The 115343-nt window shown below is 40.3% G+C and carries 91 protein-coding genes, 1 tRNA gene and 2 pseudogenes (2 of these 94 cut by a window edge); 67 read left to right on the top strand and 27 right to left on the bottom strand.

Annotated elements, in window-relative coordinates:
* Positions 1-511: the 5' portion of a glycosyl hydrolase 115 family protein gene (locus tag BQ5338_RS15610; protein ID WP_078063519.1), read on the bottom strand. It extends 2312 nt beyond the left edge of the window; only the first 511 of its 2823 coding nucleotides appear in the window; it begins with the start codon at positions 509-511; its stop codon lies beyond the left edge, outside the window.
* A 270-nt stretch (positions 512-781) separates the two neighbouring features.
* On the opposite strand from BQ5338_RS15610, the gene BQ5338_RS15605 reads away from it, so the two are divergent.
* A complete protein-coding gene (locus tag BQ5338_RS15605) occupies positions 782-3283 on the top strand; it encodes a beta-galactosidase (protein WP_235816436.1) in 2502 nt (833 codons plus the stop codon).
* 35 nt (positions 3284-3318) lie between these two features.
* A complete protein-coding gene (locus BQ5338_RS15600) occupies positions 3319-6588 on the top strand; it encodes an exo-rhamnogalacturonan lyase family protein (RefSeq protein WP_071147684.1) in 3270 nt (1089 codons plus the stop codon).
* A 395-nt stretch (positions 6589-6983) separates the two neighbouring features.
* Here the strand turns inward: BQ5338_RS15600 and BQ5338_RS16910 are convergent, their stop codons facing one another.
* Complete coding sequence (locus BQ5338_RS16910) at positions 6984-7136, bottom strand: hypothetical protein (RefSeq protein ID WP_159431333.1); 153 nt, start codon at positions 7134-7136, stop codon at positions 6984-6986.
* 305 nt (positions 7137-7441) lie between these two features.
* On the opposite strand from BQ5338_RS16910, the gene BQ5338_RS15590 reads away from it, so the two are divergent.
* Complete coding sequence (locus BQ5338_RS15590; RefSeq protein ID WP_071147945.1) at positions 7442-8740, top strand: rhamnogalacturonidase; 1299 nt, start codon at positions 7442-7444, stop codon at positions 8738-8740.
* Positions 8741-8781: 41 nt separating this feature from the next.
* On the opposite strand, the gene BQ5338_RS15585 is transcribed toward BQ5338_RS15590, so the two are convergent.
* The 6 genes from BQ5338_RS15585 to BQ5338_RS15560 form a co-directional block, all read right to left on the bottom strand.
* Positions 8782-9825: a ribonucleotide-diphosphate reductase subunit beta gene (locus tag BQ5338_RS15585; RefSeq protein ID WP_071147682.1), complete on the bottom strand. Its 1044-nt coding sequence runs from the start codon at positions 9823-9825 to the stop codon at positions 8782-8784.
* A gap of 33 nt (positions 9826-9858) precedes the next feature.
* Positions 9859-12366: a ribonucleoside-diphosphate reductase subunit alpha gene (locus BQ5338_RS15580; RefSeq protein ID WP_071147681.1), complete on the bottom strand. Its 2508-nt coding sequence runs from the start codon at positions 12364-12366 to the stop codon at positions 9859-9861.
* Between the two features lie 230 nt (positions 12367-12596).
* Positions 12597-13934 (bottom strand): GDSL-type esterase/lipase family protein, encoded by a 1338-nt coding sequence (locus BQ5338_RS17075; protein WP_078063517.1) that lies wholly within the window; start codon positions 13932-13934, stop codon positions 12597-12599.
* A 135-nt stretch (positions 13935-14069) separates the two neighbouring features.
* On the bottom strand, positions 14070-16136 hold the full coding sequence (locus BQ5338_RS15570) for a RagB/SusD family nutrient uptake outer membrane protein (protein ID WP_071147680.1): 2067 nt from the start codon (positions 16134-16136) through the stop codon (positions 14070-14072).
* A 21-nt stretch (positions 16137-16157) separates the two neighbouring features.
* The gene (locus BQ5338_RS15565) at positions 16158-19256 is read right to left on the bottom strand and encodes a SusC/RagA family TonB-linked outer membrane protein (protein WP_235816456.1); all 3099 of its coding nucleotides are present in this window, start codon (positions 19254-19256) and stop codon (positions 16158-16160) included.
* A gap of 322 nt (positions 19257-19578) precedes the next feature.
* Positions 19579-20322 (bottom strand): rhamnogalacturonan acetylesterase, encoded by a 744-nt coding sequence (locus BQ5338_RS15560; RefSeq protein ID WP_071147678.1) that lies wholly within the window; start codon positions 20320-20322, stop codon positions 19579-19581.
* Between the two features lie 185 nt (positions 20323-20507).
* Here BQ5338_RS15560 and BQ5338_RS15555 point away from each other — a divergent pair, with 185 nt between their 5' ends.
* Positions 20508-21641: a glycoside hydrolase family 88/105 protein gene (locus tag BQ5338_RS15555; protein ID WP_071147677.1), complete on the top strand. Its 1134-nt coding sequence runs from the start codon at positions 20508-20510 to the stop codon at positions 21639-21641.
* A gap of 312 nt (positions 21642-21953) precedes the next feature.
* Here the strand turns inward: BQ5338_RS15555 and BQ5338_RS15550 are convergent, their stop codons facing one another.
* A complete protein-coding gene (locus BQ5338_RS15550; protein ID WP_139265295.1) occupies positions 21954-24005 on the bottom strand; it encodes a beta-galactosidase in 2052 nt (683 codons plus the stop codon).
* A gap of 73 nt (positions 24006-24078) precedes the next feature.
* Positions 24079-25008 (bottom strand): annotated as a pseudogene (locus BQ5338_RS15545) (glycoside hydrolase family 43 protein); the annotation flags it as partial.
* 241 nt (positions 25009-25249) lie between these two features.
* Between BQ5338_RS15545 and BQ5338_RS15540 the strand changes: the two are divergent.
* From BQ5338_RS15540 to BQ5338_RS15500, 9 genes are all read left to right on the top strand, one after another.
* On the top strand, positions 25250-28138 hold the full coding sequence (locus BQ5338_RS15540) for an exo-beta-1,4-galactosidase (protein ID WP_071147675.1): 2889 nt from the start codon (positions 25250-25252) through the stop codon (positions 28136-28138).
* 25 nt (positions 28139-28163) lie between these two features.
* Positions 28164-29441, top strand: a complete 1278-nt coding sequence (locus BQ5338_RS15535) for a rhamnogalacturonan acetylesterase (RefSeq protein ID WP_071147674.1) — start codon at positions 28164-28166, stop codon at positions 29439-29441.
* Between the two features lie 28 nt (positions 29442-29469).
* Positions 29470-30954: a glycoside hydrolase family 28 protein gene (locus BQ5338_RS15530; RefSeq protein WP_071147942.1), complete on the top strand. Its 1485-nt coding sequence runs from the start codon at positions 29470-29472 to the stop codon at positions 30952-30954.
* Positions 30947-31717, top strand: a complete 771-nt coding sequence (locus BQ5338_RS15525) for a DUF4450 domain-containing protein (RefSeq protein WP_139265274.1) — start codon at positions 30947-30949, stop codon at positions 31715-31717. The genes BQ5338_RS15530 and BQ5338_RS15525 overlap by 8 nt, the downstream gene beginning before the upstream one ends.
* Before the next feature lie 13 nt (positions 31718-31730).
* Positions 31731-32564, top strand: coding sequence for a hypothetical protein (locus BQ5338_RS15520; protein ID WP_071147673.1), 834 nt, complete (start codon positions 31731-31733; stop codon positions 32562-32564).
* Between the two features lie 8 nt (positions 32565-32572).
* On the top strand, positions 32573-33961 hold the full coding sequence (locus tag BQ5338_RS15515; RefSeq protein WP_071147672.1) for a rhamnogalacturonidase: 1389 nt from the start codon (positions 32573-32575) through the stop codon (positions 33959-33961).
* Between the two features lie 93 nt (positions 33962-34054).
* Complete coding sequence (gene metG / locus BQ5338_RS15510) at positions 34055-36094, top strand: methionine--tRNA ligase (protein WP_071147671.1); 2040 nt, start codon at positions 34055-34057, stop codon at positions 36092-36094.
* Between the two features lie 27 nt (positions 36095-36121).
* The gene (locus BQ5338_RS15505; RefSeq protein WP_071147670.1) at positions 36122-37561 is read left to right on the top strand and encodes a lipopolysaccharide biosynthesis protein; all 1440 of its coding nucleotides are present in this window, start codon (positions 36122-36124) and stop codon (positions 37559-37561) included.
* A 6-nt stretch (positions 37562-37567) separates the two neighbouring features.
* Positions 37568-38563 carry a glycosyltransferase gene (locus tag BQ5338_RS15500; protein WP_235816435.1) on the top strand — a complete coding sequence of 332 codons (996 nt, stop codon included), beginning with the start codon at positions 37568-37570 and terminating at the stop codon, positions 38561-38563.
* Between the two features lie 525 nt (positions 38564-39088).
* Here BQ5338_RS15500 and BQ5338_RS15495 read toward each other — a convergent pair.
* From BQ5338_RS15495 to BQ5338_RS15455, 9 genes are read right to left on the bottom strand one after another with little or no spacing between them, the layout of a single operon-like run.
* A complete protein-coding gene (locus BQ5338_RS15495; RefSeq protein ID WP_071147669.1) occupies positions 39089-39817 on the bottom strand; it encodes an acylneuraminate cytidylyltransferase family protein in 729 nt (242 codons plus the stop codon).
* Between the two features lie 30 nt (positions 39818-39847).
* Positions 39848-40888: a nucleotidyltransferase family protein gene (locus BQ5338_RS15490; RefSeq protein WP_078063515.1), complete on the bottom strand. Its 1041-nt coding sequence runs from the start codon at positions 40886-40888 to the stop codon at positions 39848-39850.
* On the bottom strand, positions 40885-42033 hold the full coding sequence (gene neuC, locus BQ5338_RS15485) for a UDP-N-acetylglucosamine 2-epimerase (protein ID WP_071147668.1): 1149 nt from the start codon (positions 42031-42033) through the stop codon (positions 40885-40887). Before neuC ends, BQ5338_RS15490 begins: the two co-directional genes overlap by 4 nt.
* A 10-nt stretch (positions 42034-42043) precedes the next feature.
* Positions 42044-43048, bottom strand: a complete 1005-nt coding sequence (gene neuB / locus BQ5338_RS15480) for an N-acetylneuraminate synthase (RefSeq protein WP_071147667.1) — start codon at positions 43046-43048, stop codon at positions 42044-42046.
* A complete protein-coding gene (locus BQ5338_RS15475) occupies positions 43045-43359 on the bottom strand; it encodes an HAD family hydrolase (RefSeq protein ID WP_071147666.1) in 315 nt (104 codons plus the stop codon). Before BQ5338_RS15475 ends, neuB begins: the two co-directional genes overlap by 4 nt.
* Positions 43343-44299 carry an ATP-grasp domain-containing protein gene (locus BQ5338_RS15470; RefSeq protein WP_071147665.1) on the bottom strand — a complete coding sequence of 319 codons (957 nt, stop codon included), beginning with the start codon at positions 44297-44299 and terminating at the stop codon, positions 43343-43345. The genes BQ5338_RS15475 and BQ5338_RS15470 overlap by 17 nt, the downstream gene beginning before the upstream one ends.
* Positions 44296-45435: a LegC family aminotransferase gene (locus BQ5338_RS15465; RefSeq protein WP_071147664.1), complete on the bottom strand. Its 1140-nt coding sequence runs from the start codon at positions 45433-45435 to the stop codon at positions 44296-44298. The genes BQ5338_RS15470 and BQ5338_RS15465 overlap by 4 nt, the downstream gene beginning before the upstream one ends.
* A complete protein-coding gene (locus tag BQ5338_RS15460; protein ID WP_317042355.1) occupies positions 45428-46414 on the bottom strand; it encodes an NAD-dependent 4,6-dehydratase LegB in 987 nt (328 codons plus the stop codon). Before BQ5338_RS15460 ends, BQ5338_RS15465 begins: the two co-directional genes overlap by 8 nt.
* 5 nt (positions 46415-46419) lie before the next feature.
* The gene (locus tag BQ5338_RS15455) at positions 46420-47250 is read right to left on the bottom strand and encodes a hypothetical protein (protein ID WP_071147663.1); all 831 of its coding nucleotides are present in this window, start codon (positions 47248-47250) and stop codon (positions 46420-46422) included.
* 113 nt (positions 47251-47363) lie between these two features.
* On the opposite strand from BQ5338_RS15455, the gene BQ5338_RS15450 reads away from it, so the two are divergent.
* Both BQ5338_RS15450 and BQ5338_RS15445 read left to right on the top strand, forming a co-directional pair.
* Positions 47364-48629, top strand: coding sequence for a glycosyltransferase family 4 protein (locus BQ5338_RS15450; protein WP_071147662.1), 1266 nt, complete (start codon positions 47364-47366; stop codon positions 48627-48629).
* Positions 48622-49377 (top strand): glycosyltransferase family 2 protein, encoded by a 756-nt coding sequence (locus tag BQ5338_RS15445; protein WP_071147661.1) that lies wholly within the window; start codon positions 48622-48624, stop codon positions 49375-49377. Before BQ5338_RS15450 ends, BQ5338_RS15445 begins: the two co-directional genes overlap by 8 nt.
* Here BQ5338_RS15445 and BQ5338_RS15440 read toward each other — a convergent pair.
* Complete coding sequence (locus BQ5338_RS15440; protein WP_071147937.1) at positions 49354-50052, bottom strand: SIR2 family NAD-dependent protein deacylase; 699 nt, start codon at positions 50050-50052, stop codon at positions 49354-49356. The two genes, BQ5338_RS15445 and BQ5338_RS15440, sit on opposite strands and share 24 nt — an antisense overlap.
* A 266-nt stretch (positions 50053-50318) precedes the next feature.
* Here BQ5338_RS15440 and BQ5338_RS15435 point away from each other — a divergent pair, with 266 nt between their 5' ends.
* The 17 genes from BQ5338_RS15435 to BQ5338_RS15350 all read left to right on the top strand — a co-directional run bounded on the left by BQ5338_RS15435 (position 50319) and on the right by BQ5338_RS15350 (position 68793).
* Positions 50319-50903 carry a BamJ family beta-barrel-assembly machinery protein gene (locus BQ5338_RS15435; RefSeq protein ID WP_071147660.1) on the top strand — a complete coding sequence of 195 codons (585 nt, stop codon included), beginning with the start codon at positions 50319-50321 and terminating at the stop codon, positions 50901-50903.
* Between the two features lie 18 nt (positions 50904-50921).
* Positions 50922-51788, top strand: coding sequence for a BamJ family beta-barrel-assembly machinery protein (locus tag BQ5338_RS15430; RefSeq protein ID WP_071147659.1), 867 nt, complete (start codon positions 50922-50924; stop codon positions 51786-51788).
* Between the two features lie 197 nt (positions 51789-51985).
* Positions 51986-52450: an Lrp/AsnC family transcriptional regulator gene (locus BQ5338_RS15425; RefSeq protein ID WP_071147658.1), complete on the top strand. Its 465-nt coding sequence runs from the start codon at positions 51986-51988 to the stop codon at positions 52448-52450.
* Positions 52451-52584: 134 nt separating this feature from the next.
* A tRNA-Ile gene (locus tag BQ5338_RS15420) sits at positions 52585-52658 on the top strand.
* Between the two features lie 128 nt (positions 52659-52786).
* On the top strand, positions 52787-53542 hold the full coding sequence (locus tag BQ5338_RS15415) for a M15 family metallopeptidase (RefSeq protein WP_071147657.1): 756 nt from the start codon (positions 52787-52789) through the stop codon (positions 53540-53542).
* Positions 53543-53547: 5 nt separating this feature from the next.
* The gene (locus BQ5338_RS15410) at positions 53548-54726 is read left to right on the top strand and encodes a THUMP-like domain-containing protein (RefSeq protein ID WP_071147656.1); all 1179 of its coding nucleotides are present in this window, start codon (positions 53548-53550) and stop codon (positions 54724-54726) included.
* A 110-nt stretch (positions 54727-54836) separates the two neighbouring features.
* Positions 54837-57620, top strand: a complete 2784-nt coding sequence (locus BQ5338_RS15405) for a TonB-dependent receptor (RefSeq protein ID WP_071147655.1) — start codon at positions 54837-54839, stop codon at positions 57618-57620.
* A gap of 13 nt (positions 57621-57633) precedes the next feature.
* Entirely contained in the window at positions 57634-58566 is a 933-nt protein-coding gene (locus tag BQ5338_RS15400) for a metallophosphoesterase (RefSeq protein ID WP_071147654.1), read from the top strand.
* A gap of 596 nt (positions 58567-59162) precedes the next feature.
* Entirely contained in the window at positions 59163-59918 is a 756-nt protein-coding gene (locus BQ5338_RS15395; protein ID WP_071147653.1) for a hypothetical protein, read from the top strand.
* Between the two features lie 114 nt (positions 59919-60032).
* Positions 60033-60524 (top strand): hypothetical protein, encoded by a 492-nt coding sequence (locus BQ5338_RS15390; RefSeq protein WP_071147652.1) that lies wholly within the window; start codon positions 60033-60035, stop codon positions 60522-60524.
* Between the two features lie 84 nt (positions 60525-60608).
* On the top strand, positions 60609-61313 hold the full coding sequence (locus BQ5338_RS15385) for a T6SS effector amidase Tae4 family protein (RefSeq protein WP_139265272.1): 705 nt from the start codon (positions 60609-60611) through the stop codon (positions 61311-61313).
* A gap of 12 nt (positions 61314-61325) precedes the next feature.
* Positions 61326-62081: a hypothetical protein gene (locus tag BQ5338_RS15380; RefSeq protein ID WP_071147650.1), complete on the top strand. Its 756-nt coding sequence runs from the start codon at positions 61326-61328 to the stop codon at positions 62079-62081.
* 530 nt (positions 62082-62611) lie between these two features.
* Positions 62612-63571, top strand: coding sequence for a calcium/sodium antiporter (locus tag BQ5338_RS15370; protein ID WP_071147648.1), 960 nt, complete (start codon positions 62612-62614; stop codon positions 63569-63571).
* Between the two features lie 42 nt (positions 63572-63613).
* Complete coding sequence (locus tag BQ5338_RS15365; protein ID WP_071147647.1) at positions 63614-64750, top strand: N-acetyltransferase; 1137 nt, start codon at positions 63614-63616, stop codon at positions 64748-64750.
* Between the two features lie 42 nt (positions 64751-64792).
* Positions 64793-66655 (top strand): DNA topoisomerase IV subunit B, encoded by a 1863-nt coding sequence (locus BQ5338_RS15360; protein WP_071147646.1) that lies wholly within the window; start codon positions 64793-64795, stop codon positions 66653-66655.
* Position 66656: 1 nt separating this feature from the next.
* Positions 66657-67109 carry a pantetheine-phosphate adenylyltransferase gene (coaD, locus tag BQ5338_RS15355; RefSeq protein WP_071147645.1) on the top strand — a complete coding sequence of 151 codons (453 nt, stop codon included), beginning with the start codon at positions 66657-66659 and terminating at the stop codon, positions 67107-67109.
* 10 nt (positions 67110-67119) lie between these two features.
* Positions 67120-68793, top strand: a complete 1674-nt coding sequence (locus tag BQ5338_RS15350) for a S41 family peptidase (RefSeq protein ID WP_139265271.1) — start codon at positions 67120-67122, stop codon at positions 68791-68793.
* Here the strand turns inward: BQ5338_RS15350 and BQ5338_RS15345 are convergent.
* A complete protein-coding gene (locus tag BQ5338_RS15345; RefSeq protein ID WP_071147644.1) occupies positions 68790-69416 on the bottom strand; it encodes a phosphatase PAP2 family protein in 627 nt (208 codons plus the stop codon). The genes BQ5338_RS15350 and BQ5338_RS15345 overlap by 4 nt on opposite strands.
* A 104-nt stretch (positions 69417-69520) precedes the next feature.
* Between BQ5338_RS15345 and BQ5338_RS15340 the strand changes: the two genes are divergently transcribed.
* The 4 genes from BQ5338_RS15340 (at position 69521) to BQ5338_RS15325 (ending at position 74042) form a co-directional block, all read left to right on the top strand.
* Positions 69521-70402: a helix-turn-helix transcriptional regulator gene (locus BQ5338_RS15340; protein ID WP_071147643.1), complete on the top strand. Its 882-nt coding sequence runs from the start codon at positions 69521-69523 to the stop codon at positions 70400-70402.
* Positions 70403-70617: 215 nt separating this feature from the next.
* Entirely contained in the window at positions 70618-71298 is a 681-nt protein-coding gene (locus BQ5338_RS15335; protein ID WP_071147642.1) for a succinate dehydrogenase/fumarate reductase cytochrome b subunit, read from the top strand.
* Positions 71299-71336: 38 nt separating this feature from the next.
* Positions 71337-73280, top strand: a complete 1944-nt coding sequence (locus BQ5338_RS15330; protein WP_071147641.1) for a fumarate reductase/succinate dehydrogenase flavoprotein subunit — start codon at positions 71337-71339, stop codon at positions 73278-73280.
* Between the two features lie 6 nt (positions 73281-73286).
* The gene (locus BQ5338_RS15325) at positions 73287-74042 is read left to right on the top strand and encodes a succinate dehydrogenase/fumarate reductase iron-sulfur subunit (RefSeq protein WP_071147640.1); all 756 of its coding nucleotides are present in this window, start codon (positions 73287-73289) and stop codon (positions 74040-74042) included.
* 325 nt (positions 74043-74367) lie between these two features.
* Here the strand turns inward: BQ5338_RS15325 and dprA are convergent, their stop codons facing one another.
* The 3 genes from dprA to BQ5338_RS15310 are packed head-to-tail and all read right to left on the bottom strand — an operon-like array spanning position 74368 to position 77162.
* Entirely contained in the window at positions 74368-75486 is a 1119-nt protein-coding gene (gene dprA, locus BQ5338_RS15320) for a DNA-processing protein DprA (protein WP_071147935.1), read from the bottom strand.
* Positions 75483-75890 carry an acyl-CoA thioesterase gene (locus BQ5338_RS15315; RefSeq protein ID WP_071147639.1) on the bottom strand — a complete coding sequence of 136 codons (408 nt, stop codon included), beginning with the start codon at positions 75888-75890 and terminating at the stop codon, positions 75483-75485. Before BQ5338_RS15315 ends, dprA begins: the two co-directional genes overlap by 4 nt.
* Before the next feature lie 15 nt (positions 75891-75905).
* A complete protein-coding gene (locus BQ5338_RS15310; protein WP_071147934.1) occupies positions 75906-77162 on the bottom strand; it encodes a peptidase U32 family protein in 1257 nt (418 codons plus the stop codon).
* A 179-nt stretch (positions 77163-77341) separates the two neighbouring features.
* Between BQ5338_RS15310 and dusB the strand changes: the two genes are divergently transcribed.
* The 25 genes from dusB (at position 77342) to BQ5338_RS15185 (ending at position 103811) form a co-directional block, all read left to right on the top strand.
* Positions 77342-78325: a tRNA dihydrouridine synthase DusB gene (dusB, locus tag BQ5338_RS15305; protein WP_071147638.1), complete on the top strand. Its 984-nt coding sequence runs from the start codon at positions 77342-77344 to the stop codon at positions 78323-78325.
* 275 nt (positions 78326-78600) lie between these two features.
* Complete coding sequence (locus tag BQ5338_RS15300; protein ID WP_071147637.1) at positions 78601-79596, top strand: SDR family NAD(P)-dependent oxidoreductase; 996 nt, start codon at positions 78601-78603, stop codon at positions 79594-79596.
* A 4-nt stretch (positions 79597-79600) separates the two neighbouring features.
* Positions 79601-80443, top strand: coding sequence for a helix-turn-helix domain-containing protein (locus tag BQ5338_RS15295; RefSeq protein WP_205409950.1), 843 nt, complete (start codon positions 79601-79603; stop codon positions 80441-80443).
* A 230-nt stretch (positions 80444-80673) separates the two neighbouring features.
* Positions 80674-82191 carry a flexirubin biosynthesis tyrosine ammonia-lyase FlxA gene (locus BQ5338_RS15290; protein WP_071147636.1) on the top strand — a complete coding sequence of 506 codons (1518 nt, stop codon included), beginning with the start codon at positions 80674-80676 and terminating at the stop codon, positions 82189-82191.
* Positions 82191-82919, top strand: a complete 729-nt coding sequence (fabG, locus tag BQ5338_RS15285; protein ID WP_071147635.1) for a flexirubin biosynthesis SDR family reductase FlxB — start codon at positions 82191-82193, stop codon at positions 82917-82919. Before BQ5338_RS15290 ends, fabG begins: the two co-directional genes overlap by 1 nt.
* 23 nt (positions 82920-82942) lie before the next feature.
* Positions 82943-84166: a beta-ketoacyl-[acyl-carrier-protein] synthase family protein gene (locus tag BQ5338_RS15280; RefSeq protein ID WP_071147634.1), complete on the top strand. Its 1224-nt coding sequence runs from the start codon at positions 82943-82945 to the stop codon at positions 84164-84166.
* 34 nt (positions 84167-84200) lie between these two features.
* Positions 84201-84458, top strand: a complete 258-nt coding sequence (locus BQ5338_RS15275; protein WP_071147633.1) for an acyl carrier protein — start codon at positions 84201-84203, stop codon at positions 84456-84458.
* Positions 84458-85381 (top strand): LpxL/LpxP family acyltransferase, encoded by a 924-nt coding sequence (locus BQ5338_RS15270; RefSeq protein WP_071147632.1) that lies wholly within the window; start codon positions 84458-84460, stop codon positions 85379-85381. Before BQ5338_RS15275 ends, BQ5338_RS15270 begins: the two co-directional genes overlap by 1 nt.
* Before the next feature lie 14 nt (positions 85382-85395).
* Positions 85396-86481, top strand: coding sequence for a FlxJ family methyltransferase (locus BQ5338_RS15265; protein ID WP_071147631.1), 1086 nt, complete (start codon positions 85396-85398; stop codon positions 86479-86481).
* A complete protein-coding gene (locus BQ5338_RS15260) occupies positions 86478-86912 on the top strand; it encodes a hotdog family protein (RefSeq protein WP_071147931.1) in 435 nt (144 codons plus the stop codon). Before BQ5338_RS15265 ends, BQ5338_RS15260 begins: the two co-directional genes overlap by 4 nt.
* 4 nt (positions 86913-86916) lie before the next feature.
* Entirely contained in the window at positions 86917-87360 is a 444-nt protein-coding gene (locus tag BQ5338_RS15255) for an acyl-CoA thioesterase (RefSeq protein ID WP_071147630.1), read from the top strand.
* Entirely contained in the window at positions 87345-89072 is a 1728-nt protein-coding gene (locus tag BQ5338_RS15250) for a beta-ketoacyl synthase N-terminal-like domain-containing protein (RefSeq protein ID WP_071147932.1), read from the top strand. The genes BQ5338_RS15255 and BQ5338_RS15250 overlap by 16 nt, the downstream gene beginning before the upstream one ends.
* 7 nt (positions 89073-89079) lie before the next feature.
* Positions 89080-89340 carry a phosphopantetheine-binding protein gene (locus tag BQ5338_RS15245; RefSeq protein ID WP_071147629.1) on the top strand — a complete coding sequence of 87 codons (261 nt, stop codon included), beginning with the start codon at positions 89080-89082 and terminating at the stop codon, positions 89338-89340.
* The gene (locus BQ5338_RS15240; RefSeq protein ID WP_071147628.1) at positions 89337-90527 is read left to right on the top strand and encodes a beta-ketoacyl-[acyl-carrier-protein] synthase family protein; all 1191 of its coding nucleotides are present in this window, start codon (positions 89337-89339) and stop codon (positions 90525-90527) included. The genes BQ5338_RS15245 and BQ5338_RS15240 overlap by 4 nt, the downstream gene beginning before the upstream one ends.
* Positions 90527-91480 (top strand): beta-ketoacyl synthase chain length factor, encoded by a 954-nt coding sequence (locus BQ5338_RS15235; RefSeq protein WP_071147930.1) that lies wholly within the window; start codon positions 90527-90529, stop codon positions 91478-91480. Before BQ5338_RS15240 ends, BQ5338_RS15235 begins: the two co-directional genes overlap by 1 nt.
* Positions 91477-92145, top strand: coding sequence for a polysaccharide deacetylase family protein (locus BQ5338_RS15230; RefSeq protein WP_071147627.1), 669 nt, complete (start codon positions 91477-91479; stop codon positions 92143-92145). The genes BQ5338_RS15235 and BQ5338_RS15230 overlap by 4 nt, the downstream gene beginning before the upstream one ends.
* Positions 92146-92156: 11 nt before the next feature.
* Entirely contained in the window at positions 92157-92792 is a 636-nt protein-coding gene (locus BQ5338_RS15225) for a flexirubin biosynthesis/transport protein LolA2 (RefSeq protein ID WP_071147626.1), read from the top strand.
* Positions 92767-93309 carry a flexirubin biosynthesis protein LolB2 gene (locus tag BQ5338_RS15220; protein ID WP_071147625.1) on the top strand — a complete coding sequence of 181 codons (543 nt, stop codon included), beginning with the start codon at positions 92767-92769 and terminating at the stop codon, positions 93307-93309. Before BQ5338_RS15225 ends, BQ5338_RS15220 begins: the two co-directional genes overlap by 26 nt.
* Before the next feature lie 2 nt (positions 93310-93311).
* Positions 93312-93683: an ApeI family dehydratase gene (locus BQ5338_RS15215; protein ID WP_071147624.1), complete on the top strand. Its 372-nt coding sequence runs from the start codon at positions 93312-93314 to the stop codon at positions 93681-93683.
* A gap of 1 nt (position 93684) precedes the next feature.
* Positions 93685-94875, top strand: a complete 1191-nt coding sequence (locus BQ5338_RS15210; protein ID WP_071147623.1) for a DUF2062 domain-containing protein — start codon at positions 93685-93687, stop codon at positions 94873-94875.
* Positions 94872-98729 (top strand): trifunctional MMPL family transporter/lysophospholipid acyltransferase/class I SAM-dependent methyltransferase, encoded by a 3858-nt coding sequence (locus tag BQ5338_RS15205; protein ID WP_071147622.1) that lies wholly within the window; start codon positions 94872-94874, stop codon positions 98727-98729. Before BQ5338_RS15210 ends, BQ5338_RS15205 begins: the two co-directional genes overlap by 4 nt.
* A gap of 3 nt (positions 98730-98732) precedes the next feature.
* Positions 98733-100220 carry a phytoene desaturase family protein gene (locus tag BQ5338_RS15200; protein WP_071147621.1) on the top strand — a complete coding sequence of 496 codons (1488 nt, stop codon included), beginning with the start codon at positions 98733-98735 and terminating at the stop codon, positions 100218-100220.
* Positions 100213-101880: a C45 family autoproteolytic acyltransferase/hydrolase gene (locus BQ5338_RS15195; protein ID WP_071147620.1), complete on the top strand. Its 1668-nt coding sequence runs from the start codon at positions 100213-100215 to the stop codon at positions 101878-101880. Before BQ5338_RS15200 ends, BQ5338_RS15195 begins: the two co-directional genes overlap by 8 nt.
* Positions 101881-101885: 5 nt before the next feature.
* Positions 101886-103181, top strand: coding sequence for a flexirubin biosynthesis putative acyl-CoA ligase FlxY (locus BQ5338_RS15190; protein WP_071147619.1), 1296 nt, complete (start codon positions 101886-101888; stop codon positions 103179-103181).
* Positions 103182-103238: 57 nt separating this feature from the next.
* Positions 103239-103811, top strand: a complete 573-nt coding sequence (locus BQ5338_RS15185) for a hypothetical protein (protein WP_071147618.1) — start codon at positions 103239-103241, stop codon at positions 103809-103811.
* 159 nt (positions 103812-103970) lie between these two features.
* Here BQ5338_RS15185 and BQ5338_RS15180 read toward each other — a convergent pair whose 3' ends face one another.
* Positions 103971-104936 (bottom strand): phosphatase PAP2 family protein, encoded by a 966-nt coding sequence (locus BQ5338_RS15180; protein WP_071147617.1) that lies wholly within the window; start codon positions 104934-104936, stop codon positions 103971-103973.
* Complete coding sequence (locus tag BQ5338_RS15175) at positions 104927-105937, bottom strand: NAD-dependent epimerase/dehydratase family protein (RefSeq protein ID WP_071147616.1); 1011 nt, start codon at positions 105935-105937, stop codon at positions 104927-104929. The genes BQ5338_RS15180 and BQ5338_RS15175 overlap by 10 nt, the downstream gene beginning before the upstream one ends.
* A 169-nt stretch (positions 105938-106106) precedes the next feature.
* On the opposite strand from BQ5338_RS15175, the gene rnr reads away from it, so the two are divergent.
* Together rnr and BQ5338_RS15165 are read left to right on the top strand one after the other, a co-directional pair.
* Entirely contained in the window at positions 106107-108251 is a 2145-nt protein-coding gene (rnr, locus tag BQ5338_RS15170; protein WP_071147615.1) for a ribonuclease R, read from the top strand.
* A 9-nt stretch (positions 108252-108260) separates the two neighbouring features.
* Positions 108261-108734 (top strand): pyridoxamine 5'-phosphate oxidase family protein, encoded by a 474-nt coding sequence (locus BQ5338_RS15165; RefSeq protein WP_071147614.1) that lies wholly within the window; start codon positions 108261-108263, stop codon positions 108732-108734.
* An 86-nt stretch (positions 108735-108820) separates the two neighbouring features.
* Here the strand turns inward: BQ5338_RS15165 and cysK are convergent, their stop codons facing one another.
* Positions 108821-109768: a cysteine synthase A gene (gene cysK, locus BQ5338_RS15160; RefSeq protein WP_071147613.1), complete on the bottom strand. Its 948-nt coding sequence runs from the start codon at positions 109766-109768 to the stop codon at positions 108821-108823.
* Positions 109769-109972: 204 nt separating this feature from the next.
* Between cysK and BQ5338_RS15155 the strand changes: the two genes are divergently transcribed.
* From BQ5338_RS15155 to purD, 4 genes and pseudogenes are all read left to right on the top strand, one after another.
* Positions 109973-110872, top strand: coding sequence for a serine O-acetyltransferase (locus BQ5338_RS15155; RefSeq protein ID WP_071147612.1), 900 nt, complete (start codon positions 109973-109975; stop codon positions 110870-110872).
* A gap of 71 nt (positions 110873-110943) precedes the next feature.
* Positions 110944-112089, top strand: a pseudogene (locus BQ5338_RS15150) (THUMP domain-containing class I SAM-dependent RNA methyltransferase); the annotation flags it as partial.
* Positions 112090-112150: 61 nt separating this feature from the next.
* The gene (locus tag BQ5338_RS15145) at positions 112151-114334 is read left to right on the top strand and encodes a S9 family peptidase (protein ID WP_071147611.1); all 2184 of its coding nucleotides are present in this window, start codon (positions 112151-112153) and stop codon (positions 114332-114334) included.
* A gap of 26 nt (positions 114335-114360) precedes the next feature.
* A protein-coding gene (purD, locus tag BQ5338_RS15140) for a phosphoribosylamine--glycine ligase (RefSeq protein ID WP_071147610.1) crosses the window boundary here: on the top strand, positions 114361-115343 show its 5' portion. 292 nt of this gene lie beyond the right edge of the window; 983 of the gene's 1275 nt are visible here — the first part of the coding sequence; its start codon is at positions 114361-114363; its stop codon lies beyond the right edge, outside the window.

Below are 115343 nucleotides of genomic sequence, written 5' to 3'. Positions count from 1 at the left end.
GCTCATTGACATAAGTGGATGGAAGAAAGATCTGTTCCTTTTTGTTTGGCGTAACATCTGCCCACCAACTCCAAGGATAAACCCCTATCATCCGAGACAGTTCGAGTATACCATAAGCAGTACCTCTTTCATCACTCCCCAATACGACCAACAGATTTCGATCTCCTCGCTTAACAACCTGTATACGAAAAGCTTCCCATTCACCTTTCAGCCCTTCGGTAACGATGCTCAGTGATTTAATCCATTGTTCACACCCGGCATGTCCTAAAGTGCCGATTAACACATCAGCACTTTCTGTCGTACCCGTAAGTAAAGGAGTCGCTCCAAAGACAGATGAATAATCGTCGCGAAACATTTCCAGAGCAGACTGGGGAGCCTTCTTTTCGTCATCGCTCATATACACAGAAAGCCTCTTTCCTGAAGGAACAAAGGCAAAACTCTCTGCCGCTGTTATAGAGAAGCTATAACAACAAATGAGTGCCATCAAACAAAAACAATATAAATGCTTCATAAATCTACTTTACTAAAAACGTTTTTCCTCTGATGATCAAAAATGAAAAGAAGATTTGTTTTATTACGAAGGAAAAAAGGGTTTTCATACTATCAATCAGATTTGTTTGGTGAACAAAATTAGCTCTTTTAAGGACATTGTAGCCTATAAGTACGTACAATTGCATGTAAAAGAGTCCAGAAGAGGCAGTATCAACTTGCTATCAACTAACTTTTATCTATTTTTGATTCAACAAATGATAAGCCCAAACTCTACACAAAAAGACTCATTATGAAAAGCCACATGAAACAAATAGCCTTTTGCATCTTACTACTAGGATTAATAATTGTTAGACCAGCGAAAGCAACCGGAATTATCTATACCATTGATTTGTCTAAAAGAATGGCTTCACCCGTTTACGGTTATCTTAAGTTAGGAAGCAATGCCACTCCCACCGGAGACTCTCTAAACATAAATAACCTTTTCTTTATTAAAAACGGTAAGCCATGGTTCCCTGTGATGGGGGAAATACATTATGTACGCTTGCCCGAACGTGAGTGGGAAGAGGCTATTCTAAAGATGAAAGCTTCCGGCATTGACATCATTGCTACCTATGTATTCTGGAATTATCATGAAGAGCAACAAGGTATCTTTGACTGGACAGGCGACAGAAATCTGAGAGCCTTCGCTCAACTTTGCCGTAAACACAATATGTATCTCTTTCTGCGCATAGGACCCTGGTGCCACGGTGAAGTAAGATACGGAGGTTTTCCAGACTGGGTTCAACAACTGCAAGGAGGCACCCGCAAAGACAATCTTATTTATCTAAAATATGTAGAAAGCTTCTTCAAAGAAATAGGCAAGCAAGTGCAAGGTTTACTTTTCAAAGACAATGGACCTATTATCGGCACGCAAATAGAGAATGAATATCGCTTCAACAATGAGAAAGGTTATGCCCATATCATGAATCTAAAGAAGTTAGCCGTGGAAGCCGGTATAGATACACCCTATTATACTGCTACCGGATGGCCGGGATCGAATACCCAACAAAGCGAATTAATACCTGTATGGGGTGGATATCCCGAGGCGCCTTGGAGTAAAAGTACCGTACAATTAGCTTTATCAGAGAATTATTTATTTGGTCCGCTACGAAATGATCCGCTTATTGGCAACGATCTGCTGGGAAAACAAGAAAAAGCTAGTATGGAAGGGTATCGTTACCCGTATGCCACAGCCGAGATGGGTGGAGGCAATCAAATCACCTATCACAGGCGACCCATCATTACATCGGATGATGTGGTGGCCCAAGCATATACCAAAACCGGTTCGGGAGCCAATCTGCTAGGATATTATATGTACCACGGGGGCTCTAATAAAATAGGGAAGCACTCTACCTTACAAGAATCGAGGGCGACTAAATATCCGAATGATTATCCAATACTCAGTTACGATTTCTATTCTCCGTTGGGAGAGTGGGGTCAGGTACGTGAATCCCTGAGGGACTTTAAAGTGCTACATTATTTCTTAAACGACTTCGGCGCCCGACTTGCCACCATGCACTCTCACTTCAGCGAACAGAATTGTTCCACACCGAGCTGCAAGGATAGTTTACGTATGGCTGTACGTTCTTCAGGAGAGAGCGGTTTTGTTTTCGTAAGCAATTACCAACGTCAGTTGGAGATGAAAGATCTTAAAAACGTCCGTTTCCAATTGAAAACAGACGAAGGCGATACACTATGTTTCCCTAGTAAAGGTCTGACGGTTACCAAAAACGCCCAGATGATTCTTCCTTTTTACATGGATCTAAATGGGGCATTATTAAAATATGCAACGATGCAACCACTGTGTGTGCTCAACAATCCAGTACCTACTTACGTGTTCTTCTCTCATGCACCCAATGAAAGCGAACTAGCTTTAAAGGCTGAGCATATCAAACGTCTTACTATTGGTGAAGAGATACGATCACCCAAAGAAGGAGAATTCATTCTCCGATTCTCTCCCTCTGAAAGTAAGATGATACATATCCTCATGGATAACGGGAAGGAAACAAACATCTTACTCATCACACACCAAGAGGCTCGCAATAGTTGGAAGATACACAACGGACAGCAGGATTATCTCTGCATTTCACCCGATGAAGTGATACCCGATAGTGACAAACTAACTATCCACAAAACAGGTAATTCAGTATTCAATTTTTCCATCTATCCGGCTGATGGCTTGCAACTCCACAATACAGAGAAACAAGCCGTGTTGAAAAATCAACAAACTGCGTGGAGCAGTGACTACCAAGCTTCCCTTCCTCCTGTTGACCTTCGGTTGATAGTCAAGAGGGTGAAAGATCCGAATAAAGACCAATCTGATCACAAACTATTGCCAGAGGATAATCGTCTTGACTCTGTGCCATCCACATGTCCCGGCCCACAATACTTCGTCAACTTTAAACCGGTTGAAGGTTCTTCGTATTGGCAAGTTAGCCTTCCTAAGCAAACGAATAAATCTTATGTTTCAAATACCTTCTTGCAACTAGATTATACAGGTGATACCGGTTCTCTCTACCAAGAAGGAAAACTTATCGCTGATGATTACTTTGCCGGACTTCCCATGACTTACTCGTTGAACCGTCTGAATCAAAAGAGAGGGGACTTACTGTTCCAGATTATACCCTTCCACAAGGATCTAAAGATTTACTTCGAGAAAGGAATTCGAGAGAAATTGCACGACAACGAGGCTATCCTACAGCATGCTCAAGTAATACCTCAATATGAGATTACTTTCCTTTTCAATCACTAAAGACATAGCATTAAAAACTCAAGAACAATCATAAAATGAAACTCTTTACTAACATAGCAACATTTCTTTTCCTGATACTACCCTGCACATTGCAAGCGCAAGAAAAAACAGAATCGGGATTAAACAGCAAACAGTTCGCAAAGTACTGGCAAGTAGAATCGGAATCACCTGATTATAAGATTTCCTTTCGGAATGATACACTGGAGATGGTAGCTCCCAAAGGTTTGACTTTATGGAGAAAGGAAAAGATGAGTGGCGATGTTACGATTGAATACGACGCTTGCATTGTAGATGAAGGGATGCCTGGCGACCGCCTCAGCGATCTAAATTGTTTCTGGATGGCAAGTGATCCGCTCTATCCCAACGATATATGGAAACGGGCAAAATGGAGAAAGGGAGTGTTTAAACATTGCTATTCCTTGCAGATGTATTACATGGGGTATGGAGGCAATCATAACTCAACTTCCCGTTTCCGCCGTTACAACGGCAATTATGAGCAAGTAGAGAAGGAAAACAATCTGCCTGCCGTCCTACAAGAATACACCGACCAAGAACATCTGTTGAAACCTAACAAATGGTATCACATCAAGATAACCTGCATAGACAACAAGATTTGTTACTACATTGATAATGAACGGTTGGTTGACTATCGGGATCCCAACCCGCACCGCTCAGGATGGTTTGGTTTTCGCACTACATTGTCACGAGCAAGAATTAGCAACTTTAGCTATGTCACTCATCCGTCAGAGAACCAAACAATTCCTCTTCAATGGATTGGTGCTGTTCCTTCGGTCAATACGGCCGTTAGCTTTGGTGTGCCATTTGCTAAAGGAAAGGTTTCTTCCAAACAAAACTTTACGCTTAGCACTGCTGATGGAAAAGAGATCCCTACAGATAACTGGCAACTGGCTTACTGGCCCGACGGATCTATCAAATGGGGAGGTTTTGCCGCAGTTGTTCCCGCAACATCGGAGAGCTTAACTCTACATATTAATAATGGCAAGCATTCACAAACGACTCACAGTAAGCTAAGAATAAAAGAGTCCGCCGATCACATCATGATAGAGAACGGTACACTATCTGCTTTCTTCTCTAAAAAAGGAACATCTCTTTTTGATAGCTTGATTTATAATAAAACCCGTATTGCCGGTTCGGCTCAATTGGTGTGCCGAACGGAAAGCAAAGGAGTGAAGCAAGGCGATACCGAGTCGGTGACTTACACCAACTATCGAAGTGAAATTAAGAGTATGACTATTGAACGCCAAGGCAATGTACGTGTAGTGTTAAAGATAAAAGGCGTGCACAGAAACACGGAACGAGAATGGTTGCCTTTCATCGTACGTCTCTATTTTTATGCAGGCTGTGAAGAAATTAAACTGGTACATAGCATTGTGTATGACGGTGATCAGCAGAAAGATTTTATCAAAGGAGTGGGGTTAACGTTCAACGTACCCTTGCGGGAAGCTTTGTATAACCGGCATATTGCCTTCTCAGGAAGTGGAGAGGGATTATGGAGCGAGCCCGTGCAGCCTCTTACGGGAAGGCGAGCAATATCATTGAAAGAAAACAGGAACATCTATTCACAGCAAATGGAGGGAAAACGAATTCCTGAATATAAGGAGTTTGATTCCCTCAATCAAGATCTTATCGACCATTGGGCTTCGTGGGATGAGTACAGACTTTCGCAACTTAGTTCCGATGCTTTCAGCATCCGCAAACGAGCCAACGATACTAATTCGTGGATAGGGACTTTCTCCGGAGATCGCTCACGTGGTTTCGGTTTTGTGGGAGACGTAAGCGGTGGACTAGCTGTTTGCTTACAGAATTTTTGGGAATCTTATCCTTCTTCTATAGAAATCAAGGGAGCGAGAACAAACAATGCTGCACTCACCGTGTGGTTATGGAGTCCTGAGGGAGAGGCGATGGACTTGCGGCACTACGACAATGTGGCGCATGGACTGAATGAGAGCTACGAAGATGTGCAAGAGGGATTGAGTACTCCTTACGGCATTGCCCGTACCAGCGTGTTGATGCTTTCTCCACAAGCTACCTATCATGGAAAGGCTCAATTATCGGCTTTGGCCTCGGTTCTTTCTTCTCCTAAACAACTGATTTGTACTCCCGAATACCTACAGAGACAACATGCTTTCGGCATTTGGAGTTTGCCTGACAGAAGTACGCCCATGCGAAAAGAAGTAGAAAATCAATTAGATGCGACTATCAATTATTATCAACGAACTATCGAACAGCACAAATGGTATGGCTTCTGGAACTATGGAGACGTGATGCATACATACGACCCCGAACGCCACGAGTGGCTTTATGACGTTGGAGGTTTTGCTTGGGATAATACAGAATTGGGATCAAATATGTGGCTCTGGTACTCTTTCCTACGCACAGGGCGTGCCGACATTTGGCGAATGGCCGAGGCCATGACTCGCCATACCACGGAAGTTGATGTTTATCATTTGGGAGAGAATGCAGGATTGGGAAGTCGGCACAATGTGAGCCATTGGGGTTGCGGAGCCAAAGAGGCCCGTATCAGTCAGGCTGCATGGAATCGCTTTTACTATTACCTCACTACGGATGAACGCAGTGGCGACCTGATGACGGAAGTGAAAGATGCCGATCAAAAGCTCTACACAATGGATCCGATGAGACTGGCACAACCACGTGAGCAATTTCCTTGTACCGCCCCCGCACGACTACGCATCGGACCCGACTGGTTGGCTTATGCCGGAAACTGGATGACGGAATGGGAACGCACCGGGAACACAGTCTATCGGGACAAAATAATAGCCGGGATGAAGAGCATCGCTCAACTGCCCAACGGACTATTCACCGGCCCCAAAGCATTAGGTTTCGATCCGGCAACAGGGTTCATCAGCTATGAAGGTGATCCGAAGATGGAGAACACGAATCACCTTATGACTATCATGGGCGGTTTCGAGGTAATGAACGAACTCATGGAAATGGTAGACCTTCCTGAATGGAACAAAGTCTGGTTAGACCATGCTGCGCACTACACAAAGAAAGCATGGGACATCAGTCACTCTCGCTTCCTTATCCCCAAGCTTACAGCCTACGCTGCTTATCAAACCTCAAGTCCCGAACTAAAAAAGCAGGCTTGGGAAGAACTTATGCCTAAAAGTGGAAAGTACCCTTGGCAGCCCCTCCGAATGAAGAAGATTCTTCCGCCCGAAGTCCTTTCTCCAATAGATGAGGATACATCCGTCAGTACGAATAGTGTGGCTACTTGGGCAATCGATGCCATCTATATGCTTGAAGTAGCACCAATAGACTGAAAAAACGTGACCAATCAAACTAAGTTTATGCTCATATTTTTTGCGATTTCCTTTATATCGTTTAATTTTGTTATCGCTAAATATGATAAACTACATCTTGAATTTTACGTATCAAAATAAAGCTTTGAATGATGGAAAGAAAACGAAAAATTACACAAATAGATGGAGGAGTTATCTTAATAACAATCTTTGTGATCTATCATACTTATAAATTTGGATTCCTTTGGTATCTAATACCTTTCTATATCCTTGGGCCACTCTATTTTTCACTCATCTTGTATTTGAAAATTAAGGTTATGAAGAGAGGCAAAAACCCAAAAGAAATCTCCCCGAAAGCTTGACTTTGGTGATGTAATGTTGTATCTTTGTAAACGTAATCATAAAGTAGTTTCAAATTATAATACGGTAAAAGGAGGAAGTTGCGACTTTCTCCTTTTTTTGTGCACCAACCGTCTAATTACCCAAATGACGGTTACTTTTGAGCAAAAGAACGGTTCAGTTGGGCCATCTGCACGGTTCTCTTTGGTCGAAAGACGGTTTCTCTTCATCAATATGCCTATTTTTTAGGAGAATAACTCCTAAAGAAAAAAGTTTTTCTTCTATTTATATCCTAAAAACTTCAAGAGCTTTTCGAAAAGTGCAAATGGCGTTAATAATCAATAAACATGCTATTGACAAGAACGAGCTTAAAAGCGTATGACTGTATGGTATTATTGAGCGTGAAAGACAAAAGACTTAGTCAATAAATCACTAGATACAGGAATAGCCCGACTAATATTTCATTGAATCTACTTACATTTGCAATATGAAGCATTGAAAACACTATTCACTCTATTAATTGATGATTAAAGCCATGAAATTCACCACATTCTTATTCACCGTACTTATTAGTATTCAGCTCTTCGGACAAGAGAAGTTTCCCGACGGAACAGCTATTCCTGATTGGTTTAGAAAGAACGAAATTGCGAACATTGAGACTTTGGGCGCAAAATACAACGTTATCAACTACCAGGTAGTTAATGACAGCACCTTGCTGCAGACAGAGAAAATTCAATCAACCATCGATTTGGCTGCAAAGAATGGTGGCGGTGTAGTGATTATCCCTAAGGGGACTTATCTAAGCGGTGCTCTGTTCTTCAAGCCCAAAACTCACCTGTATCTCGAAGAAGGAGCGGTTTTGAAAGGTAGCGACGATATCAGTAACTTCCCCATTGCGCTTACACGCATGGAAGGGCAAACACTTAAATACTTCTCGGCTTTGATAAATGCTGATGGTGTGAATGGATTCACCATTTCGGGCAAAGGTACGATTAATGGCAATGGCTCTCGTTATTGGAAATCGTTTTGGTTGCGTCGTGCGGTAAATCCCAAATGCACTAACATGGACGAACTTCGTCCCCGGTTACTGTATATATCGAACTGTAACGATGTGCAAATATCCGGAGTAAGCCTCATCAATTCTCCCTTCTGGACTACTCACTTGTACAAAAGTAACAACGTAAAATTGCTCAATCTGCACATCTTCTCACCGGTTGCACCTGTAAAAGCTCCCAGCACAGACGGAGTCGATATTGACGCATGCAGCAACGTACTGATTAAAAACTGCTATATATCGGTGAACGACGATGCTGTTGCCCTGAAAGGTGGAAAAGGGCCGTGGGCGGATAAAGACACAACAAACGGTAGTAATCAAAATATCATTATAGAGGATTGCAACTATGGATTCTGCCACAGTGCCTTGACCTTCGGCAGTGAATCCATTCACGACCGCAACATTATTCTTCGTCGATGCATAGTGAAGAACGCAAACCGATTGCTCTGGTTAAAAATGCGTCCCGACACACCACAAAAATATGAATATATATTGATTGAAGACATTACCGGAGATGCTCAAAGTTTCCTTTATATCAAACCTTGGAAACAATTTTTCGACTTGCAAGGCAGGAAGGATACTCCAATGTCTTACTCGGATAACCTGACGATGCGCAACATTAACTTTGAATGTAATGTGTTCTTCAATGTCGATAAGTCAGACCAATATATACTCACCAATTTTACCTTTGAAAACCTAACAATCAAAGCCAAAAAAGGTGAGTACAATAAAAGTCTTATCAACCCATTTATTCTGAAGAATGTAAAAGTTACTCAATAAGTAACCATTATCTCAACAGATCTACTTCCATGGAGAGCAACTTACAAGTCGTCTTCAATGGAAGTAGATTTCGCATAAGCACTGGGCTTTGCCTCAAAGAAATCAGTCTTAATAAGATTAGCATTGCTGTACTGGGAAACCCATGACATGCTCGGAGGTTCATTCTCATATCCCTCAAACAGAACACCAAAACCAAGATTCTCTGAACGTAAGTTAGCCAAATACTTGATGTAGTCGGAAACCATCTCTTTCGTTAATCCCTCTATATCATCACCAATAACATAATCTCCCCAGGCGATCTCCTGAAGAGCTCCTTCCTTAATCATCTCACGGAAACTCTCCACTGCCTCAGGAGTAAAGAGTTGAGGCTCCTCTTTCTTCAACTCCAGAATAACCGAGCGAAAGAGCCACAAATGGGTGTTCTCATCACGGTTGATGTAACGTATCTCTTGCACCGAACCGGGCATCTTCCCATTACGACCCAGATTATAGAAGAACATAAAGCCGGCATAGAAGTAAATCCCCTCAAGAACATAGTTGGCAACCAATGTTTTCAGCAACTGGCCGGACTCTTTGTTCAATTGGAATTCATTGTATATATCCCCAATAAACTTATTACGTTTCAGCAGATATTCATCATCTTTCCATTGGTAAAGAATGGCAGCACGCTCTTCAGGGGAGCAGATCGTGTCGAGCATGTAGCTATACGATTGTGAATGCACCGCTTCCTGAAAAGCCTGAATAGTCAGGCACAGATTTACTTCGTTAGCCGTAATATACTCGGCTATATTAGGTAAGTTGGCCGTTTGAATACTATCCAGAAAGATCAGGAAAGAGAGAATCTTGTTGTAAGCCACCCGTTCAGAAGGACTTAGATTGCGGTAGTCCTTCATGTCCTGACTCATGTTTATCTCTTCAGGAATCCAGAAATTATTCATCGCCTGTCGATACCAGTTAGATACCCAAACATATTTCATGTTATTGAAATCGTTCAGGTTTGTAGTGTTCCCGTTTATTAATCGGCGAAGTGCTACATCCGTGTCGCCATGTTCATTAAACAAGGCCTTTTTATTTAAAGTCGTCATGATTATTTCTATTTATAAAGTGTATTGATGATATTAAGCAGAGCAAGTTTCGCACTCTTCCACCTCCAGAGATTTACTACGAACATAATAGAGCGTCTTTACTCCTTTCTCCCATGCCCGTAGATACAACTCCAATAGTTTTTTGAAAGTATATTCCTGCGTGATATAGAGGTTTACCGATTGTGCCTGATCAAGATGTCGTTGACGAATACCTGCGGCATCTATCACCCAACGTTGATCCATCTGATGTGCCGTTTTATAAAGCCAAAACGTTTTATCATCCAGTTGAGGAGCTACCCGAGGCACAATACTGCCCTTCTTTTCTTCAAGGAAATACCTGTTCATCACTGGGTCTGTACCTGCCGTGGTACCTGCAATGATGGATGTGGAGCTTGTGGGTGCAATAGCCATTAAGTATCCGTTGCGCATTCCATTGTTATGCACTTTAGATGCCAGACCTTTCCATGCCTCTGAAGTGTAATTGCGTGAACTAAAGTAATCGCCGGTGTGCCAATCACTCTTTTCAAAGAACGAATAAGCACCCTTCTCTGCAGCCAAATCCGAAGAAGCCTCAATAGCAAAATAATTAATACGCTCGTAAAGCTTATCCATTAACTCAAGGTGCTTGTCGCTCTCCCAATGGATTCCTTTCTGAGCCAAAAGATGATGATAGCCGCTAGTACCTAAACCAATAGGACGCATTTTCTTGTTGGTAATCTCTGCGTAAGGAATGGGATAATAGTTTAGATCAATCACATTATCCAGTGCACGAATAACGGTATGAATTGTATCACGCAACTCATCATCACTATCGGTATCAATATTTCCCAAGACAAGAGAAGCGAGGTTGCATACCACAAAGTCCCCGGCTTTTGTCTCTTCCACCACAATCTCGTTACCATCTTCCAGGCGAACAATTGTTTGTACCTCTTCAATCGCTTTCTGATTCTGCGCAATCTCCGTACACAGGTTTGAACAATAGATCATTCCCCTATGCTTATTCGGGTTCATACGATTAACGGTATCTCGGTTAAAGATGAACGGAGTACCCGTCTCCACAGCCGATTTAATGATAAGCCTCAACATATCTTTAATCTTTATCGTACGTTTGGAGATACGATGCTCTGCGACACATTCTTTATATTTCCGAGTCCATTCATCACCATAACAATCTTCTAAGGCATAACCTTTGAAAGTCAATATCTCATGAGGACACATCATGTGCCAGTCACCTTCAATATTGTCACGTACCATCTCCCAGAAGAAATCAGGTACACAGACGCCGGGAAAAATATCATGAGCCTTCATCCGATCATCACCGTTATTTGTTCTTAACTGCAAAAATTCAGGCATATCCCGGTGCCAGATATCCAGATATACAGCGACCGAACCCTGACGAACACCTAACTGATCGACAGCAATAGCTGTATCATTACAAAGCTTTATCCACTTAATTATTCCGCCTGCTACTCCTTTAAAGCCACGAATATCAGAACCGACCGCACGAACTTTACCAATATAGATCCCCATTCCTCCACCATATTTAGAGATCTGAGCGAAGTTATTGATTGTGCGATATATACCCACCAAGCTATCAGGCATCACATCCTCAAAGCAACTGGAAAGCTGACTAAGGGGTTTCCGGGCATTACTCATCACCGGAGTAGCCATCGTCACTTTCAAGAGACTCAATGCATCATAGATCTTTTTGGCCCAATACACTTTCTTTTCTCCCTCAGGCATAGCCAAATGCATAGCAATACCCATAAACATCTCTTGCGGTCTTTCCAAACGATTATGAGAATGATCAGAGATAAGGTATCGCTTAGTTAACAGATGCAGACTACTGTAAGTTAATAAAGAGTTTCTGGCAGGTTCCATATACGATGCAAGTTCTAAAACTTCTGCCTTAGAGTAATGTTCCAAAATATAAGTCCCATAAAGCTTTTCCGAAGTAAGGTACTTCAATTTATCGTAATAAGAATTCAAGCCCAACCTGCTCTCCTCTAAGCTAATGCTGTTTTCCAACTGTACGTTTAGGAACTTCGAAGCAATGAATTCCCAATTGGGCCCCTCGGGAGTGACCAACTCTACAGCAGCTTTAATCAAGATTTCCAGAGGATCAGTATTCTCTTTGTAGAAAGAGCGATATTTGGAGTAAAGCAGATTTAGTTCATAAGCCTTAGTCGAATAAATAGCCTGTACCTCTTTTAGTAAGGCAATCAAGTTATCGTCGTAGATAGTCGTTTTGAATTGATTTATTACGGCCCTATACTCCGAACGTTTTTCCCGATATAATATATAAGCTTTGGCCACTTGATAATGCCCATGTTTCATCAAAGCCATTTCCACCAAATCTTGTATCGTTTCAACATCCACACTTTCGCCCAACTCAATGCGTGTATCAATGTCATCGCAAATGGCTTGAAGCTCGTCTTCAGCCAAGGTTAACTGCAAGCCCATAAAAGCCCGACGGATGGCAGATTTTACTTTATCGAACGTAAAATCTTCGACCTGGCGGCTACGTTTTATTATTTTCATTCCAACTATGTTATTAATGCATTATAGAAATCTCATGAGAGATAAGAACAAAAAAGGTGTATACTATTGTTCTGATTATGTAAAAACAAAATCCCTATTGTTTGTTAAATACAAACAATAGGGATTCAGGTATTCAATGAAAGATATTTAGCTAAGATGAAATGAAATCACTGGATTAAAGGAATGATTAAGAAGGGTTCTCCTTTGAAGTATTTCAACTTAAAGAGAAACTAAAAGTCGACGGCTTTCTCAATCCATAGCTCAGACATTTTGCTATGTCCGGCAGCTGTAGGATGAATGCCATCCCATATCCAATATGCATTCGGTAATGCGGGATATTTATAGAATAAGCCATCAAACAGTTGCTGATAATTTAGAAAAGTAGCATGATAATCTTGCGCTATCTTCTCCACAACAGCTGCGGCCCGCCTCACCAGGCTATCACGCAGTTCAAAAGCGGTCATCTTACTCATGTTTATTGTGTTGGCAATAAAAGGAGAGCAGAGAACCAACTTTACATTAGGATTCTTACTCAATGAGCGATCGAGCAAAGCACGGTATCTTTTCTCCCAACCGACAAAGTCAAAAGAAGATCTTTTTTTATTATTCAGCATCCCATTAATATCATTCGTTCCTATCAAAATGGAAAGTACATCAGGATTCATATCCAAGACATCACTTTGCCAACGCTCCTCTAAGTTAGACAGCGTATTGCCACTAATCCCCCGATTGAAGAACTGGTAGTTCCGATCCGGATAAGTTCCTAAATAGTGAGCGGCACAGAGATACATATATCCACTGCCGAAGATGTGGTTTTGATCCCAGAGATTTCGCTCAGCAGACGTTTTTTTACCTTTGCCGCCACCTCCCCAGTTACCATCAGTGATGGAATCACCAATGAAGAGAACGCGTGCACCCACCTTATGACCGGTAATGCCCTGATAAACTTCCTTAGCCAAGACAGCAGCTCCCTGAGGATTCGGGTGAATATCATCAGGAAAAAGAGCCTTCAAGCCTTTTGTGGGAGTATGAAGATCAATCACCTCTAGCCCCATCTTCTTTGCTACCTTGTCAATCATAGGAATCACATCGGCTACTATAATGCTATCGTTGATACCCCATTGAATAGCAAATGCTGTGGCCGGATAACAAAGATAAATTTTAGGTTTGGAAGACAAAGACTGAAAAGCTTTCACCATCGTCTCCATATCTTTGGGATATTCTTCTTTATACTTCCAGTTCTGAGGTTTAGTATCATTAGTGCCCAACTTGATGACTACTACATTGGGCAAGTAATTCAGAGCATCCTGATACATCGTCTCCTTCATATAAGGGTAATCGCCCTTATTCAGGAGAGTGCGGGCACTAAAGCCAAAGTTAGCTACTTCATACCCATCGCCAAGCATGCGTCCCAACACAGATGGATAACTATGATTTGCACGATCTTTGATGCCTGCACCAAAGGTTATACTATTGCCAATACAAGCAACCTTGATTTTTGCTTCTTGTGCCGACAACTGTACAAGGCAAAAGAGCGCTACAAAAAGAAGAAGAGATAATCTTTTCATGGTATTATGATTTATCCTGCAAAGATATAATTTGTACGTTTACTTACCAATTCAATGACGATTTTATCGTAAACGTTTGCAAAAGAGGCATTCCTAAGTTAGGAATGCCTCTTTAAAATTATATACTAAATCTGATTAATAACCAGGATTTTGCATTGCAGCTTTTTCTTCAGCTGTCAGAGATTGTCCACTTTCATTAGTTATAGCATCCAAGAATGTTTGTGGGATTGGGCGATAGTAATGAGTAGAAGCACTGAAAGCTGTATTACCTCTAACATAACCATCATTGAAAGCTTTCCAGCGAGCTTCCAAAGTTTTAGTGCGTGCTAAATCTTCCCAACGAAGAGTTTCACCACAAAGCTCGCGAGTACGTTCATTCAAAATGAAGCACATCATTTTATCTGCATTGCTAGTACAACCTAACTTTGAATAGATAGGAGAATCTACAGTGGAATTATAGATGTCATTTACAGAGTTTATGTGCAAGCCTGACTTGGTAGAAGCTGTTGTTATTCCCAAATCATTATTTGACTCGTAATACGTATTCTTATCCCAATACACAGCACCATCTGGAGAGTAACCTCCACCATTGCCTTTGCAATAAGAGTTATTCTTATATGCTTGACCACCATCTACGTTTACTGAACGGTCTTCACCATCTTTAAATGCAGCACGATCACGTAATTTATTAATCCATGTAATAGTATTTGTGTATTCTGATTCACCTTGACGAGCATAAGCCTCAGCTACCATCAAAACATCCTCTGCAGAACGAGCCAGAATAGCATCACGGGTACCAAACTGAGAAGCAATAGCAATACGATAACCATCACGATATTTAGATAAAGCTACTGAACGTTTTTGTATACCATAGTAACCTTCATTTCCGTGCTCACCAACCCATTCTTGAGGTTCATCTTTAAAGTAACGTACAAAAGTATGAGTATTTTGCATAACACCATTTTTCAACACTCCGGTAGCATCATTTGTTACAGCATCATAACGGGAATCGCCGGCATTATTTACAACATATTTAATAGCCAGTTCACCACCCACGAAACGTTTAGAGCCAGAAACAGTACCTGTTGGCCCTAACTTAGCATTTGCATCTGACCAAGTAGGAGCGCCAGAAGTCGTATTACATCCATAGCAAGTTATAAACGATTTCCAGAAACGCGAATCATTAACGCGGTCAAAAACATCCATCGCATAATTAGTAGCACGAGCATATGAAAATTCGCGTCCACCAGAGATATCTCGTTTAGTTCCAGCTATATCTTGATAAACAGAAGGATAATAAAGGTGCATTTGATTTCCATAACGCCCCCAAGTCGTTTGATCATCAGAGAACTGGGCTGCTAAAACAACTTCAGAAACAGTTTCATTAGCACTATTAGCCTTCTGAAAGTCCCACAAATTAACATAGTCATTGCACAATGGGTGAGCATCAACAACTTCTGAAGCATATTTAATAACAGCAGTTAAGTCAGCTGCAGTCGTTGACGAATTCCAAGAAGAATATAGTTCGCTAGCACGAGTCAGATGAGCTTTAGCTAAGTAGTGAGCTGCTGCCCATTTCGTGATACGCCCTGTCTCTGCCGGAGTAGTAGGTAACAGATTATAAGCTTGCTCCAGATCTGCAATAATCTGAGCGAAACAGTCCTCTTCCGAAGCACGCGTAAAGTAAGTTTCAACACTTGTTGAAGGGGTCAATTTCAAAGGTACTCCACCATATTGAGCAACCAATTGCAAATAGAAATAACCTCTCATAAAGTAACCTTCACCCAAGCGAGTATTGTATTTAGAGTTAGTTTGGGCATAATAAAGTGGAACATTCTGAATCAACGTATTGGCAGATTCAATAGCGCCATACATATTGTCCCAGAAAGGAGAATTAGCACCTGTTTCTGCTGAATTTAAGTCAGTGCTATAGCAGTTGTAACTAGGTATAGAATTATTAGCATCCGTAAATTCATCAACACCTAAGTTAAAGAGTTCAATGCCCCATATATAATTAAATTTGAACTTTAACTTCTGATAAGCACCAGTAGATAATTCATCAAGACCTTCAGTTGTCTTGAAACGATCAGTACTATATTGTGTAGTCAGCTTCTCATCTAAAAAATCACTGCTACAAGACGTAATGCAAATACCTGTTGTACTTGCTATCAACGCTGCAAATAATATTTTATTTATTTTCATCTTAATTTTCTGTTTATAAAGTTAGAATCCTATATTGACACCAAAGACAAAACCTTTTGTAGTAATAGGAGAACCTGTTGTTACAGTATTGTTATCGTAATTTGAGAGGTCAGTATCCAAGTAATCACATTTCTTATAAATCATGAATGGATTCATACACTGAGCATAGACCTTTAATGAGCCAATACCTGATTTTTTCAGTTGTTTAGGAGTAAAATTATATCCAAAATTGATATTACGCATCTTAATAAAAGATCCATCTTGATAATTCATAGAAGAACTGTAAGTATCTGCACTTTCACCATTGGAACCTGGAGAATAATATTTAGCATTCTCATTTGTACCAGCAACCCAATAATCAATCTTACGTTGCATATAACGACCATCAAGTGTCAATGCACCACTCTTGAATGTTGATCCCCAACGAGTATAGATAAAGAAAGATAGTTCAAAATTCTTATAATTGAATGTATTAGTAATACCTCCTGACCAATCAGGACGAGATGTTCCCACAATTTTTTTATCATTATTAGCATCAATCGCTTTATCGTCATTCAAATCTTTCACTTTGATTTGACCAGGTTTACGGCCGTATTTTGCAGCCAGATCAGCTTCAGATGTCTTCCATATTCCGTCATATACATAGTCATAGTAAACACCTATTTCTTTACCTACAAACCATAAATTACCGACATCCTCTGTATTACCATTAGCCAATTCTGTAACCTTATTTTTATCTTTCGACCAAGTCAGATTAGTTGACCATGAAAAATCTGTAGTTTTGATATTTTGTGTATTAATCTGGAAATCAATGCCCCAACCTTCTGTTTTACCCACATTAGCATAAGTAGATGTATAACCTGTTAATGATGGAATAGACATTAGCATTAATAAGTCTTTAGTTTTAGTCTTATATACATCCAAGCTACCATTAATACGACCATTGAGAAAACCATAATCTACGCCAACGTTATACTGCGTTGTGCTCTCCCAAGTAAGATTATTATTAGTCATCTTTGCTGGATCCTTTTGAGAAGGGTCAGATGCAACATAACCTAAAGTTGAAGATGTAGTTCCCCAGTTATAGTACAAAGAAGTAAGAGCACCCTTAGTTGCATAAGCAGGGACTGCTGAATTACCTGTAGTACCCATACCAAAACGAAGTTTCAATGAGTTAACCCATTGAATATTCTTCATGAATTTCTCTTGGTCAATACGCCAGCCCAAAGCCAAAGAAGGGAAACAAGCCCATCTATTAGCATCAGACAGTTGAGATGCACCATCCCAACGAACAGAAGCTGTTAACAGGTATCTATCTTTGTAATTATAATTACCACGCATCATATATGACTCCATCTGTTTATCAGTCAATCCTGTGCCAAACGAACCTAGTTCACCTGCTGAATACAAGTTATACCACAATTCCGAGCTAGAAGCAACATCCGTAGCTTTCATCTCTCCATATTCATAATGATAGTCAGAAGCAGACTGCATTAAAGTTAGACCAATTTTATGATCATTAGCAATAGTGCGATCATAATAAATTAAGTTATCCAATGTCCAAGCACGCGTTTGATAGTTGTTATAAGCAGCAGTATTATTACCATCACCATTAATACCTTCAGCATCATAGAAAGTTCCTGTACGGTAATATTTAAACTCAGGACCAAACTGAGAACGAAATCTAAGGCCTTTTAATGGCTTCCACATCTCACCTAAATCGAATTGTGCATAGAAACTACCCGAAGCACGAAACGTTTGACGGTTATTAGTGGTGTATTTAAGTTCATTTATCGGATTAATGATATTAACATCACCAGCTGCAGGATTACGTATGTATGCACCATCCTCATCATAAGGAACAGTCCAAGGCAACATTCCTTTTAATGCTGAGTACAAATCACCTGCACCTGTTGCTGATTTAGTGAAACTATATCCATAGTCCTGATCACCAAAAGAGATGTTCATTGAAGTACCCATTTTAAAACTCTTTATAGGAGAAGCGTCAAAACTTGTTTTTGCAGTATAACGCTGGAACAATTGGCCCGGTTGAGTACCTTCTTGGCGTAAATAGCCAAATGAACCATAAGCCTGATATCTATCTGAACCACCAGAAGCGCTGACTGTATGCTCAGTTGACAAGCCTGTTTGCTTACCATACTTGCTCCAATCATAACTGCCAACTTTACTGCTGTCCCACTCAGTATTATTATTGGACCACCCTTTAGCTATATTAGCAAATGAAGCAGAGACCGAACCCCAAGTAGCAAGATCTGCAGCATAAGAGGGAGTGGCTGATTTATAAGTACCCATATTGTATTTTGCCAAACGAGCATAATCCAGCCATTCGCCAGCGTTCATATATTCAGTAACATCATACATTTTCTCTATCGTTATCGAGCCAGAGTAGTTTAAAGTAACTTTGCCTTCTTTACCGTGCTTAGTTGTTACCAGAATAACACCATTAGCTCCACGCGAACCATAAATAGCAGTTGCTGAAGCATCCTTCAAAATATCGATAGCTTCAATATCGCTCGGATTTATGTTTTCTATACCACCGCTTTGAAGCACCATTCCATCTACTACATACAATGGATTCTGATCAGCAGTCAGTGAGCGGACACCACGAATCTTAATGCTACCCGTTTCACCTGGGCGTTGGTTAGTAGTAATGTCAACACCAGCGGTCTTCCCTTGCATTGCTTGCAAAGCATCCTTAACTGGCATTGCTTTCAGCTCTTTCTCACCAACACGTGCCATTGCACCAGTCACGTCGCTCTTCTTTTGAACGCCATAACCTACAACCACAACTTCATCTAAAGCTTGTGAATCCTCTTTTAATAAAATTTTAAATGTAGTTTTCCCTGATACTGGAACAATTTGATTAATATAACCAATGTAACTTACTTTTAGTTTAGCTATATTAGCCACATTGTTTAATGCAAAATTACCATCTAAATCAGTAATAGTGCCATTTGTTGTACCTTCAACCAAAACATTAGCCCCAATAATAGGTTCATTACTTTGATCAAGAACAACACCCTTAATTGATTTGCTTTGTGCAAATCCAAATGTTGCAATCATTGAGAAAAATGCAACAAATAAAAACTTCGGGACCATCCCAAACAGGCTCAAATGCCTTTGTTGTTTTTTACTGTTTTCCATAAGATAAGTTTAACTATGATATTAAAATTCAAAAGTCTTTCAAAAGAAAAATCAAAAACGCAAATAATTTGCTTTATGAGCAGGAAGAATGCTCAACTGTTCAAGAGAAATATAGATTAACCTAGTATTCATAACTTCATGTTTTTCATTATTATTAATTTAAGTTTCGTGAAATAGTGTTGCAAAAATCATCATTTCCTAAATAAGAGCAAATGGATAAACGTACACATCCATAGATTTTTTCTTCTTCAGGGGTTATTGTACTGTTCTTTTTGATTTAAGACTGCACAATATGGCGGTATAATCCCTTAATATGCAAATCTTTAATGCCTTCCACAACAAAACGAGCAATCTGTTTTGCACCTGTTTCTCTTGTATGAGTATCATCTTTAGATCCATCAGGCTTCGACGAATCTTCTCCCGGATTAAGCCACATATATAACTCTTTCGATTTCTCCGAACCCAGATTCAGTATTAAATCGCGTGTCTTCACATTAATATCAATCATTGGCACGTTGTATTCATGAGCTACCGCACGAATGATGCTAGGATAATTCTTCAAACGATCGTCAACTAGATTACCTTGTTCATTAAAGGTACGCATCACAATGGGAGTTAACAACAGAGGGTTTGCCTTCTTGGCTCGCGTTTCTTCAATAAACTTAATAAGATTACGACGAAAATCTGCCGGTGAGGCATGACGCTCCGGCTTACTCGAAGTATCATTATGAGCAAACTGAATAAACACCCAGTCTCCTTTTCTCAGATTAACTGTAATGCTATCCCAACGTCCTTCATCTATAAAGGATTTAGTACTGCGACCTGCTTTAGCACGATTAACAACCTCAACATTACTATCAAAAAAAGATTGAAGCATTTGCCCCCAACCTCTTTGCAAAGTTTTGCTTGTATCGTAGGTTTGTGCAGTAGAGTCACCGGCGATAAAAACTCGAACCGGATTACTTGCCTGAGAAAGGCAGGTGAAAGTAAGAAGAGCAAAAGATAAAAACCACTTTTTCATAATATTTAATTTATGTAACGCAAAAATAAAGAGATGTAACAGAAACAACAATAGAGAATCGTACGCATGAACCAGATTAGATAATTGCGTATAATTTTCCATTTCAACAAGCCGACATAGCGGTTATCTTTGCCTAAGGATAACGAACCGAATCTTAAATTGTAATACATAAACACATATATAATATGAAAAAAATCCTTCTCATCTTTTTTAGCTTAATAATAGTCGCTTGTTTATCGACCGTTAGTGCACAAGAACTTCCCGACAAAAACGAAACGCTAAAAGTGCTAACGACGGTGAATGATTATTTTATGAAAAAGTACGAGGACTATACTCAACCCTTAAAGACAGACAAAGTACGCCCTAGCAATATATGGACTCGTGGCGTATATTATGAGGGATTAATGGAGCTCTACAAAATCTATCCACAAGAGAGCTATTATGACTATGCGTATGGATGGGCTGATTTTCATAAATGGGGAATGCGCAACGGAACCACAACACGCAATGCTGATGACCAATGCTGCGGACAAACATATATTGATCTATATAATATCTGTCCCGCCTCTCCCAAGATGGTAAAGGAAATAAAGGCTTGCATGAATATGCTAGTGAATACGCCACAAATAAATGACTGGACATGGATTGATGCCATACAAATGGGAATGCCTGTCTTAGCCAAACTCGGAAAGTTGACCGGTGAACAGAAATACTTCGATAAAATGTGGGATATGTACACCTATTCTAGAAACACCCATGGCAATAAAGGTTTGTTCAACTCTAAAGATGGTTTGTGGTGGAGAGATAAAGATTTTGAACCGCCTTACAAAGAACCTAATGGTGAAGATTGTTATTGGTCCAGAGGAAATGGATGGGTATATGCTGCGCTAGTTCGCGTGTTGAATGAGATCCCTCTAAATGAGAAACACAGAGCAGACTATATAAAAGATTTCATCATCATGAGTAAGGCACTTAAAGAATGCCAGCGCAAAGATGGCTTCTGGAATGTAAGCCTACACGATTCTGCTAATTTTGGCGGAAAAGAGTCTTCAGGAACTTCTCTTTTTGTTTATGGAATGGCTTGGGGAATACGTAACGGAGCACTGAACGGAGAAGAATATCTGCCTGTAGCATTAAAAGCATGGAACGCTTTGGTTAAAGAAGCTGTACATCCAGATGGATTCCTTGGATACGTACAAGGCACGGGCAAAGAGCCTAAAGACGGACAACCCGTAACATATACAAGCATTCCTGACTTCGAAGACTATGGAGTAGGTTGTTTCTTGTTAGCCGGTTCTGAAATTTATAAACTTAAATAGCACATCGTTAACTGGTAGTTAAGAATAAACACACAGGTAGTAAGATTGGAAGATGGTCTCATAGGTTAATAGATTAATAGATAGATAAATACTTTTCCATCAACTGAATCTTACCCTGCGTGTTTTCCTTTCACGATTCTTAAAACAAATCATAATGTAGCATAACATCCCCATGTTCTTACTAGAAACATCCCCATCTTGTAAAAGACAACATCTCCATGTTTTAGATTAAAACATGGAGATGTTCTGGTTATATAAAATACGTAAAATAAAGGCAGATAGCGTGTAGCAAGCAGAAAGAAGTTACGTCCTCTAAATCTTGTAAACGAGTACTCCGGCTGTAGGTATAACAGCACTCCCAATTAAGACTTTTGCTCCGGTAGGTAATGTAAACTCATAAGGTTCATCCGAATAGTTGAGTACGATAGCGAATCCATTGCGATATTCCATAGTCACACCATAAGGAAGATCCATCACGGGAATATTCAGTGTAGTATATAACTTCTTTAGTATATCGGCTTCTAAAGAGCCATCAGTTGAGTCAACTCCAATATAGGTGATTGTACCTTTCCCTAATTTGCGGAACGTAACAGCCGGCTTTCCGTCATAGAACTCTTGCGCATAGGTTGCCCACACTTGAGAATCCTTACCGGGAATGAGTATCTCACCCCACGTATTCCACGTATATTTTTTGCCTGCCATCTCTACCACACCCGGATCTTTGGGTAACAACAAATCATAGAAATCCATTGAATTACCCGTCAGATTGTTTATCAACGAACCAAAGGGAGCTGCGAACAAGCGACCAAATCGATCTTTTTGCGCTGTACGGCAAGTCAGCACCAAATTACCACCGTTCTGAACATAATTAGTCCATCTTTCTACTAAGTCTTTATCAGCTAGCTGATAGGCAGGAGCTATCAGTACGGGATATTGACTGAAATCTTTTTCTTCGGTAATGAAGTCAACCGGTGCACCAAATGATTTAAGCGTACGATAATACTTCTCTATATGCCCCATTGTGCTCCATGTTGCATTTTGTTTTTGACGATCTATACTCCATGCATTTTCATGATTAAAGAGAATGGCCGTCGTTCTGTCAACATAATCTTTCGGTTTCTTATCACGAGGAGAAAATTCTTTTCTAAGCATCTTAACTTCACTGATGAACTCTTGATACTCACGCCCGCCGGGAGTAACCGTTACGCCATCAGTGCCTACAATACCATAGTGATATTGTTCCGTCCCATATAAGGGCTGACGATAGCGATAGGTACAAACAAAATCACTTCCCCCGGCAAAAACACTCCAAAGCCATAAGCGAACAGCTCCGGGAAGCGGTTGTGGGTTTATGCTGCCCCAATTCACCTGACCGGGTTGTAGCTCCATCACGCCATAGGTACCTTGAATCGGACGAAAGAAATCATTAGCAAAGGCAATACGAAGCGGATTGCCTACCCGATAACCCCGACGACCTATACCTTCATTATCGCCATAAACCATGTAACGGGTATATGAAACGAAATCCAGCTCTTTACTCCCACCAATATGCCCTTCATCGTAGTTGGGTATATAGTTAGTAGTAACCCACTGATTTTTAGCATATTTCTTTATCAACAAACTTTGCTCATTGAGAAAATCATTAGTCACTCCGGCTGCAAAACGGCGATAATCTAAAATCTGATGATGATTCATAAACATCTGTCGGGTTTTAGGAAGAGTAATCTCATCAAAGGTGGTATAGACTTCACTCCAAAAGGAAGTGCCCCAAGCATCATTCAAAGCTTTGATGCTATTATCGTATTTATTACGAAGGAAATCACGGAAAGCCATTTCGGCCTTTGGATTATAGTCAAACTGCACCGCCGGTTCATTATCAAGTTGCCAACCAATAACCCGAGCATCATTTCCATAATGTTCAGCCAATCTCTCTATCATTTTATAGGAAAGCTCTCTATAAAGTGGAGACGCAAAAGACGCATGTTGGCGAGCACCATGATCGAGCACCGTACCATCTTCCTGGCGAAGCAATATTTCAGGATACTTGCGACTCAGCCATACGGGAGGGGTTGCAGTAGAAGTACACAAGACCACCTTTAAATCATGCTTGGCAGCAAGAGCTACAGCACGATCCAGCCATGCAAAATCATATTTGCCTTCAGAAGGCTCCAGTTGCGCCCAAGCAAATTCAGCAAAGTGCGTAAACTCAAATCCCAGTTCATGCATTTTCTTAAAGTCCCTATTCCACTGGCTCTCATCCCAATGTTCAGGATAGTAATATACGCCCGTCAACGTGAGATCTTTATCCTTAAACCATTGTTTAGAGGAAGGTTGTTGCGCCTGCAAACCAATTGGCAACACCATACAAGTCAACAAAATAGATAATAAGATTCGTTTCATAGTAACATTTATTATTAGGAGGTTATTCTTTCATTCTCAGCAAAGAATCAAGCACTTTACTATCTACAGTAAAAGCAGTACCGTGCCGGGTTCCTTTCGGGAAAACAATTTTATCCGACACATCTTCCCAATGAACACAGTCTTTGGAACGAACCGCACCGTACTTATGATCGCGATATTTATCAAAATACACATAGAGGTAATCACCCACAATCAATGGTGCGGGGCCTTCTGCCCAATAATCACCTGTTATAGGAGCAGAAACTGCCACAGGAAAGCCATCTTTAATATTTTTAGTTTTGGTCACACGTAGATTTTTCTCTGGAGGATTAGAATTCTCATTCTTCACGACCATTATCAATTCATTATTTACGTCCTTTACAATAGCAGCATCAATCACACTAAAATCGGGATCAAAGAATATCTTTGTCTTCGAGAACTTTTTAAATTTCTTTGTGGTCACATAGTAGATACGGTGATTTAGCCCTTTCTCGCTTTCACTCGTAGCGACCTGTTTATGTCTCCCGGGAATAGTTGTAGCCCAAAAAATGTAATAAGTCTTCGATGGCCCGTCATAGAACAATTCAGGTGCCCAGCAATTGTGTGCCGTAGGTTCATGCATCATCACAGGAATGGCTTTTTGTTCAGACCAATGCAACAGATCGCTCGATGAAGCGTATCCAATGATACGATCCGTCCAGCTGGAAGTCCACACCATGTGGAAAGTCCCATCAGGAGCCTGACAGATACTAGGATCTCTCATCAACTTATCTTTTCCTACAGAAGGTATTAAAAAGGAGTTTCCCTCGTTCAATGGTTCCCACTTCAAACCATCTCGACTATAGGCTAAATGAAGCCCATCTTTGCTATCATTAATGAAATAAGAAAACAGGTATGCCTTCTCCTGCCCCCGGACAATGGCCAAAAACAAAAAGGTGAAGCATGCGAAAAGAAGAATTTTCTTCATCATATTAGTATTAAAATTAATAGAGTTATCAAACATACAAATATAATCGAATCAAGCTGAAAGAAAAATAGTCTTAGACTAAAAACTCTAGTTATATTATTGCAAAATACTGTAATATCGTACAAAGCAATATAATTACAGGTGATTTCACACGAATTTCTATCTATCTGTACATCTTTCTAGGATGAGTAATAGCAAAAATCTGTACCTTAGCTTTCGGATTATTATTAAAGTAAATATTATGCAAAAACATTTTCTTACACTATCTCTTCTTATAACAATAGCAACAACTCTATCCGCACAGAATATGCTCGACATTGCAGGCAAATGGAGCTTTCAAATCGACAGAAATGATGCGGGAGTCAAAGAACAATGGTATAAAAAGATATTAACTGATGAAATAAATCTCCCTGGATCGATGCCAGAAAAACTTAAAGGGGACAATGTTACTGTACAAACCAAATGGACTGGCAGTTTATATGATAGCTCTTATTACTTCAATCCATATATGGAGAAGTATCGGATAGAAGGAAACATAAAGCTTCCCTTCTTCCTGACACCGGATAAACATTATGTCGGTGTAGCGTGGTATCAAAAGCAGGTTGTCATTCCTGCTAATTGGAAAGGCGAGCGAATCTTACTCTATCTGGAGCGTCCACACATAGAAACAACTGTATGGATTAACGAAAAAAAAGCAGGTATGCAAAACAGCCTTTGTGTGCCACACATATATGATATAACTGATCTTATTGCCAAAGGAAAATGCAGAATTTCTATTCGCGTAGATAATCGTATTAAAGAGATCAACGTAGGACCGGATTCTCACAGCATTACCGACCAGACGCAAGGTAATTGGAACGGAATAGTCGGAAAAATCAATTTAATGACCACTCCAAAAGTCTATTTCGAAGATATTCAGGTATATCCGGATCTTGCAAACAAGAAGGCAATAGTGAAAATGGTGCTAAAATCCACTTCACCCTCAGCCACATCTGCGGCAATAACTCTCTCTGCAAAGAGCTTTAATTCGGAACAAAGTCAGACTGTGCCCGCGATAACAAAAAGCTTCGTGGTAAAAGATGGAGTACTCAATTGTGAAATGGAACTACCCATGGGAGACCGAATGCTAACATGGGATGAATTCGACCCTGCATTGTACCTGTTGCACGCAGAAATAGCAAGTAATAAAGGTAAAGAGAAGAAGGAAGTACAATTTGGAATGCGAGAATTTTCCATCAAAGGGAAATGGTTCTATGTGAATGGGATTAAGACAATGCTTAGAGGAACAGTAGAAAACTGTGATTTTCCTTTGACTGGTTATGCACCTATGGATGTGAAAGATTGGGAAAGAGTCTTTCGCATTTGCCGCAACTACGGATTGAACCACATGCGTTTTCATTCTTTCTGCCCACCGGAAGCTGCGTTCATTGCGGCTGATTTAGTGGGATTCTATTTGCAACCGGAAGGACCAAGTTGGCCAAATCATGGACCTAAATTAGGAATGGGACAACCTATTGATACTTATTTAATGGATGAAACCATTCGACTAACGAAAGCTTATGGTAACTATGCATCCTATTGTATGTTAGCTTGTGGCAACGAGCCTTCGGGACGCTGGGTCGCCTGGGTTACCAAATTTGTAGAATACTGGAAAAAAACTGACTCGCGCAGAGTATATACCGGAGCATCAGTGGGTAATAGTTGGCAATGGCAGCCCAACAATCAATATCATGTTAAAGCTGGTGCCAGAGGACTCAATTGGACCAATGCAATGCCGGAGTCGAAATCGGATTATCATGAAAAAATAGATACTGTAAAGCAACCCTATGTATCGCATGAAACAGGTCAATGGTGCGCTTTTCCTAATTTTAATGAAATAAGAAAATATACGGGCGTAAACAAGGCACGCAATTTCGAGATTTTCCAAGATCTACTTACTGATGGTAAGATGGGAAACAAAGGGCATGACTTCATGATGGCTTCAGGAAAGCTACAAGCTCTTTGCTATAAAAATGAGATAGAGAGAACTCTTCGTACCCCGGACTATGCGGGTTTTCAGTTGCTGGCTCTGAATGACTACTCTGGGCAGGGTACAGCCTTAGTTGGACTGTTAGATGTCTTTTTTGAAGAAAAAGGATATATCACAGCCAGTGAAGTTCGACGATTCTGCAATGCTACTGTACCCTTAGCCCGCATCCCTAAATTTGTATATAAGAACGACGAAACGTTCACTGCTACTATTGAAGTCGCTAATTTTTATAAAGCAACGCTCAAAAACGCTAAAGTTGTTTATACAATCAAAGATGCATATGGCAAAATTTATGCAGAAGGAGTACTTTGTACAAAAGATATTCCGATAGGCAACTGTTTCCAGCTAGGACAAGTAAACTACTCGCTAAACAACGTTACCTCTCCACAAAAACTTAATTTGGAAGTAAAAATAGAAGGAACAGAAGCCTTGAACGACTGGGATTTCTGGGTATATCCTGCACAGGTAGAAGTGAAAAAAGGTAGCGTATACGTTACAGATACTTTCGACACCAAAGCACATGAAGTCTTAGAGCAAGGTGGCAATGTATTAATTACCGCCGCTGGAAAGATCTCCTACGGAAAAGAGGTCGTACAATACTTCACACCTGTGTTTTGGAATACATCTTGGTTCAAGATGCGCCCTCCGCACACCACAGGCATTTGGGTAAACGACAAGAGCCCACTCTTTAAAAACTTTCCGACAGAATATCATAGCAACCTGCAATGGTGGGAGCTGCTCAACAAAACTCAAGTGATGCAATTTACGGAGTTTCCCGATACCTTTCAGCCACTAGTACAAAGCATCGACACATGGTTCATCAGCCGCAAAATCGGAACTTTATTTGAAGCGAATGTATTGAATGGAAAGTTGATGATGACTAGTATGGATATAACCAGTGATCCCGATAAGCGCATTGTTGCACGACAAATGTATAGCGCTATTTTAGATTACATGAATTCTGATTATTTCCGCCCACAGGAAAAAATAAATGTGGAACAAATACAAAACCTATTTACCAAGAATGCACCAAAAGTAAACTCTTACACCAAGGATTCTCCCGACGAGTTAAAACCTACAAAAGGAGACAAAGGAAGATGAGAACAAGTAAACAATATATAAATAAATGAAGAAGTATTATATAGTAGCCTTAGCACTAGCCATTAGTGCAATGGGTAAAGCACAACAAATCAGCTACTCTTTCCGCTTTGATAGCAATAAAAAAAGTGAAGGAGTAGTCAATATCACTCCACAAAACATCTTTAGTGAGGCTGCAGGATATGGCTACGACCTGCAAGCAGCACCCGATGGTAAAAGTAACCATCCGTTTTACTTCTCTGTAAACGTGCCCGATGGCAACTACAAAGTTACTGTTACGCTTGGCTCGAAAAAGAAAGCGGGTGAAACCACTGTACGCGGAGAATCTCGTCGACTATTTATAGAGAACCTGCCTACGAAAAAAGGAGAATTGGTAGAATGTTCATTTGTTATCAACAAGAGAAACACCCTGATTGCCGAAGGAGAATACGTGAAGATTAAGCCCCGGGAGAAGAAAAAGCTGAACTGGGACGATAAGTTAACATTGGAATTTAATGGAGATACGCCACTGTTGTCGGCACTCCACATTGAAAAAATAGAAAATGTTCCTACCGTATTCTTATGCGGCAATTCTACAGTTGTGGATCAAGATAATGAGCCATGGGCAAGTTGGGGACAAATGATTCCACGATTCTTTAATGACCAAGTGTGTATTGCCAATTACGCAGAATCTGGAGAATCAGCCAATACTTTCATTGCCGCCGGAAGATTGAAAAAAGCACTCACCCAAATGAAGGCAGGAGATTATCTTTTCATGGAATTTGGACACAATGACCAGAAACAGAAAGGGCCGGGCAAAGGAGCTTACTACTCATTCATGACCAGCTTAAAAATATTTGTCGACGAGGTTCGTGCGCGAGGAGCATACCCTGTATTAGTGACACCCACTCAGAGAAGAAGTTTTAACGCAGAAGGAAAAATAGTAGACACACACGAAAATTATCCTGAAGCAATGAAGTGGCTGGCACATAAAGAGAATGTTCCATTAATAGATTTGAATTCCATCACCCGCACCTTATACGAAGCAATGGGTGTTGAGAATTCAAAGAAAGCTTTTGTTCACTATCCGGCAAATACATTCCCCGGACAAACTAAAGCTTTAGAAGATAATACGCATTTCAATCCTTATGGTGCCTATCAAGTTGCTAAGTGCGTTATTGAAGGCATGAAAAGCATCCAATTAGATCTTACTAAATATCTAAAAAGTGATTACCACACCTTCGATCCGGCACATCCTGACAATCGGGCTTCTTTCCGATGGAAACCCAGTCCATTTACCGAAATTGAAAAGCCTGATGGAAACTAACAATATGCCCTATCCAATAGCCAATTATATGAAGAAGATTATCATTAGCTCATTCGCCATTTTCTTGTTAAGTAGCTGTATCTCGCCTAGTAAAAGTGGTAATGGCATTCCTTCATTCGCATGGATAAATGCGGGTGAAAAAATTGACTTATCATGGGCTAAAGATGTGGGTGCCAAGCCATTTCCAAAGAAAGCAGATGCAACCTTTAACGTCAAAGCATTTGGGGCTGTAAATGATAGCAATGTTCTCAGTACGCAAGCCATCCAAAAAACCATTGATGCATGTAGCAGTGCAGGGGGTGGAACAGTGACTTTTGATCCGGGATATTACCAAACCGGAGCATTGTTCATTAAGAAAGGTGTCAATCTGCATATCGAAAAAGGAGTAACACTCCTGGCCAGCAGAGATATCAACAATTATCCTGAATTTCGTTCGCGTATAGCAGGCATTGAGATGACATGGCCTGCGGCCGTGCTCAATGTGATAGACGTAGAACAAGCATCTATTTCGGGTAAAGGAACGATCGATTGTAGAGGAAAAGTTTTCTGGGATAAATACTGGGAGATGCGAAAAGAGTATGAAAAGAAAGAGTTGCGATGGATTGTAGATTATGATTGTAAGCGAGTACGCGGCATTCTTGTGTCAAACAGTTCAGACGTAATATTGAAGGACTTCACATTAATGCGAACCGGCTTCTGGGGTATTCAAGTTCTTTATTCAAATCATTGCACACTCAATGGGCTAACTATTAATAATAATATTGGCGGGCATGGCCCTAGCACCGACGGAATTGACATTGACTCTTCCACGCGCATCCTCATTGAAGGTTGTGATATTGACTGCAACGATGACAACATCTGCCTAAAGGCCGGTAGAGATGCAGATGGATTGAAGATTGATCGTCCTACAGAATATATTGTAGTCCGCAATTGCACTGCCCGTAAAGGTGCCGGATTGATTACTTGTGGAAGTGAAACGTCAGGAGATATACGTTATGTTTTAGGATATAATTTGAAAGCTTATGGCACTTCATCGACCCTAAAATTAAAATCGGCAATGAATCGGGGAGGAACTGTGGAGCATATTTATATGACGAATGTTGTGGCAGATAGTGTACAAAACGTATTAGCTGCCGATCTGAATTGGAATCCGAGCTACAGCTACTCCGAACTACCCGCAGAGTATAAGAACAAAGAGATTCCTGAGCATTGGAAAGTGATGCTCACCCCTGTGATCCCGATCGAAAAAGGATACCCTCACTTCAGAGATGTATATCTGGCAAACGTAAAGGCAACTAATGCCGAGCAATTTATATCGGCTTCAGGCTGGAATGATTCGCTAAAACTTGATAACTTTGCTGTCTATAATTTAGATGTTACAGCGCAAAAAGCCGGCATTGTAGCTTTCACGCACAACTTTAAGATAAAGGGCGTTAAGCTAAAAATAGCAGACAAGAGCAAGATTACATTCAAGAACAACAGTGAATTAACACAAGAGATTCGGTATGAATAAAACCAAAAGTCTAATCACTTTATTTCTCTCTTTGGCTTTTGCTCTATCCGCAACTGCCGGGAACAACAAGGCTTTTCACCGAATTGTAAAAGGGACGCAGAAAGAGCCTCGCGTCTTGGCGTGCAATTATCCGGAGTTTTCTTTTCATTTTCCCCAGATGGCTGGTAACTTTCGCATAGGAGTACAAAACGAAGGCAAGAGCCGATGGGCAAATGAGTTGAAGGTCGTCGAGCTAAAAGAAAAGAATGGCACACTTACGTATATTCTAAAAGATGTTTTACTTGGAAGTGGAAATCTAGTTGTCCGCATTACCGGACTGACTGATAGCGACGGATTTATCATGGAAGTAGAAGCAAAAGAGATTCCCTCTACAATGCAACTGATGTGGTCGTTCGGAGGCTGTTACGGACAAGTGCTGGATGACAAAACCGATAGTCGGATGAAGCCTGTTTATTGCAAAGATAACGTCTTCAGCGTAGAGGGTAGTGCTTTCACTTGCTACTATGGTGAGAGTATGCAATTAAAAGTTATTCAAGGGATTACGCCTTTTTCTTCCGAGATTAGATTGTCGGATGCTCATCAACAAAAAACTCCTCTCTCCTTTTTTCAATCGGGCAAGAAGACAGATGCACCTGCACTGGCTGCTTCAACTCCCATAAAAAGTGGCGAGAAGCTTTATTTCTGTTTTTATACTCAGAACACAAAAGCAGACTACAATTATTTCATGCTTCCAGCACTCTTCGCACAGGAGTTTAATAAATAACACCAACAGGAGAATGAAAGCTTACTCAAGAATTACAAAAACTTTGTTTGCGCTTTGCTTCTACTTGCTAACCGCAACAAACAGCTTTGCACAAGAATACAAAATCTGGCAGTTTCCGAAAGAGCAACTACCAACCATCGACGGAAACGACGATGACTGGCAAATGATTCCCGAATCGTATGCCATCTCTATCGACCGGATGAAAGAGGACGAAGGCAAATATGCCAAACCAAATAAATCAACCTTAGACATTAGTGTGAAAGTGGGTTGGTGCGCTGGACTGAATCGTTTGTACTTTTTATACGAAGCATACGATAATTATTGGAGATTCAGCGAAAACAGCCTAAGTACCGATATCTTTGAGGTGGTCGTTGACGGAGATTGTTCCGGTGGCCCTTTTATCGATCGGTTTCATCCCGACAAGAAAGCAGATGTATGGGAATCTTGGTTCAATTTTCACGGTTGCCAAGCACAAAATTACCATATCTTTACCCCTGCTCACAAGGAAGATTGGTGCATGTTATGGGGACCGCAAGTGTGGCTCAAACAAAAACCTTATGCGGACTATGCCTATCGCTATTCATTTAAAGAAGGAGAAGCGGGCAAACTTGTTCTTGAGTTTTACATTACCCCTTTTGATCATGCCGATGCTGCCGGGCCGGAGAAATCTGTGCCCACTATCTTACAGGAAAACAAAGACATCGGATTGTGTTGGGCTGTCATTGACTTCGATGCTAATCCTGATAGCAAGGACGGATTTTGGAATCTGTCCAGTGAACATACCATGTATGGCAATGCAGACTACCTACCCAAAATGAAGCTGATGCCATTAGAGAAACAAAAATAAAACTCCTTATGAAACAGATCCTCTTGACTCTTTGCTGCCTAACTTGTTGGCTAACCAACATGAATGCCACTACGTACAATGTAAAAGAGTACGGCGCCAAAGCCGATGGCAAAACCATTGATTCCCCGACTATCAATAACGTAATTGAGGAGGCTTCTAGAAATGGAGGAGGCACCATCTATTTCCCTGCGGGACAATATGCCTGCTACTCCATTCGTCTGCAAAGTCACATCACTTTGTATCTGGAGGCAGGCGCAGAGATCATTGCCGCTTTTCCTGCCGAAAAGGAAGGTTATGATGAAGCTGAAACCAATGAACATACTATGTATCAGGACTTCGGGCACAGTCATTGGAAAAATTCGCTTATTTGGGGCATTGGATTGGAGGAGATTACCATCTGCGGCCCGGGCCTCATCAACGGTAAAGGATTGACGCGAGAAGAAAGTCGCCTGACGGGTGTGGGCAACAAAGCCATCAGTTTGAAGCTATGCAAGAATGTTACGTTGAAAGATCTTTCGATGTTACATTGTGGACATTTTGCATTGTTGGCAACAGGAGTAGATAATCTTACGATTCAGAACTTAAAAGTAGACACGAATCGTGATGGGTTCGACATTGATTGTTGTCGCAACGTACGCATCTCCGATTGTAGTGTTAATTCTCCATGGGACGATGCCATTGTGCTGAAAGCCTCTTATGCATTGGGCTTTTTCCGTGATACGGAGAACGTGACCATCTCTAATTGTTACGTATCCGGATTCGACAAAGGAAGCATGCTTAATGCTACTTATGAACGGCACGAACCACAAGCTCCCGATCACGGTTATGTGACGGGGCGCATTAAGCTGGGAACAGAGTCGAGCGGAGGATTCAAAAACATAGCGATCACCAATTGCATCTTTGAACATTGTCGCGGACTGGCTCTTGAGAGTGTTGACGGAGGACATTTGGAAGATGTAGTAATCAGTAATATTACGATGCGTGATATCGTTAATGCACCGATATTCTTACGCCTCGGAGCCCGCATGCGAAGTCCGCAAGGTACGCCTATCGGTACAATGAAGCGCATTTTAATCAGCAATGTGAATGTTTTCAATGCCGATTCTCAATATTCTTGCATTATCAGTGGCATCCCCAACGCCTGTATTGAAGACGTTACACTCAGCAATATTCATCTCTATTTTAAAGGCGGGTACACAGCTGAGGATGGCAAACGCACACCACCCGAGCAAGAGAAAATTTATCCCGAGCCATGGATGTTCGGTACCATTCCCGCATCCGGATTCTATGTTCGCCATGCCCGCAACATTACTTTCAACAATGTAAACTTCCATTTTGCTACTCCCGACGGTCGCCCGCTATACGTAACGGACGATGCAGAAATCATCAAGAAATAAGTCTATAGAGCGTTTTATTATCATTATGCAATAAAAGAACGGCATAAAACCATTATCTTTGCGCGTTGCAAAACGATAATAAAACCTCAATATATGGATAAAAAGTTCAAAAGGACAACCGTCACTTCGGCATTACCTTATGCCAACGGCCCTGTTCATATTGGCCATTTGGCCGGCGTTTATGTGCCTGCCGACATTTATGTGCGCTACTTACGTTTAAAAAAAGAAGATGTGTTATTCATCGGAGGATCCGATGAACACGGAGTACCTATTACTATTCGGGCTAAAAAAGAAGGAGTTACTCCCCAGGATATAGTTGATCGTTATCACACTCTGATAAAGAAATCATTCGAGGAATTCGGTATCTCTTTCGACATCTATTCTCGCACGACTTCACAAACGCACCATAAACTGGCCTCGGACTTTTTCCGTACATTATATGACAAAGGTGACTTTCTGGAAAAGACTTCAGAACAATATTATGATGAGGAGGCTCACCAGTTTCTGGCCGACCGCTACATCACGGGCGAATGCCCACATTGCCACTCAGAAGGTGCCTATGGCGACCAATGTGAGAAATGTGGCACCTCTCTCTCTCCTACAGACTTAATCAACCCCAAAAGCGCCATCAGCGGTAGCAAACCGGTGATGAAAGAGACAAAGCACTGGTATCTACCTCTCGACAAGCATGAAGCATGGTTGCGTAAATGGATATTGGAAGATCACAAAGAGTGGAGACCGAATGTCTACGGGCAGTGTAAAAGTTGGTTGGATATGGGATTGCAACCTCGTGCCGTGAGCCGTGATCTTGATTGGGGAATTCCCGTTCCTGTAGAAGGTGCTGAAGGTAAAGTGCTTTATGTATGGTTTGATGCTCCGATAGGTTACATCTCCAACACGAAAGAACTCCTGCCGGATAGTTGGGAGACTTGGTGGAAAGACCCCGAAACACGCCTCGTTCACTTCATCGGTAAAGACAATATTGTATTTCACTGCATTGTTTTCCCTGCCATGCTGAAAGCTGAAGGAAGTTACATTCTACCGGACAACGTACCAAGCAACGAATTCTTAAATCTGGAAGGAGATAAGATCTCTACTTCACGTAACTGGGCTGTCTGGTTGCACGAATATCTGGAAGATTTCCCCGGAAAACAAGACGTGCTTCGCTATGTACTCACAGCGAACGCTCCCGAAACGAAGGATAATGACTTTACATGGAAGGACTTCCAGGCCCGTAACAATAATGAGCTGGTTGCTGTCTATGGTAACTTCGTCAATCGTGCGATGGTGCTTACTCAGAAGTATTTCGATGGTAAGGTACCTGCTATGGGAGAACTGACTGACTATGATCAGGAAACCTTGAAAGAGTTTGTAAACGTGAAAGCCGAAGTAGAGAAGCTGCTCAATGCTTTCAAGTTCCGTGATGCACAAAAAGAGGCAATGAATCTTGCCCGTATTGGAAACAAATATCTGGCAGATACTGAACCCTGGAAGTTAGCCAAGACAGACATGGGACGTGTTGCTACGGTCTTAAATATCAGCTTACAGTTGGTGGCGAACTTAGCGATTGCGTTCGATCCGTTCTTACCTTTCAGTTCGGCAAAACTTCGTAAAATGATCAACATGAAGAGCTTCGAGTGGACGGAATTGGGACAGATTGATTTGCTACCGGCCGCACACGTATTGAACGAACCTGAATTACTTTTCGAGAAGATAGAAGATAGCACAATAGAAGCCCAAGTACAGAAATTGCTGGACACAAAGAAAGCAAACGAGGAAGCTAACTATAAAGCTAAACCAATTCGTGCCAATATTGAGTTCGATGATTTCACAAAGCTCGATATCCGTGTAGGTACTGTTCTAGAATGTACAAAGGTGCCTAAGGCCGACAAACTACTTCAATTCAAAATAGAAGATGGACTGGAACAACGAACGATCGTTTCAGGCATTGCCCAACACTACAAACCCGAAGAATTGGTAGGCAAACAGGTATGCTTCATCGCAAACCTCGCACCTCGCAAGCTCAAAGGAATTGTCAGTGAGGGAATGATTCTTTCTGCTGAGAATAATGATGGTAGTCTGGCTGTTGTGATGCCGGGAAAAGAAGTAAAGCCGGGTAGCGAAGTGAAATAAGACTGCCCGATCACGCATAAAACAAAGATGAAAGAGCAATCGCTAAAACAAAAAACAGTCGGAGCTTTGCTCTGGAACTTGCTGGACCGTATGGGGCAGCAAGTTTTGCTGTTTATTGTCGGCATCATAGTGGCGAATATTCTTTCGGTAGAGGATTATGCACTTGTAGGAATGTTGGCCATCTTCACCGCAGTAGCTAACATCGTATTAGATAGTGGGTTTAGTGCCGCATTGATACAAAAGAAAGAGAGCAGCGAACGCGATTTCAGTTCTGTCTTCTGGTTTAACTTAGTCATCAGTATCCTACTCTACTTATTACTGATCTCTGTTTCTCCATTCATTTCCCGCTTCTTCTCACAGCCCAAACTCACGGAATTGGCTGCTGTCATCTTCCTGGCATTGCCCATCAACTCTTTAGCAATCATTCAAACGACCATCCTCACAAAGGAAGTCCGCTTCAAGGCCTTAGCTAAAGCTAATTTGCTCTCTATGATGATCTCGGGAATTGCCTCTTTAGGCATGGCTTATTCCGGATGGGGAGTCTGGACTTTAGCTTTTCAACCGGTGATACTCTCCATAACGCGTACTTTGCTTTTATGGATACAAAGCACGTGGTACCCCAAACGAATTTTTAGCGTTCAGGCCATCAAAGAATTGTTTAGCTTCGCATCCAGCTTACTCATAGCGAGCCTCATCAACACTTGTTTCTTAAACATCTATTCAGTCATCATAGGAAGGCTTTATCCAGTAAAACAACTAGGATATTACACTCAGGGGAATAAGATGTGCGACATGGGGGTAAGCATGCTCTATGGAAGTATACAGAATGCTACCTACCCAATATTCAGTAGCATACAAGATGAGAAAGAACGCCTAATAAGGGCATATCGAAAGACCATCCGGTTTACGGCATTTATAACTTTCCCCGTCATGGCGGGACTTATTGTCATTGCCCGTCCGGTGATAGAAATGTTGTTGAAAGAGGAATGGTGGCCTGCGATTCCATTCTTTCAATTACTTTGTGCCGGAGGATGTTTCACGATTCTCACAGCCATCAACAATAACTTTATCAAAGTAAGCGGACGTTCTGATGGTATATTAAAATTGGAATATTTCAAGATCATAATTACGATCCTTGTTCTGGCTTTAACGTATAACAGGCCAGTACTTATCATGGTTGTCGGACTAGTTGTCGCCCGGGCTATTGTCTACTTTATCAACATGATTTATACCGCACGCTATACCGGTTATAAAGTAGGGATGCAATTTCGAGACTTACTACCCTACCTGTTCCTTGCAGGTGCTATGACTGCTGCTATCCTGCCGGTGAGTCACTACATTACTCAAAACTGGATACTAATGAGCGTACAGATAGTAGCCGGAATCCTCCTCTATATCGCACTCGCATACATCACCGGTTCCAAAATACTTAAAGAATCGATTGAGCTGCTATTGAAAAAGAGATAAAAAAGAATGATGGAAAAAGAGATAAAAGTCAGCGTACTGATGCTCACTTACAATCAGGAGCAATATATCAATGAAGCGATTCGTAGTGTCATGTTGCAGCAGACGGATTTCTCCTTCGAACTGGTTATAGGGAATGATGCGAGTACCGACGAGACAGGCGCCATCTGCCGTACCTGGCAAGATAACTATCCCAAACAGATTGTACTCCTGAATAGGGAACAAAACCTGGGACTTCAGCAAAACTTCATTCAGTCGTATGCTCATTGCCGCGGAGAGTATGTTGCCATCTGCGAAGGAGACGACTTCTGGACGAACAAACACAAACTACAAAAGCAGGCAAGCTTTTTGGATGCACATCCCGACTACTCTACCTGCTTTCATCGCGTGATCAATTACTACGAAGACAATGGCACCAAAAGTCTTAGCAATGGTGGACAAAAAGAGGAGACCAACATTATTGATCTAGCACGAAGTAACTACATATCAAACGTGGCAGCCATGTTTCGACGAGGATTATTTGGAGAACTTCCCGAATGGTTTGCAAGAGTCAGCACTTACGACTATGCCATTCATCTACTCAATGCACAATACGGAAAGATACACTATATAAAAACTCCGATGGCTGTTTATCGTCAGCATAGAAGAGCCATCTGGAGTGAAGCCGGAATGGATAAGAAGTTGAACATCTCTCTACAGATAAGAGAGCTATTAATGGCTTACTTCACTGAGAACAAAGAGGTGTACGATGCATTAAGAAATGCTTCAGCTGCTATTGCATTCAGTCTAATTCGTTATTATCGCTCTGCCAACAATGAGAAGATGGTTAGCGAAACAGAAAAGCGCATTCTACACTACTTCCCCGAATGGAATGTGGAGGATCTAAGAACAAGAATTACTCTTCCCCCTTTGAGCACTAAACAAAAGATGAAAAAATACGGTATGGTGTTCCTAAAACAAGGTAGGGCATTGGTATCAAGATTTATTCCTCTCCCAAGAATCTAAAGAGATTCTCCTTCTCTTCAAAAAATACGCCAAGGTAATATCGCATGATTAATAGTATACAAACGGACATTTTTGAGGTTGTTTTTGTCAAGTGCAAGTTTATAAAGGTTTAACAGAAAGAGAGAGAAGAACTTCCCACCTAGATGTTTTTTTTAAAGGCGGTTTACTTTTTCAAAAGTGCAACCGTCCTTTTGCCAAAGAGAAACCGTCTCTTTACCCAACTGAACGGTTCTCTTGCTTCAATTATCGGCAGGAGTTTGCCTAAAATAGCCATCTTTGAGGCCCCCGAAGCGTATATTCATAAAAAAAGAGGGAAGCTTCCACTCCTCTCTTTCTATCGCATTCTAAATTGAATATACTTTATGATTACATTGACAAAGATAATACTTGAAACAGACAAAGTCAAGTAAAAGGGAGCCAAACTTAGAACTTATTAGCAAAATTAATCTTGCCAGTCCATTGATACAAGCGCATCATTTGTGCTACTTCTTTTGAAGAAGCAGTGAGATTCATCTCTTTCTTAATTTACTCTGAAGCATTCGAAAAAGAAGCGCTAATGCCCCCTCTCTTTTTGGATGAAAGAAGTAAATATTCGGCGTATTGCCAATCTTCAGGAGTATCCAGATCAATGCTTGCCGATTGCGGCATTACATACTTCCTGTTCTTAGTAAATGCAGAAAGATGTTTCTCCTTCAAAGCTGTCACATTCATCACATAGACAGCGCCATTATACTCATATACAACCGGACAATCTTGTCGACGTGTGAAGTTCCCTTCCAACACATGCTTCAAAAAGCCTTCTTCATTCTCCTGAAACATTACATAATATGGATTCGTCTTTGCTTCAGCGACAGAAACAACCATGTCACAATCGGGAGTGTATAGCTTCATCGCCTCACACACATGTTCAGACGTGCGGAAAGGAGAAGTCGGTTGGAGAAGTACCACAACATCGTAAAAGCGTCCCCTCTGCTCAAAGAAATCCAATGCATGCAAAATAACTTCATAAGAGCCGGAACCATCTTGTGCTAATGCATCCGGCCGACGAAAAGGTACTGCCAAGCCATACTCTTCTGCAACCTTAATAATTTCATCATCATCCGTACTCACACAAATATCCTCGTCTGAAGATGCCACAGAACGTGCTGCATCTATTGCGTAGCACACCAACGGTTTGCCATCCAGCAACTTGATGTTTTTATGAGGGATCCCTTTAGAACCACCACGGGCCGGAATCAAAAACAGAACTTTCACTCTTTCACATTTAATTATTAAACAACCTCTTTATTGCTTCACATACTTAATAAACTCTTGTGCCTTCTTATAGTCTTCCGGCTTACCAATGTCTATCCAGTAGCCCACTATCGGAAAGTAGGTGACGCGCTTTCCGCCGGCGATCAACTTCTGCATTAAGTCAGTAGCATCACAATGTTCGTTTTCCTCCAACTCTTCAAGTATTCTCCGTTTTATCAGATAGATACCTCCGTTAGAATAATAAGTAAAGGTCGGTTTTTCCTCAAATGAACGAATCAGTTCGCCCGACGTCTGCATCACAGCATAGGGTACAGTAATATTATAAGGAATAGATGCCACCGCCATATCAGCGTTGCTTTCACAAAAATGAATATAGAACTCTTCCAAATCAATATTAGTAAAAAGGTCCGAGTTCATGACCAACACTGCATCGTTGGTAAAGTGATGAATGGTACTCACTGCACCCAGTGTACCCAGCGGACGAGATTCATCCACATAACGGATATCGACTCCTCTATCAGATCCATCTCCGAAGTATTCTTTTATCTGCTCTCCCAAATAACGTACTGAAATGGTAATGTTCTCAATGCCATAACTCTGCATACGGTCAATGTTATACTCCACAATCGGTTTCCCCCCTAACGGAAGCAGAGGCTTAGGCATCGCATCAGTCAACGGACGAAGGCGTTCGCCTCTACCTCCCGCCATAACAACAGCGTCAACGGGCAACAGTCCATGATTTTTTTGCAAATCAATCAGTTTGATAATCTTCCCTTCAGCAGAAAGATAAGGAACCATGCGAATGCCCAATTCCTTTAATGTGCGTATATACTTTGGCGCATTATTGCTATCATCAATATAACGAAAAGATTTAAGGCAGACAGAATACACATTATCATTCATTGAACTACCGGTTATTAAGCCACGACGAATATCTCCATCAGTCAATGCGCCTATAACCTTACTACTTTCATCCACAACAAAAAGAGTGAATGATTGCGTCAGATTCAACTTCTTCAACGCATCCATCAGGGTAGCGTTCTGCCGTATCAGGTAATTTTCTATATTCATGGCAAATCGTAGAAATGTTTTTTAATAACTCCTTCCAATGGATATGTACGAATGATCTCGAATATTCGGTGTACTGTATCTGGTTGTTCATAAGGATTCTCTGTCTGGGCAGCTTGTTTGCGGAAGGTTGGTGAATCAGCAGTTTGCAAGGCCATGCGAATATCCTCGGGAGCACAATCAATTACGCTATTAGCCCTTAATCTACCTTTCTGGCGATCACCGATGTTAACCGTAGGAATACCAAAAGAAGGTGCCTCTACAATACCACTGGAGGAGTTACCAACAACAACATCCACATATTGCAAAGCGGATAAATAGCGCAAATAGCCTAAAGAAGTAAAAGCCACCGCTTTTTCCGGATGAGCCGAAACGTATTCATCGATCATGGAGATGATGATACGCCCATCAGAATCAGAATTTGGTTTCGTGAAAATCAAATGAGCAGCAGTCTCATCCACCGCCTGAAGCAACGCTTCAAATTGCACCTTTGCCGTTTGATTCTCCAGTGTTACCGGATGATAAGTAATCAAGAAGTTCTTCTCTCCAAGCTGGAAATGAATGCTCTCTTCAAAGGCCTTTCTATCAAGCAATGTTAGATGATGAATGTTATCTAATCCGATGCTGCCAACATTAAACACCGTAGAAGGGTCTTCACCCAGTTGAATCACTCGTTTCCGATACGTCTCCGTACTGGTGAAATGCAGATGGCTCATTTTGGTTATGGAGTGGCGAATAGCATCATCATAAGCTCCTTCCGTCACATCTCCACCAGAGATGTGCGCTACCGGTATCTGAAAGAACAGTGCAGAAGCTACAGCACCCAACATTTCATAGCGGTCTCCCAGAACCACAATCAAATCAGGTTTTAAGTCGTCGTAAGCATCAGCAAAACCAATTACTCCTAGTCCCAATGACTTCACCACAGAAGTTGACGTATCCGCAGAAAGTAACATCTCAACTTTCTTGTTGATGACAAAGCCGTCGCTCTCTATCTCGCGAAAGGTAAGGCCAAACTCGGGAGAGAGATGCATATTCGTTGCAACAATCTGCAACTCAAGAGTGGGATCTTCTTGAATGTTTTTCATCAATCTACTCAACAAGCCATATTCGGCCCGGGTCCCTGTAACGACACAAATCTTACGCATAATATGAAAGCTAAAGTTCTATTAATTCATCTTCTTTAAAATCATGAGGGGCTACTTTTCCAACAATATCATCCCAGCACATTGGAGATATTCCATTTCCGGGGCGCTTCACAGTCATATTTTCTTCTGTAAAGAGCTCCCCTTTCTTTATATCGCAGGCAGTGATCAAGCTCTTACGGGCTACGATCATGTTCTTTCCTTCTGAAGCAGAGACTCTTTTTATGCTACTTCCCAAAGCTTCTTCTATATGACGAATGGAAGAAACCATCTGCTTCAGCTCATCCGGCTCAAGAGACGCTTTATGGTCAGGGCCCGGTAGATTTTTATCCAAAGTGAAATGCTTTTCTATCACCGTAGCACCCAGAGCAACTGCTGCCAAGGAGACTTCAATGCCACGTGTATGGTCGGAATACCCTACCTTTACGCCAAAGCATTCAGCAAGGGTTTTCATGGCCAATAGATTCACATCCCCATAAGGAGTAGGATATTCTGTATTGCAGTGCAACAACGTTATTTGTTCCCGTGCAAGTCCTTCTTTCTCCAGCACAAGCAGCGCATTCTCAATATCAGCCAGTCCGCACATACCCGTCGACAAAATGACAGGGCATCCCAAACGAGCTATCTTTCTTAAATACGGAAGGTTTGTTATCTCTCCGGAAGGAATTTTATAGTAATCCATCTCCAATTCCTCGAGCACATCTATCGAAAGGAGATCGAAAGGAGTAGATAAGAACTTGATACCAACTTCATCGCAGTAAGCCTTCAATGGCTTATAATCGGTCAACGGAAGATGAATAGCACGACACATGTCAAGCTGTGATTCCTCTTTCTTCGTTGTCCCTAATTGATATTCGGCCTTAGGCGCATAACGTGAGATCACCATTTCCGGACATGCTGTCTGAAACTTCACATAATCGGCACCAGCCTCTTTAGCTGCTACCACCAACTGTCTGGCCAATTCATAATTACCATTATGGTTGACCCCAGCCTCAGCAATAATAATTACTTTACTCATTTCTTTGCATTCAACTTATCCATGATTTCTGTCCAGTTATCTTCAAAGTGCATTGCCCGATCGTCAATCCAAACATCACCAATAGGCTTACCCATCATCAGTTGATGATATTTCACCCCATGATCTTTCAACCAGGCTGTTGTCATCTCAAACTCCATCCAAGTACGAGCAGAATAGATAATGATGGTATGCCCGCCATCGTAAAGACGATTGATGGATTCAACAGCATTCTCTTTCGGCTGGGCCAGACAACGGCTATAAGTTCTCTCTTCGGTACAAATCGTACCATCCATATCAATGATTATCTGCATAAAATATAACTTCTTTAAAATATCTGGTCATCAATGTATTCTCTTTCCAATCAGTTACCGATTGCAAACATTCACCTTCACTTTCAGCTAAGATAAAAGCAGGAATATCAGCTCCGGCTGCAATGCTGGCAATTACTCCTCCGCCCAGACGAGGGTTGATCTCCATTACATACGTAGCGCCGTTCTTTTTATCACGAATGAACTGAATAGTAATGGGGCCCTGAAACGCATCGGCGGCTATAATTTTCTCAGACAGTTTGATTATTGTTTCATCTTTGAGCGTGCGTGAACTCATCACTTCACCTCCGGCCACTTCCAAGCGTATACGGGGAACTACGGAAATGATCTCTCCTCTTTGAGAGATGTAACAATCCACGGTATATTCTTCACTGTCAGCAATGTATTCTTGTATCAGATAAGTTTCCGGAGCAGCAATTTCACGGAAGTCCTCTTCGCTATACACCACCTTTATACCTTTAGACGCTGAACCAACACGAGGTTTCATAATCACGGGAAAAAGAATCTCCCCGTCAGCTTCATAGCTCTTTGGCACTGGAACATCCTGACGAATAAACCACTCATTAGATACCTGTTTGTCAAACATGATCCGACACAACTCCGCCGAAGAGCATGGAATAAAAACTTCCGGATGCAAACTCTTCAATTGACTCGCTACCTCAATAGCCGGATCAACAAAAGGAAGTATAATATGTATGTCTCTTTGGCGAATAACAGCCGATAAGTCTTCGTACAATGAAGCATCTTTCCATTTCCGACCAACGATTACCTCACCAACAGAAGCAATAGGGACTTCACTATTTAGCTCGTACGAAAAGATATGTACCTGAATCCCTCGTTGCTGACCTGCTTTTATCAGATGTTCAGCAAGCGAAACGCGCTTAGCACCTCCTAGAAACAGTATGTTCACCTCTTTTTTCATAGACGTACACTACTCGGTATATTAACAATACGATCGGCAAGATACGTACAATTACTCAAATCGCCACATTCTGCCTGCTCAAACATCGGAAGTCTATTCATCAGTTGCCAGATAGGTCGTGTCATCACCCCATGTGCATTCGTATATTCGAGAAAGCTATCTCGTTCTTCCTTATCTTTTAAGATAATGGCATTCAGCCAGTAATTGGAGCGACATCCTTCAGGTTCTGACATGAATTCCACACCAACAGAATCAAAATAGTTCTTATAAATAGCGGCCAGTTCTCGCTTTTTCTCAAGAAAAGCAGGCAACGTTTCTAGCTGTGCACATCCCAACGCAGCATTTATATTTGGCATACGATAGTTGTATCCAATATGGTCGTGCACAAATTCCCAAGGATGTGGCACTTTAGCCTGAGTAGTGATATGCTTGCATAATTTAGCTAACTCTTCGTCTTGGAAAAGCAACATACCACCACCACCTGTCGTAATTGTTTTGTTGCCATTGAAGCTCAGCACACCGACTTCTCCAAAGGTACCTGTATGTTGCCCATGATAGAAAGAGCCGATGCTTTCGGCTGCATCTTCTACCAGTTTCAAATGATAACGGTTACAAACCTCCACTAATTTATTCAGATGAACCGGATGTCCAAAAGTATGCATTGGAACACATGCTTTGATGCGACGCCCTGTACGCTTATTATATAAGGTTTCATCACGTAGCTCAGCATATTCCTGAATCCATTCTTCCAACTTGACAGGAGAAAGTCCCAACGTATCTCTATCAACATCTATAAAGACAGGGTGTGCTCCACAATAGCTCAGGGCATTGCACGTAGCAATAAAGGTTAGCGGTTGCGTAAGCACTTCATCGCCACGTTCTACACCGACCATCATCAAAGCCATCTGTATGGCATTCGTCCCATTCACACAAACCACAGCCTTCTTTGCTCCCGTATATGCTGCCATATCATTTTCAAAACGATCGACAAATTTGCCGACACTGGAGACAAAAGTAGAGTCAATACACTCATTCAGGTATTTCTTCTCATTCCCTACAAAACAAGGAGCATGTAGCGGAACAAAATCTTGCTTCGGGAAGAGTCCTTTGATGGTGTTTACTATTTCACTATACATTATATATATTTGCTTTATAGTTCTTCAGATTCTCTTTATCTGTAAACCAATGAATGGTTTCTGTTAGGCCACGACGAATATCATATTCGGACTGAAAACCTGTCAATGACTTAATCTTAGAATTATCCCCCCAAAGGCGAAATACTTCAGAACCTTTCGGACGAATGCGCTGCTCATCCTCCACGAAATCAACTTTGACCTGCATAATGTCTGCGATCATCTCTAAGGTGTCTCGCATACTAATTTCATCGTTACTACAAACATTCACTTCCTGACCGATAGCGGCATCACAAGTTGACAGCTGAATAAATCCACGGCAAGTATCTTTCACGAAATTAAAATCACGTGTAGGAGTCAGATCGCCCAACTTTATTTGAGTTGCCCCATTAGCTATCTGTGTAATGATGGTAGGGATGATGGCACGAGCACTCTGTCTGGGTCCATACGTATTAAATGGACGAACAATGACTAAAGGCAGATTAAAAGTATTATAGAAACTCATCGCAATAGCATCCGCACTAATTTTCGTCGCTGAATAAGGCGACTGCGGTTGCTTAGGGTGCTTCTCGTCAATAGGAACATAGCATGCCGTACCATATACCTCAGAGGTCGATGTTACAAGTACACGCTTTACTCCATGCTCCTTTGCAGCCTGACAAATATTTAATGTACCTTTTACATTCGTATCTACATAACTGTCGGGTGCCACATACGAGTAAGGAATGGCTATTAATGCAGCCAGATGAAAGACGATCTCAATACCTTCAGTAATACACTTGCAGAAGTGAGCATCGCGAACATCACCACTGACCACTTCCAGCTCAGGATGTTGTATTCCTTCTAGCCATCCCCAATTATTAAAAGAGTTATATTGTGAAAGCGCTCGTACATGATAGCCTTCAGCTAATAGCATTTCCGTCAAATGCGAACCGATGAAGCCATCGGCACCGGTCACCAATACATTTTTCATTTCAGCCATATCTATTAAATTTTCTTTCGGTCGAAGGCATCAATAAAGGAACCTTCAGTCACGTTATATATTTTTTTACCCATACTCTGGGCGTATGCTTCTATTATATGATAGGATTTAAACGCCACATGCATGCTCAACAATAGATCGTGCAAGTGCTTATCAGACACATATCGTTCCGAACCTTTCTTGTCATAAAAATGATTCAGGTCTTCAATCACTATATTATCTTCATTCACCCATAACTCTTTTAGCCAGGAATGGTCGGCTCCGGCAACGTAGATAGTAGGAAATGACATTCTTAACGCTATCATCAAAGAAGGGATTAAAACATTACGCGGCCGTGCTGTCCCCCATCCTTTTCTAAAAGCCAAATGAGAGAAGCATCTAAAGCCCTCAATGGGAGTCATATTGAAGTAATGTATATGAATATGTGGATTCGCAGCCAACTTGGACTGCCAGATCGTACTTTTTCGGGCACGGACTGATAAATAAAGTTCGAGATCCCAAGACGTTTTCTCGGCCATCGCATCAAACAGTTTATTAGAATGTTTCGGATTGAAAAAGAACTCAGGGTCGGCTACTACATAATAGCGAGGTTTCAGCTCCAGATAATAATCAGAAAGTACAGCATAATTGACAGCTAACAAGGCTTTATCTTTCAGGAATTCACCTTTTTGTTCAATTAAAGGTCTAAGAGATGGCCCATTTCCCAACACGACAATTTCCTTTTCTCCACTCTTGTTCAGAGGTTTCTCAACCCATTTCGATTGAAGCAGAATTTTCACTAAGCTAAGGAAGCTTTGCCATGTCCGCTCCATGATCTTCATCATTTTATCTTCCATATATTCTATTATCTTTCGCAAAGATAGAGACTTTACGGTTTTTACACTAAAAATTAAACGAATTTATAGACAGAAAGCCGCAAAAGCTGTACTTTTGTCAAAACATTCAGTTTATGAAAGTACTATTAATAAACACTTCGGAACGAATCGGTGGCGCTGCCGTTGCAGCCAGCCGTTTGATGGAATCATTGAACAACAATGGAATCAAAGCAAAATTGTTGGTACGCGACAAGCAAACTGATCAAATCAGTGTTGTCGGGCTCGAGCGTAGTTGGCTTCATGTATGGAAGTTTGTATGGGAGCGTGTCATTATTTGGAAGTCTAACCAGTTCAAAAAGAACAATCTCTTTGCCGTCGATATAGCCAATACAGGTACGGATATAACTTCCTTGCCCGAATTTGAAGAAGCAGACATCATCCATCTACATTGGATCAATCAAGGAATGCTCTCACTACGCAACATACAAAAGATACTAAATTCGGGCAAACCGGTGGTGTGGACTATGCACGACATGTGGCCTTGTACGGGCATTTGTCACCATGCACGCGAATGTACCAACTACCAACAAGAATGTCATGATTGCCCGTTCATCTACGGAGGAGGAAGCAAAAAAGATTTGTCGTATCGCATCTTTCGCAAGAAGCAGAAACTCTACAAGAATAAACCCATTTCATTTGTTACCTGCAGTCAGTGGCTGGAAGAGCAGGCCAAAAAGAGTGCCTTGTTAAACGGACAACGTGTGATCAGCATTCCCAACCCCATTAACACTAATCTGTTTAAACCCCATGACAAGAAAGAAGCTCGCAACAAATATATGCTACCACAGGATGGCAAACTCATTCTATTTGGTTCAGTTAAGACCACCGATAAACGTAAAGGGATAGACTATCTAATAGAATCGTGTAACATCTTAGCAACAAAGTATCCGGAATTGAAAGAAACATTAGGCGTGGTTGTCTTTGGCAATCAATCGACACAATTAGAACAACTGCTGCCTTTCCATGTCTACCCGCTCAACTTCGTCAGCAATGAGCATGAGCTAGTCGATATCTATAATGCAGTCGACCTTTTTGTGACTCCCTCTCTCGAAGAGAACCTACCAAATACAATCATGGAGGCCATGGCTTGCGGCGTTCCTTGCGTAGGGTTCAATGTAGGAGGCATACCGGAGATGATCGATCATCTGCACAATGGCTATGTGGCTCAATATAAATCAGCAGCCGACTTTGCTAACGGCATTCATTGGGCACTGACAGAATCGGAATACGGAACACTCTCCGAAGAAGCCTGTCGCAAGGCTGTCGCTAATTATTCAGAGAGTATCATTGCTAAAAGATATATTGACTTATATAACAAGATAACAGGAAAATATGCATAACCATCTCACTCCCAAGTTTTCCGTTATTACCGTTACCTACAATGCCGGAAAAGTATTGGAAGATACGATACTTAGTGTCATTTCACAAACTTACCATCATGTGGAATACATCCTTATTGATGGTGGTTCAAAAGACAATACGCTTTCGTTGGTGGACAAGTACCGTACGAATATCCATGTGCTTGTGAGTGAACCGGACAAAGGATTGTACGACGCAATGAATAAAGGGATGGCACTCGCTACGGGAGATTACATCTGTTTTTTAAATGCCGGAGATAGTTTCCACGAAGATGACACCCTGCAACAGGTTGTACACAGCATGGCCAACAGTACCCAGCAGCCAGATGTCATATACGGTGAAACAGCATTAGTGGACAGTAATCGACATTTCGTTCGCATGCGTCGCCTTGCTGCACCCGAAAGTCTTACTTGGAAAAGCTTTAAGCAAGGTATGCTTGTTTGTCATCAAGCATTCATCGCCAAACGCACTCTTTCAGAGGCATACAATCTACAGTACCGCTTTTCCGCCGATTTTGACTGGTGCATTCGGGTGATGAAGAAGGCCCATGCGCTACACAACACTCACCTTGTCCTCATCGATTATCTGGACGAGGGAATGACTACCCAAAACAGGAAAGCCTCGTTGAGAGAGAGATTTCGCATCATGACAAAACACTATGGATTGATCAGTACCGCTACCCACCATGCATGGTTTATACTTCGTCTATTTACAAAGCCGGGACAATAACTCAGTCATTCCTTCGGAAGCTCCTTTTTGAATGACATGAATGCTACGGGAGCTATTCACCAGCACCTCTTTGGGATCAATGAGGTAAACCTCCGAACTACGAGGAACATAATTCAGCAATCCGGCAGCCGGATACACATTCATCGAAGTACCAATAATGACAAAAATATCGGCACTTTCCACATAACGCATTGCTGTTTCTATCTCCGGAACCGCTTCACCAAACCAGACAATGAATGGACGAAGTTGTGAACCATCACCGGCAAGATCACCAATCTTCACTTCATACTCTTCTGCTTTAAGTTCTTTAACATAATCACCATTATTTGGATCATAGCTGGAACAAACCTTTGTTAGCTCTCCATGCAGATGAACAACATGACTACTCCCTGCTCTTTCATGCAAGTTATCCACATTTTGTGTAATGACAATAACATTAAAATATTTTTCCAATTCAGCCAAAACCTCATGTCCCAGATTTGGCTTTACTTCTAATAACTGCTTGCGTCGTTCATTATAAAAACGAATCACCAATTCCGGATTACGCTGATATCCCTCGGGCGTAGCAACCTGCTCTACGGGATATTTGTCCCACAAGCCACCAGCATCCCTAAATGTACTAATACCACTCTCTGCACTCATGCCCGCACCAGATAGTATAACTAAGTTTTTCATAACAATCTCCTGATTAATTACAATATGATCATTGACAGAACAAATGTAGGAAGAATTTGCCAACAACGTTCACATAAAAGAGGCTATATTACATTCAAATGAAAAAGGCATAAAAGGAGGCATTTAGAAACTATGTGTAATAAGAAAAATTAAATACTCAAAAGAAGAATCATTCAAATAAAACACTTACTTTTGCCTTTCATTAATTTGCAAATGGTTGAGAGTAAACGTCAAACTGAAGCTTTCAGCCTTCAACAAAAAGATTTATGGATAAATTTAGCTATGCAATTGGCTTGGGAATAGGCCAAAATTTGTTAGGAATGGGTGCTAATAGCATCTCAGTAGAAGACTTCGCCCAAGCAATAAAGGATGTTCTGGAAGGAAACCAGACAGCAATCAGCCACAACGAAGCTCGCGAAATAGTCAATGAATATTTCGCCAAACTAGAAGAAGAAATGAGTGCTTCCAGCGTGGAACAAGGTCAAGCTTTTCTTGAAGAAAATAAGAAAAGAGCCAACGTAACGACCCTTCCAAGCGGTCTACAATATGAAGTAATCACAGAAGGAACAGGGAAACTTGCTCAGGCAACTGATCAGGTTAAGTGCCATTATGAAGGAACATTAATTGATGGCACACTGTTCGACAGTTCAGTGAAACGTGGTCAACCTGCGGTGTTTGGTGTTAATCAAGTAATCCCAGGTTGGGTTGAAGCGCTCCAACTAATGCCCGAAGGCTCTAAATGGAAACTATACATTCCTTCAGACCTAGGCTATGGTGCACAAGGAGCAGGTGAAATGATCCCTCCTCACAGCACACTCGTTTTTGAAGTTGAATTAATTCAAGTACTATAACAAAAAACTAAAAGTAAAATGAAGAAAGTAAGTATTTTTATGGCAATTGCAGCAGCAGCTAGCCTTGCTTCTTGTACAGCTCAAAGCCCAAAAGCAAATCTTAAGACGGATATAGACTCTTTGTCTTATTCACTTGGTATGTCTCAAACACAAGGATTGAAAGATTATTTAGTAGGCAGAATGGATGTTGACACTGCTTACATGGACGAGTTTATCAAAGGTTTGAACGAAGGTGTAGGCAAGACAAGCAAAAAAGATATCGCTTACCTTGCAGGTCTACAAATTGGCCAGCAGATTAGCAACCAAATGGTGAAAGGCATCAACCACGAACTATTTGGCGCAGACTCAACTAAAACAATCAGCAAAGATAACTTCCTTGCAGGATTTGTTGCCGGAACACTTCAAAAGAAAGGCTTGATGACTATGGAGGAAGCTCAACAGTTCACTCAAACAAGAATGGAAGCGATTAAAGCTAAAGCAATGGAATCTAAATATGCTGATAACAAAGCTGCCGGCGATAAATTCCTTGCTGCGAACAAAACAAAAGCAGGCGTAGTTACAACTCCAAGCGGCTTACAATACAAAGTTATCACTAAAGGAACAGGTGCTGTTCCTGCTGACACTTGCAAAGTGAAAGTAAACTATAAAGGTACTTTGATTGACGGAACAGAATTCGATAGCTCTTACAAACGCAACGAACCTACAACTTTCCGTGCTAACCAAGTTATCAAAGGATGGACAGAAGCATTAACGATGATGCCTGTAGGTTCTAAATGGGAAATTTATATTCCTCAAGAATTGGCTTATGGCTCAAGAGAATCAGGACAAATCAAACCTTTCTCTGCATTGATCTTTGAAGTTGAACTATTGAGTATTGAGAAATAACGAGATAGACTTACATCTCACTTATAAAATAGATGCAAAAACAACCTTTTTGCATCTATTTTTTTTGTTAATTAGAATTCAAAATAAATAAATGTATAGTAGAAGACCGTTTTTTCTATCTTTTACATATAAGAATAAAAATAAATATCTATATTTGCTTACTATTTGATAAGAACAGATATTAAAATTCATTTATTATGGAGAAAATAGACAACCTTGACAGGCAGATTCTGGAAATAATTTCTCAGAACGCCCGTATTCCTTTTAAAGATGTAGCTGCTGAATGTGGCGTTTCGAGGGCTGCCATTCACCAACGCGTACAAAGACTCATCGATTTAGGCGTAATTGTTGGCTCGGGTTACCATGTCAACCCCAAATCGCTTGGATACAGAACTTGCACTTACATAGGAATCAAACTAGAAAAGGGCTCTATGTATAAGACGGTAGTAGCCGAACTGCAAAAAATCCCCGAAATAGTTGAATGTCATTTTACTACTGGCCCCTATACCATGCTGACCAAAGTTTATGCCTGTGACAATGAACACCTGATGGAATTACTGAATAATAGAATGCAGGAAATCCCAGGCGTTACAGCTACCGAAACTTTAATCTCTTTGGAACAGAGCATCAAAAAAGAAATCCCTATCCGCATAGATAAGTAATCATAGGAATTTGCAAACCCGAGAAGACCTATAATTTTTTGAGCCATAAATAGGAACTTACTTCTCACTTCTCTTGCATATTTCAGCAGAATATATTAATTTTGCACCACAATTCAAGAGAATTGGAAAGATGCGGGCTTTTAGCTCAGTTGGTTAGAGCAACAGACTCATAATCTGGAGGTCCTAGGTTCAAGCCCTAGATGGCCCACCGCAGTTTCAAAGAGCCGTTATGATTTATTTCGTAACGGCTCTTTTTATAGTTGAAAGCTAAAAGCTAATTAAGACTTTGAATGAAAGTTATATAAACGTGAGGTAAACTGGTACAACATTCTTTCTATGAAAAATAACAGTTTCTTATACATACTGATTGCTCTATTCACGGTAGCATGTCAAAAAAGTACTCCCCGGGGAACAGGAGCTTCTAATACCGCTACAAAGAAAGAAGCAAAAAAAATAATCCACAAAAAAGAGCTAAAAAAGACAAAAAGCCGAACAGCTCTTTATTTTGATTCCATAGGATTGGTCAACATCGCCGAAGTAGATAGTTCCATTGCCGTGCATCTGATGTATGCATCAGCCGACAACTTCACCGGAAAAGTGCTTTATGCTGATCTGAAAGAAGCTTACTTGCATCGGGATGCAGCAAAAGCCCTCCTCTCTGCTCAGCGAATTTTAAAAAAGATTCACCCAAAATATAGCCTCATCATCTATGATGCTGTAAGACCAATGTCTGTCCAGCAAAAGATGTGGGATGCGGTTAAAGGTACTTCGCGCAATATCTATGTCTCTAATCCTGCCAACGGAGGAGGATTACACAATTATGGAGTGGCGGTAGACATCAGCATTATCGACTCTCTCGGCAATCCACTGCCAATGGGTACAGAAGTAGATCATCTTGGCGTTGAAGCACACATTGCCAATGAAGCTCAATTAGTAGCTACCGGAAAGATGACTCGAAAGGAACAAGAAAACCGTCGGCTACTGAGACTAGTCATGAAGAAAGCGGGCTTTCGCACTCTTCCCACAGAATGGTGGCATTTCAACTTATGTAACCGCAGTGTAGCAAAGCAAAAGTACAAATTGATACAATAATTAGGATGGAATTGAATAACGAGACGAGACAATTCATACAAGAGCATCAGCATGAAGATGTACGTTCATTGGCCTTACAAGCAGCAAGATTCCCTCTCGTAAATATGCCTTTGGCACTTACTCAAATATGGGGATTACAGATTGCTGCAGAAAAAATCCCGACTTGGTATGCCACAGAGGGTATACTCTATCCGAAACATCTTTCGATGGAGCAGTGTTCGTCGGAGATGACTGCAAGATACAAAGCTTCTCTCATACAAGGAAATACGTTGGCTGACTTGACTGGAGGTTTCGGCATTGACTGTGCCTTCTTATCATCCAGATTCGAACAGGTTACTTATGTGGAACAACAGGAAGAGCTTTGCCGGTTGGCTGCACACAACTTCCAGACCTTAAAGCTTCATCACATAAAAGTAGAAAACTGTGACGGAGTAGAGTATTTACACCAAATGGTTCCGGTGGATTGTCTCTTTATTGATCCCGCAAGACGAGATAGACAGGGAGGAAAAACGATTGCCATTGCTGATTGTACACCCGACGTAACCGAGCTACAAAAAGTACTTCTGAGCAAAAGCCAAACGGTCATGGTGAAACTCTCTCCCATGCTCGACCTTTCTTTGGCTTTGCGTGATATGCCTAGTACGAAAGAGGTACATATTGTTTCGGCAAACAATGAATGCAAAGAATTGCTCTTAATCCTCAGTGAAAAGCCGAACCAACAAACGCCCATTTACTGTATAAACCTCACGAACGAAACAAAACAATCCTTTTGTTTTACTCGTGAACAAGAACAAGAAGCCGCTTGCACGTATACGGACACACTCGAAAACTATCTATATGAACCTAACGCCTCCATACTCAAAGCCGGTGCTTTCAAAAGTATCTCCTATATATATAAGATAAAGAAACTCCATCCAAACAGTCATCTCTATACTTCCGACAAACTCATTGCAGACTTCCCCGGACGTATTTTCCGCATTACAGATACCTGTTCTTTCAATAAGAATGAAATAAAGAAATCCTTGGAAGGGATAAAGAAAGCGAATATCAGCGTACGTAACTTTCCCGCATCAGTGGCTGAGTTGCGAAAACGCACCAAACTAGTCGATGGAGGAGAGCTATATCTGTTTGCCACCACATTAAACAATGAAAAGAAAATCCTAATAAAATGCTTGAAAGGATAAGGCTGTAACATATTCGTATCATATTTGTCATGCAACGTTAGTTTATTTGTAAAGCCGTCGCAACTCCAAGCGACTACTTTTGCCATAAATTATTAACGCAAGATAAAAATATGAAACGAATAGTCAGACTAGTATCACTCATTCTTTTATTTTCGAGCATGACAAACATTGCTTTTGCAGATGAAAAGGTCAATGTCAACACCAACAAGCAGGGAACCGTTCGAGGTCGCATCGTAGATAGTTCAAAGCAATTTTTGCCGGGAGCCTCTATCTATATCGACAAACTACACACGGGAGTAACCAGCGACATTAACGGATTTTACACTTTTTCAAACCTCAATCCGGGCACATATACTGTAAAGGTTAGCTATGTTGGTTACGATCCCGTAATAATGAGTATTACTATCCCTGAAGGAAAAACACTAGAAAAAGACGTGGTACTCAATGAGGGCATACAGCTGCAAGAAGTGGTAGTTGGTGGTTCACTACAAGGACAAAACCGTGCTATCAACGTGCAAAAAAGTAATCTTGGTATCACTAATATCGTTTCGGCCGATCAGGTCGGTAAATTTCCCGACTCAAATATAGGTGATGCGCTCAAACGTATCTCAGGCATCAATGTACAGTATGACCAAGGTGAAGCACGCTTCGGGCAAGTACGCGGCACATCAGCTGATCTAAGTTCTGTTACTATCAATGGGAATCGCATTCCTTCAGCAGAAGGCGACACACGTAATGTTCAGTTAGATCTTATTCCAGCTGACATGATACAAACAATTGAAGTAAATAAAGTGATTACTCCAGATATGGAAGCCGATGCCATTGGCGGTTCCATCAATCTTGTAACCAAAAACTCACCTTATAAACGCATCCTTACAGCAACTGCAGGTTCGGGTTGGAACTGGGTAAGTGATAAAGCACAGTTGAATTTGGGACTGACTTACGGCAACAAATTCTTTAACGACAAACTGGGCATTATCCTTTCAACATCCTACCAAAACGCTCCATCCGGATCGGACAATACCGAGTTTGCATGGGAAAAAACCGACGCAGGAGAGTTGTATCTTAATGACTACCAAGTTCGTCAATATTACGTAACTCGCGAACGCCAAAGTTACTCTGCAGCATTGAATTGGGATGTAAACCCCAATCACAAGTTTTACTTCAAAGGTATATTCAACAACCGCAACGACTGGGAAAATCGCTATCGAATGACACTAAAAGATTTGAATAAAGACGAAATCACCAATCAGGCAGACGTACGCATCCAGACTAAAGCAGGCACACCTAATAACAAAAACGCACGTTTAGAACGTCAACGCACTGTGGACTTGACACTGGGCGGTGAACATCTGTTCGGCAAATTAAGCATGGACTGGAATGCATCTTATGCTAAAGCAAGTGAAGAAAGGCCAAATGAACGATATATAGACTATGTACTGAAAAAACAGAAATTCACACCAGACCTAAGCGATGAGCGCAAGCCCTTCTATACACCTCAAAGTGGATATACCACGACACTAAGTGACAAGTTTAGCCTGAAAGAACTAACCGAAGAACAAGAGGATATTCAAGAAAAAGATCTGAAACTATCTTTGAACTTTGAATTACCTATGACCAAAGGAAAATATAGCAATAAACTCAAATTCGGTGCAAAGGTAGTCGACAAGAATAAAGATAAAGTAAAAGATTTCTATGAATATACTCCGCTAGACAAAGATGGATTTAACAGCAACAGCCTGAATAATACGGTCGTTCAAAATCGTAGCGGATTCATGGCAGGAGATAAATATAAAGCAGGAAGCTTCATTAGCAAAGAGTATGTAGGCGGACTCGACCTGAATAACAGTTCTCTTTTCAAAAAAAAACAAAATCAGGAAGAAATAGCCGCAAGCTATGAAGCACAAGAAACGGTGGAAGCAGGTTATTTCCGCTTCGACCAAAACATCGGAAAGAAATGGGCACTCATGGCAGGAGTTAGATTAGAAAATACCCGGTTAAAATATACCGGACGTGATTATAATGCTAATGAAGACGTTACAACCAAAACACCTGAATCAAAAGATAGTTATTTAAATGTATTGCCTTCATTATTGATGAAATATAGTGCGGGCGAAGATCTAAAGATTCGTGCTTCATTTACCAACACCATTTCACGCCCTAAATACTCTGCATTAGTTCCTAATGTAAATGTGAATAAGGATAACGAAATAGAAATGGGTAACCCTAATTTGAAACCAACCATCTCTTACAATCTTGATTTAAGCGCCGATTACTACTTTAAGAGTATTGGTTTGGCCACTGCAGGTGTATTCTACAAAAGAATAAACGACTTCATCGTAGACCAAACCCTGAAAGATTATGCGTATAACGGAACGACATACACCAAGTTTTCTCAACCGAAGAATGCAGGAAATGCCAACTTACTTGGAGTGGAACTAGGTTTTCAACGCGACTTTGGCTTCATTGCCCCTGCTTTAAAGAGTTTCGGGTTCTATGGTAACTACACCTATACCTATACCCGCGTAAAGGACTTCAACTTCGAGGGACGCGAGAATGAAAAAGGATTAAGACTACCGGGATCTCCCGAGCATACCGCCAATGTATCACTTTACTATGAGCGCAAAGGTCTGAACGTTCGCTTATCATACAATCATGCCTCTTCGTTCATCGACGAGATGGGAACAGAGAAATTCTACGACCGCTACTATGATGCAGTCAACTACATGGACGTAAATGCAAGCTATACTTTTGCTAAACATTACACCTTCTACGCTGAGGCAAACAATTTGCTCAATCAACCGTTACGCTACTATCAAGGAACAAAAGATCGCACTGCACAGGTGGAATATTACGGCGTAAAAGTAAATGCCGGATTTAAAATTAACTTCTAAATAAAACTAAAATATGAAGCAAAGAAGCCTCATTCTACTTCTTCTGGTTCTGGTATTTACCACAGCCAAGGCTCAAATAACCGATTACTCAATATTCGATCATAAATTTAATTTCTACATTGCCAACGATTTAGGCCGCAACGGATATTACGATCAAAAGCCCATAGCCGAACTAATGGGAACCATGGGCGAAGAGGTAGGACCGGAGTTCGTGTTAGCAACAGGAGATATTCATCACTTTGAAGGAGTACGTAGCGTAAACGATCCATTATGGATGACCAACTACGAACTCATCTACAGCCATCCCGAATTGATGATAGATTGGTATCCTGTTCTGGGCAATCATGAATATCGCGGAAACACGCAAGCTGTACTCGATTACAGTAACGTTAGTCGTCGCTGGAACATGCCTGCCCGATACTACACCAAAACCTTCAGCGAAAAAGGAACTACCATGCGTATTGTATGGATAGATACTGCCCCGTTGATAGACAAATACCGCAACGAAAGCGAAACCTATCCTGACGCTTGCAAACAAGACATGAAGAAACAATTGGCATGGATTGATTCTGTGTTGACAGTGGCCAAAGAAAACTGGGTAATTGTTGCAGGACATCATCCTATCTATGCCCAGACAGCCAAAGATGATTCCGAAAGAGCAGACATGCAAGCACGTCTCGATCCCATCTTGCGCAAGCATAAAGTAGACATGTATGTTTGCGGTCATATCCACAATTTCCAACACATCCGGATGAAAGGCAGTTCCATAGACTATGTCGTAAACTCTGCCGGTTCACTGGCTCGCAAAGTATCTCCAATAGAGGGAACACTCTTTTGCAGTCCCGAACCCGGCTTTTCTATCTGCTCAGCAAGTAAAACAGAGCTTGATTTGCGCATGATCGATAAAAAGGGCAATATACTTTATACCGTTACAAGAAAAAAATAAATTCTACTCTTAAAAATAACTCACGACACATATAGGGCACACTTTCGCGATGAAAGTAGTGCCCTTTTTCCATCTGTAATAATAGCAGGCGATGGCTTCATTCTAGTGAAGTTGGGTAATGCATATAGTAAGAGATCAATTGTTATAGGCTATAAACCACATATAGAACATCCCCATGTTGTTCATAAAAACACCCTCATGTTATAATACTCAACATGGGGATGTTTTTACGTATTACATGGGGATGTTATGATATCTCAATAGCTGCTTTCCATAGATAGAGGAACTGTTCTCTAAAGAATGAAGAAGGATATAATAATCTATGAGAGCAAACTCTATCGGAAGCATGTGCCATTGGCAACGGCTCTTTACGAGAGAAAGAACCGTATTAATATCTTACGAAGACGTTTTTTTCATTACGTTATTTGTTATATAAAATATTTTATATATATTGCCGCCGTTAACCTGTAATACACCTTAATAATGAGACCATTAGGTCTGTAGATACTATATCTAGATATGATAATCGTTTCACAAAAGTCGAAAATTCAATATATAAAACAACAACATATTGGTGGCATTAAAATCAGAATAAAATGAAAATGAAAATTGTATTATTTTTTATGCTTTCATTATCTGCATGTGACAGGACAAGAAGTTCCAACTCTGCGACTTTTATTGCGAATGCACAAGCAGATACTATTGTGGCATCAAAAACGATTCCAAATGTAACATCTTCTTTGGAATACAGGGAAAAGGAGTATTTCCTTGTTGCAGGAAAAGACACCTCCGGTTTATCATGTATTTTTTCAGAAAATAAAAATAGCGGGAAGATCTCTCTGACTCTTGAATATGATGATTTTTATAAAAGTTCTTTGACTCCTATTGCCTGTTCATCCGATACAAGTGCCATAGGCGAAAAACAGATAGAACATAAAGCACCTTATTATAAAATAACCTATCGGCAACAGATGGAAGCTTTACGTTTAATCTTGAAAGAATCGTCAAAAGAGTTTGATTTAAGTAAGATGCGGAATATTTCTTTAATGCTTCTCAATAGTGGTGATTTAGCAATTGAAGTTACGGAACAATATACGAAAAAAATCGGAACGAAAGGTGCTATCTCGGAATATAGAGAGTTAGCAAAAATACTTGCTGGATCGCGATTAAAATCGGATTTGGATAAGCTGCTTGAGCCCTATTCCGTTTTCATAGATAGTATACGTGTTGAGAAAACATATTATGTAAATAAGAAAAGTTTTCTTGCGGAAAATAAAATAGATACTACTATCAAAGTTCCTAAAAACATCTTGGATTGTTCTATTGATTTAGATATAAATCTAAAAAAATAGCGAGATCCAGCCTCCCATATTAGATACCCTAAAGGCAGGATTATTATATGAGAATATATTATGAGGATAACGATCTTAACAGATTTGGGACATGAAGACATGTATCACTCTATTATGGAACAAACACTTATGGGAAGGACTATGGCAAGTTCGCATGTATATATAGAGATTATATTGATGGAAATATCATCAAAAATAAACATTATGAAAAAAGTGTATTTACTGTTGATTCTAAGTCTAGGCCTAACTTTATCATGTACTACATCCAGAGATAGCGTTGAACCTGATAAGAATCGGGAGATGCTTAAAGAGCTATTTATTTATAAATGCATTTCTCGGGGATATCCGGAAATCGAATTTGAGAAATTCGATAATTCTGCTGCCTTATACGTTGAATTGAGCCGTTATGATCTAAAAGTATATTTAAAGATTGATAGTTTGGCTAAAGATTTCGTAAGTAAAATCACATACAAAGACACATATTATGAAGATGAAAAGACTAAAAGCATTTTTTTCCAAAGCATGGAATACACAAAGAATAATGAATTTGACAGTTTTATAAAAAGCCTTGATAAATATATACTTGATGAATATAATCATAAGTAATATAGGACCAAGTCAACATTTACCGGAGGTTTTTGGGGAGCTGTAGGCAGTTTTCTGTCATTTGCATCCGGTGGAGGCCCATTTTTGGAACGATTGTTTAAGCATTCTTTTTCTCAGGCATGGCTAGAGGGCATACGTGGTGGCAACATGATGCATGGCTTTCTAGGCGGAGCGGTATCTGTTGTAGGAGGTGAGACTGTTGGTCAAAATTGGAGCAAAGCCGGAAAGATAGCTGCAAATTCAGTCATCTCCGGGACTGTGGCGGAACTGGGCGGTGGAAAATTTGCCAATGGAGCTATTACGGGAGCATTCTCAATGATGTTCAATGATATGATGCATAACCATTTTACCAAAAAGCAGCTAAAAAAGATTTTTGACGTTTATGAGAAGAGTCAAACAAATTACGAATCTTCTGCATCTTTTTATGAATATATTGGCGGCCCTTTAGGAGAATGGGCTAAAAATAACCCAGAACAATTTCAAAACACTTGTGCTGCGAGATTGAGCAGGGCTCTTAATTATGGTGGTTTTGAAATACCGAAAGGTGTTGCTAGCGCTTATAAAGGAGGGGATGGTAAATATTATTTTATTAATGCAAAACAAATGGAAAGTTATCTTTCTAAAATTTGGGGTGCTCCTACTTTGTTAGCAAATAGCAACAATATTAAGAATGGAGTAATTTATCAGACAAATGGTTTCAGACATGGAATTACGGGGCACTTGGATGTTATTTATCGCCGTGAACCTGCTCATGAAATATATCCAACAACAACATATGTGTGGCATTAAAATCAGAATAAAATGAAAACTGAAATTATATTATTTTCTATACTTTCATTATCTGCATGTGACAGGACAAGAAGTTCCAACTCTGCGACTTTTATTGGGAATGCACAAGCAGATACTATTGTAGTATCAAAAACTATTCCATATGAAACATTTTCTTTGGAATACAGGAAAAAGGAGTATTTCCTTGTTGCAGGAAAAGATACCTCCGGTTTATCATGTATTCTTATAGAAAATAAAAATAGCGGGAGGGTTTCTCTGAAACTTGAATATGATGATTTTTATAAAAGTTCTTTGACTCCTATTGCCTGTTCATCCGATACAAGTGCCATAGGCGAAAAACTGATAGAACATAAAGCATCATATTATAAAATGACCTATCGCCAACAGATGGAAGCTTTGCGTTTAATCTTGAAAGAATCGTCGAAAGAGTTTGATTTAAGTAAGATGCGGTATATGTCTTTAATGCTGCTCAGTAGTGGCGATTTAGCAATTGAAGTTACGGAGCAATATACGAAAAGATTCGGAATGAAAGGTACTATCACGCAATATAGAGAGTTAGAAAAAATACTTGCTGAATCGCGATTAAACTCGGATTTGGATAAGCTGCTTAAGCCCTATTCCGTTTTCATAGATTGTATAAGTGTTGAGGAAGTGTATGCTGCAAATAAGAAAACTTTTCTTGCGGAAAGTAAAATAGATGCTACTATCAAAGTTCCTAAATACATCTTGAATTGTATTATTCATTTAGATATAAATCTAAAAAAATAGCGAGATCCAGCCTCCCATATTAGATACTCTAAAGGCAGGATTATAACATTAGAATAGACTAATTCATTTAGTAATGAGGGATACTATATGGTATCCCTCATTATTGAGAATATATTATGAGGATAACTATCCGCAGATTTGGGACATGCATCATCCTATCACGGAACAAACATTTATGGGAAGAGCTATGGTGCAAGTTCATACGTATACAGATTATGTTTATGTAGATTTAATTAAAAAGAAACATTATGAAAAAAGTGTATTTACTGTTGACTCTAAGTCTAGGCCTAACTTTATCATTTATTACATCCAGAGATAGAGTGGGATAGCCAACTTTAGCCAATCATTGAGTTTAGCACATAAAAAACTGACCACCTCTTAAATTTCGGTGACACTTCCTCCCCAAGTTTTATCAGATAAAAGATAACCCATTAGTCGCAAATAAACATCCGAATACCCATTTGGCGAACAAAATTGAAGAAATTTCGATTTGTAAGCATTATATTTGCACACTAATTATAAAAGAATCTATGAACATACTACTTCTCATTGGAGGCTTGCTCCTAATACTCTTGGGAGCTAACGGCTTGACAGACGGCGCAGCTTCCATTGCCAAACGTTTTAAGATACCTTCTATCGTCATCGGATTGACTATTGTGGCTTTTGGGACTTCAGCTCCGGAACTTGCAGTGAGTGTCTCTTCTTCTCTGAAAGGCAGTGCGAATATTGCCATAGGGAATGTTATTGGTAGCAATATATTCAATACGCTAATGATAGTAGGGTGCACAGCTCTATTTGCACCAATCGTAATTACCCGTAACACGCTTCGTAAAGAAATACCACTATGCATTCTTTCTTCTATCATCTTATTGATATGTGCCAACGATGTCTTCCTCAATAAAAGTGAAGATAACGTCTTGAGCATAACAGACGGTTTGATTATGCTTTGCTTTTTTATCATCTTCTTGGGATATACGTTTGCCATCGCTTCAAACAATCACACGGAGACTAGCAACGAAGAAGAGGTTAAGCAAATATCTATATTGAAATCGACACTCTATATCATTGGTGGGTTCTGCGCACTTATTTTTGGCGGGCAATGGTTTGTCGAAGGAGCCAGCGGTATTGCACGTGGACTAGGTGTAAGCGAATCGGTTATAGGATTAACATTAGTTGCGGGAGGAACTTCCCTACCCGAGTTAGCCACATCAATTGTTGCGGCTCTGAAGAAGAACCCCGAGATTGCGATTGGAAATGTCATTGGCAGTAACCTCTTCAATATATTTTTTGTATTGGGATGCAGTGCCACCATCACACCGCTCCACTTAAGCGGTATTAATAATTTAGACTTATTGACTCTTGTCGCATCAGGCATCTTGTTATGGTTATTTGGCCTATTTTTCGCAAAACGAACCATCACGAGAATAGAAGGAAGCATTCTTATTTTATGCTATGTAGCCTACACTGCTGCACTTATCTATATGGCTTAATAAAAAGAGTTATAATTTTATCCCACAAATAGAAATACAATCATGGCTATAATCATAAAAAAAGTATCAGATAAAAACGAACTAAAGAAGTTTATTCGCCTCAATTACGAACTTTACAAGAAAAATCCTTTTTCTGTTCCCGATCTGTATGACGATATGTTGAACACGTTCAACAAGAAAAAAAACGCAGCATTCAAGTTTTGTGAGGCAGATTATTTTTTAGCCTATAAAGACGGACAGTTAGCAGGACGCGTAGCCGCTATCATAAATAAGAAGGCAAATAGCGTTTGGAATAAGAAAGAAGTCCGCTTTGGTTGGATAGATTTTATTGATGACATAGAGGTGTCATCGGCATTGCTAAAAGCTGTAGAAGAATGGGGGAAGGAAAGAGGGATGGAAGCGATACAAGGTCCACTTGGTTTTACCGATTTTGATGCAGAAGGAATGCTTATTGAAGGATTCGATCAGTTGAGCACCATGGCAACGACCTATAATTATCCTTATTACCCCCAACACATGGAGAAGCTTGGATACGTAAAAGATGCCGACTGGATGGAATATAAAATATACATACCGGAGTCAGTGCCGGAAAAACATCAGCGCATATCCGATTTAGTTCAACGAAAATACAATCTGAAGATTAAAAAATACACTTCTGCAAAGAAATTATCCGAGGAATATGGGCAGGCTATCTTTGAGCTTATGAATGAAGCTTATAGTCCACTATACGGATACTCCCCCCTTTCACAAGGACAAATCAATCAATACGTAAAAATGTATCTTCCAATCGTCGACCTGCGTATGGTAACCCTGATTACCGATCAAGAAGACAAACTTATTTGCGTAGGAATATCGATGCCATCTCTTTCAGTTGCCTTACAGAAAGCGAAAGGTAGAATGCTTCCTTTTGGATGGTACTATTTATTTAAAGCACTGTTTATGAAGCATAGAGCCAAAATGTTAGATTTGCTGTTGGTTGCTGTAAAACCTGAATATCAGAATAAAGGCGTTAATGCTCTGTTATTTTCCGACTTAATTCCTGTTTATAAAAAATTAGGTTTTATCTTTGCGGAAAGCAACCCTGAACTTGAGCTAAATGGAAAGGTACAAGCTCAATGGGAATACTTTAAAACAGAGCAGCACAAGCGCCGTCGTGCATTCATGAAGAAGATCAATTAAAAGGCCCAAGAAAACTAAAGCCAAAGAGTACAGTATTTATTTATGGAAGAAATTTATAAAGAAAAGCAACAAGAAGTTTCTTATACTGAAGACAATATCAGGACACTCGATTGGAAAGAGCACATCCGCCGTCGCCCTGGTATGTATATCGGAAAATTAGGGGATGGCTCACATTCGGATGACGGTATCTACGTCCTTCTCAAAGAGGCGATGGACAATTCCATTGACGAATATATGATGGGCTACGGCAAAACGATTGAAGTCACTGTAACTGAAGGGAAAGTGACTGTTCGCGATCATGGCCGCGGTATTCCGCTGGGTAAAGTAGTCGATGTTTCTTCTAAGATGAATACCGGAGGAAAATATGACTCTAAAGCATTCAAAAAGTCAGTCGGCTTGAACGGAGTGGGTATCAAAGCCGTGAATGCATTGTCTAGCTATTTCAAAGTATGCAGCTTCCGAGAAGGAGAAATGAAAGCCGTACAGTATGATCAGGGAAATATTATCGAAGAATCTCCTATCGAAACTACCGAGGAGGATAATGGAACTTTAACCGAGTTTATCCCTGACAATAGTATATTTAAAGACTATCAATATCAAAGAGAATACATTGAGCCACTACTAAAGAATTACGTATTTCTCAATTCAGGATTAAGCATCATTTTTAACGGAAAGCGCTTTCACTCACGCAACGGGTTAGTTGACTTGCTGAATGAGAATATGACGACCGATCCACTCTATCCCATCATCCACTTAAAAGGCGATGATATAGAATTGGTATTGACTCACAGCAACCAATACGGAGAGGAATATTATTCATTTGTAAATGGACAACACACCACACAAGGTGGAACGCACCTAACTGCTTTCCGTGAAGCGTTGAGTAAAACCATCAAAGAGTACTTCTCTAAAAACTTTGATTATGCCGATATTCGTAGCGGCATCGTGGCAGCCATAAGCATCAAAGTGGAAGAACCAGTGTTTGAATCGCAAACAAAAACAAAACTTGGTTCAAAAGATATTTCTCCTGATGGCCTGTCCGTTAGCAAGTTTATCGGAGATTTCGTGAAGAAAGAATTGGATAATTACCTCCACATCAACCACGAGACGTCCGATATCATGCTGCAAAAGATTCAGGATTCGGAAAAAGAACGAAAGGCCATAGCCGGAGTAACGAAACTAGCCCGGGAACGAGCAAAAAAAGCAAACTTGCACAACCGCAAGTTGCGCGACTGCCGAATTCACCTGAATGACAGTAAAGGCAAAGACCTTGAAGAATCGAGCATCTTTATCACTGAGGGTGATTCTGCCAGCGGTTCAATCACAAAAAGCCGGGATGTGAATACACAAGCTGTATTCAGTTTACGAGGTAAGCCCCTTAACTCTTACGGGCTAACAAAGAAAATCGTTTATGAGAATGAAGAATTTAATCTGCTTCAGGCAGCTCTGAACATAGAAGACGGAATTGAAGCACTTCGCTACAACAAAGTGATTGTTGCTACCGATGCCGACGTAGACGGAATGCACATCCGGCTATTACTAATCACCTTTTTTCTTCAGTTCTTTCCAGACTTGATAAAAAAAGGGCATGTGTACATCCTACAAACACCTCTATTCCGTGTCAGAAATAAGAAGAAAACAATCTATTGTTATACAGATGATGAGCGAATAAAAGCCATTGATGAACTAGGACCAAATCCAGAAATCACTCGATTCAAAGGATTAGGAGAAATCTCTCCCGATGAGTTCAGGCATTTTATTGGCAAAGACATCCGCTTAGAACAGGTTTCGCTTCGTAAAAATGACTTAGTAAAAGAACTGCTTGAGTTCTACATGGGTAAGAATACCATGGAGAGGCAAAACTTTATTATTGATAATCTGGTTATAGAAGAAGATATTGCGTAACATGAAAAGAGCTATATTCCCGGGAACATTCGACCCTTTCACCATCGGACATCACTCCGTTGTGCTCCGTTCACTCACTTTCATGGATGAAATTGTCATCGGAATAGGTATTAATGAAAATAAAAACACTTATTTCCCCATAGAAAAGCGCGTGGACATGGTTCGAAAGTACTACAAGAACGAGCCACGCATTAAAGTGCTCTCTTATGACTGCTTGACAATTGACTTTGCACAACAAGTAGATGCGAAGTTCATCGTTCGTGGTATTCGTACGGTAAAAGATTTCGAATACGAAGAAACTATTGCCGACGTTAATCGCAAACTGGCAGACATTGAAACCATTCTCCTCTTTACTGAGCCCGAACTAACCTGCATTAGCTCTACCATTGTACGCGAGCTTCTTAGTTTCAACAAAGATATCAGCCAATTCATCCCTGAAGGAATGGAATTATAAAACAATAAATATGAAAGAAAAGAAAAGCGGGTTATTAAGCCCAACATTAATAAAAACTATCCTCTTTGCATTCATTACGTTTAGCAGTCTAACGACTTCTACTGCCGTAGGACAAAACTACGGAACCGAAGCTTCGCGCAAACTTCAAATGGCTCAATTTGCCATCACAAATCTATATGTAGATAAGGTCGATGAGAACAAATTGGTAGAAGAAGCTATTATCAAAATGCTGGCTCAGCTCGATCCTCATTCTACTTATGCGGATGCTGAAGAAGTTAAAAAAATGAATGAACCTTTAGTCGGTAATTTTGAAGGTATTGGAGTACAATTCAACATGAGTGAAGACACTCTATTTGTTATCCAGCCCGTAAGCAACGGACCGTCGGAAAAAATCGGTATTTTGGCAGGAGATAGAATTGTTGCGGTTAACGACACTGCTATTGCGGGCGTAAAGATGAGCACAGAAGAGATCATGAGCCGCTTAAGAGGACCAAAAGATTCAAAGGTAAATCTAACGATCGTAAGAAGAGGAATTAAAGAGCCTCTAATGTTTACTGTAAAAAGAGATAAAATCCCAATTTATAGCTTAGATGCCACGTACATGATCCAGCCCAAGATTGGTTACATACGCATCAACCGATTCGGTGCTACCACAGCCGAAGAATTTAACAAATCATTGAAAGAGCTGCAGAAAAAAGGGATGAAAGACCTTATACTCGACCTACAAGGAAACGGTGGAGGATACTTGAATGCAGCTATCGACTTAGCCAACGAGTTTCTCGAACAAAAAGAACTTATCGTATATACGGAAGGAAGGAATTCACAAAGAAGCGAATTTTTCGCCAAAGGCACAGGTGATTTCCGTAATGGACGCCTAATTGTACTTGTAGATGAGTTTTCAGCTTCAGCCAGTGAAATTGTTACCGGTGCAGTGCAAGATTGGGATAGAGGTCTTGTTGTGGGCCGTCGTTCATTCGGCAAAGGATTGGTGCAAAGGCCTATCGATCTGCCCGATGGGTCAATGATTCGTCTTACTATAGCTCGGTATTATACTCCAGCAGGACGTTGCATCCAGAAGCCCTATAACATGAATACCAATAAATCAGAAACAGAAAAGAATGGTGGAGAGTTCGAGGCCTATAATGAAGATTTGATTAACCGCTATAACAATGGCGAGATGACGAGCGCAGATAGCATCCATTTTCCTGATTCATTACAATGCAAGACAAAGAAACTCCAGCGTACAATATACGGAGGAGGAGGTATTATGCCCGATTATTTTGTGCCGATTGACACAACCCTATATACAAGTTACCACCAAAATTTGGCAGCTAAGGGCGTTATTCTGAAAACAACCATGAAGTTTATTGAAAATAATCGAAAGCAGTTATTAGCAAAATATAATAAATTTGAAGCTTTCAATAAAAGTTTTGAAGTAAGTGATGATATATTGAAAGAGATGACAGATTTGGCCGATAAAGAGAAAATCAAATTTGATGAAATTCAATATAAGAAATCATTGCCTCTCATAAAAGTGCAGCTCAAAGCACTGATTGCCCGCGATTTATGGAATATGAGCGAATATTTTCAAGTAATTAATAGCACAAATAAGAGTGTGGTTAGAGCTACTGAAATTCTCAATTCGAATGAATATGAAGATCTTCTGAAAGCTCAGCACAACTAGTAATTCAAAGTTGTCTGTTTTCGTTTTTGAGGAAGCAGGCAACTTTTGAGCCATCTGTTTATATACACATTTGCCACAGCGCATCCGGTTCCGATAAGCGCTCCGGCAAAAACGTCTGAGGGATAGTGAACGCCTTCATTCATTCTCGCAAAACCGACAGAACACGCCCAAGCAGCTGATGGTGCAATTACATACCATTTGGGGTATTTAATACTTAGAGCCGTAGCAAGAGAAAAAGCAGAAGCAGTATGAGCAGAAGGAAAAGAAGAGCCACTTGGCCTTTCTTGCGCATCCACTCTATCCGGATAATGCTCAAAGGGGCGTTCTCTACCGACTACAGACTTCATACCATAAGTGACTGCAAAAGCGCCAATAACACTACTCCCAATATAAAATGCATCTTCAAACAGTTTCTCATTTTTGTTTATCCCGGCATAAATAGCCAATCCAGTAGGGATTCCCACAACAATGTAAGGAGTCGTATTAGAAAGTATTTTACTAGAATTCCTCACAAATCGTCCATCGATACTATTTATTCTATGTAACGTATTAATATCCCAGTTCTGCCCATAGATGCCAACAATTGATGTCATTATGAACAGTATTACAAAAAAAGCTTTCATTATCTCTGGTATTAGGTTGTTTTTGCAAAGATATGCTAAATAAGTAAATCCATATCATCAAAAAATATATCTTTGTCTTCATTTAGAAAAACCTGTTGTAGTTCATGACAAAAGAAAACCTTTGTAAAAGGCTCGATAGTTGCTCCAAGTGTCCCAAAGCCTCCGACGAAAGCTTAGCCCGTCAGAGTTTTAGCAAAGGACACCATCTCCCACAGGACAAGTGTACTCAAAACTGCATGCTATTTATACTAAAAGGTCAACTACTGATCAATAGCGAAGAATATCCGGGTACCACGCTTCGAGAAGGCGAATTTATTCTGCAGGCCATCAACTCTAAATTAGAGCTTCTAGCCCTTACTGACGTAGAATACCTACTTTATTGGTTTAATCAACTTCCTATTATTTGCGAAGAACGTTATCAAGAAATAATTGGAGAATCTGAAGCCCCTATAACTTATACTCCACTCAGAACAATTCCCCGCCTAACATTTTTGTTACGAGACATGTTCGATTACTTAGAAGATCAACCCTGTGGGAAGTTCATTGAACTCAAATGCCAAGAGCTCATTTATATCATAACATGCTACTATCCCCTCCCTCAGCTAAGTGCATTCTTCTACCCTATAAGCCGATATACCGAAAATTTTCACTACTTCGTCATGCAAAACTATAACAAGGTAAAGAACGTAGAAGAATTTGCCCATTTAGGAGGCTACAGCATTACTACTTTTCGCCGTCTTTTTAAGAACATGTATGGAGAGCCAGTGTACGAGTGGATGCTAAGTAAAAAACGAAAAGCTATTTTAGACGATCTGCAAAATACAAAGCAAAAGATTGGTGCAATTAGTACTCATTATGGATTTGACACCCTATCTCATTTTGCACATTTCTGCAAATCATCTTTTGGTTACTCTCCACGTGAAGTTCGCTCACGAGCTGCCAAAGGAGAAACAATAGAGATAAAACCACAAAAAGAAGAACGATAAAAGCAGCCTATGACAATATTTGCCATAAGCGCATATAACTTCATTTGATAGAGTTAAACACGCCTTTTCTAGCCACTTCTCATCCCACCCTTATTAAGGAATTATTTCTTTAATTACTTGCTTAATCAATGTATTTCCCTTACTTTTGCGTAATAAAAAAACAGGCGCAATAAAATTATAGTTCTAACAATTAAATAATTTAAAATCGATCATTTATGTGGTTAAGTAATTCATCTGTAGGAAGGAAAGTGGTGATGAGCATTACAGGACTTGCCCTTATCCTATTTCTGACGTTTCACATGGCGATGAATCTTGTTGCAATCATCAGTGGAGATGCTTACAACGTGGTTTGTGAGTTCCTTGGAGCAAACTGGTATGCTTTAGTTGCTACAACAGGATTGGCGGCCCTATTCGTAGTCCATATTGTTTATGCCTTTTGGCTAACAATACAAAACCGAAAAGCACGTGGTAGCGAACGCTATGCTGTAGTAGACAAGCCTAAATCGGTAGAATGGGCTTCACAAAACATGCTTGTTCTGGGTATTATCATTATTGCCGGACTGGGACTACACTTTGCTAACTTCTGGTACAAAATGCAATTTAATGAGCTTACCAATGTACTTCCTAATGTTGACCCTCAGGATGGTGCAGCTCTAATCAGAGAGACATTCAGCAGCCCGGTATTTGTAGCTCTTTACCTCGTTTGGTTAGGTGCACTTTGGTTTCATCTAACTCATGGGTTCTGGAGTTCATTGCAAACCATAGGCTTGAACAATAAAATCTGGTTCGAACGTTGGAAGCTTGTTTCCAATATCTATTCAACAGTTATTGTTGGCGGTTTCGCTCTGGTAGTTATCGTATTCTTCGTTAAGTCGTTGATGTGCGGAGCTTTGTAGTAATAGAAAATTGTAACTCATTAAATTGTTAAAGCATTATGACTAAGATAGATTCAAAGATTCCTGAAGGCCAATTGGCTGAGAAATGGAGTAACTATAAAGCTCATCAGAAACTTGTTAACCCAGCCAACAAACGCCGACTTGACATTATCGTTGTAGGTACCGGTTTAGCGGGCGCCTCTGCTGCCGCCTCATTAGGTGAAATGGGCTTCAAAGTATTTAACTTCTGCATTCAAGACTCTCCTCGCCGTGCTCACTCTATTGCAGCACAAGGTGGCATCAACGCTGCTAAAAATTATCAGAATGATGGTGACTCTGTATACCGCTTGTTCTATGACACTATAAAAGGTGGTGACTACCGCGCACGTGAAGCTAATGTATACCGCTTGGCTGAAGTATCCAATGCTATCATCGATCAATGTGTGGCACAAGGTGTTCCTTTTGCCCGCGACTACGGTGGCACACTTGATAACCGCTCTTTCGGTGGCGCTCAAGTATCTCGTACATTCTACGCAAAAGGACAGACAGGCCAGCAATTACTGCTAGGTGCCTACTCTGCACTCAGCCGCCAAGTACACAAAGGAAACGTAAAACTATATACCCGCTACGAAATGCTTGACCTTGTAGTTATTGATGGTCGTGCTCGTGGTATTATTACCCGCAATCTGGTTACCGGAGAGATTGAACGCTTTGCTGCCCATGCAGTAGTTATTGGTACAGGCGGTTATGGAAATGCATTCTTCCTTTCAACAAACGCTATGGGTTCTAACGCATCCGTAACTATTCAATGCTACAAAAAAGGGGCTTATTTCGCTAACCCTTGCTACGCACAGATTCACCCTACATGTATTCCTGTTCACGGTGATAAACAGTCTAAGTTAACACTGATGTCTGAATCACTTCGTAATGATGGTCGTATTTGGGTTCCTAAAAAATTGGAAGATGCCAAAGCTATTCAAGCAGGAACGAAGAAAGCAACAGACGTGCCGGATGAAGATCGTGATTTCTACCTGGAACGCCGCTACCCTGCTTTTGGTAACCTTGTACCTCGTGACGTTGCATCTCGTGCAGCCAAAGAACGCTGTGATGCAGGCTTCGGTGTAAACAACACTGGTTTAGCTGTATTCCTAGACTTTAAATACGCCATTGATCGCTTGGGCGAAGATGTTGTTCGTGCTCGTTACGGCAACTTATTCGATATGTACGAGGAGATCTCTGACGAAAATCCTTATAAATCACCAATGATGATCTTCCCCGCTATTCACTACACAATGGGTGGCATCTGGGTTGACTATGAATTGATGACTTCCGTTCCCGGTCTATTTGCTATTGGCGAATGTAATTTCTCCGATCATGGCGCTAACCGCCTAGGTGCTTCTGCTTTGATGCAGGGTTTAGCCGACGGATATTTCGTATTGCCTTTTACTATTCAAAACTATCTTGCTGACCAAATTCAGGTTCCTCGTTTTTCTACTGATCTACCTGAATTCGTAGAAACAGAGAAAGCTGTTACCGAGAAAATCAACAAGATCAAAGCTGTTAATGGTAAACATTCAGTAGATTCTATTCACAAAAAATTAGGTCACATCATGTGGGACTTTGTAGGCATGGCCCGCACAAAAGAGTCTTTGCAGAAAGCGATTGATGGAATTAAAGAAGTGAAGAAAGACTTCTGGGCGAATGTACGCATTCCGGGAGATGTAAACGAACTGAACGTAGAACTGGAAAAAGCACTTCGCTTGGCAGACTTTATTGAAGTAGGTATGTTGATGGCTGTTGACGGGCTGAATCGTGAGGAATCTTGCGGTGGTCACTTCCGCGAAGAATATCAAACTCCGGAAGGCGAAGCTCTCCGTGATGATGCAAACTTCTCTTATGTAGCTTGCTGGAAATATAAAGGCGAAGATTCTGAACCGGAATTGATTAAGGAAGATTTGAATTATCAGTTTGTGAAGGTACAAACCCGTAACTATAAAGCATAATAGACAATGGAAAAAAATATATCATTCACGCTTAAAGTATGGCGCCAAAAAGGCCCTAAAGCAAAAGGTGCTTTTGAAACATACCCAATGAAAGACATTTCCGGAGATACTTCATTTCTTGAAATGCTCGACATCCTTAACGAAGATCTGATCAACGGAGGGAAAGAACCAATTGTATTCGATCATGATTGCCGCGAGGGTATCTGCGGTATGTGCTCTCTTTACATCAATGGGCATCCCCACGGGCCAGCAACAGGTGCTACTACTTGCCAGATGTATATGCGTCGCTTCAATGATGGTGACACGATCACTGTAGAGCCATGGCGTTCTGCCGGTTTCCCGGTTATTCGCGACTTAATGGTAGACCGCACTGCTTTTGATAAGATCATACAGGCAGGTGGATATGTAAATATCAATACCGGTGCTCCTCAAGACGCCAATGCTATCCTGATTTCAAAAGAGATCGCTGACGAAGCAATGGATTCAGCTTCATGCATTGGCTGTGGCGCTTGTGTCGCTGCATGCAAAAACGGATCTGCCATGCTGTTTGTCTCTGCCAAAGTAAGCCAACTGTCTCTTCTTCCACAAGGAAAGATAGAAGCTGCACGTCGTGCTAAAGCAATGGTTTCAAAAATGGATGAACTGGGCTTTGGTAACTGTACCAACACACGTGCTTGTGAGGCTGAGTGTCCAAAGAATATTTCAATCAGTAACATAGCCCGTTTGAATCGTGACTTTATCGTTGCTAAGTTAAAAGACTAAAAGCTGATTTAAACACATTCATAGAAAAATCCTCTACCGGAAACGGCAGAGGATTTTTTATTTATTCCCTCATCTAAAACGCAAACAAAATCAGAAGCATTCAACTGCGACTATATGAAAGCATTGTTAACGATAATGAGTCAAAAAGATATTCCGTGCACGGAAACACTAAATATTCGTGAAATAAGATTAAAAGAGTGGAGAACAAGATGCGATTATTTGGAGGGATGGTCAAGAGCCCTTATATTTGCAGTGTGTTTTTCATAGTATTAGATTTAAGGTTAACAAAGGTTGGAGTCAGGCGTGACTCCTTTTTTTTTGCCCATTACCCAAGTAGCTGATACATACCTCCTGCAAGTACACGCACAACGCCTTTCATTTCAAGTTCAAACAAAATCGCATTTATCTTGTGCACCGGAATATTAGTAACCACTACCAAGTTATTTATTTGCTGATCTCCCTTCTCCAAGATAGAAACAATCGCTTGCTCTTCATCACTCAGATCAGGAAAAAGAACTCGTTGGACACCTTCGATCTTCTTTGATTGCGACTCTGCGTCCCAACACATCGCACGCACAAAGTCTTCAGCCGACTGAATAAGTGTTGCTTTATTATCTCGAATCAATTGATTGCACCCTTTCGAATACTCATCACTCACCCGGCCGGGAAAAGCAAAACAATCTCGATGATAACTTTCTGCGATATCCGCAGTAATAAGTGATCCACCTTTTGCAGCAGACTCTACAACAATGGTAGCATCGGAAATACCCGCCACAATACGATTACGACTCACAAAATTATGCTTATCAGGATTCGTTTCCGTGAGAAACTCCGTAAGTAATCCACCATTGGCTAACATATCAACAGCTGTTTTCCTGTGCACGGAAGGATAGATGCGATCGAGTCCATGAGCTAAGACGCCTACAGTAGGCAGATTATTGGCCAAGGCCGCCCGATGTGCATGAATGTCGATGCCATAAGCTAAACCGCTCACAACAAGTACATCCGGCACCAGCTCTCTCAATTCATTGAGGAAACGAAGGCAAATCTGCTTCCCGTAATCAGTAGCATTCCGGGTACCTACCATGTTTATCGTCCGCAAAGCATTGAGTTCTGCACTTCCCCTATAAAAAAGGACAATGGGAGCATCATCACACTCGCGCATACGAACGGGATATGTTTCCTCATTAATCGTTAGACACTGAATATGATTCTTAACTACGAATTCATATTCTTTCTCCGCACGTTGCAAAGCCTCCGGACAATCCAAGGCTTCAACAACACGCATGGTAGCTCCTTTCATTAATTGTGGTAGTTCAGTCCGTCGTTTAAAAACGCTAACGGCGTCTCCTACAGCATTGATAAGGTTTCTGCCCCATATCGGGCCAATGCCCGGTACTTGCGTCAGTGCTATGCTATAAATACATTCGTCATCGCTCATTATTCTGACAGATATGGAGTAAAGACACGATCGAAAAGTTCGCTCTGAGTAAGGCGCCCATTGACAAGGCATACCGTTTCTACCGATGCCTTAACCACCACCTTACTATCGCTCTTTCGGAAAATATCTTGGTAGAACACATACTTAATACCCTCCTTTTTGAGGTAGAGTTTAGAAATAAACTCGTCTCCACTCTTTAGTGGAGTTTTAAATGAGATATTGATGCGTGCCACCACCGGGTCAACACCTTGCTCATGTAAACCGGCAAAGCTTACACCTATAGAAACTAGAAATTCATGACGTGTATGCTCCAAATAATGCTGATAATTAGCATTATTGACTATCCCCTGCAAGTCGCATTCATAATCACGTACTTTCAAGGTTAATTCATAAATGTATTTATTCATGATAATATATGAGATCTATAACAATGCATCCTTTTTCTTCTTGGCAGCTTTCAGTTCCTCTGTAGAAACTAGCTTGAAGAGTTTATCGCTCGGACGAATTTTATCGGTGAGTTTGAATGAAAAGTGTTCACCCTGCTTTATCACATCTACAGGTTTCAAATCAACACGGGCTTCCTCCAGCGTAGTAAACACGGCACCGGTAGTAGGACCAGTTATTAATAACTTATCACCAACTTTCACATCGGTAGCTTCCACGAGAAATTCCGCCACACCAATATTACTGAAATAACGGATTCCCTTACCTACATATACTTTCTTCTCAGTAGCTTCTGAGCCGTAATTCTTACTCCACTCGCCCAAGCGTTGTCCCATGTAATATCCATCCCAAAAGCCACGGTTAAAGACAGTCTTCAGCCGCTCATCCCATGCTGCAATTTTCTCGTCAGTGAAAGTATCTTCCAAGCAAGCCGCAACAGCCTCCTTATAGCATTTCACCACCGTACGCACATATTCCGGTCCGCGAGCACGTCCTTCTATCTTAAACACCCGCACTCCTGCATCCATCATCTTGTTCATGAAATGAATGGTTTTTAAGTCTTTGGGCGACATAATGTACTGGTTGTCTACATCTAACTCCACACCGGTATCCTTATCACGCACGGTGTATGCACGTCGGCATGCCTGTGTGCAGGCACCTCGATTCGCTGAACTGTTCATCTCGTGCAGAGATAGATAACATTTGCCCGATACCGCCATACAAAGCGCCCCGTGACAAAACATCTCAATGCGAATCAGTTCGCCATTAGGGCCACAGATATTCTCTTCTTTTATCTGTTGATAGATTTCCGCCACCTGATCAAGACTAAGCTCACGAGCAAGTACTACCACGTCAGCGAAGAGTGCATAGAACTTCAAAGCCTCCACATTCGAGATATTCAACTGAGTAGAGAGATGCACCTCCTGTCCTATCGTACGGGCATAGTTCATCACAGCCACATCTGCAGCAATCACAGCCGAAATACCGGCTTCTTTAGCCGCATCAACAATGGTACGCATCAACGTCAAGTCGTTATCATAGATAATTGTGTTGACAGTGAGGTAACTCTTCATTGCGTGTTCATCGCATGTTTTGGCTATCTCACGCAAGTCTTCTACGGTAAACGTATTCGATGAGCGCGAACGCATATTCAGATTTTCAATACCAAAGTAGATTGAGTCTGCTCCTGCCTGAATAGCAGCGGCAAGAGACTCCCGCGAACCGACAGGAGCCATTATTTCGAAGTCTTTTATCATTTTGAATAATTAATTAAATACCGGTTCTGAAGTTTTTAACACCTACCGCTACCTCCCTAGATAAAGGGCAAAGCAGCATCTGCTGCTCAAAACTTAGAACTTAACTGCGCAAAGGTAGGCTTTTTTCCGTATTTTTGTAACCTAAACAACTGTAGATTATGAAAATAGGGAACATAGAATTAGGCAATCAACCTGTATTTCTCGCACCAATGGAGGACGTGACCGACCCGGCCTTCCGCTTAATGTGCAAGAAATTCGGTGCCGACATGGTATATACCGAGTTTATCTCGAGCGATGCGCTGATACGTTACGTGAACAAAACAACCGAAAAACTCACCATTTGTGACGAAGAACGCCCCGTTGCCATTCAGATATATGGAAGGGAAACCGATGCAATGGTAGATGCTGCCCGCATCGTGGAAGAAGCCAATCCAAATATTCTCGATATCAATTTTGGCTGTCCGGTAAAGAAGGTAGCGGGTAAAGGAGCCGGTTCGGGTATGTTGCAGAACGTGCCAAAGATGCTGGAAATAACGCGTGCCGTTGTAGAAGCTGTAAAGATCCCTGTTACCGTTAAAACACGCCTTGGCTGGGATGCAGATAACAAGATCATTGTGGAGTTGGCAGAACAACTACAAGACTGTGGCATTGCTGCGCTAACCATTCACGGGCGCACTCGTGCCCAGATGTACACGGGCGAAGCGGACTGGAATTTGATAGGTGAGGTGAAAAACAATCCCCGCATGCACATTCCCATCATCGGCAATGGCGATGTAACATCCCCTCAACGCGTAAAGGAGTGTTTCGAGCGTTACGGAGTAGATGCCGTAATGATCGGTCGTGGAAGCATCGGCCGCCCATGGATATTTAAAGAGGTGAAACACTACTTGGAAACAGGAGAAGAGCTTCCACCTCTCTCTTTTGAGTGGAAGATGCAAGTACTCCGCGAAGAAGTACTGAGCAGTGTTGCTCGACTGGATGAACGGCGAGGAATCGTTCACATCCGTCGCCATTTGGCCGCTACTCCTTTATTTAAAGGTATCCCCAACTTCCGTGAAACACGTATTGCGATGCTTCGCACCGAAACAGTAAAGGAATTATTTGAGATATTCGAAACCATTACGCCTCCAGAGAGAGAATGAATATACTAATATTCCAAATAAAAAGCATTATGGAATAGTAATAATAGACGCAAAAAAGTGGTAGTTTCTAATTGGGATTACCACTTTTTTTATATTCAGAATTCATCATACATCAAATAAATTAGAAGTACAGCTATAATCATAGTAGCACTTCAGAATAAAAATATAAGCAAAGATTAATCGACCTTCTGAACAAAGCAACTTCGGACGATTGAACAAAGCTACCAAGAAACATTCTAGTTACTTTTGTTCCAACAATATTAAAATTAATAAAAATGGAACAGAATAATTATCAAGGAGCGTTGCAGAGACCGATAGGCTCTGGATTTAACGCCTCATCAACAGCCAGTGATGTAATCAAGGGCATTGATCTTACCGGAAAAATAGCAATCGTAACAGGTGGTAACACGGGCATCGGATTGGAAACAACCAAAACACTCGCGGCAGCAGGAGCAACAATAATCGTTCCCGCAAGGGATATAGAAAAGGCAAAGAAAAACCTGCAAGATACCATCAATGTAGAATTGGAAACAATGGACTTAATGAATCTTGATTCTATTGATGCGTTCGCAAGAAAATTCTTAGCATCGGGCAGACCACTTCATTTGTTGGTCAACAATGCGGGTATTATGTGGGTTCCGCTACGTAGAGACAGCCGTGGCATTGAATCACAATTATCGACAAATTACTTAGCACAGTTTCAGCTTACGGCTAGACTATGGCCCGCCCTTAAAAAGGCCAATGGTGCAAGAGTTATTAATGTATCCTCGCAAGGGCATCAGTTCGCATCATTCGATTTTGACGACCCCAACTTTAGGAATAGGGAATATGCAACTTTACAAGGTTACGGGCAATCAAAAACTGCGGTTAATTTGTTTTCACTTGAATTAGACAATCGAGGCAAAACATTCAATGTAAGAACGTATGCTGTACATCCGGGTTCTATAGGGGGAACGGAATTGGGAAGAGAGGCTCCGCTGGAGTTATTTCAGCAAATGGGATTTTGCGATGCAGAAGGCAATATGTTGCCAGAAATAGCAATGTCATTGAAAACAATCCCACAAGGTGCAGCCACCACAGTTTGGTGTGCCACCAGTCCTATGCTTAATACTATCGGAGGCGTATATTGTGAAGATGGAGATATTGCAGAATTAGTTACGGGATCGTCCATATCCAATGGCGTAAAAATGTATTCTTTAGACGAAATCAATGCCAAACGACTGTGGAAATTGAGTGAAAAATTAACTGGTATATTGTTTGATATTTATTAATTGTATGAAACGTATAAAAATCGGCATGGAATATAAAGCAAAGTATATAACAGACGACATTAAACTTTCCTGCTTTGAGGACAAGTTTTTCAAGTCGGACATCATGTTCGATCACCACATGCTGGTTTGGTTTATTTCTGGAGAAACCAAAATCGTACAAGCTGATACCACTTACCTCTTTAAGAAAGGTGATATTTTTTTGATCCCAAGAAATCAATTGGCTACAATTATTAATTATCCAAAAGATGGTCAGCCACACAAAACAGTGGTGATGCACTTGTCCACACCGAGGCTAAGAGATTTTTACGCAAATCTGGATGTAAAGCCTAAAGCTTTGTCATCACAAAAAATCCTTTGCTACAACAACCACCCTTTATTGGAAAGTTGTATTTCTTCACTGATTCCATACTTTGGAATGAAGAATCTTCCGGAAAATATTGCTTCGCTGAAGATAACAGAAGCCATAAGTATTCTTAGAGCTATTGATAAAGGGATAGATGATGTTTTATCAAACTTTGAAGAACCAGGTAAAATTGATTTAGTCAACTATATGGAGAAAAACTTTATGTTCAACTTACCTTTGGAAAAATTCAGCTATTTGACGGGCCGTAGCCTTACAACTTTCAAACGAGATTTTGGTAAAGCGTTCGACACCACGCCACAAAGGTGGCTCACAAAAAAGCGGTTGGAGTTGGCTCACTACCAGTTTATTGAAAAGAAAAAGAAACCAATCGATGTTTGTTACGAAGTGGGATTTGAAAATCTATCACATTTTTCATATGCATTTAAAAAGCAGTTTGGCTATACTCCAACAGAATTAGCGGGACGGCAGAATGCCAACCGCTAACATGTAACACAGAACATTTATAAAGCAACAATTATGAGCAAATACACACATACATAATAATACATCGGCGCTGCATTCTAAATTACGTTCAATACTCGATCTACAAAGGAAATCAGCATTACAACAATATGAACAAAAAGAAGTTTCATCTAGACGAACGGACAACATATAAATAAATTATCTATCTTTGTAGAATAATTAAGGACACAAACGTCTCTAAGAAACTGTAAATGAGAACCAGCGAAACCATCAATTTAGAATCACTTTATAAACTTCTGTTTAAAGAAGAAAAACTAGTACTTTCAGACGAAAGCATACAAAAAGTTGAAAGGAGTTTCAACTTCTTACAATCTTTTGTAAGCGATAAAATTATCTATGGCATCAACACGGGATTTGGTCCAATGGCCCAATATCGAATAGAAGATAAACATCTGACAGAATTGCAATACAATATTATAAGAAGCCATTCTACCGGAGCAGGAAAACCATTGCCTGAACTTTACGTAAAAGCAGCCATGATTGCCAGACTTTATACTTTTCTTCAGGGAAAATCAGGAGTACACAAAGAACTAGTATTACTTCTCTCTGAATTTATCAACCACAATATCTGTCCACTCGTTCCCGAACATGGAAGTGTAGGAGCTAGTGGTGATTTGGTCCAACTAGCGCACATCGCACTAACGCTTATCGGTGAAGGAGAAGTGATCTATCAGGGAGAAAGACGTGAAACTGCCGCTGTACTAAAAGAGAACAATTTAAAGCCATTCTCTATGCATATCCGTGAAGGTTTGTCTGTAACGAACGGCACCTCAGTGATGACCGGCATTGGAATCGTGAATCTTATTTACGCACAAAAACTACTTCATTGGTCCATTGCTGCTTCCGTAATGATGAATGAGATTGCCTCTTCGTATGACGATTTTATGTCTCAACCTTTGAATGACGCCAAGCATCACAAAGGGCAACAAGAAATAGCCAAAGCTATGAGAGAATGGGCCACTGGCAGTAGTTGCATGCGCCAAAGAGAAGATGAGTTATATAACAAAGAGCCTCATCAAGAGAAAATATTTAAACATAAAGTGCAGCCTTACTATTCACTTCGCTGTACTCCACAGATACTTGGTCCGATATACGATGAACTTAGTTCTGCCGAGAGTGTGCTAATGAACGAAATAAATTCAGCTTGCGATAATCCTATCGTCGATCCGGAAACGCAAAACATCTACCACGGAGGAAACTTCCATGGAGATTACGTCTCCTTTGAAATGGATAAACTAAAAATAGCAATCACTAAACTAACGATGCTCAGCGAACGGCAGATTAACTACCTATATCATGATCGCATCAACGGCATACTTCCTCCTTTTCTCAACATGGGAGTGTTAGGGTTAAACTACGGATTGCAAGCGGCACAATTCACTGCTACTTCAACGACTGCCGAATGCCAGACACTTTCAAACCCAATGTATGTGCATAGCATCCCGAACAACAATGACAATCAAGACATTGTAAGTATGGGCACCAATTCAGCCTTACTAACTAAAACAGTGATAGAAAACTCTTATCAGGTAATGGCTATTCTGTTTATGAGCATCGTTCAAGCGGTAGATTGTCTGGAAATGAAACAGAACTTAAGTGAACGTTCCAGAAAAGTATACGAGGAGATCCGTACATTCTTCCCCGCATTTAAGGAAGATGCCGTGCTCTATCCTCAAATAGAGAAAACAATCAATTACTTAAAGAAATAATGAAATACGCACTAGTCACCGGAGGTAGCCGTGGCATCGGGCGAGCTATCTGTTGCAAGCTATCGAGCATGGGATACTATATCCTCATTAACTACCAATCCAATGAGAACGAAGCAATGATAACCTTAGAAAAGGTCCGTCAGCTGGGTTCAGATGGGGAGCTTTTAAAATTTAACGTTGCAGATTCAGTAGAAACCAATCAAGTACTGGATCAGTGGAATGCCGAGCATTCGGGAGAATACATAGAAGTTCTTGTCAACAATGCAGGCGTCAGAAAAGATAATCTCATGATATGGATGCCCGAAGATGATTGGCATAATGTGGTAAATACCGGATTAGACGGATTCTTCTTCGTTACACAATCCTTACTAAAAAATATGCTTATCCGAAAATATGGCCGAATCATTAATATAGTCTCCCTTTCGGGCATTAAAGGAATGCCGGGACAAGTGAATTATTCTGCCGCCAAAGGGGGAATAATTGCCGGCACTAAGGCCTTATCACAAGAAGTTGCAAGAAAAAACGTCACCGTAAATGCTGTTGCACCAGGCTTCATCAGCACAGACATGACGCATGATCTCGATGAATCTGATTTAAAGAAGGTGGTTCCTATGGGACGTTTTGGAAAGGCAGAAGAAGTAGCCGACTTAGTTGGCTTCCTTGCTTCAAAGCAAGCAGCTTACATCACAGGAGAGGTAATTTCAATTAATGGAGGCTTATATACCTAACACGATATAATTCAAAAGAAAGAATGAGAAGAGTAGTTATAACAGGAATGGGGATCTATTCGTGCATCGGAAAGAATCTGGACGAGGTAAAAGAGGCTCTATATAACGGCAAATCAGGCATTGGAATCGACCCGATACGTAAGGATATGGGATATTTTTCTTCTCTCACAGGCATACTGGAGCGCCCTGATCTCAAAAAATTACTAGACCGCAGAAAGCGACACTGCCTACCGGAACAGGGAGAGTATGCCTATATGGCTACTGTTGAAGCCTTCAAAAACGCTGGCATAGATGAAGCTTTTCTTGAAAAAAATGATGTTGGTATTTTATATGGCAACGACAGCAGCACATCTCCCGTTATTAATGCAGTAGATATTATCAGAGAGAAAAAAAATACAGCATTGGTAGGTTCCGCCTCTATTTTTCAATCCATGAACTCTACCGTGACAATGAATCTTTCGGTCATCTTCAAACTAAGAGGAATTAACTTTACTATTGCAGGAGCCTGTGCCAGTGGTTCGCATGCTATCGGTATTGGGTATCTACTCATCAAGCTAGGATACCAAGATTGTATCTTATGTGGAGGAGCACAAGAAGTTAACCCCTACGCTGTAGGTAGTTTTGATGGACTTAGTGCTTTTTCTACTCAGGAAGAAGACCCTCGCAAAGCATCAAAACCTTTTGATAAAAAACGAGACGGTTTAGTCCCCAGTGGAGGTGGAGCCAGCCTAGTTCTGGAGAGTTATGAATCAGCAATCAAGAGAGGAGCACCTATCCTCGCAGAAGTAACAGGCTATGGTTTCTCTTCAAACGGAGATCATATATCCGTACCTAATGTTGACGGACCAAGAAAATCATTGCAAAACGCAATAAAAGATGCCGGCATCTCACTGGAAGAGATTAAATACATCAATGCACACGCCACTTCTACTCCTGTAGGCGATCTGAACGAGGCTAAAGCTATAAGCGAAGTCTTTAACGGATACAAACCCTATGTCACTTCAACCAAGTCAATGACAGGACACGAAATGTGGATGGCAGGAGCCAGCGAAGTGATTTACTCTACCCTGATGATGAACAACAACTTCATTGCCCCCAACCTCAATTTTGAAGAACCCGACGAAGCTTCCTCCCTTTTAAACATACCAGCACAAAGAGTGGATATAGAGTTTGACGCTTTTCTGTCTAACTCTTTTGGGTTTGGAGGAACAAACTCAACATTAATTGTACGTAAAATTAAAGCATAAGAAACTGCATTTATAATTTTAATAGAATAAAAATATGACTAACGAAGAAATCATAGAGAAAATAAGAACAACATTGGCCGAAGAATTTGAGGTAGATATAGAGGTCATTCAACCCGAAGCTCTGTTGATGCAAACATTAGAACTTGACAGTTTGGATTTGGTAGATATGGTTGTATTGGTTGAACAAAATTTCGGTTTCAACATAACCGGACAAGATTTTACCGAAATTAAAACATTTCAAGATTTCTACGATTTGGTGATTGCTCGCATAAAAGAAAAAGAAGCGAAATAATGTCAACTTGGAAAGGAAAGACCAGAGGAGGAACATTCGGATACCTGTTTTTCATTTATTTGATCAGGTATCTGGGAATAAACATGGCCTATACTTTCCTTAGCCTCGTTGTTCTCTATTTTATACCTTTCGCCCCTAAAGCAACGGCGAATATATGGTTTTATGCCCGCCATATATTAAAGTATAGCCGAATCCGAGCCGTCAGGATGCTACTTTGCAACTATTACAGTCTGGGACAAATATTAATTGATAAAGTAGCGATAAGTAGCGGCTTGGTAGGCAAATATCACTTCAAGTTTGAACATTATCCTGAATTTCTGAATGTTCTGAATAGCGATCAAGGAGTTATTATGATAGGTGCTCACGTGGGGAACTGGGAAATTGGAGCTCCCTTTTTCGATGAATATGGAAAGAAAATAAATATCGTGATGTACGATGCCGAACATCAGAAAATCAAAAAGATGTTGAAAGAAAGCTCCGCAACGAAAGATTATAAAGTGATTCCGGTTAATGAAGATAACCTGACCCATGTGTTTCAAATAACAGAAGCACTGCAGAAAAAAGAATATGTATGCTTTCAGGGTGATCGCTACCTAAATAAAGAGAAGCTTCTGAGCTGTTCGTTCCTTGGTAAACAGGCTTCGTTCCCTATCGGTCCATTTCTATTAGCTTCGCGCATGAATGTTCCGGTTGTCTTTTACTTTGCAATGAGAGAAAAGAAACGAACATATCGATTTCATTTCGTTTTAGCAGAGAAAGTAATACGAAGCAAAGAGAAAAAAGCAGAGCAAGCTTTATTGGAACAATATGTGAATGCATTAGAAGAAATCGTGAAACAATACCCGGAACAATGGTTTAACTATTACTCGTTCTGGAAAGCACCTAAAAACAATAAACAGGCCGAAAAGCAATCGTCAAACTAAAACACCTAACTGTGATGAATTTATCTCCATCTTTGCAAAACCGATATACAAAAGAGCAACTGACAGCCTTACAGGCACAGCGATTAGCACAAGAGATAGCCTTTGGGCCTATCGTTTTTCAAGTTTCTCGCCTGATGTTAAAATTCGGAATATTTCGCCTTCTTTCGGAGAGAAGAGAAGGATTAACCTTAGAGGAAATTAGCACAGAAACAAAGTTATCTCGCTATGCCGCACAGGTATTACTCGAATCGTCCTTAACTATCGGAACCGTTCTTATTCAAGGTGATCTTTACATGCTAGCCAAAGCAGGATGGTTTCTGTTGAATGATAAAATGGCGCAAGTAAACATTGACTTCAATCACGATGTGAATTATCTGGGTCTTTATAATTTGGAAGAGGCATTGGTAAACGGGCGGCCCGAAGGATTAAAAGTTTTTGGAGAATGGCCTACTATTTATGAAGGACTATCCAGCTTGCCTGAAAACGTTCAGAAGAGTTGGTTCGGTTTTGATCATTACTATTCAGATTGTTCCTTCGAGCAAGCACTAAGCATTGTGTTCAACAACCAGCCAAAGACCTTGTTGGATGTTGGAGGAAATACAGGAAGATGGGCCATGAAGTGCGTAGACTACAGCAAAGAGGTTGACGTTACAATCATGGACTTACCTCAACAATTGGAGATGATGAAACAACAAACTAAAGGAAAACCGGGAGCCGATCGCATACACGGTCATGGCGCAAACTTACTCGATAAGTCTGTACCTTTCCCAAAAGGGTTTGATGTTATCTGGATGAGCCAGTTTCTCGATTGTTTCTCAGAAGAAGAAGTGACCAGCTTGTTAACACGCGCTGCTCAATCGATGCATAGCAATAGCAGTCTCTTCATTATGGAAACATTCTGGGATCGCCAGAAATTTGAGACAGCATCTTATTGCTTAGCCCAAATAAGTCTTTATTTTACAGCAATGGCAAACGGCAATAGCAAAATGTATCATTCCGATGATATGATACGCTGCATCCGGGAAGCGGGATTAGAAGTAAAGGAAACATTTGATGATTTAGGGTTGGGTCATAGCATCCTGCAATGCAAATTGAGATGAAAAGAGAAGCAATCGTTCAGCACGAGGGCATACTTCGGTTGATTCCCCAACGCTCTCCCATTGTAATGGTCGATAAGTTCTTTGGCATAGAGGAGGCTGATTCTTACACCGGGCTGACTGTGACTTCAGATAATCTTTTTTGTAAAGACGATGAACTTCAAGAATCGGGAATCATAGAACATATTGCACAATCGGCTGCCGTACGAATAGGCTATCTATATACTCAAAAAGAAGAGGTCATCCCTTTGGGATATATTGGATCGGTAGATAAATTACAAATCCATAGATTGCCGAAGACAGGCGAAGAACTCTTTACTAAGATAACTGTCGTACAAGAAGTATTCGACATCACATTGGTCGCAGCACAAGTTACTTCTGAGAACCAAGTCATAGCCGAATGTCGAATGAAGATATTTTTAAGTAAAGAATAAAAAGATGAAGCGTAAATCAGACCAACACCAAGCAGCACTGACAGATCGTACCACAATAAAAGTTCGTTTCAGTGAAATAGATTCCATGCTAATTGTATGGCATGGCGAATACGTCCGCTATTTTGAAGACGGTAGGGAATCTTTTGGAAAACATTATGCGCTTGACTATATGAGCATCTACGAGCAAGGTTATATGGTACCAATAGTCGACTTAACATGCCAGTTTAAACAACCTTTGTCCTTTGGAGAGGAAGTTGTTATAGAAACACGCTATATTGCATGCGATGCTGCCAAGATTAAGTTCGAATACACTTTATACCGGGCCAGCGATGAGAGCATAGTGGCAACAGGTAGTACCATTCAGGTTTTTCTAAATTTAAAGAAAGAACTGGAATTAGTGAACCCGTCATTTTATTTGGCATGGAAAAAGAGATGGAACATAATCTAGACATATACATCTCCGCAGATGCCATTATCAGTTCTTTAGGGTTTAGTACTCAGGAGAATCTGGACGCCATCCGAAACTACCGAAGTGGCATTGCACTGCAAAAAGAGGGTTGCATAGCGGATCATTCTATATTAGCTGCCACCATTGATAAGGAGAGACTAAGCAAATATGCCCTACAATACAAAGTAACAGAATATACTTGCCTGGAGCAACTGTTCATTTTATCCATCACTCAGGTGTTGGAGCAATCAAGTATAAATCTGCAAGAGAAAGACTGTGGATTGCTTCTCTCCACAACGAAAGGAAACATCGATCTTTTAAGTCGACAAACCGACACAATAGACGAAAAGATCTACCTTTGGAACATGGCAGAAAGAATTTCTCAACATTTTCATGCAGCCAACCAAGCACAGGTTATCTCTAACGCCTGCATATCAGGAGTATCAGCCTTAATTGTAGCCAAACGATTGATAGAAAGTGGAGTATACAAGAAAGTGGTTGTGGCCGGAGGAGATATTCTTTCACATTTCATCACCAGTGGTTTTCTCTCGTTTAAGTCTGTCAGTGAAAAGAACTGTAGACCTTACGATGCCCATCGCGATGGATTAAACTTGGGTGAGGCCTGTGGAGCAGTATTGTTGACAACAGAAAAAACAGCCAATAGTGTTATTCTGTCGGGTGGTGCTATCAGCAACGACGCTAACCATATTTCCGGTCCTTCCCGAACCGGCGACGGATTGTCTATGGCCATTCAGCATGCAATGCACGAAGCTGGAGTCGGGCCCGAAGAGATAAGTTTCACCAACACACATGGAACAGCAACTCTCTACAATGATGAAATGGAGGCTAAAGCCATTTATCTAGCACACCTCCAAGACTCTCCCATCAATAGTTTGAAGCCTTATTTTGGACATACGTTGGGAGCATCAGGAGTTATCGAAACCATTATCAGTCTGCATGAACTAAACAGTGATCTGCTATTTGGAACTTTAGGATACGAAGAGTCAGGTGTTTCGATGCCTGTACTTGTAGATGCTACCCACCAAGCCTTAAAGATGAAAAACTGCGTGAAGACTGCTTCCGGCTTTGGAGGATGCAATGCAGCTATTGTGCTAACCCTTCCCGAATATCAGAAAGTTCATCCCGAATCATCGCCAATAAATATTCGCACTTCTGCCACTCTTTCTATTGAAAAGAATCAGATAACTCTTAACGGAGAAGTGATTTTCAACTCTTCTCATGAAGATTTTGCTTCATTTATAAGAGAAGCCTACAAAAGCTTAGGCGAAAACAATATGAAATTCTATAAAATGGACGATCTTTGCAAACTGGGATATGTCGCTGCCGAACATCTATTGAAGGGTAGATGTCACAAACCGGAAGAAATAGGCGTCTTATTATCTAATGCAGGCTCATCGCTTCATACGGATATCAGGCACCAAACGATTATAGACGAAGCCGGTGACGACAATGCCAGTCCGGCTGTATTTGTATATACACTACCCAATGTAGTATTGGGTGAAATTTGTATCCGACATAAAATACAAGGAGAAAACACCTTCTTTATAGATCAGTATTTTCAAGCTGATAAAATAGAGAAATATGCATGTATAGCCATGGAGAAGCAGAAGCTAAAAGACTGTATCATAGGATGGTGCGAACTAATAGGCAATCAATACAAAGCAGAATTTAAATTAATAGAAAAACAATAACCTAGACATGGAAGAATTAATAGAAAAACTCAAGAAAGAATTAATAGAAGAACTGAATCTCGAAGAAATCACCTCGGAAGAGATTGACAGTGAAGCGCCACTCTTTGGAAATGAAGGGCTCGGACTAGATTCTATTGATGCCTTGGAAATCATTCTGATATTAGAAAGAAGCTACGGAATAAAAATAGAGAATGTGAGTGAAGGTAAACAGATATTCTATTCGGTACGCACAATAGCGGATTACATTACAGCTTCACAGAAAAAATGAAAGTATACGTTACTGGGTTAGGAGTTGTTTCCGGCATTGGGTTAGGCATTGAAGAGAATATGGCTTCAATGAAAATGCAGAAACATGGCATGGACAAGATTACCCTCTTCTCCACCGAACTTGATGTACCTGTTTCAGAAGTGAAACAGAACAATTCAGAACTCAAAGAACGACTCTCTCTTCCCGCAAAAAAGAGTTATTCTCGCACAGCATTATTGGGAATGTTGGCTGCTAAAGAAGCTCTTCTTGATGCACAAATTGATCCTGCATCTTCCCGTATCGGCTTCATCTCATCCACATCAGTCGGAGGAATGGATCTAAGCGAACATTTTTATTCTCAATTTAAGGAAAATAATAATCGAGGCAAATTGAGAGAGATCATCTCTCATGATTGCGGAGATAGCACCGAGCAAATAGCAGAATATTTAGGTCTTAAAGGCTTTGTTACAACAATCAGTACGGCTTGCTCTTCAGCAGCCAATGCCATTATGCTAGGAGCCCGTTTAATAAAAAGCGGATACCTTGATACTGTCATTGTGGGAGGAACGGATGCTTTATGCAAGTTCACCCTCAACGGCTTTAACTCTCTGATGATTCTTGATAAAGTTCATTGTCGTCCGTTTGATGACTCACGTGCAGGACTCAATCTGGGAGAAGGAGCCGGATATTTGGTTCTGCAATCAGAAAAAGACTGCCATAAGAAACCGTACTGCGAGCTAAGTGGATACGCCAACGCCAACGAAGCCTATCACCAGACGGGTAGCTCTCCTGAAGGAGACGGACCCTTTTTATCCATGAGCCAAGCACTCGTTTCTAGTCAGCTTCTTCCAAAAGACGTTGACTATATCAATGTGCATGGCACCGGTACCCCGAGCAATGATTTCTCGGAGAGTAAGGCTATAAAGCGTCTTTTTGGAAATCAAATTCCTCCATTCAGCTCTGTGAAAGCTTTTATAGGTCACGCACTTGGAGCTTCCGAAGGCATTGAGGCGGTATACTCTGCCCTTTCTGTATCCAGAGGCATCATCTATCCCAATCTGAATTTTCGAAAACCGATCGAAGGAATCGGGCTTTCACCCGAGACAACATTCAAAGAAGGATTGCCTATAAAACATGTACTATCAAATTCCTTTGGATTTGGTGGCAATAACTCCTCTTTATTGTTTTCAACGACTCAAAAGATATGATGCAACCTATTTACATAAATAATGTTGCTTCTATACACCCTGAAAGCAACGACTGCAACCAACCCTATCTGATTGCATCTGAACCTGATTATAAAACAATCATAACTGATGCTACTCTAAGAAGGCGCATGAGCCGCATTGTAAAAATGGGGGTTGCCTGTGGTCTGGAGTGTATCGCACAAACTGCTCCCGAAGATATTCATGCAATTATCACCTCCACCGGCTTGGGTTGCCTAGCCGATACGGAGAAATTCATGAATGCCATCATTGATAATAAGGAACGAATGCTGAATCCCACAGCTTTCATTCAATCTACTTTCAATACCATCGGAGCACAAATAGCATTAATCCGTCAAATCCATGCCTATAATGTGACTTACGTACATCGAGGATTGAGCTTTGAAAGCGCATTGCTCGATGGCATACTAAAAATAGGCGAAGGCAATAGTAATGTATTGGTCGGTGCTATTGACGAAATAACTCCTGTGGCCTATACCATACAGAAACGGTTAGGGCTATTAAAAGAGACTCAAGCCGGCGAAGGAGCTCAGTTCTTCCTACTCAGCAGTGAGAAGAACGGTAAGACACTTGGGGAGGTGAAAGGGCTGGAAACCTTTGTCCGTCCAGATTCTATAGAAGAAATCAAAGATAAGATTCTTGCTTTTCTTGAGAGAAACAATCTGACGAACCATGACATTGATTGGTTCATTTCCGGGAAAAACGGAAATCGCCAACAGGATGCTATCTATGCATATCTTGAAAACAGCCTTTTTTCCGAAGCAGAACACATCACTTTCAAAAATCAGTGCGGAGAATATCACACAGCTTCCTCTTATGGCCTATGGAAAGTAATCACAACGTTCAGTGAAGAAACAAACTCAGCTAGATATGCTTTGATTTATAATCATTATCAAACAATCAACCATTCACTGATTTTAATTCGTAGGATATGATGATTACGGCCGTTATTATTAGTGCATTACTATTCCTCATTTATGCCTCTTACAACATTAACTCGAATGTCTATATGAGAGTTTTCTGTAAAAAGCATACAAGGAAGAAAGTAGTGGCTATAACATTTGATGACGGGCCGGCCGGTTTGGAAACAGCTCGTGTTTTAGCCGTACTCAAAGAATACAATATAGCAGCCTGTTTTTTCTGTATCGGGAACAAAATAGAGGGCAATGAAGCGTTACTACAGCAGATGGTTAGCGAAGGACACTTATTGGGCAACCATTCATACACTCATTCTACCCTATTCCCCCTTTACAACCTTCATAAAATGAAAGAAGATCTTTTGGCCTGCCAACGGGAGATTGAAAGAGCAAGCTCACAGAAGACGAACTTGTTTCGTCCTCCATTTGGTGTAACCAACCCAACGATTGCAAAAGCAGTCAAACAATTGGGGTATATTCCAATCGGTTGGAATATTCGCACACTAGACACTCTGCAACATTCACCGGAGAAAATAGTGAGGTACGTTCAAAGAAAGTTACGCCCTGGATCTGTTATACTGTTGCATGACAGAATGCCTCAAAGCAACCTATTATTAAAACAAATAATCGAGCTGATTATTAAAGAGGGATATTCCATCGTTCGCTTAGACGGCTTGATATAAAAACGGAGAAGATGAAAAGATTATTTACGCAATTATTGCTAACTTTTGTCGCTGTAAGCTCTTTGCAAGCTCAGCAGATGAGAAAGATAAATCAAATGCAAGAATTTGATAAGCGCTTATCCCAAGAGACGCAGACATTGCAATCAATTGAGAGTGATTTCTCTCAAACCAAATATTTAGACGTGCTTGATGAAAAAGTGAAATCCAAAGGGAAATTCTATTATAAGAAGAGCAATAAAATCCGCATGGAATATACCAGCCCTATAAATTATCTGATTGTCATTAACGGAGGCAAATTGAAAGTTGTATCAGATGGAAAGAAGAACATCATGAACGTGAACTCCAATAAGATGATGAGTGAAGTGCAAAATATGCTCACTGCCTGTACGGTAGGTGACCTATCCAAAATGTCAGCTAACTATCGACTGGAATATTTTGAAGATGCTAAGTCTTATTTGGTTAAGATTAAGCCAATCAGCAAAACCATACAAGCATACATCGCAAGTATACAGATTTACCTCGATAAAAAGGATATGTCTGTTTACAAGATGATTTTATCAGAAACAGCAACAAATTATACTGAATACGAGTTCTATAATAAGAAATTTAATTCATTGAAGAATGAAGCAATGTTTGCAATTCATTAGCATACTGCTAATTATCTTACTAAGCCTTTCTTGCTCACACAAAATAAGCGAAAAGGCCGTCTCTTTACCGCCCATCGTAAAGCTTGATAGTCTATCACAAAAATACAATATCCAGATCGATTTTATGAAACACCATTTTAGCGGGCTGCTAATAGTACGCAAAATGGACGATAATGAAATAAGGATATTATCTTCTACCTACTTCGGGATGAGTCTTTTCGATTTCTCATTTCAGAATGATCAATTTATTATTAATAGCTGCTTAGAGCCATTAAGAAAAAAGAAAATACTGAATCTCCTAGAAATGGATTTCAAGAACGTATTTCTAACAGGAAAAAGCAGTAAGAGGAAAGAGAAAAGTGCTATCTTTGAAAAAAGAACAAGCGGCAAGGGATTTGGAAAATCGACTTTTTATAGTTCTGATTTTTCAGGAGAGGCCCCTAATCGTATAAGAATAAGGCACCCATGGATACGGCTAACGATTCAGTTGGATAAATTAAACGAAAACAAGCCATAATTATGCTTCTTGAAGATTTTTATAAAATTAAGCATATAGCTACTGCCGACCATATAACTTGGTGTGTCTCGGCAGAGCTGAACCCCAACCACAAACTCTATCAGGGGCATTTCCCCCAGCACCCCATTGTGCCGGGAGTCTGTTTATTACAATTAATAAAAGAATGTACGGAGACAATACAAAACACCACTTTGTTGTATACACAAATAACATCCTGCAAATTCCTTTCGGCTATCAATCCGACCGAAAATCAAAATCTGGAATTTACTATGACTATCAAAAGTACAGAAAATGGACAAATAGATTTACTGGCAGAAGGAAAAGCTGCGAACAACTGTTTTATAAAATTAAAGGCCTTAGCGATAAATAAATAAGATGGAAAGAGAAGGATCTGACTTTTGGCACGAAAGATTAAAGCAACTTGAGGTTGTTGTCATCATTCCTACTTATAATAATGGGAAAACTCTGGCAACAGTTATAGAGAATGTTCGTTTCTATTCGGAAGCTGTCATTATTGTGAATGATGGATCAACGGACGATACAGCCACAATTCTAGATAGCTTTCAGAAGATACAGGTTATAACACACGTTACAAACAAAGGGAAGGGAACAGCATTAAAAAACGGGTTGTCTCATGCTCGGAAAGCAGGATTCAGATATGCGATAACGATTGATTCAGACGGACAACACTTTGCTTCCGACATTCCACTATTTATTGAGTCTATTGAAAACGAGCCGGATATTTTGCTCGTCGGAGCGCGTAATCTCTCTTCGGACAATATGCCGGGGAAAAATACATTTGCCAATAAATTCTCTAATTTTTGGTTTACTTTGGAAACAGGATTAAAGTTAGAGGATACTCAGTCCGGCTTTCGGCTATATCCTCTGCACAAGATAGAACTTAACCGATTTTACTACACGGCTAAATATGAGTTTGAACTAGAAGCCATCGTTTTCTCAACTTGGAACGGTGTAAGAGTTAAGAATATTCCGATTCATGTCTATTACCCTCCTCAAGCAGAACGAGTATCGCATTTCCGCCCTTTTAGAGACTTCACGCGTATCAGCATTTTAAATACAATATTGGTCTTGATCACTCTCTTATGGATCTGGCCTCGTGATTTTTTCAGAAAACTGACTCCAACTAATGGCAAGAAACTTCTTGATACACATATCATCCATTCTAAAGAATCAAATTTAAAAATTACACTAGCAGTCATGCTTGGCATATTCATGGGAATATTTCCGGTATGGGGGTATCAGATGCTTATAACTCTATTTTTGGCACATATACTCAAATTAAACAAGGTAATCGCCATTGTCGCAGCCAACATTAGTCTGCCACCAATGATTCCATTCTTGTTATACGGAAGCTATTTTACAGGCTGTAAGGTACTGAATAAACCTACAGAATTAGAGTTTAGTAACATCTCGCTTGAAAATGTAAAACAGGTATTGGAACAATATTTGATAGGAAGCATTATCTTTGCAGCTATTTGTAGCCTTGTTATAGGAATTATTACCTTTGGACTACTCTCTACTTGCAGAAGAATAAAAACATTATGACCACATTTTTTATCCAAATATATGATTACTTCAATAGGCACAAAATAATTTTTTACCTATCACTTTTTACTTGCGTATCACTCATGGCTTTCTTTGCCTTTCAGGTGAAATTTGAAGAAAATGTAACTCGCTTCTTTCCTGATGCAAAAGGCTCTGAGAATGTTATAAAAGTATTCGACAACTTAAAAATTAAAGACAAGATCATCGTAATGATTTCATCGGCAGACACCATTGCGCCTGCGGATTCTCATGCACTCATTGATGCTTCTGAAGAGATAAAACAAAATCTTATTACTAAAGCTGGCAATACGCTGATCAAAGATGTTTTTTCTAAAGTTGACAGTAACCTCATCGGAGGCATCAGCGACTTTGTTTATGGCAACCTACCCCTCTTTCTTACAGATAAAGACTATCAGCATTTCGATTCTTTGCTAAGCCAAGAAGCTATCGAAAGTAGTATGAAAAGAAATTATTCCAATCTTCTTTCTCCTGCCGGGATCGCTTTGAAGAGCTATATAATGAAAGATCCGTTAGGACTTGGTGGCAACACACTAAAGCAGTTGCAGAACTTTCAACTGGAAGCCAACTATGAAATGAATGAGGATCATATTTTCTCCAAAGATGGTTCTACGCTTCTAATGTTCATTACTCCGGTATATAATACCGGCAGCACGGGTAAAAACGATGCGCTTATTCAATTATTAGAGAACGAGATTAAACAAAGTAAAGAGAAGCATGCTGATATTAATATTGATTATTTCGGTGGGCCATCTGTTGCAGTATATAATGCCAGACAAATCAAAGAAGACACAATCCTTACCTCTTCCATTGCCTTAGTGATCATTATTATTTTTATTTCATTGGTATTCAAGCGGAAACGTTCCATTCCATTGATTATAGCCCCCGTATTATTCGGCGGTCTTTTCGCTTTATGCCTCATCTACTTCATCAAAGGCAATATCTCGGCTATCGCAGTAGGTGCCGGTTCGGCAGTAATGGGTATTGCTCTTAGTTACTCCATACACATGCTTGCACATCAAAACCACGTTTCGTCTGTGCAACAATTAATTAAAGAAATAGCGTACCCCTTAACCATCGGAAGTTTCACTACTATCGGGGCTTTTGCCGGACTATTATTTACCAGTTCGGAATTACTCCGTGATTTTGGATTATGTGCATCTCTAACTTTGATTGGTACCACTCTGTTCTGCCTCATTTATCTGCCTCATTTCCTAAAAGGCCAAGTTGATATAAAACAAGGAATCGTTCTACGTTTCATCGAAAAGATGAATGCATATCCTTTTGAAAAAAACAAATGGCTGGTGGGAGGCCTCTGTGTCTTAACGCTTATCTGTTTGTTCACTTCGCAAAAAGTAGGTTTCGATACTAATATGATGAATCTCAACTATGAGCCTAAACATCTGAAAGAATCAGAAGCAAGATTAATGAAGCTCTTCAATAATAAAGAGAAAACCGTTCTTTTTGTAAGTGTAGGAAAGGATATGAACACTGCAACAAAGAATTATGCAAGCACTAATCAACAACTATCCCGATTACAAAAAGAAGGAAAAATTCAAGCCTTTGCCTCCGCCGAGCAATTCATGATTCCACAAGCGGAACAAAAAAGGCGTCTACAAAAATGGAACCATTACTGGACAGCTGAAAAGAAAGCATTCTTACGAGAACATGTTCAGGCAGAAGCAGAAAGATATCACTTTCGGGCAGGCTCTTTCGATGATTTCTATCACTTGCTAGATCATCCCTTCCATGAATATAATTATCAAACACAAGAAGACAAAGCATCCCATAAATTATTAGATGAATGGCAAAGTTCAGCCGATTCAACCTTTATGCTCATCACACAAGTTCGTATAAAGGAAACAGCCAAAGAGTCTGTATACCAAGGATTCGAAAACAACAATGGCGTCGTTATTTTCGATAAAGCTTACTTTGCCAACAAGTGGGTTTCGGCTATCCATGACAATTTCTATTTCATTTTATATCTATCTTCTTTTCTTATTTTCTTTGCTTTGTTGATTTCTTATGGGCGAATAGAACTTACCTTAATAAGTTTTCTGCCTATGCTTATAAGCTGGATTATCATCTTGGGATTAATGGGTATATTGGGAACAGAATTCAACATTATCAATATCATCCTTTCTACCTTCATCTTTGGCATTGGCGATGATTTCAGCATTTTCATTATGGATGGCCTTCAAAATCAATACCGAACAGGGAAAAAAGTGCTGAATTCACATAAAACAGCTATTTTCTTTTCTGCCTTCACCACTGTAATAGGTATGGGCACACTTGTCTTTGCGCGTCATCCAGCCCTGCAATCAATCTCTCTAATCTCAATTTTAGGAATGATAACCGTTGTATTAGTAGCTTATACCATCCAACCAATTATCTATAAATTCTTTATTTCTACGCCTGCTTCCAAAGGTTTGCCTCCGTACACATTATTGGGACTACTTAGAACGATAACGCTCTTTGCCCTCTTTCTTACCGGATGTCTTTTCTTACGCCTTCTAATTTTAATCATGTACCTTGTTCCAATACGCAAGGCACAGAAGAAACAGTTTATCTGCCAATTAATAAGGATTGCCTGCAAAGTAATATTGTATGCAGCTACATCTGTTCGGAAAGAAAAAATCAACCTATCGAATGAAACATTCAAAAAACCCGCAATATTGGTAGCCAACCACCAGTCATTCATAGACATCCTCGTTCTGCTGTCTCTCTCTTCTAAGATAGTAATGGTTACCAACCATTGGGTATGGCATTCTCCTTTTTTCGGGAAAATCATTCGCTATGTAGATTTCTACTATATAGGGCACGGATATGAACAGTATGTAGAACATATGCGAGAGAAAGCAAGAGAAGGATACTCCATTGCTATTTTTCCTGAAGGCACACGTTCAAACAGTGGAAAGATTAGTCGTTTTCACAAAGGGGCTTTTTATTTGGCTGAGAAATTACAGATGGATATTATTCCTGTTATTCTTTATGGCAATGACAAAATCATAGCTAAAGCACAACCTTTCAATATCCGTAAAGGAATTATACTTATCAAAATATTACCACGCATTTCGTACAATGACCCCACGTTCGGAACATCTCACCAAGAACATGCTAAGCGCATAGCTGTTTACATGAGAGAAGAATACGCACGTGTCTGCCACGAGAAAAACACACCTGACAATCCGGCTTTTTACGAAGCTTTGGTGCAAAATTACATCTATAAGGGGCCGGTTGAAGAGTGGTACATGCGAATCAAGGTTAAGATGGAAAAGAACTATTCTCTATTCAATAGCCTAATTCCGATGAAAGGGCAAATTACCGACATCGGATGTGGCTTTGGACCACTTTGCTACATGCTATCACTCATCTCTGAAGAGAGAGAAATTCTTGGAATTGATTATGACGAAGATAAAATAGCGGTAGCACAACGGGGATGGCTCCGTAACAAGCACATTCGTTTTGAGCACGCCGATGCATTAAATTACACTTTGCCGGAGAGTGATGTATTCATATTGAATGATATGCTGCATTATATCAGTTATGAGCATCAACGTAGTTTGTTAAAGAGATGCGCCACATTGCTTCGTTCTAAAGGCATAATGATAATACGAGACGCTAATACTTCTAACAGTTCCAAACACCAGCTAACCCGGATTACTGAAGTATTGTCCACCCAAATCATCAAATTTAACCAAACTACAACGCAGTTAAGCTTTACTTCCGAAGCACAGATACGTAACATTGCTAAAGAATGTGGTATGGAGATTGAAGCAATACAAAATGATAAATACACATCGAACACAATTTATATTTTCAGAAAACCAGAATAGTATATGACTAAATATGATATTATCATCATTGGCAGCGGACTTGGAGGACTGGAATGCGGAGCAATACTCAGCAAAGAAGGATATAACGTCTGTGTTCTCGAGAAAAACTCACTGTTTGGGGGATGCTTCCAAAGTTACCGAAGAAAGGGACATCTGTTTGACACCGGCATCCACTACATTGGCAGTCTGGACGAAGGTCAAATCATGAACCAATGTTTCCGATATCTCGGGATCATGGACAAACTAAAGTTGCGGCGACTCGATGAATCTGCTTTCGACCAGATCTATTATAAAAATGGTATTTATAATTTTGCCATGGGAGATTCCCTCTTCACAGAAACATTAAGTGAATACTTTCCTCACGAAAAAGATAACCTGCAACGCTATACCGAAAAACTGAGTGAGGTAGGCCGTCTGATTAGTGTAGACCACTTAAAAAAAGGCATTATTGCAGTAGAAGGAATGAAATACTTCAGCACATCTGCCACCGCTCTTATTTCAGAGATAACATCTAATCGTGATTTACAAAACATTTTGTGCGGATCATCATTGCTTTATGGTGGAATTAAAGACGTATCAACATTTTACCAGCATGCCATGATCAATCATTCGTATATCGAAAGCGCCTACCGCTTTGTTGACGGAAGTATGCAAGTCAGCTTGGAATTGATTAATGTGATACGAAGCAACGGTGGAACAGTATTAAACAATAAAGAAGTAACGCGTATTATCGTAGAAAACGAGAAAGTGAAAGGAGTAGAGATAAACAATGAAGAAATCATTGAAAGTAACCATGTAATTTCAAATATGCATCCTAAACGTACCTTGGAGTTATTAGATAAAAATCGTTCGATTAAAAATGCGTATATATCGCGGATAAATTCGCTCAAGAATACTTATGGTGTCTTCACTCTTCATTTGGTGATGAAAAAAGAGAGTTACCCCTACATCAACAGTAATTACTATTTGAATGAGAACGATAATGTGTGGTATAATAAAGAAAATAGTCCGAAAATTACTAACTGCATGGTTTCTATGCAAGCTTCATCGAAAAGCGAACAGTATGCAGAAGTTATTTCCATACTAACTCCAATGTACATAGACGAATTATCAGCCTGGGAAAATACGACTTATGGGCATCGGGGAGGAGAATATGCCCAATTCAAAGAAAATAAAGCACAAGAAATCTTGGAATTCACTCGAAAGCGTGGAATCGATTTTGGGCAGCATATTGAAACAATGTACACCACTACCCCACTGAGCTACAGAGATTATACCGCCAGCATTGATGGGTCAGCGTACGGGATTATTAAAAACTATAAATATCCTCAAATAGGCTTTGTCTCTACACGCACCAAACTCGAGAACCTCTTCTTAACAGGACAAAATCTGAATGTGCACGGTGCATTAGGGGTCACTCTAACAGCCATTATTACTTGTTCCGAATTTCTGGGACAGGAGTACTTAGCAAAAAAGATAGGAAATGCTTAAAACAATAAAGAAAATATTCAAATATACGGCCATCACGTTCTTGGCATTCATTGTTGTTGTATTCGTTTTCATTGGTTATTTGTATTATTCGGCCGATATGCTAACGCCGCACTATGTTTCAACATCTACTGAACAAGTGGTTACAACAGGCAGCCTTCGAAAATATAGAGGTAACTTTCTACGGCATAGCAAAAGTGGATTATGGGAATTGAAAGTTCACGGCAGCGCTTTTGAACGGGGAGAAGCTATTGGAAAATTATCTTCAGATTTACTCTATTATCAAGAAAAAGTCTTTGTAGATCAGATCAAAGAAATTATACCTTCTGATGGTTATCTCAAGTTTCTACGCTTTTTCATTGTCCTCTTTAACCGAAACTTAGGCAGAAACATCGAAGAAGAATTCCGTGACGAGATTTATGGGATCTCTCTATCTTGTACAGACGAGTTTAATTTTATCGGTACAGGATATGAACGACAGCTAAACTACCATTCTGCCCATGATTTAGGGCATGCGATGCAAGATTACATGCTTGTAGGATGTAGCTCTTTCGCTTCTTGGGGAGAAAATAGTGCAGATACTTCCCTCATTATCGGTCGTAACTTTGATTTTTATGTGGGCGATAATTTTGCTAAAAATAAACAAGTAGCCTTCTATAACCCGGAAAAAGGGTATAAATTTGCCTCTGTCGGATGGCCCGGAATGACCGGTGTACTCTCTGGCATGAACGAAACAGGTTTAACAGTAACCATTAATGCTGCTAAATCCAATATGCCTACAGCATCGGCAACCCCTATTTCGATTTTAACAAGAGAAATTCTTCAGTATGCCTCAACGATAGACGAAGCATATATTATTGCAAAAAAAAGAAAGACATTTGTATCAGAATCCATCTTGATAGGTTCCGCAAAAGATGGCAGAGCAGCGATTATAGAAAAATCACCAGAAAAGATTGCTCTTTTCACAGGTAATGGACACCAACTAATCTGCACCAACCATTATCAATCAGAAGCATTCAGCCACGATGAACGGAATTTGGAGAACATCCGTACATCAGACAGTCAATATCGTTTTAACCGCCTGGATGAATTGCTAAAAGAAAACAGCCCTATTGATGCAAATAAGGCTGCTGCTATTTTGCGTAACCGAAAAGGATTGCATGATGCTGATTTAGGTTTGACTAATGAAATGGCCATGAATCAATTCATCGCACATCATTCCGTCATCTTCGAGCCGGGGAAAAGGTTAATGTGGGTTTCAACTTCTCCTTGGCAATGTGGAAAATATGTTGCATACGATCTAAACAAAATATTTAGTGATAGTGTTGATTTCGAACATGAAATATGTACGCAAGAGCTAACCATCGCTGAAGATCCTTTCATTTACCAGCCTGAATTCAAACAGCTATTAATTTATAAAAGGCTCACTCCCCTTATCCGAAAAAAAATAGCAAGAAAAGAAAAGATGGATGAACATATCTTGAAAACGTACGAATCATCCAATCCTACTTTTTATTATGTCCATGAGGTTTTAGGAGATTATTACCTGGCGATACATCAGAACTCTAAAGCTCTGATGCACTGGAGAAAAGCATTAACTATGCCAATACCCAAACTTGGTGAGAAAGAGCGCATTCAAGAGAAAATCAATAAAAATCAATAGATATTATGGATAAGAATCAGAAAATTCAGTTTAGCTCTCAGGCAGAGATAAAACTGTATCAGGAAGCCAGACTTTCCGAAGCAATGGCATACCTGCAAGCACATTCAAAGTTCTATCAATCGATGTTCAGAAAGCATCATATTGATATAACTAAGATAAAGACTATTGAAGATTTGCAACAAATCCCAATTACAACAAAAACAGACCTTCAACTATACAATGATGATTTCATCTGCGTCAGCAAAGATGATATAATTGACTACGTCACCACCTCGGGCACGCTAGGTGATCCGGTTACGTTTGTTTTAACTTCCGAAGATCTTGATCGACTGGCTTACAATGAATACCTCTCATACAACACTGCCGGTTGTAGCAAACACGACATACTACAACTTATGACAACCATCGATCGGCGTTTCATGGCAGGCTTGGCTTACTACATGGGAGCCAGAGAGCTGGGAATGGGGGTAGCCCGTGTAGGAAATGGAATTCCTGAGCTACAATGGGACACCATACATCGAATTCATCCCACCTGCGGAATGGTTGTTCCCTCCTTTCTCATTAAGTTGATAGAATTCGCTGAAAAGAATGGCGTAGACTACAACGATTCCACCTTAAATAAATGTATTTGTATTGGCGAAGCCTTACGCAATCCTGATTTTACTCTAAATACTCTCGGCCGGAGAATACAAAATAAGTGGCAAGCACTAAAACTATATTCCACGTATGCATCAACAGAAATGCAATCCTCTTTCACCGAATGCAATGAATTTCAAGGGGGGCACCTACAGCCGGAATTGATTATAGTAGAATTCTTAGACGATGACAACCAACCAGTGAAAGAAGGAGAAGCCGGAGAAGTTACCATTACCACTCTAGGAGTAAAAGGTATGCCTTTACTCCGCTTCAAAACAGGCGATATCTGTTACCATTATAGTGAACCATGCGCTTGCGGACGAAACACAATCCGGCTAAGTTCTGTATTGGGGCGTAAGGGCCAAATGATAAAGTATAAAGGCACAACTCTTTATCCTCCTGCACTTTTCGACATTCTGGACAACATTCCCCACATAAAAAATTATATCGTCGAAGTTTATACCAATGACATTGGCACAGACGAGATTCTAGTACGAATAGGTAGCGAAGATACAAGTGACGTTTTTGCAAAAGAAATTAAAGACTTATTCCGCTCTAAAGTACGAGTTGCCCCTGCCATAAATTTTGAACCAGCGGAATACATTTCTAAGTTACAGATGCCACCCATGAGTCGAAAAGCAATAAAATTCATTGATTTACGATAATTAATTTATAGCTTTGTAATAGTCAAAAATTAAACATTCATTTTTAAAACAAGCATTATGAAAAAACTATTTTTATTATTGTTCCTAACAAGCAATTTACTCTGTATGGGGCAAAACAAGGACCTTGTAAAAGAAGCCAAAACAATTAAGTTCTTTGGCATTGATTACTCTCTAGCCAAAGTGTATGGTGCCGCTGAAACACCTTATCAATTTAAAGTTGCCTTTAATAAAATTAACCGACTGTTTCTTGTTGAGGCAAAAAAATATGATGTTGGCAAAAAAATCAAAAAAGAAATTAGTGAAATATCTCTTGATGCTGTCGATCAATTAAATCCACAGATTAAATCTGATGAGTTAATGACTACAAATAAACAGTATGCATTAGATGAACAAAAAATAAAGCAAGCAATTCAAGCTCTTCCGATAAAGAATGAAGAAGGCATAGGTATGATATTTCTCGCTGAATTATTAAATAAAGCCGATAATATGGCTAGTTACCAAACCGTATTCTTCAACTTGGAATCCAAGGAGATCATAGACGTCCGCCCTGTGAGTGGTAAAGCTCGTGGTTTTGGGCTCCGAAATTTTTGGGCTCACTCTATTTACAAAGCCCTAGACATGCTAAAATAATAGGCAGTATAGATTCCTTTTTGTTTAGTATTTGAACTTAATTCACCAAAGCAATAATTGGTCCATCAAATCGGTAAAAGTGATATATTACAACTAAAAGCCCCCTCAGAAAATTTCTGAGGGGGCTTTTAGTTGTAATATTAGGTAAGTTACATTTTACTACTTAAACATAGGAACCGCAAACCATCTTTTATACATTTTGGTCACCAATACATACAAAATAAAGGCAGAGAAGAAACCTGCAATAGCATCTATCAAGTAATGCGCTTGAATATAAACAGTAGCGCCACAAAGTAAAAGATAAAATGGAATAAGGAAAACAAAGAGTTTCCTACTTCCTCGCCATGCCAGAATCATCAGTAAAGTCGAGATCCCCACGTGTGAGCTTGGAAAAGCTGCTGTAGGACGCTCTCCCACTTGTTGCGAACCTTCCACCAGATCATAAAAAAAACCATGAGCATATCCTGGCCCGGGAAGTAACTCTACATGATGATTAAAATAATCACCAATAGCAGGAAAATCACCCATTGAAACCTTCTCTGCTCCAATAGCAGGAAAATAAAACTGAGGACCAGCTACAGGAATAAATATGTAAATCAGATAATAGATAAAAAATGTAGTAACAAGTACAAAAGAAAACTTCTCAAACAATTCAAACTTAAAGATAAAATAGAACATTGCCACAACCAAAATCATAGGATAATAAGAAAAATAGCCAAGATTAAACGGCTCGCTAACCCACATTTGAGGAAAGTAATCGCTAAATAACACTGCAGGCTGACAACCAAAAATCCATTGTTCAGCCGAAGCAAATAAATGATCTAGATTAGGAAAAAACCGATTAAATTCAAATGTATCTGGGTACCAATAAGAGAGTAAGCTCATCTGAACAGCCATTCGTACAAAAGCAGTAAACTTACACGGAGCCAATCGGTAGAGATATATCAACAGGAAAGTAGCACCAGCTATTACGATCCTATCTCGCAACATTATTAACGGATGATCCATCCGTTGAAACATAAAAAGTATTAAAATCGAGGTTAACAGATTATATATGAGCGTAACCTTCTCTACAGCAAACAACCCTTTGCGGGTGTCTACCCTTTTAAATAAGTTTAAAGCCATCCTTCTTTCTTATACCAAGCAATTGTTTCTTTGACACCCTTTTCCAAATCATATTGAGGTTTAAATCCTAATTCATTGATAACCGGAGTAATATCACATTGCCAGTTCCTTTGTTTCATTATTTTAAATTTGTCCGAATTCAGCGTACTGCTCTTTCCAGAGAAAAACGCAAAATTTTCAGCGAGCAAAGATATAACTTTTAAAATAAGTAATGGGCATTTGAGATGTATTACAAAAGAAACATCTAATTCTTTTTGTATCAAATTAGAGAAAGCACGGCTATTATACACTTCTCCATCAGACAAGAAGTACACGCGACGAGAAACACTTTTCTCTATTCCCAAAAAAACGGCTTGTACGATATCTCTTACATAAACAAAGGTCAAGTCTTGCCTTTTGAAACCTACAGAGAAGTCGAGATGTTGCTTTATAGACTTTGCCATTAGGAAATAATCTTTCTCACGCGGACCATAAACACCTGTGGGCCGATAGATCACATAGGGAAATTCCTTTATGCTCCGAATATAAAGTTCGGCTTTTAGCTTGCTAAGCCCATAAGCAGTATTTGGTGTCGCCACATCTTCTTCCCGAATGGGAGAATAATCGCCCTCCCGAATGGGTCCAAAAATGCTTAAAGTACTAATATATATAAATTGAATAGGAACCATGTTAAGGTCTATGAGCATGTCTACGAAAAATTTTGTTTGCGAGAAGTTCACCCTCTCAAAGTCTTCTTTATTTAGACATTTAGTTGCCCCGGCACAATGAACAATATAATCGAAGCCTCCATTATAAGCCTCTTTATAAGCAGAAAGTTTGCTTCGGAGTTTATCAGGATGAAGGAAGTCCAATTCTATGAATTTTAAATCCTGATATTGAAGATACTCCTTGCTACTAGAAGAACGAATACCTGCCCATGTTGAGAATTGTCGTTTCAGAGCCTCTTCTGCAATAAAACTTCCAATAAATCCGCTTGCACCGGTCACTAAAATACTAGCCATAGCCTAAATTGTTTCAAAATTAGCGACAAAGATAAAATTTAAATCAGCTTCCTTCTTTGTTTTGTTCTTATTTTCAGTACAAAAAATAAGATTTAGGCAATTTAAGAACCATCGGAAACTATTATTTGTTTACTTTGTATAGTCTATATTTTATTAAAACAATACACACATGGCAAAAAATAAAGAAAAAAAAGCCGGCAAAAGAATCAAGAAGAATGATTTAGCCAATATACTAATGAATTTCTTTCACGCTAAATCGACTGAAGTACTTAGCTTAAAATATATCTTTGCTGAACTACGCCTAACTACACACCCCCTAAAAATGCTTTGCGTTGAGATTCTCAATGAAATGAAAGAGGGAGACTATATCACAGAAGTTGACAGAAGTAAATTTCGTCTTAATGATCATGGAACAGAATTGACAGGCACTTTTCTACGCAAAAGTAATGGAAAAAATTCCTTCATCCCAGATGAAGGTGGCGATCCTATTTTCATTGCTGAACGTAATTCTGCCCACGCTATGAATAAAGATAAGGTACGCATTGCATTCTATGCCAAGCGAAAAAACCATGACGCTGAAGGTGAAGTTATTGAAATACTACAACGAGCCAATGATACTTTTGTAGGAACACTTGAAGTAGCTAATTCCTATGCTTTTCTGGTAACTGAAAACCGCACACTGGCTAATGATATCTTTATTCCAAAGGAAAAACTCAAAGGAGGAAAAACAGGCGACAAAGCAATTGTCAAAGTCACCGAATGGCCAGACAAAGCTAAAAATCCTATTGGGCAAGTAATAGATATCCTAGGTAAAGCCGGAGATAATACTACTGAGATGCATGCCATTTTAGCCGAATTCGGATTGCCTTATGTTTATCCTTCCGCAGTAGAGAAGGCTGCAGATAATATTCCTGCAGAAATATCAAGAGAGGAAATGGCTCTTCGCGAAGACTTCCGTAAAGTGACAACTTTTACAATTGATCCGAAAGATGCCAAAGACTTTGATGACGCACTTTCCATCCGCAAGCTAAAAGATAATTTATGGGAAGTAGGGGTGCACATTGCAGATGTATCTCACTATGTAAAAGAAGATAGCATCATTGATAAAGAAGCTCAAAAACGAGCCACCTCTGTTTATCTGGTAGACCGTACCATACCCATGCTTCCTGAGAGATTATGCAATTTTATCTGCTCACTTCGTCCCAACGAAGAAAAACTAGCTTACTCCGTTATTTTTGATATTACAGAAAAAGGAGAAGTCAAAGATTCAAGAATAGTTCATACCGTGATTGAATCGGATCGTCGATTCACGTATGAAGAAGCGCAACAGATTATAGAAACAAAACACGGCGATTTTGCAGAAGAAGTACTAATGATGGATACCATTGCCAAAGCGCTTCGCCAAAAACGTTTTTCGGCTGGCGCCATCAACTTTGACCGCTATGAAGTTAAGTTCGAGATTGATGAAAAAGGCAAACCCCTGAGTGTATATTTCAAAGAGTCAAAAGACTCTAACAAGCTTGTTGAAGAGTTTATGCTACTGGCAAATAGGACGGTAGCCGAAAAAATAGGTAGAGTGCCAAAAGGGAAAAAAGCAAAAGTACTTCCGTATCGTATTCACGACTTACCTGATTCAGAAAAATTAGATAATTTGGCACAGTTCATTGCTCGATTTGGCTATAAAATACGCACTTCCGGCACAAAAAGTGACATTTCAAAATCCATTAATCACTTATTGGATGATATACAAGGAAAGAAAGAAGAAAACCTTATCGAAACAGTATCGATCCGTGCCATGCAAAAGGCTCGTTACTCTACGCACAATATTGGACACTACGGATTAGCGTTCGATTATTATACTCACTTCACCTCTCCTATCCGTCGCTACCCTGATATGATGGTACACCGTCTTGCTACCAAATATATGGAAGGCGGACGAAGTGCCTCTGAAACAAAATACGAAGAATTGTGCGATCACAGTTCTAATATGGAACAAATTGCTGCTAATGCCGAACGTGCCTCAATCAAATACAAGCAAGTAGAATTTATGAGTGAGCATGTAGGGCAGACCTATGATGGCGTAATTTCAGGAGTTACCGAATGGGGACTTTATGTAGAGTTAAACGAAAATAAATGCGAGGGCATGGTTCCCGTTCGCGATTTGGGGGACGACTATTATGAATTTGACGAGAAGAATTATTGTCTTCGTGGACGTCGCAAGAACCGTATATATAGCCTAGGAGATGCAATCACGATCAAAGTAGCTCGTGCCAATTTGGAGAAAAAACAACTCGACTTTGCATTGATAGACTAAAAGCAATTCATGAAGACCATTATAATTGAAGACAAAGAACGAGTGGAAGAGATTATCACCCGTTGCGACATTTGTTATGCCGGTATCACGGATTTGGAAGGTAACCCTTATGTTATCCCCATGAATTTTGGCTATCAAAATGGAGTAATTTATTTACATTCTGGTCCTACAGGCAGTTGTATTGATATGCTTGCTCATAACAAACATGTTTGCATCACATTCAGCATTGATCATGAATTAGTTTTTCAACATCCTAAAGTTGCATGCAGCTATCGAATGAAAGCTAAAAGTGTTATCTGTCGGGGGCAAGTCAACTTCCTTGAAGATATTGAGGAAAAACGTCAAGCCCTAGACATCATCATGCACCACTATATTGATAGAGAATTCATTTATTCAGACCCTGCAGTTAAAAACGTAAAGATTTGGGAAATACCTATTGACCGTGTTACGGCGAAAGAGTATGCCGCTCCGCATAATCGATAACACATTGGCAACATAAAAAGGCTTCCTTATGTTAGGAAGCCTTTTTATGTTGCCAACAAAAGAATGATAGAAGTACAATTTATCAATTATAACGGATATTCTTCAAAAGCATAAAGAATAGTAGACAAATAACGTTCGCCTGTATCAGGTAACAAAACAACAATGTTTTTTCCTTCATATTCAGGTAATTGAGCCAACTGAACAGCAGCCCATACAGCCGCACCCGAAGAAATGCCCACTAATAAACCTTCTTTAGAAGCCAATTCACGACTAGTGAGGATCGCATCATCATTCTTTACTAGTTGAATAAAGTCAACCATTTCTGCATTATAAGTTTTAGGCACAAATCCAGCACCTATACCTTGAATTTTATGAGGTCCGGGAGCCCCACCCGAAAGAACAGGAGAATCAGCAGGCTCCACTGCCACGATCTTCACATTTGGATTATGTTTTTTCAAAGCAGCACCTACGCCACTCACTGTACCACCAGTACCTACACCAGCTACAAATACGTCCACTAATCCATCTGTATCACGCCAAATTTCTTGTCCGGTAGTTCGTTCATGTACAGCAGGATTTGCAGGGTTCTCAAACTGTTGTAAGATAATGGAATCTGCACTTTCATTTTTCAATTCCTCTGCTCTGGCAATAGCTCCTTTCATTCCATTAGCGCCAGGAGTTAAAACCAAATTAGCTCCCAGTGCTTTAAGCAGATTACGTCTTTCCAAACTCATCGTATCGGGCATAGTTAGAACCAATTTATACCCCTTTGCTGCTGCTGCAAAAGCCAAACCGACACCTGTATTACCACTAGTCGGTTCAATAATAGTGACTCCAGATTTTAATAGACCTTTTGCCTCAGCATCTTCAATCATTGCCAACGCAATACGATCTTTCACACTTCCGGCTGGATTAAAGTATTCCAGCTTGACTATAATTTTGGCTTTCAGCCCTTTACTAGCATTATAATTACTTAACTCTAACAATGGAGTGTTACCTACCAAATCGGTTAGTTTTTTTGCTATCTTTCCCATTTTTATATAGTTTTATATTTATCTTTATTATTATGTTACAAAGATAGTCTCTATTTCAGTACTCTAAAATACCACAAGTATGGTAATTTTGTACTATAAACAAGTGAGAATTCTACTGCAACAAGAAATATATGTATTCTCACTGATTGATACTTTCGCAATAATTCTTACCTTTGCGAACATTATATAATAAAGGATATCATAATGAGTCCATTAAATTTTACTCACATTTTGACACAAACAGTCGATGAGCTCTCGGAAAGCGAATCATACAAAGGGCTGTTTCATCAGCACAAAGACGGCGAACCATTGCCATCAGCAAAAGTATTGTGCGATATAATCGAACTTGCTCGTTCAATTCTTTTTCCTGGATATTACGGAAACTCTACAGTAAACAGTCGAACAGTCAATTACCATATCGGTGTAAATATAGAAAAATTATTTGATCTACTCTCTGAACAGATTTTAGCCGGATTGTGTTTCGGCTGCGACAATAATACGAGCGATTGCACAGAGCAACAGCGAGAAGAGGGTTCTAACCTAACCGCCAAATTCATCAGTAGATTGCCTAATTTGAGAAAAATGCTAGCAACAGATGTTGAAGCAGCCTATAACGGTGATCCTGCCGCTGAAAGTTTTGGCGAAGTGATTTTTTGTTATCCTGCTATCAAGGCAATCAGTAATTATCGCATAGCCCATGAGCTGTTACTGCTGGGAGTGCCTCTTATTCCTCGTATTATCACCGAAATGGCACACAGCGAAACAGGTATTGATATTCATCCGGCCGCAGAAATAGGAAGTCATTTTACTATTGACCACGGCACAGGCGTTGTTATTGGTGCTACAAGTATTATTGGCAATAACGTAAAACTGTATCAAGGAGTCACTTTGGGTGCAAAGAGTTTTCCTTTGGACAACGAAGGTAAACCGATTAAAGGCATTCCACGCCATCCAATACTTGAAGATAATGTTATTGTATACTCAAACGCAACCATTTTAGGGCGAATTACCATCGGACACGACGCTACAGTAGGAGGAAATATTTGGGTAACAGAAGATGTTTCACCCAAAGCCAGAATTGTACAAACAAAAGCAAAGAAATAGAGAGATAGATATTTTCTGTGAGCAAGTAACGCAGATAGAGATTTTACATAGTAACAACGTAATATAGAATAATGAGCGAATCATTCGAAATGATTGCCAAAACCTTTCAGGGATTGGAAGAAGTCTTGGCCGAAGAATTAACAGTACTAGGAGCTAACGATGTGCAAATTGGACGCCGTATGGTTTCCTTTAGTGGAAATAAAGAGATGATGTATAAAGCCAACTTCTACCTTCGTACGGCTATACGCATTCTTAAACCCATTAAGCACTTTAATGCAAAACATGCTGACGAAGTGTATGAGCAGATAAAGGCTATTAAATGGGAAGAAATATTGGATGTTGACAAAACGTTTGCTGTTGATTCCGTTGTGTTTAGTGATGAGTTCCGCCACTCCAAATTCGTGTCATATAAAGTAAAAGACGCTATTGTTGATTACTTCCGCGAATTCAACGGCAAGCGTCCATCCGTGCGAATCAACAAACCAGACGTGTTGCTCAATATTCATATTGCCCAAACCAGTTGTACACTCTCACTAGATTCATCAGGTGAATCACTGCACAGGCGCGGATATCGTCAAGAAGCAGTAGAAGCTCCGCTCAATGAAGTTTTAGCAGCGGGAATGTTACTAATGACCGGGTGGAAGGGTGAATGCGACTTAATAGATCCTATGTGCGGATCGGGTACTATTCCAATAGAAGCGGCACTTATCGCCAAGAACATTGCGCCCGGAGTATTCCGGAAAGAGTTCGCCTTCGAGAAATGGGTGGATTTTGATCAGAAAATGTTTGACAATATTTATAATGACGACACTCAGGAGCGAGAATTCAATCATAAAATATATGGTTACGACAACAATCCAAAAGCAAATGAGATAGCCACTCACAATGTAAAAGCTGCTGGGGTATCAAAAGAAGTTATCTTAAAACTTCAACCTTTTCAGCAATTTGAGCAGCCCAAAGAAAAATCTATTCTTATAACCAATCCTCCTTATGGAGAGCGTATTTCAACCAAAGATCTACTTGGCTTGTACCAAATGATCGGCGAACGGCTAAAACATGCTTTCTGCGACAACGATGCATGGATACTTAGTTATCGTGAAGAATGCTTTGATCAAATCGGACTAAAACCAAACCGAAAGATTCCGCTATTTAATGGTCCATTAGAATGTGAGTTCCGTAAATATCAAATATTTGGTGGGAAATACAAGGAGTTTAAAAAAGTTACCATTGAGAAGAGGCCCTATAGTAAATCAAAGCCAAACGATTAAACCATTCAACATGAAAACAATAGAGAAAATAGGAAAAAGTATCCAGGCTCTCCTTATTCTTCATGTGTTATTTTTCGCTTCAAACATTATGGCACAAGGAAAGAAGCTCCCCACGTTGGAAGATCTTATTCCAGGTGGAGAAACATTTCGTTTTACAGAGAATTTATTCGGATTGCAGTGGCTAGGAGACAGCTGTATCAAGCCAGATATAGACAAACTATCAGTCATCAACCCTGACAACGGTAAAGAAACTACTCTTATCAGTAAAGAAGAGGTGAATAAGATACTAGAAACCGAAAAGCTTGGAAAAATTCAGAGTTTCTATAATGTAAGCTTCCCTTATGAACTAAAAAAGCAGACATCAAGCAAGTTAATGCTTATCACTACTCCGAAGCGGAGAATATTATTGAACCTTGACAATAGAGAGGTAGAATGGAGCCAAGAACGTAATGATAAAGCACAAAATGAAGATTGGGAAAAGGAAAACAGAATGCTTGCCTTCACCATTGATAATAACTTATACATTACGACTGCTAGCGGAACAACTACTGCCGTAACCAACGAACCTGAAGGCATTGTGTGCGGACAATCAGTTCATCGCAATGAGTTCGGCATCAAAAAAGGCACTTTCTGGAGTCCAAAAGGAAACTTATTGGCATTCTATCGCATGGACGAAAGTATGGTGTCACAATATCCATTAGTAGACATAACAACCAGAGTAGCTACAGTAAATAATGTACGCTACCCAATGGCAGGAATGGCTAGTCACAAAGTAACTATAGGTATTTATAATCCCATAACAAGCAAAAGCATTTACCTAAAAGTAGGTGACCCTACTGACCGGTACTTCACTAACATCAGTTGGTCACCAGACGAGAGTAGCCTCTTTTTGATAGAGCTAAATCGTGATCAAAATCATGCTAAGCTCTGTCAATATAATGCGGAAAACGGTGAATTAATAGCGACTCTTTTGGAAGAAACACATCCCAAATATGTAGAGCCTCAACATCCTATTGTTTTTCTACCTTGGGACAGTAAGAAGTTTATCTACCAAAGTCAGCGCGATGGATTCAATCATTTATACCTATATGATATAAACGGTAAACTAATCAAGCAGCTAACATCCGGCAATTGGCTAGTAAGCGAACTTATAGGCTTTGATGAAGCAAAAAAAGAGTTAATCATAGCTGCCACAAAAGTATCTCCCTTACAAAACAATCTATTTCGTATAAACAGCAAAAACAGTAAACTCACAGCAATAGGATATCAAGAAGGCCTACATAGCGGAATTCTTAGCGCTACGGGCAAATATGTCATTGACAGATATTCCTCGCCTAAGATACCTCGCTGCATTAATATTCTAAACGCACAGAATAACAAGAGCATTAATCTGCTCACAGCAAAAGATCCATTTGCTGGCTATACTATGCCAAGCATTGAGATCGGAACGATTAAAGCTGCAGATGGAGTGACTGATCTATATTACCGCATTATCAAGCCAGCTGACTTTGACCCAAGCAAAAAGTATCCGGTTATAGTCTACGTTTATGGCGGTCCACACGCACAAATGATCAACAACGGATGGCAGAATGCAGCTCGAGGTTGGGACATATATATGGCCAATAAGGGATATATCATGTTCACCATAGATAATCGAGGAAGTGAAAACAGAGGATTAGAATTTGAAAACAGTACATTCCGTCGACTTGGCATTGAAGAAGGTAAAGATCAAGTAAAAGGAGTAGAATTCTTAAAGAGTTTGCCATATATTGATAGCAATCGTATCGGCGTACATGGTTGGAGTTTCGGAGGGCATATGACTACAGCATTGATGCTTCGCTATCCCGATATATATAAAGTAGGAGTAGCCGGAGGTCCGGTCATAGACTGGTCATACTACGAAATTATGTATGGAGAAAGATACATGGATACTCCGCAAAGTAATCCGGAAGGATACAAAGAGTGTAATTTGAAGAATTTAGCAGGAAACCTGAAAGGCCATCTACTCATTATCCATGATGATCACGATGATACTTGCGTGCCACAGCATACACTCTCCTTTATGAAGGCCTGCATAGATGCGCACACCTATCCTGATTTATTTATTTATCCAGGACATAAGCATAACGTTGCCGGCCACGATCGTGTGCATCTGCACGAAAAGATTACAAGATATTTTGAAAACAACCTGTAAGTTTAATAATTAATATACAACAAATCATGAAATTGTTACTATTAGGTTCAGGAGGCAGAGAACATGCTCTGGCATGGAAGATAGCCCAAAGCCCCAAAGTGGAAAAATTGTATATTGCACCCGGTAACGCAGGTACTTCTGCAATCGGAGAAAATGTTGATATCAAAGCTACCGACTTTCAATCATTGAAAATCTTCGCCTTGGAGCGAGAAATAGACATGATCGTCGTGGGACCCGAAGATCCTTTAGTTGAAGGAATTTTCGATTTCTTTAAAAGCGACATTATGTTGCAACACATTGCTATCATAGGCCCTTCAATGAAAGGTGCCCAACTAGAAGGCAGCAAAGAATTTGCCAAAGGATTTATGGAGCGTCACAATATCCCCACCGCTCGTTATAAAAGCGTAACAACCGAAACATTAGATGAAGGACTCGCATTTCTCGAAACCCTTTCAGCCCCTTATGTTCTCAAGGCCGATGGACTCTGTGCAGGCAAAGGTGTTCTCATCCTTTCTTCATTGGAAGAAGCTCAAAAGGAACTGAAAGAGATGCTCAATGGAATGTTTGGACAAGCCAGTGCAACAGTTGTTATCGAAGAATTCTTAAGTGGCATCGAATGTTCTGTGTTTGTACTTACCGATAGCGAACATTACAAAATATTACCGGTAGCGAAAGACTACAAACGAATTGGTGAAGGAGACAAAGGCCTCAATACTGGTGGCATGGGTAGCGTTAGCCCGGTTCCATTTGCCAACGAAGAGTTTATGGAAAAAGTCCGTGAACGCATCATAGAACCGACCATTAGTGGACTGAAGGAAGAAGGTATTATATACAAAGGATTCATCTTCTTAGGACTAATCAAGGTAGAAGGCGAGCCTATGGTCATTGAGTACAATGTACGCATGGGCGATCCGGAGACAGAGAGTGTAATGCTCCGTATACAAAGTGACATCGTAGATCTATTTGAAGGTGTATATCAAGTAAACCTTGACACCAAAACGATGATATT

This window comes from Bacteroides ihuae (assembly GCF_900104585.1).
GTDB classification, from domain to species: domain Bacteria; phylum Bacteroidota; class Bacteroidia; order Bacteroidales; family Bacteroidaceae; genus Bacteroides; species Bacteroides ihuae.
This window is presented reverse-complemented; position numbering and strand designations above follow the sequence as displayed.

Excerpts from the sequence above, each read along its gene's own strand:
- BQ5338_RS15605 (WP_235816436.1), top strand. The coding sequence starts at position 782 with ATGAAAAGCCACATGAAACAAATAGCCTTTTGCATCTTACTACTAGGA.
- BQ5338_RS15600 (WP_071147684.1), top strand. The coding sequence starts at position 3,319 with ATGAAACTCTTTACTAACATAGCAACATTTCTTTTCCTGATACTACCC.
- BQ5338_RS16910 (WP_159431333.1), bottom strand. The coding sequence starts at position 7,136 with ATGAAGAGAAACCGTCTTTCGACCAAAGAGAACCGTGCAGATGGCCCA.
- BQ5338_RS15590 (WP_071147945.1), top strand. The coding sequence starts at position 7,442 with ATGAAATTCACCACATTCTTATTCACCGTACTTATTAGTATTCAGCTC.
- BQ5338_RS15585 (WP_071147682.1), bottom strand. The coding sequence starts at position 9,825 with ATGACGACTTTAAATAAAAAGGCCTTGTTTAATGAACATGGCGACACG.
- BQ5338_RS15580 (WP_071147681.1), bottom strand. The coding sequence starts at position 12,366 with ATGAAAATAATAAAACGTAGCCGCCAGGTCGAAGATTTTACGTTCGAT.
- BQ5338_RS17075 (WP_078063517.1), bottom strand. The coding sequence starts at position 13,934 with ATGAAAAGATTATCTCTTCTTCTTTTTGTAGCGCTCTTTTGCCTTGTA.
- BQ5338_RS15570 (WP_071147680.1), bottom strand. The coding sequence starts at position 16,136 with ATGAAAATAAATAAAATATTATTTGCAGCGTTGATAGCAAGTACAACA.
- BQ5338_RS15565 (WP_235816456.1), bottom strand. The coding sequence starts at position 19,256 with ATGGTCCCGAAGTTTTTATTTGTTGCATTTTTCTCAATGATTGCAACA.
- BQ5338_RS15560 (WP_071147678.1), bottom strand. The coding sequence starts at position 20,322 with ATGAAAAAGTGGTTTTTATCTTTTGCTCTTCTTACTTTCACCTGCCTT.
- BQ5338_RS15555 (WP_071147677.1), top strand. The coding sequence starts at position 20,508 with ATGAAAAAAATCCTTCTCATCTTTTTTAGCTTAATAATAGTCGCTTGT.
- BQ5338_RS15550 (WP_139265295.1), bottom strand. The coding sequence starts at position 24,005 with ATGGTGTTGCCAATTGGTTTGCAGGCGCAACAACCTTCCTCTAAACAA.
- BQ5338_RS15540 (WP_071147675.1), top strand. The coding sequence starts at position 25,250 with ATGCAAAAACATTTTCTTACACTATCTCTTCTTATAACAATAGCAACA.
- BQ5338_RS15535 (WP_071147674.1), top strand. The coding sequence starts at position 28,164 with ATGAAGAAGTATTATATAGTAGCCTTAGCACTAGCCATTAGTGCAATG.
- BQ5338_RS15530 (WP_071147942.1), top strand. The coding sequence starts at position 29,470 with ATGAAGAAGATTATCATTAGCTCATTCGCCATTTTCTTGTTAAGTAGC.
- BQ5338_RS15525 (WP_139265274.1), top strand. The coding sequence starts at position 30,947 with ATGAATAAAACCAAAAGTCTAATCACTTTATTTCTCTCTTTGGCTTTT.
- BQ5338_RS15520 (WP_071147673.1), top strand. The coding sequence starts at position 31,731 with ATGAAAGCTTACTCAAGAATTACAAAAACTTTGTTTGCGCTTTGCTTC.
- BQ5338_RS15515 (WP_071147672.1), top strand. The coding sequence starts at position 32,573 with ATGAAACAGATCCTCTTGACTCTTTGCTGCCTAACTTGTTGGCTAACC.
- metG (WP_071147671.1), top strand. The coding sequence starts at position 34,055 with ATGGATAAAAAGTTCAAAAGGACAACCGTCACTTCGGCATTACCTTAT.
- BQ5338_RS15505 (WP_071147670.1), top strand. The coding sequence starts at position 36,122 with ATGAAAGAGCAATCGCTAAAACAAAAAACAGTCGGAGCTTTGCTCTGG.
- BQ5338_RS15500 (WP_235816435.1), top strand. The coding sequence starts at position 37,568 with ATGATGGAAAAAGAGATAAAAGTCAGCGTACTGATGCTCACTTACAAT.
- BQ5338_RS15490 (WP_078063515.1), bottom strand. The coding sequence starts at position 40,888 with ATGAATATAGAAAATTACCTGATACGGCAGAACGCTACCCTGATGGAT.
- neuC (WP_071147668.1), bottom strand. The coding sequence starts at position 42,033 with ATGCGTAAGATTTGTGTCGTTACAGGGACCCGGGCCGAATATGGCTTG.
- neuB (WP_071147667.1), bottom strand. The coding sequence starts at position 43,048 with ATGAGTAAAGTAATTATTATTGCTGAGGCTGGGGTCAACCATAATGGT.
- BQ5338_RS15475 (WP_071147666.1), bottom strand. The coding sequence starts at position 43,359 with ATGCAGATAATCATTGATATGGATGGTACGATTTGTACCGAAGAGAGA.
- BQ5338_RS15470 (WP_071147665.1), bottom strand. The coding sequence starts at position 44,299 with ATGAAAAAAGAGGTGAACATACTGTTTCTAGGAGGTGCTAAGCGCGTT.
- BQ5338_RS15465 (WP_071147664.1), bottom strand. The coding sequence starts at position 45,435 with ATGTATAGTGAAATAGTAAACACCATCAAAGGACTCTTCCCGAAGCAA.
- BQ5338_RS15460 (WP_317042355.1), bottom strand. The coding sequence starts at position 46,414 with ATGGCTGAAATGAAAAATGTATTGGTGACCGGTGCCGATGGCTTCATC.
- BQ5338_RS15455 (WP_071147663.1), bottom strand. The coding sequence starts at position 47,250 with ATGGAAGATAAAATGATGAAGATCATGGAGCGGACATGGCAAAGCTTC.
- BQ5338_RS15450 (WP_071147662.1), top strand. The coding sequence starts at position 47,364 with ATGAAAGTACTATTAATAAACACTTCGGAACGAATCGGTGGCGCTGCC.
- BQ5338_RS15445 (WP_071147661.1), top strand. The coding sequence starts at position 48,622 with ATGCATAACCATCTCACTCCCAAGTTTTCCGTTATTACCGTTACCTAC.
- BQ5338_RS15440 (WP_071147937.1), bottom strand. The coding sequence starts at position 50,052 with ATGAAAAACTTAGTTATACTATCTGGTGCGGGCATGAGTGCAGAGAGT.
- BQ5338_RS15435 (WP_071147660.1), top strand. The coding sequence starts at position 50,319 with ATGGATAAATTTAGCTATGCAATTGGCTTGGGAATAGGCCAAAATTTG.
- BQ5338_RS15430 (WP_071147659.1), top strand. The coding sequence starts at position 50,922 with ATGAAGAAAGTAAGTATTTTTATGGCAATTGCAGCAGCAGCTAGCCTT.
- BQ5338_RS15425 (WP_071147658.1), top strand. The coding sequence starts at position 51,986 with ATGGAGAAAATAGACAACCTTGACAGGCAGATTCTGGAAATAATTTCT.
- BQ5338_RS15415 (WP_071147657.1), top strand. The coding sequence starts at position 52,787 with ATGAAAAATAACAGTTTCTTATACATACTGATTGCTCTATTCACGGTA.
- BQ5338_RS15410 (WP_071147656.1), top strand. The coding sequence starts at position 53,548 with ATGGAATTGAATAACGAGACGAGACAATTCATACAAGAGCATCAGCAT.
- BQ5338_RS15405 (WP_071147655.1), top strand. The coding sequence starts at position 54,837 with ATGAAACGAATAGTCAGACTAGTATCACTCATTCTTTTATTTTCGAGC.
- BQ5338_RS15400 (WP_071147654.1), top strand. The coding sequence starts at position 57,634 with ATGAAGCAAAGAAGCCTCATTCTACTTCTTCTGGTTCTGGTATTTACC.
- BQ5338_RS15395 (WP_071147653.1), top strand. The coding sequence starts at position 59,163 with ATGAAAATGAAAATTGTATTATTTTTTATGCTTTCATTATCTGCATGT.
- BQ5338_RS15390 (WP_071147652.1), top strand. The coding sequence starts at position 60,033 with ATGGAACAAACACTTATGGGAAGGACTATGGCAAGTTCGCATGTATAT.
- BQ5338_RS15380 (WP_071147650.1), top strand. The coding sequence starts at position 61,326 with ATGAAAACTGAAATTATATTATTTTCTATACTTTCATTATCTGCATGT.
- BQ5338_RS15370 (WP_071147648.1), top strand. The coding sequence starts at position 62,612 with ATGAACATACTACTTCTCATTGGAGGCTTGCTCCTAATACTCTTGGGA.
- BQ5338_RS15365 (WP_071147647.1), top strand. The coding sequence starts at position 63,614 with ATGGCTATAATCATAAAAAAAGTATCAGATAAAAACGAACTAAAGAAG.
- BQ5338_RS15360 (WP_071147646.1), top strand. The coding sequence starts at position 64,793 with ATGGAAGAAATTTATAAAGAAAAGCAACAAGAAGTTTCTTATACTGAA.
- coaD (WP_071147645.1), top strand. The coding sequence starts at position 66,657 with ATGAAAAGAGCTATATTCCCGGGAACATTCGACCCTTTCACCATCGGA.
- BQ5338_RS15350 (WP_139265271.1), top strand. The coding sequence starts at position 67,120 with ATGAAAGAAAAGAAAAGCGGGTTATTAAGCCCAACATTAATAAAAACT.
- BQ5338_RS15345 (WP_071147644.1), bottom strand. The coding sequence starts at position 69,416 with ATGAAAGCTTTTTTTGTAATACTGTTCATAATGACATCAATTGTTGGC.
- BQ5338_RS15340 (WP_071147643.1), top strand. The coding sequence starts at position 69,521 with ATGACAAAAGAAAACCTTTGTAAAAGGCTCGATAGTTGCTCCAAGTGT.
- BQ5338_RS15335 (WP_071147642.1), top strand. The coding sequence starts at position 70,618 with ATGTGGTTAAGTAATTCATCTGTAGGAAGGAAAGTGGTGATGAGCATT.
- BQ5338_RS15330 (WP_071147641.1), top strand. The coding sequence starts at position 71,337 with ATGACTAAGATAGATTCAAAGATTCCTGAAGGCCAATTGGCTGAGAAA.
- BQ5338_RS15325 (WP_071147640.1), top strand. The coding sequence starts at position 73,287 with ATGGAAAAAAATATATCATTCACGCTTAAAGTATGGCGCCAAAAAGGC.
- BQ5338_RS15315 (WP_071147639.1), bottom strand. The coding sequence starts at position 75,890 with ATGAATAAATACATTTATGAATTAACCTTGAAAGTACGTGATTATGAA.
- BQ5338_RS15310 (WP_071147934.1), bottom strand. The coding sequence starts at position 77,162 with ATGGCTCCTGTCGGTTCGCGGGAGTCTCTTGCCGCTGCTATTCAGGCA.
- dusB (WP_071147638.1), top strand. The coding sequence starts at position 77,342 with ATGAAAATAGGGAACATAGAATTAGGCAATCAACCTGTATTTCTCGCA.
- BQ5338_RS15300 (WP_071147637.1), top strand. The coding sequence starts at position 78,601 with ATGGAACAGAATAATTATCAAGGAGCGTTGCAGAGACCGATAGGCTCT.
- BQ5338_RS15295 (WP_205409950.1), top strand. The coding sequence starts at position 79,601 with ATGAAACGTATAAAAATCGGCATGGAATATAAAGCAAAGTATATAACA.
- BQ5338_RS15290 (WP_071147636.1), top strand. The coding sequence starts at position 80,674 with ATGAGAACCAGCGAAACCATCAATTTAGAATCACTTTATAAACTTCTG.
- fabG (WP_071147635.1), top strand. The coding sequence starts at position 82,191 with ATGAAATACGCACTAGTCACCGGAGGTAGCCGTGGCATCGGGCGAGCT.
- BQ5338_RS15280 (WP_071147634.1), top strand. The coding sequence starts at position 82,943 with ATGAGAAGAGTAGTTATAACAGGAATGGGGATCTATTCGTGCATCGGA.
- BQ5338_RS15275 (WP_071147633.1), top strand. The coding sequence starts at position 84,201 with ATGACTAACGAAGAAATCATAGAGAAAATAAGAACAACATTGGCCGAA.
- BQ5338_RS15270 (WP_071147632.1), top strand. The coding sequence starts at position 84,458 with ATGTCAACTTGGAAAGGAAAGACCAGAGGAGGAACATTCGGATACCTG.
- BQ5338_RS15265 (WP_071147631.1), top strand. The coding sequence starts at position 85,396 with ATGAATTTATCTCCATCTTTGCAAAACCGATATACAAAAGAGCAACTG.
- BQ5338_RS15260 (WP_071147931.1), top strand. The coding sequence starts at position 86,478 with ATGAAAAGAGAAGCAATCGTTCAGCACGAGGGCATACTTCGGTTGATT.
- BQ5338_RS15255 (WP_071147630.1), top strand. The coding sequence starts at position 86,917 with ATGAAGCGTAAATCAGACCAACACCAAGCAGCACTGACAGATCGTACC.
- BQ5338_RS15250 (WP_071147932.1), top strand. The coding sequence starts at position 87,345 with ATGGAACATAATCTAGACATATACATCTCCGCAGATGCCATTATCAGT.
- BQ5338_RS15245 (WP_071147629.1), top strand. The coding sequence starts at position 89,080 with ATGGAAGAATTAATAGAAAAACTCAAGAAAGAATTAATAGAAGAACTG.
- BQ5338_RS15240 (WP_071147628.1), top strand. The coding sequence starts at position 89,337 with ATGAAAGTATACGTTACTGGGTTAGGAGTTGTTTCCGGCATTGGGTTA.
- BQ5338_RS15235 (WP_071147930.1), top strand. The coding sequence starts at position 90,527 with ATGCAACCTATTTACATAAATAATGTTGCTTCTATACACCCTGAAAGC.
- BQ5338_RS15230 (WP_071147627.1), top strand. The coding sequence starts at position 91,477 with ATGATGATTACGGCCGTTATTATTAGTGCATTACTATTCCTCATTTAT.
- BQ5338_RS15225 (WP_071147626.1), top strand. The coding sequence starts at position 92,157 with ATGAAAAGATTATTTACGCAATTATTGCTAACTTTTGTCGCTGTAAGC.
- BQ5338_RS15220 (WP_071147625.1), top strand. The coding sequence starts at position 92,767 with ATGAAGCAATGTTTGCAATTCATTAGCATACTGCTAATTATCTTACTA.
- BQ5338_RS15215 (WP_071147624.1), top strand. The coding sequence starts at position 93,312 with ATGCTTCTTGAAGATTTTTATAAAATTAAGCATATAGCTACTGCCGAC.
- BQ5338_RS15210 (WP_071147623.1), top strand. The coding sequence starts at position 93,685 with ATGGAAAGAGAAGGATCTGACTTTTGGCACGAAAGATTAAAGCAACTT.
- BQ5338_RS15205 (WP_071147622.1), top strand. The coding sequence starts at position 94,872 with ATGACCACATTTTTTATCCAAATATATGATTACTTCAATAGGCACAAA.
- BQ5338_RS15200 (WP_071147621.1), top strand. The coding sequence starts at position 98,733 with ATGACTAAATATGATATTATCATCATTGGCAGCGGACTTGGAGGACTG.
- BQ5338_RS15195 (WP_071147620.1), top strand. The coding sequence starts at position 100,213 with ATGCTTAAAACAATAAAGAAAATATTCAAATATACGGCCATCACGTTC.
- BQ5338_RS15190 (WP_071147619.1), top strand. The coding sequence starts at position 101,886 with ATGGATAAGAATCAGAAAATTCAGTTTAGCTCTCAGGCAGAGATAAAA.
- BQ5338_RS15185 (WP_071147618.1), top strand. The coding sequence starts at position 103,239 with ATGAAAAAACTATTTTTATTATTGTTCCTAACAAGCAATTTACTCTGT.
- BQ5338_RS15180 (WP_071147617.1), bottom strand. The coding sequence starts at position 104,936 with ATGGCTTTAAACTTATTTAAAAGGGTAGACACCCGCAAAGGGTTGTTT.
- BQ5338_RS15175 (WP_071147616.1), bottom strand. The coding sequence starts at position 105,937 with ATGGCTAGTATTTTAGTGACCGGTGCAAGCGGATTTATTGGAAGTTTT.
- rnr (WP_071147615.1), top strand. The coding sequence starts at position 106,107 with ATGGCAAAAAATAAAGAAAAAAAAGCCGGCAAAAGAATCAAGAAGAAT.
- BQ5338_RS15165 (WP_071147614.1), top strand. The coding sequence starts at position 108,261 with ATGAAGACCATTATAATTGAAGACAAAGAACGAGTGGAAGAGATTATC.
- cysK (WP_071147613.1), bottom strand. The coding sequence starts at position 109,768 with ATGGGAAAGATAGCAAAAAAACTAACCGATTTGGTAGGTAACACTCCA.
- BQ5338_RS15155 (WP_071147612.1), top strand. The coding sequence starts at position 109,973 with ATGAGTCCATTAAATTTTACTCACATTTTGACACAAACAGTCGATGAG.
- BQ5338_RS15145 (WP_071147611.1), top strand. The coding sequence starts at position 112,151 with ATGAAAACAATAGAGAAAATAGGAAAAAGTATCCAGGCTCTCCTTATT.